The sequence below is a fragment of the Comamonas suwonensis genome, assembly GCF_012844455.2.
GTDB classification, from domain to species: domain Bacteria; phylum Pseudomonadota; class Gammaproteobacteria; order Burkholderiales; family Burkholderiaceae_C; genus Comamonas; species Comamonas suwonensis.
This window is the reverse complement of record NZ_JABBCQ020000013.1, coordinates 1-112,897: the sequence shown is the minus strand read 5'-3', so window position 1 is coordinate 112,897 and position 112,897 is coordinate 1. Positions and strand designations below refer to the sequence as shown.

109 protein-coding genes, 2 tRNA genes, 2 pseudogenes and 2 riboswitches (1 of these 115 cut by a window edge) are annotated in these 112,897 nt (G+C 59.1%); of the genes and pseudogenes, 49 read left to right on the top strand and 64 right to left on the bottom strand.

The window, feature by feature from the left end:
- The 4 genes from HF327_RS15345 to HF327_RS15330 all read right to left on the bottom strand — a co-directional run.
- Positions 1-324, bottom strand: the 5' end (the start) of a protein-coding gene (locus HF327_RS15345) for a SpoVR family protein (protein WP_198461025.1). Its footprint begins 1,302 nt before the window's first position; only the first 324 of its 1,626 coding nucleotides appear in the window; the start codon lies at positions 322-324; the stop codon falls past the left edge of the window.
- Complete coding sequence (locus HF327_RS15340; protein WP_198461024.1) at positions 321-1,589, bottom strand: YeaH/YhbH family protein; 1,269 nt, start codon at positions 1,587-1,589, stop codon at positions 321-323. Before HF327_RS15340 ends, HF327_RS15345 begins: the two co-directional genes overlap by 4 nt.
- Before the next feature lie 70 nt (positions 1,590-1,659).
- Positions 1,660-3,582: a PrkA family serine protein kinase gene (locus HF327_RS15335; protein WP_198461022.1), complete on the bottom strand. Its 1,923-nt coding sequence runs from the start codon at positions 3,580-3,582 to the stop codon at positions 1,660-1,662.
- A 462-nt stretch (positions 3,583-4,044) separates the two neighbouring features.
- Positions 4,045-4,944, bottom strand: a complete 900-nt coding sequence (locus HF327_RS15330) for an EamA family transporter (protein WP_198461020.1) — start codon at positions 4,942-4,944, stop codon at positions 4,045-4,047.
- Positions 4,945-5,032: 88 nt separating this feature from the next.
- Between HF327_RS15330 and HF327_RS15325 the strand changes: the two genes are divergently transcribed.
- Both HF327_RS15325 and HF327_RS15320 read left to right on the top strand, forming a co-directional pair.
- Positions 5,033-5,500 carry an Lrp/AsnC family transcriptional regulator gene (locus HF327_RS15325; protein ID WP_198461019.1) on the top strand — a complete coding sequence of 156 codons (468 nt, stop codon included), beginning with the start codon at positions 5,033-5,035 and terminating at the stop codon, positions 5,498-5,500.
- A gap of 154 nt (positions 5,501-5,654) precedes the next feature.
- The gene (locus HF327_RS15320; RefSeq protein WP_198461017.1) at positions 5,655-5,957 is read left to right on the top strand and encodes a hypothetical protein; all 303 of its coding nucleotides are present in this window, start codon (positions 5,655-5,657) and stop codon (positions 5,955-5,957) included.
- Between the two features lie 30 nt (positions 5,958-5,987).
- Here HF327_RS15320 and HF327_RS15315 read toward each other — a convergent pair whose 3' ends face one another.
- Positions 5,988-6,635: a LysE/ArgO family amino acid transporter gene (locus tag HF327_RS15315; protein ID WP_198461015.1), complete on the bottom strand. Its 648-nt coding sequence runs from the start codon at positions 6,633-6,635 to the stop codon at positions 5,988-5,990.
- Positions 6,636-6,704: 69 nt separating this feature from the next.
- On the opposite strand from HF327_RS15315, the gene HF327_RS15310 reads away from it, so the two are divergent.
- Positions 6,705-7,625, top strand: a complete 921-nt coding sequence (locus tag HF327_RS15310; protein WP_198461013.1) for an HTH-type transcriptional regulator ArgP — start codon at positions 6,705-6,707, stop codon at positions 7,623-7,625.
- Between the two features lie 46 nt (positions 7,626-7,671).
- On the opposite strand, the gene HF327_RS15305 is transcribed toward HF327_RS15310, so the two are convergent.
- Positions 7,672-8,166, bottom strand: a complete 495-nt coding sequence (locus HF327_RS15305; RefSeq protein ID WP_198461012.1) for a DUF2721 domain-containing protein — start codon at positions 8,164-8,166, stop codon at positions 7,672-7,674.
- Between the two features lie 246 nt (positions 8,167-8,412).
- Between HF327_RS15305 and HF327_RS15300 the strand changes: the two genes are divergently transcribed.
- Entirely contained in the window at positions 8,413-8,556 is a 144-nt protein-coding gene (locus HF327_RS15300; protein ID WP_198461010.1) for a DUF3149 domain-containing protein, read from the top strand.
- 106 nt (positions 8,557-8,662) lie between these two features.
- On the opposite strand, the gene HF327_RS15295 is transcribed toward HF327_RS15300, so the two are convergent.
- Both HF327_RS15295 and HF327_RS15290 read right to left on the bottom strand, forming a co-directional pair.
- Entirely contained in the window at positions 8,663-8,884 is a 222-nt protein-coding gene (locus HF327_RS15295) for a SlyX family protein (protein ID WP_198461008.1), read from the bottom strand.
- A complete protein-coding gene (locus HF327_RS15290) occupies positions 8,881-10,077 on the bottom strand; it encodes an aminotransferase-like domain-containing protein (RefSeq protein WP_198461006.1) in 1,197 nt (398 codons plus the stop codon). Before HF327_RS15290 ends, HF327_RS15295 begins: the two co-directional genes overlap by 4 nt.
- Before the next feature lie 296 nt (positions 10,078-10,373).
- Between HF327_RS15290 and HF327_RS15285 the strand changes: the two genes are divergently transcribed.
- From HF327_RS15285 to nth, 3 genes are all read left to right on the top strand, one after another.
- Complete coding sequence (locus tag HF327_RS15285) at positions 10,374-11,867, top strand: collagen-like triple helix repeat-containing protein (protein WP_198461004.1); 1,494 nt, start codon at positions 10,374-10,376, stop codon at positions 11,865-11,867.
- Between the two features lie 265 nt (positions 11,868-12,132).
- Positions 12,133-13,839 carry a ShlB/FhaC/HecB family hemolysin secretion/activation protein gene (locus HF327_RS15280; protein WP_198461002.1) on the top strand — a complete coding sequence of 569 codons (1,707 nt, stop codon included), beginning with the start codon at positions 12,133-12,135 and terminating at the stop codon, positions 13,837-13,839.
- Between the two features lie 92 nt (positions 13,840-13,931).
- A complete protein-coding gene (gene nth, locus HF327_RS15275) occupies positions 13,932-14,588 on the top strand; it encodes an endonuclease III (RefSeq protein WP_198461000.1) in 657 nt (218 codons plus the stop codon).
- A 57-nt stretch (positions 14,589-14,645) separates the two neighbouring features.
- Here the strand turns inward: nth and cobT are convergent, their stop codons facing one another.
- The 15 genes from cobT to HF327_RS15200 form a co-directional block, all read right to left on the bottom strand.
- Positions 14,646-15,758: a nicotinate-nucleotide--dimethylbenzimidazole phosphoribosyltransferase gene (gene cobT, locus HF327_RS15270; protein ID WP_198460999.1), complete on the bottom strand. Its 1,113-nt coding sequence runs from the start codon at positions 15,756-15,758 to the stop codon at positions 14,646-14,648.
- Between the two features lie 200 nt (positions 15,759-15,958).
- Entirely contained in the window at positions 15,959-16,390 is a 432-nt protein-coding gene (locus HF327_RS15265; protein WP_198460997.1) for a hypothetical protein, read from the bottom strand.
- A 129-nt stretch (positions 16,391-16,519) separates the two neighbouring features.
- A complete protein-coding gene (locus tag HF327_RS15260; RefSeq protein ID WP_198460995.1) occupies positions 16,520-17,974 on the bottom strand; it encodes a cobyric acid synthase in 1,455 nt (484 codons plus the stop codon).
- Positions 17,975-17,978: 4 nt separating this feature from the next.
- Positions 17,979-18,380 (bottom strand): DUF3037 domain-containing protein, encoded by a 402-nt coding sequence (locus HF327_RS15255; protein WP_198460993.1) that lies wholly within the window; start codon positions 18,378-18,380, stop codon positions 17,979-17,981.
- Positions 18,367-19,173, bottom strand: a complete 807-nt coding sequence (locus HF327_RS15250; RefSeq protein ID WP_198461061.1) for a HipA family kinase — start codon at positions 19,171-19,173, stop codon at positions 18,367-18,369. Before HF327_RS15250 ends, HF327_RS15255 begins: the two co-directional genes overlap by 14 nt.
- 16 nt (positions 19,174-19,189) lie before the next feature.
- Positions 19,190-20,248: an aminotransferase class I/II-fold pyridoxal phosphate-dependent enzyme gene (locus HF327_RS15245; protein ID WP_198460991.1), complete on the bottom strand. Its 1,059-nt coding sequence runs from the start codon at positions 20,246-20,248 to the stop codon at positions 19,190-19,192.
- A complete protein-coding gene (gene cbiB, locus HF327_RS15240; RefSeq protein ID WP_198460990.1) occupies positions 20,241-21,323 on the bottom strand; it encodes an adenosylcobinamide-phosphate synthase CbiB in 1,083 nt (360 codons plus the stop codon). The genes HF327_RS15245 and cbiB overlap by 8 nt, the downstream gene beginning before the upstream one ends.
- Positions 21,320-22,045 (bottom strand): 5,6-dimethylbenzimidazole synthase, encoded by a 726-nt coding sequence (gene bluB / locus HF327_RS15235; RefSeq protein WP_198460988.1) that lies wholly within the window; start codon positions 22,043-22,045, stop codon positions 21,320-21,322. Before bluB ends, cbiB begins: the two co-directional genes overlap by 4 nt.
- A gap of 184 nt (positions 22,046-22,229) precedes the next feature.
- Positions 22,230-22,799 (bottom strand): cob(I)yrinic acid a,c-diamide adenosyltransferase, encoded by a 570-nt coding sequence (cobO, locus tag HF327_RS15230; RefSeq protein WP_198460986.1) that lies wholly within the window; start codon positions 22,797-22,799, stop codon positions 22,230-22,232.
- Positions 22,800-22,851: 52 nt separating this feature from the next.
- Positions 22,852-23,661 carry an ABC transporter ATP-binding protein gene (locus HF327_RS15225; RefSeq protein WP_198460984.1) on the bottom strand — a complete coding sequence of 270 codons (810 nt, stop codon included), beginning with the start codon at positions 23,659-23,661 and terminating at the stop codon, positions 22,852-22,854.
- Complete coding sequence (locus HF327_RS15220) at positions 23,658-24,695, bottom strand: FecCD family ABC transporter permease (protein WP_236024213.1); 1,038 nt, start codon at positions 24,693-24,695, stop codon at positions 23,658-23,660. The genes HF327_RS15225 and HF327_RS15220 overlap by 4 nt, the downstream gene beginning before the upstream one ends.
- Positions 24,692-25,627 carry an ABC transporter substrate-binding protein gene (locus HF327_RS15215; RefSeq protein WP_198460982.1) on the bottom strand — a complete coding sequence of 312 codons (936 nt, stop codon included), beginning with the start codon at positions 25,625-25,627 and terminating at the stop codon, positions 24,692-24,694. The genes HF327_RS15220 and HF327_RS15215 overlap by 4 nt, the downstream gene beginning before the upstream one ends.
- Entirely contained in the window at positions 25,624-26,205 is a 582-nt protein-coding gene (cobU, locus tag HF327_RS15210) for a bifunctional adenosylcobinamide kinase/adenosylcobinamide-phosphate guanylyltransferase (RefSeq protein WP_198461057.1), read from the bottom strand. The genes HF327_RS15215 and cobU overlap by 4 nt, the downstream gene beginning before the upstream one ends.
- Positions 26,206-26,253: 48 nt before the next feature.
- On the bottom strand, positions 26,254-27,669 hold the full coding sequence (locus tag HF327_RS15205) for a cobyrinate a,c-diamide synthase (RefSeq protein WP_198460980.1): 1,416 nt from the start codon (positions 27,667-27,669) through the stop codon (positions 26,254-26,256).
- 21 nt (positions 27,670-27,690) lie between these two features.
- Entirely contained in the window at positions 27,691-29,568 is a 1,878-nt protein-coding gene (locus HF327_RS15200) for a TonB-dependent receptor domain-containing protein (RefSeq protein WP_328701856.1), read from the bottom strand.
- A gap of 70 nt (positions 29,569-29,638) precedes the next feature.
- Positions 29,639-29,880, bottom strand: a riboswitch (cobalamin riboswitch).
- 231 nt (positions 29,881-30,111) lie between these two features.
- Between HF327_RS15200 and HF327_RS15195 the strand changes: the two genes are divergently transcribed.
- Both HF327_RS15195 and HF327_RS15190 read left to right on the top strand, forming a co-directional pair.
- On the top strand, positions 30,112-30,321 hold the full coding sequence (locus tag HF327_RS15195; protein WP_198460978.1) for a DUF904 domain-containing protein: 210 nt from the start codon (positions 30,112-30,114) through the stop codon (positions 30,319-30,321).
- Between the two features lie 40 nt (positions 30,322-30,361).
- The gene (locus HF327_RS15190; RefSeq protein WP_198460977.1) at positions 30,362-30,742 is read left to right on the top strand and encodes a cell division protein ZapA; all 381 of its coding nucleotides are present in this window, start codon (positions 30,362-30,364) and stop codon (positions 30,740-30,742) included.
- A gap of 869 nt (positions 30,743-31,611) precedes the next feature.
- On the opposite strand, the gene HF327_RS15185 is transcribed toward HF327_RS15190, so the two are convergent.
- Positions 31,612-32,616 carry a sensor domain-containing diguanylate cyclase gene (locus tag HF327_RS15185; RefSeq protein ID WP_198460975.1) on the bottom strand — a complete coding sequence of 335 codons (1,005 nt, stop codon included), beginning with the start codon at positions 32,614-32,616 and terminating at the stop codon, positions 31,612-31,614.
- 281 nt (positions 32,617-32,897) lie between these two features.
- Here HF327_RS15185 and HF327_RS15180 point away from each other — a divergent pair.
- Positions 32,898-33,496: pseudogene (locus tag HF327_RS15180) on the top strand (integrase core domain-containing protein).
- 131 nt (positions 33,497-33,627) lie between these two features.
- Here the strand turns inward: HF327_RS15180 and HF327_RS22125 are convergent.
- The 4 genes and pseudogenes from HF327_RS22125 to xseA form a co-directional block, all read right to left on the bottom strand.
- Positions 33,628-33,879: pseudogene (locus tag HF327_RS22125) on the bottom strand (transposase); the annotation flags it as partial.
- 32 nt (positions 33,880-33,911) lie between these two features.
- Positions 33,912-34,208 (bottom strand): class III extradiol ring-cleavage dioxygenase family protein, encoded by a 297-nt coding sequence (locus HF327_RS15175; RefSeq protein WP_236024212.1) that lies wholly within the window; start codon positions 34,206-34,208, stop codon positions 33,912-33,914.
- Between the two features lie 188 nt (positions 34,209-34,396).
- On the bottom strand, positions 34,397-34,987 hold the full coding sequence (locus HF327_RS15170; RefSeq protein WP_198460973.1) for a superoxide dismutase: 591 nt from the start codon (positions 34,985-34,987) through the stop codon (positions 34,397-34,399).
- A 433-nt stretch (positions 34,988-35,420) separates the two neighbouring features.
- Positions 35,421-36,758, bottom strand: coding sequence for an exodeoxyribonuclease VII large subunit (xseA, locus tag HF327_RS15165; protein WP_407927049.1), 1,338 nt, complete (start codon positions 36,756-36,758; stop codon positions 35,421-35,423).
- 389 nt (positions 36,759-37,147) lie between these two features.
- Between xseA and HF327_RS15160 the strand changes: the two genes are divergently transcribed.
- Positions 37,148-37,780, top strand: coding sequence for a MotA/TolQ/ExbB proton channel family protein (locus tag HF327_RS15160; protein ID WP_198460969.1), 633 nt, complete (start codon positions 37,148-37,150; stop codon positions 37,778-37,780).
- 13 nt (positions 37,781-37,793) lie between these two features.
- Positions 37,794-38,234, top strand: a complete 441-nt coding sequence (locus tag HF327_RS15155; protein ID WP_198460967.1) for an ExbD/TolR family protein — start codon at positions 37,794-37,796, stop codon at positions 38,232-38,234.
- Between the two features lie 78 nt (positions 38,235-38,312).
- On the opposite strand, the gene HF327_RS15150 is transcribed toward HF327_RS15155, so the two are convergent.
- Positions 38,313-39,227: a Dyp-type peroxidase gene (locus HF327_RS15150; RefSeq protein ID WP_198460965.1), complete on the bottom strand. Its 915-nt coding sequence runs from the start codon at positions 39,225-39,227 to the stop codon at positions 38,313-38,315.
- A gap of 177 nt (positions 39,228-39,404) precedes the next feature.
- On the opposite strand from HF327_RS15150, the gene HF327_RS15145 reads away from it, so the two are divergent.
- Positions 39,405-39,481: transfer RNA gene (locus HF327_RS15145), tRNA-Val, on the top strand.
- 691 nt (positions 39,482-40,172) lie between these two features.
- Here HF327_RS15145 and sbcB read toward each other — a convergent pair.
- The 3 genes from sbcB to cls all read right to left on the bottom strand — a co-directional run bounded on the left by sbcB (position 40,173) and on the right by cls (position 44,166).
- Positions 40,173-41,612, bottom strand: a complete 1,440-nt coding sequence (gene sbcB / locus HF327_RS15140) for an exodeoxyribonuclease I (RefSeq protein ID WP_198461053.1) — start codon at positions 41,610-41,612, stop codon at positions 40,173-40,175.
- Between the two features lie 253 nt (positions 41,613-41,865).
- Positions 41,866-42,690: an NAD-dependent protein deacetylase gene (locus HF327_RS15135; protein WP_198461052.1), complete on the bottom strand. Its 825-nt coding sequence runs from the start codon at positions 42,688-42,690 to the stop codon at positions 41,866-41,868.
- A gap of 21 nt (positions 42,691-42,711) precedes the next feature.
- Complete coding sequence (gene cls, locus HF327_RS15130) at positions 42,712-44,166, bottom strand: cardiolipin synthase (protein WP_198460964.1); 1,455 nt, start codon at positions 44,164-44,166, stop codon at positions 42,712-42,714.
- 126 nt (positions 44,167-44,292) lie between these two features.
- On the opposite strand from cls, the gene HF327_RS15125 reads away from it, so the two are divergent.
- The 4 genes from HF327_RS15125 to HF327_RS15110 all read left to right on the top strand — a co-directional run bounded on the left by HF327_RS15125 (position 44,293) and on the right by HF327_RS15110 (position 46,862).
- Complete coding sequence (locus HF327_RS15125) at positions 44,293-44,595, top strand: helix-turn-helix domain-containing protein (protein WP_198460963.1); 303 nt, start codon at positions 44,293-44,295, stop codon at positions 44,593-44,595.
- A 117-nt stretch (positions 44,596-44,712) separates the two neighbouring features.
- The gene (locus HF327_RS15120) at positions 44,713-45,264 is read left to right on the top strand and encodes a GAF domain-containing protein (protein ID WP_198460962.1); all 552 of its coding nucleotides are present in this window, start codon (positions 44,713-44,715) and stop codon (positions 45,262-45,264) included.
- A gap of 411 nt (positions 45,265-45,675) precedes the next feature.
- A complete protein-coding gene (locus tag HF327_RS15115) occupies positions 45,676-46,266 on the top strand; it encodes a chromate transporter (protein ID WP_198460961.1) in 591 nt (196 codons plus the stop codon).
- Entirely contained in the window at positions 46,263-46,862 is a 600-nt protein-coding gene (locus HF327_RS15110; RefSeq protein WP_198460960.1) for a chromate transporter, read from the top strand. The genes HF327_RS15115 and HF327_RS15110 overlap by 4 nt, the downstream gene beginning before the upstream one ends.
- 71 nt (positions 46,863-46,933) lie before the next feature.
- Here the strand turns inward: HF327_RS15110 and HF327_RS15105 are convergent, their stop codons facing one another.
- Positions 46,934-47,710 (bottom strand): SIR2 family NAD-dependent protein deacylase, encoded by a 777-nt coding sequence (locus HF327_RS15105; RefSeq protein WP_198460959.1) that lies wholly within the window; start codon positions 47,708-47,710, stop codon positions 46,934-46,936.
- 133 nt (positions 47,711-47,843) lie between these two features.
- Between HF327_RS15105 and HF327_RS15100 the strand changes: the two genes are divergently transcribed.
- Positions 47,844-49,748 (top strand): hybrid sensor histidine kinase/response regulator, encoded by a 1,905-nt coding sequence (locus HF327_RS15100; protein WP_236024211.1) that lies wholly within the window; start codon positions 47,844-47,846, stop codon positions 49,746-49,748.
- 185 nt (positions 49,749-49,933) lie between these two features.
- On the opposite strand, the gene rlmB is transcribed toward HF327_RS15100, so the two are convergent.
- The gene (gene rlmB / locus HF327_RS15095; protein WP_198460956.1) at positions 49,934-50,731 is read right to left on the bottom strand and encodes a 23S rRNA (guanosine(2251)-2'-O)-methyltransferase RlmB; all 798 of its coding nucleotides are present in this window, start codon (positions 50,729-50,731) and stop codon (positions 49,934-49,936) included.
- Between the two features lie 303 nt (positions 50,732-51,034).
- Here rlmB and sstT point away from each other — a divergent pair, with 303 nt between their 5' ends.
- On the top strand, positions 51,035-52,267 hold the full coding sequence (gene sstT, locus HF327_RS15090; protein ID WP_198460955.1) for a serine/threonine transporter SstT: 1,233 nt from the start codon (positions 51,035-51,037) through the stop codon (positions 52,265-52,267).
- Positions 52,268-52,353: 86 nt separating this feature from the next.
- Here sstT and HF327_RS15085 read toward each other — a convergent pair whose 3' ends face one another.
- Positions 52,354-53,034 (bottom strand): ABC transporter ATP-binding protein, encoded by a 681-nt coding sequence (locus HF327_RS15085; RefSeq protein WP_198460954.1) that lies wholly within the window; start codon positions 53,032-53,034, stop codon positions 52,354-52,356.
- Here HF327_RS15085 and HF327_RS15080 point away from each other — a divergent pair.
- A complete protein-coding gene (locus HF327_RS15080) occupies positions 53,033-53,773 on the top strand; it encodes an arylesterase (protein WP_198460953.1) in 741 nt (246 codons plus the stop codon). The two genes, HF327_RS15085 and HF327_RS15080, sit on opposite strands and share 2 nt — an antisense overlap.
- A gap of 11 nt (positions 53,774-53,784) precedes the next feature.
- Here HF327_RS15080 and HF327_RS15075 read toward each other — a convergent pair whose 3' ends face one another.
- From HF327_RS15075 to HF327_RS15055, 5 genes are all read right to left on the bottom strand, one after another.
- Entirely contained in the window at positions 53,785-54,015 is a 231-nt protein-coding gene (locus tag HF327_RS15075) for a hypothetical protein (protein ID WP_198460952.1), read from the bottom strand.
- A 20-nt stretch (positions 54,016-54,035) separates the two neighbouring features.
- Positions 54,036-54,848 (bottom strand): DUF2189 domain-containing protein, encoded by an 813-nt coding sequence (locus HF327_RS15070; RefSeq protein ID WP_198460951.1) that lies wholly within the window; start codon positions 54,846-54,848, stop codon positions 54,036-54,038.
- A 242-nt stretch (positions 54,849-55,090) separates the two neighbouring features.
- On the bottom strand, positions 55,091-56,314 hold the full coding sequence (locus tag HF327_RS15065; RefSeq protein WP_198460950.1) for a PLP-dependent transferase: 1,224 nt from the start codon (positions 56,312-56,314) through the stop codon (positions 55,091-55,093).
- Between the two features lie 85 nt (positions 56,315-56,399).
- Entirely contained in the window at positions 56,400-56,906 is a 507-nt protein-coding gene (locus tag HF327_RS15060; protein WP_198460949.1) for a BON domain-containing protein, read from the bottom strand.
- 167 nt (positions 56,907-57,073) lie between these two features.
- Positions 57,074-58,330 carry an MFS transporter gene (locus tag HF327_RS15055; RefSeq protein ID WP_198460948.1) on the bottom strand — a complete coding sequence of 419 codons (1,257 nt, stop codon included), beginning with the start codon at positions 58,328-58,330 and terminating at the stop codon, positions 57,074-57,076.
- A 270-nt stretch (positions 58,331-58,600) separates the two neighbouring features.
- Between HF327_RS15055 and HF327_RS15050 the strand changes: the two genes are divergently transcribed.
- Positions 58,601-59,644 carry a patatin-like phospholipase family protein gene (locus HF327_RS15050; protein ID WP_198460947.1) on the top strand — a complete coding sequence of 348 codons (1,044 nt, stop codon included), beginning with the start codon at positions 58,601-58,603 and terminating at the stop codon, positions 59,642-59,644.
- A 60-nt stretch (positions 59,645-59,704) separates the two neighbouring features.
- On the opposite strand, the gene HF327_RS15045 is transcribed toward HF327_RS15050, so the two are convergent.
- The 13 genes from HF327_RS15045 to HF327_RS14990 all read right to left on the bottom strand — a co-directional run bounded on the left by HF327_RS15045 (position 59,705) and on the right by HF327_RS14990 (position 75,120).
- Positions 59,705-61,564, bottom strand: a complete 1,860-nt coding sequence (locus HF327_RS15045) for an acyl-CoA dehydrogenase (RefSeq protein ID WP_198460946.1) — start codon at positions 61,562-61,564, stop codon at positions 59,705-59,707.
- 121 nt (positions 61,565-61,685) lie between these two features.
- Positions 61,686-62,861 (bottom strand): acetyl-CoA C-acyltransferase, encoded by a 1,176-nt coding sequence (locus tag HF327_RS15040; RefSeq protein WP_198460945.1) that lies wholly within the window; start codon positions 62,859-62,861, stop codon positions 61,686-61,688.
- A 37-nt stretch (positions 62,862-62,898) separates the two neighbouring features.
- Positions 62,899-64,998, bottom strand: a complete 2,100-nt coding sequence (locus tag HF327_RS15035; RefSeq protein ID WP_198460944.1) for a 3-hydroxyacyl-CoA dehydrogenase NAD-binding domain-containing protein — start codon at positions 64,996-64,998, stop codon at positions 62,899-62,901.
- 246 nt (positions 64,999-65,244) lie between these two features.
- The gene (locus tag HF327_RS15030) at positions 65,245-65,940 is read right to left on the bottom strand and encodes an ABC transporter ATP-binding protein (RefSeq protein WP_198460943.1); all 696 of its coding nucleotides are present in this window, start codon (positions 65,938-65,940) and stop codon (positions 65,245-65,247) included.
- Position 65,941: 1 nt separating this feature from the next.
- A complete protein-coding gene (locus HF327_RS15025; protein ID WP_198460942.1) occupies positions 65,942-66,766 on the bottom strand; it encodes an ABC transporter ATP-binding protein in 825 nt (274 codons plus the stop codon).
- 3 nt (positions 66,767-66,769) lie between these two features.
- A complete protein-coding gene (locus HF327_RS15020) occupies positions 66,770-68,122 on the bottom strand; it encodes a branched-chain amino acid ABC transporter permease (RefSeq protein WP_407927048.1) in 1,353 nt (450 codons plus the stop codon).
- Between the two features lie 3 nt (positions 68,123-68,125).
- The gene (locus tag HF327_RS15015; protein WP_198460941.1) at positions 68,126-69,079 is read right to left on the bottom strand and encodes a branched-chain amino acid ABC transporter permease; all 954 of its coding nucleotides are present in this window, start codon (positions 69,077-69,079) and stop codon (positions 68,126-68,128) included.
- A 100-nt stretch (positions 69,080-69,179) separates the two neighbouring features.
- On the bottom strand, positions 69,180-70,415 hold the full coding sequence (locus HF327_RS15010; RefSeq protein WP_198460940.1) for a branched-chain amino acid ABC transporter substrate-binding protein: 1,236 nt from the start codon (positions 70,413-70,415) through the stop codon (positions 69,180-69,182).
- A gap of 254 nt (positions 70,416-70,669) precedes the next feature.
- Positions 70,670-71,905 carry a branched-chain amino acid ABC transporter substrate-binding protein gene (locus tag HF327_RS15005; RefSeq protein ID WP_198460939.1) on the bottom strand — a complete coding sequence of 412 codons (1,236 nt, stop codon included), beginning with the start codon at positions 71,903-71,905 and terminating at the stop codon, positions 70,670-70,672.
- Positions 71,906-72,119: 214 nt separating this feature from the next.
- Positions 72,120-72,863, bottom strand: a complete 744-nt coding sequence (locus HF327_RS15000; protein WP_407927047.1) for a DUF4123 domain-containing protein — start codon at positions 72,861-72,863, stop codon at positions 72,120-72,122.
- Between the two features lie 6 nt (positions 72,864-72,869).
- Entirely contained in the window at positions 72,870-73,142 is a 273-nt protein-coding gene (locus tag HF327_RS22425; protein WP_407927046.1) for a DUF4123 domain-containing protein, read from the bottom strand.
- A complete protein-coding gene (locus HF327_RS14995) occupies positions 73,139-73,396 on the bottom strand; it encodes a hypothetical protein (protein WP_198460938.1) in 258 nt (85 codons plus the stop codon). The genes HF327_RS22425 and HF327_RS14995 overlap by 4 nt, the downstream gene beginning before the upstream one ends.
- 83 nt (positions 73,397-73,479) lie before the next feature.
- The gene (locus HF327_RS14990; protein WP_198460937.1) at positions 73,480-75,120 is read right to left on the bottom strand and encodes a 3-(methylthio)propionyl-CoA ligase; all 1,641 of its coding nucleotides are present in this window, start codon (positions 75,118-75,120) and stop codon (positions 73,480-73,482) included.
- Between the two features lie 256 nt (positions 75,121-75,376).
- On the opposite strand from HF327_RS14990, the gene HF327_RS14985 reads away from it, so the two are divergent.
- From HF327_RS14985 to HF327_RS14965, 5 genes are all read left to right on the top strand, one after another.
- A complete protein-coding gene (locus HF327_RS14985) occupies positions 75,377-76,888 on the top strand; it encodes a protein adenylyltransferase SelO (protein WP_198460936.1) in 1,512 nt (503 codons plus the stop codon).
- Entirely contained in the window at positions 76,885-77,301 is a 417-nt protein-coding gene (gene msrB, locus HF327_RS14980) for a peptide-methionine (R)-S-oxide reductase MsrB (RefSeq protein WP_198460935.1), read from the top strand. The genes HF327_RS14985 and msrB overlap by 4 nt, the downstream gene beginning before the upstream one ends.
- Positions 77,302-77,529: 228 nt before the next feature.
- Entirely contained in the window at positions 77,530-78,099 is a 570-nt protein-coding gene (locus tag HF327_RS14975; protein WP_198460934.1) for a septation protein A, read from the top strand.
- Complete coding sequence (locus HF327_RS14970; RefSeq protein ID WP_198460933.1) at positions 78,096-78,362, top strand: BolA family protein; 267 nt, start codon at positions 78,096-78,098, stop codon at positions 78,360-78,362. The genes HF327_RS14975 and HF327_RS14970 overlap by 4 nt, the downstream gene beginning before the upstream one ends.
- 71 nt (positions 78,363-78,433) lie before the next feature.
- A complete protein-coding gene (locus HF327_RS14965) occupies positions 78,434-79,225 on the top strand; it encodes a peptidylprolyl isomerase (RefSeq protein WP_407927045.1) in 792 nt (263 codons plus the stop codon).
- Positions 79,226-79,313: 88 nt separating this feature from the next.
- Here the strand turns inward: HF327_RS14965 and HF327_RS14960 are convergent, their stop codons facing one another.
- Genes HF327_RS14960 through HF327_RS14950 form a run of 3 tightly spaced genes read right to left on the bottom strand, consistent with a single transcriptional unit; the run spans position 79,314 to position 81,801 of the window.
- The gene (locus HF327_RS14960) at positions 79,314-80,249 is read right to left on the bottom strand and encodes a hypothetical protein (protein WP_198460931.1); all 936 of its coding nucleotides are present in this window, start codon (positions 80,247-80,249) and stop codon (positions 79,314-79,316) included.
- On the bottom strand, positions 80,246-80,833 hold the full coding sequence (locus tag HF327_RS14955; protein ID WP_198460930.1) for a sigma-70 family RNA polymerase sigma factor: 588 nt from the start codon (positions 80,831-80,833) through the stop codon (positions 80,246-80,248). The genes HF327_RS14960 and HF327_RS14955 overlap by 4 nt, the downstream gene beginning before the upstream one ends.
- Before the next feature lie 56 nt (positions 80,834-80,889).
- The gene (locus HF327_RS14950) at positions 80,890-81,801 is read right to left on the bottom strand and encodes a hypothetical protein (RefSeq protein ID WP_198460929.1); all 912 of its coding nucleotides are present in this window, start codon (positions 81,799-81,801) and stop codon (positions 80,890-80,892) included.
- A 364-nt stretch (positions 81,802-82,165) separates the two neighbouring features.
- On the opposite strand from HF327_RS14950, the gene HF327_RS14945 reads away from it, so the two are divergent.
- Positions 82,166-83,464 carry a purine-cytosine permease family protein gene (locus tag HF327_RS14945; RefSeq protein WP_198460928.1) on the top strand — a complete coding sequence of 433 codons (1,299 nt, stop codon included), beginning with the start codon at positions 82,166-82,168 and terminating at the stop codon, positions 83,462-83,464.
- Between the two features lie 61 nt (positions 83,465-83,525).
- On the opposite strand, the gene HF327_RS14940 is transcribed toward HF327_RS14945, so the two are convergent.
- Positions 83,526-84,254: an ankyrin repeat domain-containing protein gene (locus HF327_RS14940; protein ID WP_198460927.1), complete on the bottom strand. Its 729-nt coding sequence runs from the start codon at positions 84,252-84,254 to the stop codon at positions 83,526-83,528.
- Between the two features lie 116 nt (positions 84,255-84,370).
- Here HF327_RS14940 and HF327_RS14935 point away from each other — a divergent pair, with 116 nt between their 5' ends.
- Entirely contained in the window at positions 84,371-84,871 is a 501-nt protein-coding gene (locus HF327_RS14935) for an SH3 domain-containing protein (RefSeq protein WP_328701853.1), read from the top strand.
- A gap of 67 nt (positions 84,872-84,938) precedes the next feature.
- On the opposite strand, the gene thiD is transcribed toward HF327_RS14935, so the two are convergent.
- Complete coding sequence (gene thiD / locus HF327_RS14930) at positions 84,939-85,811, bottom strand: bifunctional hydroxymethylpyrimidine kinase/phosphomethylpyrimidine kinase (RefSeq protein WP_198460925.1); 873 nt, start codon at positions 85,809-85,811, stop codon at positions 84,939-84,941.
- Between the two features lie 66 nt (positions 85,812-85,877).
- Positions 85,878-85,999: riboswitch (TPP riboswitch) on the top strand.
- 64 nt (positions 86,000-86,063) lie between these two features.
- Between thiD and HF327_RS14925 the strand changes: the two genes are divergently transcribed.
- The 7 genes from HF327_RS14925 to HF327_RS14895 all read left to right on the top strand — a co-directional run bounded on the left by HF327_RS14925 (position 86,064) and on the right by HF327_RS14895 (position 92,894).
- Positions 86,064-87,158: an FAD-dependent oxidoreductase gene (locus HF327_RS14925; RefSeq protein WP_198460924.1), complete on the top strand. Its 1,095-nt coding sequence runs from the start codon at positions 86,064-86,066 to the stop codon at positions 87,156-87,158.
- Positions 87,159-87,251: 93 nt separating this feature from the next.
- The gene (gene thiS, locus HF327_RS14920) at positions 87,252-87,449 is read left to right on the top strand and encodes a sulfur carrier protein ThiS (protein WP_198460923.1); all 198 of its coding nucleotides are present in this window, start codon (positions 87,252-87,254) and stop codon (positions 87,447-87,449) included.
- Between the two features lie 17 nt (positions 87,450-87,466).
- Positions 87,467-88,279, top strand: coding sequence for a thiazole synthase (locus tag HF327_RS14915; protein WP_198460922.1), 813 nt, complete (start codon positions 87,467-87,469; stop codon positions 88,277-88,279).
- Between the two features lie 11 nt (positions 88,280-88,290).
- Complete coding sequence (locus HF327_RS14910) at positions 88,291-89,232, top strand: thiamine phosphate synthase (protein ID WP_198460921.1); 942 nt, start codon at positions 88,291-88,293, stop codon at positions 89,230-89,232.
- 282 nt (positions 89,233-89,514) lie between these two features.
- Positions 89,515-90,234 (top strand): Crp/Fnr family transcriptional regulator, encoded by a 720-nt coding sequence (locus HF327_RS14905; protein ID WP_099737308.1) that lies wholly within the window; start codon positions 89,515-89,517, stop codon positions 90,232-90,234.
- A gap of 255 nt (positions 90,235-90,489) precedes the next feature.
- Positions 90,490-91,575, top strand: coding sequence for a phosphotransferase (locus HF327_RS14900; protein WP_198460920.1), 1,086 nt, complete (start codon positions 90,490-90,492; stop codon positions 91,573-91,575).
- Between the two features lie 44 nt (positions 91,576-91,619).
- Complete coding sequence (locus tag HF327_RS14895) at positions 91,620-92,894, top strand: acyl-CoA dehydrogenase family protein (RefSeq protein WP_198460919.1); 1,275 nt, start codon at positions 91,620-91,622, stop codon at positions 92,892-92,894.
- Between the two features lie 373 nt (positions 92,895-93,267).
- Here the strand turns inward: HF327_RS14895 and HF327_RS14890 are convergent, their stop codons facing one another.
- Positions 93,268-95,016, bottom strand: a complete 1,749-nt coding sequence (locus HF327_RS14890) for a methyl-accepting chemotaxis protein (protein ID WP_198460918.1) — start codon at positions 95,014-95,016, stop codon at positions 93,268-93,270.
- Between the two features lie 302 nt (positions 95,017-95,318).
- Between HF327_RS14890 and prfB the strand changes: the two genes are divergently transcribed.
- From prfB to HF327_RS14870, 4 genes are all read left to right on the top strand, one after another.
- Positions 95,319-96,423, top strand: a protein-coding gene (gene prfB / locus HF327_RS14885; protein ID WP_198460917.1) for a peptide chain release factor 2 whose coding sequence is annotated in 2 segments (ribosomal slippage) — positions 95,319-95,399 and positions 95,401-96,423 — 1,104 coding nt in all. Because the reading frame shifts where the segments join, the coding sequence is not laid out codon by codon here.
- Positions 96,424-96,441: 18 nt separating this feature from the next.
- Positions 96,442-99,162: an aminopeptidase N gene (gene pepN / locus HF327_RS14880; RefSeq protein ID WP_198460916.1), complete on the top strand. Its 2,721-nt coding sequence runs from the start codon at positions 96,442-96,444 to the stop codon at positions 99,160-99,162.
- Positions 99,163-99,263: 101 nt separating this feature from the next.
- Positions 99,264-100,286: a class 1 fructose-bisphosphatase gene (locus HF327_RS14875; RefSeq protein WP_198460915.1), complete on the top strand. Its 1,023-nt coding sequence runs from the start codon at positions 99,264-99,266 to the stop codon at positions 100,284-100,286.
- Positions 100,287-100,298: 12 nt separating this feature from the next.
- A tRNA-Thr gene (locus HF327_RS14870) sits at positions 100,299-100,374 on the top strand.
- 165 nt (positions 100,375-100,539) lie between these two features.
- On the opposite strand, the gene HF327_RS14865 is transcribed toward HF327_RS14870, so the two are convergent.
- Positions 100,540-101,148: a hypothetical protein gene (locus HF327_RS14865; protein WP_198460914.1), complete on the bottom strand. Its 609-nt coding sequence runs from the start codon at positions 101,146-101,148 to the stop codon at positions 100,540-100,542.
- A 988-nt stretch (positions 101,149-102,136) separates the two neighbouring features.
- Here HF327_RS14865 and HF327_RS14860 point away from each other — a divergent pair.
- Both HF327_RS14860 and HF327_RS14855 read left to right on the top strand, forming a co-directional pair.
- A complete protein-coding gene (locus tag HF327_RS14860) occupies positions 102,137-102,721 on the top strand; it encodes a hypothetical protein (RefSeq protein ID WP_198460913.1) in 585 nt (194 codons plus the stop codon).
- Complete coding sequence (locus HF327_RS14855) at positions 102,718-102,978, top strand: NUMOD3 domain-containing DNA-binding protein (RefSeq protein WP_198460912.1); 261 nt, start codon at positions 102,718-102,720, stop codon at positions 102,976-102,978. Before HF327_RS14860 ends, HF327_RS14855 begins: the two co-directional genes overlap by 4 nt.
- A 131-nt stretch (positions 102,979-103,109) precedes the next feature.
- Here the strand turns inward: HF327_RS14855 and HF327_RS14850 are convergent, their stop codons facing one another.
- Positions 103,110-104,288: a tyrosine-type recombinase/integrase gene (locus tag HF327_RS14850; protein WP_198460911.1), complete on the bottom strand. Its 1,179-nt coding sequence runs from the start codon at positions 104,286-104,288 to the stop codon at positions 103,110-103,112.
- Positions 104,289-104,908: 620 nt separating this feature from the next.
- On the opposite strand from HF327_RS14850, the gene HF327_RS14845 reads away from it, so the two are divergent.
- Entirely contained in the window at positions 104,909-105,412 is a 504-nt protein-coding gene (locus tag HF327_RS14845; protein WP_198460910.1) for a hypothetical protein, read from the top strand.
- A 3-nt stretch (positions 105,413-105,415) separates the two neighbouring features.
- Positions 105,416-105,916, top strand: coding sequence for a hypothetical protein (locus HF327_RS14840; RefSeq protein ID WP_198460909.1), 501 nt, complete (start codon positions 105,416-105,418; stop codon positions 105,914-105,916).
- On the opposite strand, the gene HF327_RS14835 is transcribed toward HF327_RS14840, so the two are convergent.
- On the bottom strand, positions 105,913-106,203 hold the full coding sequence (locus tag HF327_RS14835) for a helix-turn-helix domain-containing protein (RefSeq protein WP_198460908.1): 291 nt from the start codon (positions 106,201-106,203) through the stop codon (positions 105,913-105,915). The two genes, HF327_RS14840 and HF327_RS14835, sit on opposite strands and share 4 nt — an antisense overlap.
- Positions 106,204-106,327: 124 nt before the next feature.
- Between HF327_RS14835 and HF327_RS14830 the strand changes: the two genes are divergently transcribed.
- The 3 genes from HF327_RS14830 to HF327_RS14820 are packed head-to-tail and all read left to right on the top strand — an operon-like array spanning position 106,328 to position 108,046.
- Positions 106,328-106,909 carry a hypothetical protein gene (locus HF327_RS14830; RefSeq protein ID WP_198460907.1) on the top strand — a complete coding sequence of 194 codons (582 nt, stop codon included), beginning with the start codon at positions 106,328-106,330 and terminating at the stop codon, positions 106,907-106,909.
- 52 nt (positions 106,910-106,961) lie between these two features.
- Positions 106,962-107,252 carry a hypothetical protein gene (locus tag HF327_RS14825; RefSeq protein WP_198460906.1) on the top strand — a complete coding sequence of 97 codons (291 nt, stop codon included), beginning with the start codon at positions 106,962-106,964 and terminating at the stop codon, positions 107,250-107,252.
- Entirely contained in the window at positions 107,249-108,046 is a 798-nt protein-coding gene (locus HF327_RS14820) for a hypothetical protein (protein WP_198460905.1), read from the top strand. Before HF327_RS14825 ends, HF327_RS14820 begins: the two co-directional genes overlap by 4 nt.
- Positions 108,047-108,143: 97 nt before the next feature.
- On the opposite strand, the gene HF327_RS14815 is transcribed toward HF327_RS14820, so the two are convergent.
- Together HF327_RS14815 and HF327_RS14810 are read right to left on the bottom strand one after the other, a co-directional pair.
- Complete coding sequence (locus tag HF327_RS14815; protein ID WP_198460904.1) at positions 108,144-109,025, bottom strand: Cfr10I/Bse634I family restriction endonuclease; 882 nt, start codon at positions 109,023-109,025, stop codon at positions 108,144-108,146.
- A gap of 125 nt (positions 109,026-109,150) precedes the next feature.
- Entirely contained in the window at positions 109,151-109,360 is a 210-nt protein-coding gene (locus HF327_RS14810; protein WP_328701859.1) for a helix-turn-helix domain-containing protein, read from the bottom strand.
- 105 nt (positions 109,361-109,465) lie between these two features.
- Here HF327_RS14810 and HF327_RS14805 point away from each other — a divergent pair, with 105 nt between their 5' ends.
- From HF327_RS14805 to HF327_RS14795, 3 genes are all read left to right on the top strand, one after another.
- Positions 109,466-110,752 carry a DNA cytosine methyltransferase gene (locus tag HF327_RS14805; RefSeq protein ID WP_198460902.1) on the top strand — a complete coding sequence of 429 codons (1,287 nt, stop codon included), beginning with the start codon at positions 109,466-109,468 and terminating at the stop codon, positions 110,750-110,752.
- A gap of 28 nt (positions 110,753-110,780) precedes the next feature.
- A complete protein-coding gene (locus HF327_RS14800; protein ID WP_198460901.1) occupies positions 110,781-112,160 on the top strand; it encodes a DUF6035 family protein in 1,380 nt (459 codons plus the stop codon).
- A 278-nt stretch (positions 112,161-112,438) separates the two neighbouring features.
- Positions 112,439-112,798 carry a hypothetical protein gene (locus tag HF327_RS14795; RefSeq protein WP_236024209.1) on the top strand — a complete coding sequence of 120 codons (360 nt, stop codon included), beginning with the start codon at positions 112,439-112,441 and terminating at the stop codon, positions 112,796-112,798.
- The last annotated feature ends 99 nt before the right edge of the window (positions 112,799-112,897 follow it).

Below are 112,897 nucleotides of genomic sequence, written 5' to 3'. Positions count from 1 at the left end.
TTCCTTGCCATAGCTCCAATGCCGGTAGTTGACTGGCATGCCCACGCTGGCATAGGCATCCATCATCTGCTCAGCCGTGATGATCTCCAGCTGGTTGGGATATGTGTCCAGCCCATAGCGTTCAGCCGCCGCAGCAATGGCTGCGTGGTATTGCTCAATCAGCTCAAACGTCCAGTCGCTGGGGTCAGGCAGCGGGCTGGCCGGGCGCTTCGCAGCCATCAACGGAGCCTGCGGCACATCGCGCGGCCGCTCACCCTGAGTGGCCTGATTCCAGGCTTTTCTGCTGGCACTGGGGTCCAGCGCCGGGTAGAGAGTGAGGTTCATACCGATACCCCATCTTTCTTGAAAAGATCACGAAACACTGGGTAGATCTCACTGGCTTCAGAAACCTTGCGCATGGCGAAATGCGGAAACAACGGCAGCAGCCGGCTGTATTCTTCCCACAAACTCTGCTCGTCCCGTACCACCTGCAAGTATGCAAAATAGCGCACCTGAGGTAGGATTTTGTCGGCCAAAATGGTGCGGCAGTTGCCGCCGTCATCGCTGAAGTTGTCACCATCGCTGGCCTGCGCCACGTAGATGTTCCAGTCGTTGACCGGGTAGCGGGCCTTGATAATCTGATCGAGCAGCACCAGCGCGCTGCTGACCACGGTGCCACCGCTTTCGGTGGAGTGGAAGAACTCTTCTTCACTCACCTCCGCGGCCTTGGTGTGATGACGAATAAAGACGATCTCAATCTTCTCGTAATGTCGTGTGAGGAACAGGTACAGCAGGATGAAAAAGCGCTTGGATAGCTCCTTGCGCTCCTGATCCATGGAGCCAGACACATCCATCACACAAAACATCACAGCCTGACTATTGGGCACAGGCACCTTGGTGCGATTGCGAAAGCGCAGATCAAGCTGCTCCAGAAACGGCACTTTACTCACCCGCTCACGGAGGGCATCAAGGCGCTGCTGCAGCTCGGCCACGGCCTCGCTGGTACCGTCATCCTGATCAAGCAGGGCGTCCAGCTCTGCCTCCAGCGCCTTTATTTCACGATGCGGGGCCTTGGTCAAAGCAATGCGTCGCCCCAGCGCACCGCGCATGGTTCGCACCAAGGCCAGGTTGCTGGGCGTGCCGTCATGGCTGTAACCGGCACGGCGGGACTTGTACTGCAGGGTGTTGCCGATGTGGTTGCGCAGCAGCCGCGGCAAGGCCAGGTCTTCAAAAAAGAGTTCCATGAACTCTTCCTTGGTCAAAGTGAAGGTGAAATCGTCCTGACCCTCACCGCTATCGCTGGCCTGCGAGCCAGAGCCGCCGTCGCCGCTGGGCGGCCGCGCAATGCGGTCGCCGCGCACATGCTCGCGGTTACCCGGCAGCACTACATCACGGATACCGCCCTGGCCGTGATGAAAAACAGGCTCTTTGATATCCTTTTTAGGGATGGTAATGTTTTCCGCCTGATCGATATGGCGGATGTCACGCGAAGACACGGCTTTGCGCACCGCCTCCGCGATCTGTTCCTTGAAACGCCGCACAAAACGCTCGCGGTTGCCCACCGATTTGTTCTTGCCTGCGAGCCTGCGGTCGATGATATGCAGTGCCATCTGTGCTCCCATCTCCAGGGGCTGTCTGAACCCTTTTGCCGGCAACCGCGAACGGCCTCCGGCACCTCTCTCAGCTGCTCTTGCGTACACGCAGATACCACTCGCACAGCAGACGCACCTGCTTGGGCGTGTAACCCTTGGCTTCCATGCGGGTGACAAAGTCTTCGTGCTTACGGGCATCCTCGGCACTGGCCTTGGCGTTGAAGCTGATGACGGGCAGCAGCTCTTCGGTGTTGGAGAACATTTTTTTCTCGATCACCACGCGCAGCTTTTCGTAGCTGGTCCAGCTCGGATTCTTGCCCTGATTGTTGGCTCTGGCCCGCAGCACGAAGTTGACGATCTCGTTGCGAAAGTCCTTGGGGTTGGCAATGCCAGCGGGCTTTTCCACCTTCTCCAGCTCCGCGTTGAGCGCGCTGCGGTCAAACACCTCACCGGTGTCCGTGTCACGGTATTCGCTGTCCTGAATCCAGTAATCGGCGTAAGTAACGTAGCGATCAAAAATATTCTGGCCGTACTCGCTGTAGCTCTCCAAATACGCGGTCTGGATTTCTTTGCCAATAAATTCGGCATAGCGCTGAGACAAAAACTCCTTGATGAAGCCTATGTATTTGGTCTCCAGCTCGGCAGAGAACTGCTCACGCTCAATCTGCCGCTCAAGCACATACATCAGGTGCACAGGATTGGCGGCGACTTCAGTGCTGTCGTAGTTGAAGACCTTGGCCAAAATCTTGAAGGCAAAACGTGTGGAGATGCCCTCCATGCCCTCGTCCACACCGGCGTAATCACGGTATTCCTGATAGCTCTTCGCGCGCGGATCTGTGTCCTTGAGACTGTCTCCGTCATAGACCTGCATCTTGCTGAAGATGCTGGAATTCTCGGGCTCTTTCAGCCGCGTGAGCACGGAGAACTGCGCCATCATCTTGAGCGTGCCGGGCGCGCAGATCGCATTGGCCAATGACGACTCGCGAATCAGCTTCTCGTAGATCCGGACCTCTTCGCTCACCCGCAGGCAATAAGGCACCTTAACGATATAGATACGGTCAAGAAACGCCTCGTTGTTCTTGTTGTTGCGGAAGGCCTTCCACTCGCTCTCGTTGCTGTGCGCCAGAACCACGCCATCAAAGGGAATCGCGCCAAAGCCTTCTGTGCCTTTGTAATTGCCTTCCTGCGTGGCCGTCAGCAAGGGGTGCAGCACCTTGATGGGGGCCTTGAACATTTCCACGAACTCAAGCAAGCCTTGGTTAGCCAGACACAGGCCGCCTGAGTAGCTATAGGCATCGGTATCATCCTGCGAGAAATTTTCAAGCTTGCGAATATCGACCTTGCCGACAAGACTTGAGATGTCCTGATTGTTCTCATCGCCCGGCTCGGTTTTGGCAATGCCGATCTGCTTGAGGATGCTGGGGTAGCGCTTGACGACGCGGAACTGGCGGATATCGCCGCCAAACTCTTCGAGTCGCTTGACCGCCCAGGGAGAGAGCACATGCTGCAGGCTGCGCCGAGGGATACCGAATTCTTCTTCCAGCACCGGCCCATCTTCCACCATGTCAAACAGGCCCAGCGGCGACTCGTTCACAGGCGAGCCCTTGAGCGCGAAGAACGGTGCTTTTTGCATCAGGTATTTGAGCCGCTCGGCAATCGAGCTTTTACCGCCGCCGACCGGGCCCAGCAGATAGAGAATTTGCTTACGCTCTTCCAGGCCTTGAGCGGCATGGCGAAAGAAGCTGACCACCTGCTCGATGGCATCTTCCATACCGTAGAACTCTGAGAAAGCGGGGTAGCGGCGAATGACCTTGTTGGCGAACAAGCGGGACAGTAGCGGGTCGTTGCGGGTGTCTACCATCTCGGGCTCGCCGATGACCATCAACATGCGTTGCGCAGCGCTTGCATAAGCCATCGGATCACGCTGGCAAAGAGCCAGATACTCATCCAGAGACATTTCTTCTTCACGCATGCGGACATAGCGTGCTGCGGAATTGCTGATGACATCCATATGACCTCCCGTGGCGACACCAGGGCTCGAATTAGTGCCGCTAAGTTGCAAGGCATTCGTTACCGTGTGATCTCGTTGTAGCACCTCGCTACGGATTTGAACAGGCCAAGAATCCTACAAATACGCAGTCCCCACGACAGCAAATACCGCAAAGCGGATAGCGCAAAATTCGCTCAAAAAAACTGTCTGAATTGCGCGCAAAAGTTCCCCGCAGCCAAGGCTTTTTACGCCCTATCTGCGCGTCAAACTTCACAATTTTGATGATCCGAAAAGCATGTCAGATCAAGTCTCTGAAGCCGTTATTCGCCGCAAGAAAAAACGCTGCCAAGGCAGCGTTTTGCATCATTACAGCTACTGAAAAATGAGCTTTCAGCGCAAGTAATGAGGGTTTTTCACTATGAAAATTTATGCAAAGCCTTGGTTAGCAAGCGCTTGCAGCATCTCTTTTCATAGCGCGCTCATTCAGTTTGAAGTGATGGCAGCGACGTCAGGCTCAGTCGTTTTATTGGTTGGCCGCGTCATCGCGCTACCCATGGCGGCGGCCATGATGCAACCGATGGCAGACCACTGCGTGAGTGTCAAATTTTCGCTAAGCAGCAGCATGCCCATGAAAGCGGCAATGGCGGGCTCAGTCGCCAGTGCAATGCCAAAAGTCGCAGGCGGCAAGCGGCGCAAGGCCAGCATCTCCAGCGTGTAAGGCAAGGCGCTTGAGATGGCAGCCACCATCAACCCAAAAAGCAAGATAGATGGAGTGAGCAACTTGGCACCAGCCTCTGCCACACCAAACGGCACCACCACCAATGCTGCGCACAGCAGTCCCAGCGATACGGCCTGCCCGCTGGGAATGCTGCCTAGACGACGGCCCAGAACAATGTAAAGCGCCCAGCAAATCGCAGCACCAAAAGCGCTGGCAATGCCCACGGGGGACAGGTTCAGGCCAGCGCTATTTCCACCCAGGGGCAGAATCAATGCCAGGCCCACAATCGCCAGCGCCAGCCAGACAAAATCAACCGCCCGACGCGAGTAGTAAATGGCGACTGCCAGCGGGCCAGAGAACTCTATGGCCACCGCTATGCCAAACGGAATATCGCGCAGCGCCATATAGAACAGCAGATTCATGCAGCCCAGCGCCACGCCAAAAGCCAGCAGAGACTTGGCTTGCTGGCGGTTCAGCGGCCAGCGCCATGGCCGCCAGATGCACACCAGCATCAGCGCCGCAAAACCTACGCGCAGTGCCGATGTGCCCTGCGCGCCAATGACAGGAAACAGCTGCTTTGCCAGCGACGTACCCAAGCCTAGCGCAGTGACCGAGCCCAACACGGCCAGCACGGGCCACCAATGATTCCAACTGTTTTTTGACATAGGTGCGTACGATATTGCATAAGACTCGCGAAATTCGCTCGTTTTGCCATTGCAATTTGCAAGTTTCACTCTCATCTCGACCAACGCCATGCCCGCTGCCGATCTTGACTCTTTTGACCGCGCCATTCTGGCCCTGCTGCAGCAAGACAACCTCATGCCCCAGCGCATGATTGCCGAGCACATCAGCCTGTCGGCACCCGCCGTGCAGCGGCGTATCAAACGACTGCAGGAGACGGGTGTGATTGCCGCCAACGTCGCCGTGCTGGAACCCGTCAAGACAGGCCGCACGCTGACTGCCATCATCACCGTACAACTGGTCAATGACAGACCCGATCTATCGCGCGACTTCAGAGCACGTATTGCCCGCGAAGCGGCTGTGCAGCAATGCTTTTATGTCACGGGCGAGACCGATTACATCCTCGTCGTCACCGCAACCGATATGGATGACTATCAAGCCATCTGCAAGCGGCTGTTTGAGGGCGACGACAACATTCGTCGCTTCAGCACCTCGATTGCGCTGGAGCGCATCAAGACGGGATTACAGCTGCCGATATAAGTGCCCGGCTAATTGAGCAGGTTTGATGCAACACAGTGCTGCGCAACAGCCGCCGCATAAGCACTGGCACTTTATGAAACAAAATGCAACAATCGCCATCAACAGACTCGCTGCCCGCGAGCTGTCCCTGAAAGCCCTTGCTCAAGGAGACACGATGAACGCCCCTACCGCGACATCGCCTGAAATGGCGACTCTGGTTGCAGACCGTACGCTGGACAAATACGCCAAGGATTACTTTCCCCGTCGCGAGCAAGTGACGATTTCGTTTCGCGGGGATATTGCTGAAAAGCACAGCTACGACAAGATTCGCCCGCTGTCTGAAGCCCAACGCCACGACAAGAACATCGTGGTGATTGAGGGACTGAGCCAGAAAAAAGGCACGACTGCGCTGTACCGCATCGAGTGCAACAGCTGGAACCTGATTGAAGCCGTGGGCCTGTGGGAACAGCCGGCCTGAAATTTGCGCCGCAGAGCCGTTAAACCGCCATCAGACTTCCATCGTCATAGCGCTACCGGCCACCCACCACGCCAGGCTCAGCATCATCAAAGCCGTCACCCCGTCCATGATGCGCCAGGCCCTGGGGTGCTCAAATAAATGCTTCATGCGGCGGCCGGCAAAGGCCAGCAGCACAAACCAGCTCAAGCTGGCGCAGGCCGCGCCCAGCACGTAAGACCAGCGGTCCACGCCTTCCTGACGTGCGCCGATGGAGCCGGCTAGCAGCACCGTATCAAGGTACACATGCGGGTTGAGCAAGGTCAACGCGACCAGCACGGCCAGCACATTTCTCAGGCTGCGCGACTCTGCCTTGCCTGAAGGGCTTTGCAAATTCACATCAGGTGCGGCATACATGCGCCACAGCGCAAACAGGCCATACAGCAACAAAAATGCAGCACCGCCCAGCGTGAGGTAACGCGACAGCTCAGGGTAGCTTTGCAGCATTTGCGACATGCCCGCCACACCCAGCACAACCAGCAAAACGTCGCTGGTCACACACCATGCCACACAGGCGCGTACATGCTCGCCCTGCACTGCCTGGCGCAGCACGTACAGATTCTGGGCCCCGATGGAGATGATGAGCGACGCCAGCACGGTGAACCCGGCCAGCCATGAGGAGGAGAAATTGGCTGCAAGCATGGCGCAAATTATCGGCAGCATCACCAATTAAGTAAAATTACATTTCTTCATTCATATTAAGAATATCTAATGCTTGATTACGCCGGATTGGAAGCCTTGTCAGCCGTGGTACGCGAAGGCAGCTTTGAGCGGGCTGCGCACAAGCTGCACATAACGCCATCGGCTGTTTCTCAGCGCATCAAGTTGCTGGAAGAACGTGTTGGGCAGGCACTGGTACTGCGCGGCCAGCCCTGCACGGGCACTGAAGCGGGGCGACGTCTATGCCTGCATGTCGAGCAGGTGGCTTTGCTTGAGAATGATTTGCGCCGCAAAAACCCGGCACTGATTCCCGAAGGACAGGCATCTCTGCCTTCTATCAAGCTGGCGGTGAATGCCGATTCGCTCTCCACCTGGTTCATGGATGCCATGGCTGCTTTCACGCAGAACGGCAAGGAGCTGCTGGACATCAGCATTGATGATCAGGACCACACAGCCAAGCGGCTCAAGGAAGGCGAAGTCATGGCGGCCGTAACGGCGACCGCCGCTCCCATCACCGGCTGTAACACCTGGCCGCTGGGCAGCATGCGCTATATCGCGGTCGCCAGCCCGGGCTTTGTACGTGAGCACCTGCAAGGCAGCATCACACCGCAGGAGATCGCCCGCACGCCCATCATGTGCTACGACCGCAAAGACAGCCTGCAAGACCAATGGCTGCAGAGTGTGGGCGTTGATGGGCGGCGCAACAGTGCGCGCCACTTTCTGCCATCCAACCAAGGCTACACGCGGGCCTGCCAGCTGGGCATGGGCTGGGGCATACACCCGGCTGCGCTCATTGAGGCACAGCTGGCCGACGGCAGTCTGGCCGAGCTGCTGCCCGGCAACGACCTCTACATTCCCATGTACTGGTGCCATACCCGCAGCGCTCAGAACAGTCTGCAGCGGCTGACGGACTGCGTTATCCAGGCGGCCGCGACCTACCTGGAGCCTGTAAAGCACTCACCAAAACAGTAGCAACCTGCGATTGCCTGGCAAGCGCTACAGGCCTTTTTTATGAAAATCAGGACTTCTGATCGTCAGTGACCTTCCGGGCCGCAGCCTTGGCCTGACTCAGCATGTGAAAGTCCAGAATACGGGTAGCCATGATGGTTTCCCACAGAAAACAGCACAGCGCCAGCACAAAGGCCAGCACGCCCACCAAGAAACTGAGCACGGCGTAGCTTTGGCCGCTGAAACCATAAGCCTGCCCCACAAACAGCAACACAATGGTCAGCCCAATGCACATGCCGCACATTGTCAGCAGCGCAATAGACACATTGGCCAGACGACCGCGCTCACGCAGGTAATGCAGCTCGGTCAGGCTGCGGGCAATCAGCTCATGATCGGTGGCTGTGCGCAAGCTCTCTTCCAGCTTGCGCGCGCGGTCAATAATGCGGGCCAGCCGCCCTGCAACTGAGCCGATCATGCCGGCCACGGCGGTCAAAAAGAATACCGGTGCCACAGCCAACTGAATGCTGTGGGTAACGGTCTGGGCGTCGATGGACCAGATGCTCATGGCGTCCTCAAAATCAGGGCATGAATAAAAGCTTGATGACGCTATTTTCCACGCTAAAAGTCAGCATTGCTTTGACTTTCGCCGCAATAAATTACACGATCTGGCGATCACTTTCAGGCGCCTGAAGCACCGCTTTGACCTGGCGCAGCCCGCTGGTGCTCCCCACTTTGACCCAGCACAAAGCCGCCAGCATGTATCGCAGCCATAGTCCCTACAACGCTTAACGCATCTATTCAGGAGGGCCGCATGAAGCTAATGATCGACCTGTTTTCCACCGACTATGGACTGATGAGCCTTGCCGTGATTGTGCTGATCCTCGTCATGGCGGTTTTTTTCATCCGGCTCTTTATGGGCAAGATGAAGAACATTGCCGCTGAAGCGCTTGAATAATCAAATTTCATAGCCTCCCCCGCAATATCTGCCTGCGATTAAGGGCAATAAGGCATAAAAAAGGCCAGATCATTGATCTGGCCTTTTTGCTTGCAGCTCTCGCGACTCAATAGTGCGGAGGCAACTCATCGCGCAGGTTGTGCGAAGGGCCTGCACCGCCTTCTGGTGCCTGACGCTTGAGCTCGCGCACCTCGTTGATCAGCGCATCAATCTGCTGCTGCTGACGATAGATCGTCATATTGAGCTGCTCCAGCAAATCTTCGGAGTAGCTGGCCTTGATCTCCAGCTCCATGATTCGCTCTTGCATAGCTTGGCTCACGTCGCTCATGCCTTCAGCGCCTTGGCAAGGCGGGTAACGCCTTCAAGAATTTTGTCTTCGTCTGCTGTGGCAAACGAGAGACGGAAGGTGGCGTTATCGGCATTCTGCGCAAAGAAGGGAGCGCCCGGCACAAAGGCCACACCTTCAGCAATGGCCCTCTTGGCCAGCAAGCCTGCATCGGCCAGTTGGCCGCGCGCGCCTGTCAGTCGCACCCACATGAACAAACCGCCCTCGGGCTGGACAAACGAGACGGCATCGCCCAGTTGCTCGCGCAGCGCATCGCCCATGGCCTTGGCGCGCTTGGCATAGACCTCGCGCACATGGGCCAGGGTCTTGGGCATGACACCACTCTTTAGGTATTGGGCGGCCGTGGCCTGCGCAAAAGTGCTGGTGTGGGCATCGCTGAACTGCTTGCACATGACAGCACGGGCCAGCAGCTCTGGATGGGCAATCAGCCAGCCAATGCGCAGACCGGGGCTGAGCACCTTGGAAAGCGAGCCGCAATGGGCCAGCCATTCACGGCTGCCGGGCACTTCGCGACTCAGCGACATCAGGCTGGCGGGAGGCGCTTTGTCAAAGTACAGATCGCCATAGGGGTCATCTTCCACCACCAGGGTCTGGTACTTGACGGCCAGCTCCAGCACTTTTTTGCGGCGCTCAAGACTCAGCATGGCACCGCTGGGGTTGCCAAAGGTGGGGATCAGATAGACCAGCTTGGGCTTGTGCTCGGCAATCAGCGCTTCCAGCTCGTCGGTCTTGACGCCATGCTCATCCACAGGGGCAGAAATCACTTCTGTGCCATAGAGGCGAAAACACTGAATAGTGGCCAGAAAAGTAGGGCCTTCAACGATGACCTTGTCACCCTCATCCAGCATGGTCTTGCCCAGCAGATCCAGCGCCTGCTGGCTGCCGGTGGTGACGATCAGCTGCTCAGCAGTCACATCCGTCACCCCTTTGCTGGCCATAAATGCAGACAACTGCTCGCGCAGCGGCAGGTAGCCCTCAGTCGCACCGTACTGCAACGCAGCGCCCGCCTCTTCCTGCAACGCCTTGGCCGAAGCGGCGCTGATGCCCGCCACATCAAACATGGCGCTGTCCGGAAAACCACCCGCAAAACTGATGATGCCGGGCTTGCCCAGCAGCTTGAACAGTTCACGGATCGCAGAGGTTTCTACGTTATCGAGTCGTTTGGCAAATTGCATACGGTTTTTTGGTTAAAGCGCTGAAGAAATAACGTCGCTGCTTGAGCGGCAGGCACCCATTGTGGCGCGGCAAACGCGTCAGAGGGGAGAAGTGGCTTTTTGTAGGAAATATTCCAAGCAATCGGTAATCAAAATCCTACCAATAATTCAACATTGATAGTAAATGTTAATTGTGCATAACTTGGTGTCTCAAACTTTGAATTGGACAGTGCCCGAGCACTGCACAGAACATACGCCTACCGGTCAACGAGTTGCAGAGTCAACGGACTTTTTATTTTTTCCGAGATGGAGGATTTATGCGTACCACTACTTTTACCAGTAAGGCTCTGTATGCCTCGATCACTGGCAAAACCCCAACAGCCCTGCGCAGCCTGTGCGCAGTGGCGCTGGTTGCCAGCCTGGCCGCCTGCAGCTCCAGTGGCTCGCTGCGCAGCGACCTTGGCCCTGATGGCACCGGTGGCGGCGACGTCGTGGCAGGTGGTGGTACCGGCGGAGGCACAGGTGGTGGTACCGGCGGTGGAAACAACGGCGGCGGTGATGGTGGCGGCGGAACAGTCAATCCTCCCGTCGCTGGCGGCCCTCTCGCCCCGGTACGTGACACCGTGGCGGATGTGACTGGCGCGGTCTCCGGCACCACGGGAGTCATCAGTGACGTCAACACCATCGTGACTTCTGCTCTGGGCACTGCTACCAACGGTACACCGCTGAGCGGCATTGCACAGCCTGCCAGTGGCATCCTCGGCAACGTCAACAACGCACTGAACAGCGTGAACGGCGGCTTCAGCGCAGGTCTTGGCCAAATCGGTAAAACCGCCGACCCCATCGGCACTACCTTGCAAGGCGTGGCACCGGCGGTGGGCTTTCTCGGCGCCGCCGTCGGCTCCGCAGGCAAGACTGTCAGCGCACTGGACAAGCCTCAACTCGGTTTGGTCGGTGATGTCGCGGGTCTGGCAGGCGGTGCCGTACAGGTTCTGGGTACAACCGTCTCCGGCGTCGAGGGTACGGTGGCCAACCTGACCAACAGCCAGCTGGTCTCGGGCCTGACCTCTCAAGTCAGCCAGGTAGCGACACCCGTGCTGAGCACCCTGCTTGGAACCACGCAGAATCTGGTTCAGACCACCGGTCTTGCCCAACCTGTAAACAGCTTGTTAGGCACCGTGGGCGGTGTTGTGAACCATGTAGGGGCTAGCGTCGCTAGTACAGGCGTTCCCGTGGTGATGCCTCTGGGCGGCGTAGTTTCCGGTGTTGGTCAGACCGTGGCAGGCCTGGGTGGCGTCGTGTCAGGCACTCCAAACAGCTCCACCGCGAACGGCGGCCTGCTGGGCGGTGTGCTTGGCAACGTCACTGGCACCGCTGGTGGGCCGGGCAACCTTGTCGGAGGTGTACTGGGTACCGTCACAGGCGTGGTCGGCGGGGTCACCGGTGGAGTGGGTGGTGGCACGAACGGCGGAGCCGGAGGCCCTGTCGCTGGCGCTGGCAACCTGCTTGGTGGTGTCCTGGGCACTGTCACTGGCGTGGTGGGCGGGGTCACGGGAGGAGTTTCAGGTGGTGGCAACGGTAGCGCTGGTGGGCCCGTCGCGGGCACAGGCAACTTGGTCGGCGGCGTAGTGGGCGGCGTCACAGGTCTGGTCGGAGGCGTCCTTGGCGGCGTCACGAATGCGGCTGGCGGCACAAGCGCAGGTGTAGCAGGCGGAGCCGCTGCTACAGGATCGGGCGGCCTGCTGGGTGGTCTGCTCGGCGGCCAGCTGGCCTTAGGCCTGGGCGGCGGCGCTGTCGCCAGCAACAAGTAAAAAGCGATGGTGGTAGCAGTGCTTCACCACTTCGCCACCTGAATCCAGCCCGCCTTTCGGCGGGCTTTTTAACGACAACCCCATACCCATTTTTAGGTATGTAGGGAACAATCAACATCATCAGAACTGCCAGCACGCACCTGCAAACCAGGGGCTTGCACTTGAGGCGAGGCGCGAAGCCGCGGCATTACAACAGTACGACCAGGCCAGCAGCAACGCATCAAGGGCAGTGCTGGCGGATCCAGAACAAGAACAGGAGGGACTTTTGCAATCAAGAACAACCAGGCAGCGCCATCTCGGTTCCTTAATTCCGACCTTCGTCCTTACCGCATGGGCGCCTCTGGCCTCGGCACAGCTGAGCGGCAACCCGCTCAACAGTCTGCCCCAGACCCCAGAATCCGCGCAGCATCTGCAAGCGGCACCCAAGCCGGTACAAGTACAGCTTGAAAAGCCTCAGCCTAGTCCGCAGGACATCACCAGCGTTCAGGTCGCCGTACGCGGCGTGAATGTTCAGGGCAGCACCGCCATCCCGTTTGAAGAGGTCAGCGCGCTTTTCACGCCCTTCATCAACGGCACACATACGGTAGGCGAACTGAACGCAGCCACCCAGAAGGTCAGTGAGCTCTATCAGCGCCATGGCTATGCGCTGTCCTTCGCCTACTTGCCACCGCAGGACTTCGCCAACGGCGCAGTGCAGGTGATGGTCGTGGAAGGCTTTGTGCAAAGCCTGAATCTGGAAGGCAACTTCGGCCGCTCCGAAGAGTTGATCCGTGAGCTTGCCCAGCCCCTGCTCAATGAGCGGCCACTGACGAGCAAGACTTTTCAGCACCAGACCCAGCTGATGGCGCGGTTGCCGGGCGTGCAAATCACCGCTTCGGCAAGCCTGCCCTCCACCACGGATGGGGCCGTGCCCCTGGTCATCAAGTCCAAGCACAAACCCATAGCCGTTACCATCGGCGGCGAGGCGCGCAAACCAACCCCGCGCCTTATCGCATCCGTCACCCTCAATGACCCGTTGTGGGCGGGCAGCCAGCTTCAGGCTTCGGCCATGCTGCAAAACCCCGACAAAGAGCGGTTCGGCTCCATTGGCTTTACCCAGCAATTGACGCCCGAAGGCACCCAGGCGCGCGTCAGCTATTCCGACTACCGCAGCTTCAACCCGCCTGCCACACGGATTCCGGGTATTGATGATCTGACTCAGCAACGCAAGCTCGACTTCAATATCAGCCACCCCTGGATATTGAGCAACACCACTCAGCTGAGCACCACCGCCGGTCTGTATGCCATTAACTACAGCCGCGAGCTGGCCGATAGCCAGGCATCGCTGCTGCGAGAGGAAAAGGTTCGCACGCTCTATGCGCAAATGGCCTGGGCATCTTTTGGGCAGAACACGGCACGCTCAGCATCCGTGCTTCTGGCTCACGGGCTGGACAGCATGGGGGCTTACAAAAATACCGATTTGCTCGTCGGCAGCCAGATTTACCAACTCACCAACCCCGCCAAGCTGGACTTCACCCGCGTGAGCGCCGACTACGCCCAGCGCCACCGTTTTGCCAACAAGATGGGGGCCGCGTTTGCCGTCGGTGGTCAATACAGCAAGGACATTCTGCCCACGCCGGAAAAAATTTCCTTTGGCTCCACCCGCTTTGGGCGCGGCTATCAGGCCGGTGAGTTCTCGGGCGATTCGGGCATGGGGGCCAGTGCCGAGCTGAACTACCAGCTCCCCATCAACCAGCCCTGGATCAAATCAGCCGAACCATACCTGCTTTATGAATGGGCCCGCACGCACCAGCAAACCAGTGGCATCAGCGGCAACACGCTGCGCTCGGTCAGTCTGGGGCTGCGGTTATCCGACAACCGTTATTACGCGCTGGATGTCGCCATGAGCAAGCCGCAGGGCGACAGCTCCATCAACAACCCCAACCGCAAGCTGCGCTACAGCCTGGTGCTGAGCTACAACCTCGACCCGTAAGCCGCTCTACAAGGTGCATTCGAGTCAAGCCGCTGCCCGCCACAGCGGCTTTTCTTTTTCAAGCTCTGCCCACGACAAGCCACAATAGCGCCATGAAAAAAAGCGATATCGAGCCGTTTTTTGCCGTGCTCAAGGCCGCCAACCCCACGCCGCAAACCGAGCTGGAATACACCACGGTGTTTGAACTTCTGACCGCCGTGCTGCTTTCCGCACAGGCCACCGATGTGGGCGTGAATAAAGCCACGCGCAAGCTCTTTCCCGTCGCCAATACGCCGCAGGCGATTTTGGATTTGGGGCTGGAAGGGCTTGAGAGCTATATCAAGACCATCGGCCTGTACCGCAGCAAGGCCAAGCACTTGATGGAAACCTGCCGCATGCTGGTCGAGCTGCACGACAGCAAGGTGCCCGACAACCGCGAAGCACTGGAAGCCCTGCCCGGTGTGGGCCGCAAGACGGCCAATGTGGTGCTCAACGTCGCCTTCGGCCAACCCACCATGGCGGTGGACACGCATATCTTTCGCGTGAGCAACCGCACAGGACTGGCCCCCGGCAAGAACCCGCTGGAAGTGGAAAAGCAGTTGCTCAAGCGCGTTCCCGATGACTACGCCGTGGACTCACACCACTGGCTGATTTTGCTGGGCCGCTACGTCTGCCAGGCCCGCAAGCCGCGCTGCTGGGAATGTGTGGCATCGCCCTACTGCGACTTCTCACCCAAGACGCCAGCACCCACGGCAGGAAAAAAGAGCTAAAAGCGCCTTAACTCCTTACATTTAAAGCGCTAGCAGCTATTCTTTTTAAAGTATCCATCATCTCTTGGTGCTGACGCCAGCCGACTCAAAGCTGGCCATTTCATTGAGCATGGTGCACGCCGACAGCAGCAGCGGCCAGGCCAGCGCAGCGCCTGAGCCTTCACCCAGGCGCAGCTGCCAGTCCAGCATGGGCTCAGCCTGCAAATGGGCCAGCATGCGGGTGTGGCCCGGCTCGCCCGAGCGATGGGCATACACACAGCGCTGCAGCACATGGAGCTGCAAGCGACTGGCGACAAGCACGGCGGCGGTGGTGATAAAGCCATCCACCACAATCACACGGCGCTCGGCGGCAGCCTGCAGCACGGCGCCGGTCATAGTCGCAATTTCCAGCCCCCCCATGGCCGCCAGCACGGCCAGTGGCTCCTGCACACCGGCATGAAAGTCCAGCACCTGCTTGAGCACGGCAATCTTGCGCCGCAAGCCTTCGCTGGAGAGGCCTGTGCCCACGCCCGTCACCGTCTCAATCGATTCGCCGCACAAGCGCGCTAACAAAAGCGATGCGCTGGAGGTATTGGCAATGCCCATCTCCCCCAGCAGCAGGGCATTGCCGGGCAGTTTTTTGACCAGCTCAGCGCCATTGCGCAAAGCCATGGCGCATTGCAACTCTGTCATGGCCGGGCCTTTGCTGCAGTCAGCCGTGCCATAGGCCACTTTGCGCCGCCACAGGCGCGGCTCATCGGCCTTGGGCAGTTTGTGCTCCGGGTCTTGCTCGCGCACTTCAAAGTCGCGGGCCACGCCGCAGTCCACCACATTGAGCGCCACTCCGTTCTGGCGCGAAAGCACGCTCACAGCTGCGCCGCCTGACAGAAAGTTCTCCACCATCTGCCAGGTCACATCGACGGGATAAGCCGATACGCCTTGCGCCGCCAGGCCATGATCGGCGGCAAACACCACCATCTGCGGGGCAGACAGCTGTGGCGACTCATTGCCCACGATACTGGCGATGCGCAGCGCCTGCTGCTCCAGCAAGCCCAGCGATCCTTGCGGCTTGGTCTTGAAGTCGAGCTTGTGCTGAACACGCTCGGCCAGTGCGGCGTCGTGAATATCGGCAACCTGCGGGCAGGACCAGAGCGTGGACAGGGTGGAATCAGAGAATTGCGCGGAACTCATGCATGGCAGTCATCCCCGGTGCATCAAACCCCAGTGCCATCCGCCACCGGGACGCAGACAGCACATTATTCGAGCCCGCAAGTATCGCGCTTTCGCTGCGCCTTCAAGAGAAAGCGCAGACATCCCACACTTTTCCCATGAAAAAAGGCCCCGAAGGGCCTTGGCTGCGTATTCGATCACTGGCAGTCATTGACTGGCTATCAACGAATCACTTCCTCGACCGTCACTTCACGCAAGATGCCGCCGTCCTTGACGGAGCCGCTGACCGCACCATCCTTGACACGCGCAACACAGGCCAGCTGATCCACTTCGGTCTTGAACACCTGACAGCGCGCAATGGCGTTGCGCTCATACTGATTGATACCCTGACCATCGCCTAGCTGACCTTTTTTCATCTCTGCATTGGCAGCAGCCGCTTCACGCGAAGAGTTGTCACCATGTTTGTGATGATGCTTGGGGTGGCCTTTATGGTGATTGTGCTTTTTCATGGCAGGCTTTGGAGCCTGCATTGCTGCTGCAGCCGAATCTGTAGCCGGTTTGGCTTGCTCCATCTGGGCGCTGGCCAGACCGGCCAGCGACAAAACGGCAGCTCCCAAGGCCACTTGAAGGGTACGAACCTTGAAAAAAGTCATAGGTAACTCCATTCCTGAACAGTGAATAGCTCTGTCAGCTTGCACGCACTCAGGGTTATGGATAATCGGTTTAGCGCACATAGGCTTGCAGGATAAATCCCACAAAACCATGCAAACTTCACCTATTCGCTACAACGATCCGGCCTCAAACCATTGACCTACGCCCTGCGCCAGCCGTGCAAAAACCTGCTCCAGACTGGGTGCATCGTGGCCAAACAAGGCGTGAATCACTTCCGCGTTTTCAAACAGTCCGTGCAGATAGGTGCCAACCACCGCCGGGTTGCCACCTTGCCACAACATGCCGGGCAATAGCTCTTTCGCAGGCTGCTCAGCGCCAGCCTGCATATCCGCACGCAGCTCGGTCTGACCGTGGTGGATTTCATAGCCACGCGCCTGCACACGGCTCAGCCCATTCCACGGCGCTTGCAGCTCGGGCAAAGTAAGCGTGGTGGGTTGCACGGTCTTTTCTTGCGCAAACAGCGTTGCCAACGGCAGCAAGCCCAGACCTGCGGCATTGCCATCCACGCCATGCAGATCAATCAACGCCTCGCCCAGCATTTGCAGTCCACCGCAAATGCCCAGCACGCGCCGGCCTTCGCTGGCATGGGCAACGATGGCGGCATCCAGCCCTTGCGTGCGCATCCACGACAAGTCAGCCGCTGTGGCCTTGCTACCGGGCAGGATGACCCAGTCGGCATCGGCAATCTGTGAGGGTGAGCGCGCCCAGACCACGCGCACGCCAGGCACCTGCATCAGCGGCTGAAACTCGTCCAGATTGCTGATGCGCGGGTAGGCAATGATGGCGATGGTGGTGTGAATGGCCTGCCCCGCACCCGTGCTGCCACGGTCGTCGAACACTCCATCCTCTTCCGGCAGACCGTGAGCAAACTGCATGGGGATGCACGCGACTGTCGGGATGCCCGTTTTTTCTTCGAGCAACTGCGGCGCAGGTGCCAGCAGCGATGCATCGCCACGGAATTTGTTGAGCACAAAGCCTTTGATCAGCTTTTGCTCGTCTTCCGGCAGCAGCGCCCAGGTGCCATACAGGTGGGCAAAAGCGCCGCCCCGGTCAATGTCAGACACCAGCAGGCAGTGCGCATTGCAGTGTTTGGCCACGCGCATGTTCACCACATCACTGGCATGCAGATTGATCTCGGCCGGAGATCCTGCTCCTTCGATCACCACCACATCGTTTTCGGCACGCAGCTCGTCCAGTGCCTGAGCAATCTGCGGCCACACTTTCAGGCTGCGGCCACGCCAGGGCATGGCGCTCAGCTCGTCGTTGACCTGACCAAACAGCACGACCTGGCTGCGCGTATCGGCCTCGGGCTTGAGCAGCAAGGGGTTCATGCGCACATCGGGCACCGCGCCTGCGGCCAGGGCCTGCAGGTACTGGGCTGTGCCGATCTCGCCCCATTGACCGTCGGGCGTGGAGACAACACGGGCGTTATTGCTCATGTTCTGCGCCTTGAACGGCGCGACCTTCAGGCCCTGGCTGCGGTAGTAGGCGCACAGCGCCGTGGCCACCCAGCTTTTGCCTGCGCCACTGCTGGTGCCCAGCACCATGATGCAACGTGCTGTCATATCGTTAATTTTCAGATTGGATGGGCAGCACCATGCGCTGCATGATGCGGGCCAGCGCCTCGCCGGGCTGCATGCACAGCCCCATGTGCGAGGGCGATGTCTGGATGATGCTGCTGCGCTTGGCCGTCAGCCAGTGGTAGCGCGCACGCATGGGCAACTGGGCGATGGGGCCACCATGGGCCGCGCCTTCGCAGATGGCCACAATCGCGCCCAGGTGGCGGTGCACGGTTTCCATGTCCACATTCGGGTCCAGCGCCAGCAAGCGTGCTTCATCCAAGGCCATCGCAGCCTGCAGATGACCGGTGCGCTGGCAGGAGATGATCACCCCCGCATTCACAAATTCTTCACGCTCCACGCGCGGCATTACCCGCACGACTGCGTAGTCGTACACCTCATGCGCGGGCATCGATCACTCCTTGCAACCAGCGGCCACGCTCCGCAAGGCGGGCCACAAAATAATTCACATAGGCGCCGCGGTGGGCCTGCACGTTGTTCAGGGCACCGCCGTCTTTGTCTGCGGCGGCCTGCTCCAGAAAGCAGTCAGGCACCTCCGCCAGAATGGCGGTCAGCACCTCGGGATGCAACAGCGCAGCCAGCTCAGCATCCACCTCGGCGAGATGGCTGGCCAGCGGCAGCAGCACATGCTCAGAGCTGGGGGCAAAAGGCTTGGCCGGGTCGGCAACGGTTCCATTCCACGCATGGTGAAACGTCAGGCTTGCGCCATGGTCGATGAGCCAAGGCTGCTTTTTGCACATCAGCATATTGGTGTTGCGCGCCGTGCGATCGACATTGCTGACCAGGGTGTCAAACCACACCAGACGCGAGGCAAAGTCGCTGTCCACCACATCGACAGCCGGGTCAAAGTTGATGGCCCCGGGCAGATAGTCCAAGCCCACGTTCAGCCCGTCGCTCGCGCGAATCAGGTCCTGAATTTCAGGGTCGGATTCGGTTCGCGACAGATCGCCGTTCAGCTGCATGAGCACAATTTCCGGCACGGGCAGGCCCAGCGCGCGTGCCATGCCACCCGAGATGATTTCGGCCATCAGCGCCCGCACGCCCTGCCCGGCCCCGCGGAACTTGAGCACATAGGTGCCCAGGTCGTCGGCCTCGACAATCGCGGGCATGGAGCCGCCTTCACGCAGCGGCGTGACGTAGCGCTCCACCAGCACAGAGCGCAGCTTGAGGGTTTCAGTGTCCATGCGAAATGGTAGCGTCTCACGCATGCGGGGGCGGCGTTGCAAGGTCATTGGATGCATCCTTCAGGGAGCCCTGAATGCTCAGCCACGCCCGCTCCAGCGCTGCCTGGGACACGGGTGGCAACACGCCCAGCCGTACATGACCGGGCAAGCCAAAGCTGGCACAGTCCCGCAGCTTGACGCCTTGGGCACGCATTGCAGCCAGTGGCGCAGCAATATCGTCCAGCGGCAAGCGCACCACAAAGTAGTTGGCCTGATGGTCTGGCACCACCTGCCAGCCCAGCTTGGCACACAGCGCCAGTTGCTGCGCCTTCCAGCGGCGCAATGTCACCAGGCTTTGGGCCAGCCATTGCTGCACCTCATCGCTGACCCAGGCCTGCAGCATGGCCACGCCATGCGAGCCCACCACCCACGATGCCGCCAGGTCACGCAAGGCCTTGAGTTCAGCGCCAGCCGCATGCACGGGTGCAATCGCATAGGCGGCTCGTATGCCCGTCATGCCTAGCGCTTTATTGGGCGTCCACAGTTGCCAGACGGTATCCAGCGATCGCTGTGGTGCCTCACCCTCCAGCCACAGCGGGCGATAGGCGCAGTCCAGCACACGCCACTCCTGCTGTGACGCTGCCTTGCTCCAGGCTGGCCAGATATCCTCTTGCACCCCCAGCGGGCTGGATGGTTCACAGGCCCAGCTCAGCGCAGGCAGCGGGCTCACTTCAGCGCGGCGACACAGCGCCAGCCGCCAAACGCGTGCCGCCTGCAGGTAGTCGCCATAGTGGTGCGGCGGGAAAAAAACGTTCTTGGCACCGCTGCGAACGGCATGCAGGGTGAGGCGGTGAATCAGCTCGCTGCTGCTGCCGCCAATCACGATGCGCTCTACCGCCACACCATGAAAGGCCGCCAGCTGCGCCTGCAACTGCAGGTAATGGGGATCAGGGTACTGCGCCACATGGGCCGCCTGCAGTGCCTTCACCGCCATCGGGCAGGGCCCGCAGGCATTGCGATTGGTCGAAAAATCATGCGCAGGCACGCCCAGCGCATCGGTGCCGCCATGCATGGCGGCCACAGTCATATCAAACATTCCCAACCAGCTTCCACATCCAGAGCGCCATAAAAATCATAGCTATCAGCGCAAGCAGCACCTGCGCTGCAATCACTTTAGATGCCAATTTTACGGATTTCTGCAAGTCCTCAGACTCTGGTCCCCGCCCCTGCGGATTGAGCTGGTACACGCCGGGCTTGGAAAGATGCACACCCAGCGCCTGCGCCATGGCGCCCATGGGCCAGCCGCCGTTGGGCGATGGCGTCACGCGCGCGTCGCGCCTCAGGCCGCTCCATGACACACCGCCCGCGACCAGCGCCAGCCATAGCGCGGTGATGCGCGCTGGAATCCAGTTGAGCACATCGTCTGCCCGCGCCGCCCATTTGCCGGCCCATTGCCAGTGGCGGCGTTTGTCCCCCTGGCCGCGCCAGCCGGGGTAGCCCCACATAGCGTCTGCGGTATTGGCCAGCCGATAGACCGCCGCACCCGGCAAGCCTGCCACGGCAAACCAGAACAGCGGGGCGATCACCGAATCACTCAAATTCTCGGCCAGCGTCTCAATCGCGCTTTCGCGCACGGTGGCCGCATCGAGCTGCGCGGTGTCGCGACTCACCAGCCAGGACAAGCGCTCACGCCCGGCAGGCAGCGATTGCTGCAAGGCCGCTTCCACCGCCAACACCTCTTCTTTGAGCATGCGCCAGGACAGCAAAGGCTTGAGCAGCACACCCATCACCAGCCCCCACATCCACCAAGGTGCAAAACCCAGCATGAACTGGGCCAGCCAATAAACACTAAAAAACAGAGCAGCCAGACCGCACCACGCAAGCGCTGCAAGGCCAAAACGCCCAAAGTCATGTTTCACCTCGTGGCGTGGCGCAATGGCCTGCCCGGCCCAGCCCAGCAGCTTGCCCATCAGGACCACCGGGTGCAGCCAGACCGGCGGCTCCCCCCAAAGCCTGTCCATCAGCAAGGCGACCAGCACGGCCAGCAAAGCGGCTTGTACATTGCCCGCCCAATGCCATGCCGCCTGATCACTGGAAGTGAAGGTTTGATACAACCACACCACGGGGCTGAGGGGCAGACCGATCAGCTCAGCCCAGGTTATTGCTGTCATGTGCCCGTTTGCCCCTTGCCCGCAGCCGCCGCATTGGAGGGAACGGCGCTCGAGTCATCCCAGACATCGTCCATCAGCATGTCTTCCAGCGGCGCACGGCAGGCCCATTTTTCTTGCTGCAGCATGGGCGCGGCGTAATACGCATCGACAGGGCCCAGGCACAGCACGCCCAGCGGATGGGCACCATCAGGCATTTGCAGCAGCTTTGCCAGTTGCAGCGGGTCAAAAATCGACACCCAGCCCATGCCCAGCCCTTCGGCACGTGCGGCCAGCCACAGGTTTTGAATGGCGCAGGCGGTACTGGCAATGTCCATCTCAGGCAGAGTGCGGCGGCCAAAGATATGCTTCTCGCGCCCCGGCGGCATGGCAACAACCAGCACCTCGGCCGCATCCAGCACGCCCTGCACCTTGAGCTTCATGAAATCTTCTTCACGCTCGCCCATGGCATGGGCAGTGCGCACGCGCTCTTCTTCAACCAGCGCGTGAATTTGCTTGCGCAGATCCACGCTTTTGACACGAATAAAGCGCCAGGGCTGCATGAAGCCCACGCTGGGCGCGTGGTGCGCGGCGCGCAGCAAGCGCAGCAAAACGTCATCCGCCACCTGCCCGCCCGCAAAGTGGCGCATGTCGCGGCGCTCGTAAATGGCGCGATAGACGGCAGCACGCTCGGCCTCGGTGAAAGGCGTGGCGGGGATGGTGGGTGTTGAGTGTGCTTCAGACATAACGTAATTGTGGCCCTTTGGCGCATGCGCGAATACCTCGCGATTACCACGTACCGGCCCGCAAGCAGCGAAAAACTGGCGCCACCCCGGTCAGAACAGCCAAGCAAGGGCCGCCCCGCAGCGAGGGCTGCGTCCCCCTCCGCGAAGCAGAGAGGGGGAAGGCGCGCAGCGCCACAGGGGGTGATTAGTCCTCTATCCCTCGTTGGGCGGGAATACCCGCTTGAAACGCGTGTTTGATCATCGTCATCTCGGTGACGGTGTCGGCCATGTCGATGATCTCCTGCGGGCAGCGGCGGCCTGTCAGGCAGACATGCACATCCTTGGGACGCGCCTTGAGCGTGTCCAGCACGTCTTGCAGCGGCAGCCAGCCGTAGATCAGCGGGTAGGTGATTTCATCCAGCACCACCAGAAACAGCTCGCCAGAAAGGATGTCGGCCTTGGCTTTTTCCCAGCCATCGCGTGCCAGCTGAGCGGAGTGGTCCAGGTCCTTGCTCTTCCAGCTGAAGCCGTCGCCCAGCCCTTCAATAGGCAGGCCCACCTGCTCGGCCAGGCGGTGCTCGCCAAAGCGGGCCGTGGGCACCTTCATGAACTGATAGACCTTGACGGCCTTGCCCCGGCCCGTGGCGCGAAAGGCCAGACCAAAAGCTGCCGTGCTTTTGCCCTTGCCGTTGCCGGTGTTGACGATGATCAGGCCGCGGCGCTCGCCCTCGGGTTTTTCATAGGGTTTTTCGGTGGGTGGCGTTTCAATATGCATAGCTGCTCTCGTTGGTCTATCAAGGGCTAAAGGGTAAAAAGACTCAAAATTCTCAGCGCAGGCGCGGCAGGGCCAGCCACAGACCATCCAGCTCTCGCACCTGGATGCGGTGCTCGAACACCGCCTCCAGCGCGGCATGGCTGGCCGGGTCGCTGCATGAGCCCTGATGGGTAACCTGCCCGGCCTGCATGACGATGATTTCATCGGCCAGCAAGGCAAACGACAGCTCGTGCAGCACGCTGACCACGGTCATGCCCTGCTGCACCAGGCTGCGCGCCGTCAGCATCCAGTCGGTCTGGTGCGGTGGGTCGAGATTGGCCAGCGGCTCATCCATCAACAAGGTGCTGGCCTGCACAGCCAAGGCGCGGGCCAGCAGCACACGCTGGCGCTCGCCCCCCGACAACTGGCCAATGCTGCGCTGGCGCCAGTCCCACGCATGGGTGCGCTTCAGCGCCTGCTCTACCGCCTGCCGGTCAGCGCTAGATGCCGGTGCCAGCCAGCCCTGATGCGGCAAGCGGCCCAGCATGACCACGTCATACACCGCCATATCAGCCGACACGGGCTGGTTTTGCCCCAGCCATGCCAGGGCCTTGGCGCGCTCGCGGCCATTCCAGTCAGCCAGCTTGCGGCCTTGCAAAAATACATCACCGCTTTGCTTCTGGTTGCTGGCACGCATGCCCGCCAAGGCGCGCAGCAGGGTGGATTTGCCCGCGCCGTTGGGGCCGACGATGGCTGTCCAGCGGCCCCGGGGGATTTGCAGACTGAGCTGGCGCAGCACTTCGCGCTCGCCCAATTGCACATTCAAGGCTTGCACCGTCAATGCGTGCATCGCCAGCCCGGCTTGAGTGGCGTGATCGCTCATGCGCTCTCCCCTCCCGACAGCGTGCCGCGCCTGTGCATCAGCCACAGCAGATAGCTGCCGCCCAGCACGGCGGTGAGCACGCCCACAGGCAGCTCCTGCGGCGCAATCAGCCAGCGTGCCAGCAAATCCGCGGCCAGCAGCAGCACCGCGCCCATCAGGCTGCTGAGCACCAGCAACCAGCGGTGCAGCGCCCTCACCATGGATCGCACCAGGTGCGGAGCTGCCAGCCCCACAAAAGCAATCAACCCGGTCTGCGCTACGGCGGTGCCGGTGGCCAGCGCCAGCAGCACAATCAGCAGCAGGCGCAGCGGGCCCAGCGGCAGGCCAAGGCTGTGGGCAGTCGATTCACCCAGCGCCAGCCCATCGAGCACGCGGCTCAGGCACCAGGACAGGGCCAGCGTGGGTAGCAGCACCCACAGCATCAGCGCGCAGGCATTCCAGCCCGCAAAGGCGGTGCTGCCCAGCATGAAAGATTGCATGGCCTGCATGATGTCGGGGTTCATCAAGAGCACCAGCGATGCAGCTGCGCCCAGCACCACTCCCACCACCACGCCAGCCAGCAGCAGGCGCATGGTGTTTTGCACGCCCTTGGCCAGCACCAGCGTCAGCACCACGGCAACCACGGCCCCGGCAAAGGCCGCGCCCGTTACGCCCCAGCGGGCCAGTCCGGCCAACGCAAAGGGCGACACGCCCAGCGCCGCCATGGCCAGCGCCACGCCCAGCGATGCGCCCGAGGCACTGCCCAGCAAATACGGATCCGCCAGCGGATTGCGAAACACGCCCTGCGCAATCGCCCCCGCCAGCCCCAGCAGCCCACCGGCCAGCAAGGCCGCAGCCGTGCGCGGCAGGCGAATGTCCATCACGATTTGCCAGGCCAGCGGGTCATGGCGGGCGTTCAGCACGCTCTCAAAGCCCGTGCTGCCAATGCCTGCGCCCAGCAGCGCCAGCAAGCTGCCAGCCAGCGCCAGCCACAGCAAAAGCCAGGGCGCGGCCAGCCCGGTCTGCGGTGAATGATTGCGCGTGATCACGCTCATTGGCCCTTGCCTTGCGCACCGACACTCGGTACCGAACCAGTACCCGCCAGCCGCTGCAGGCAGCGAGCGATGATCTGCGCGCCTTCGGCCATGCGCGGGCCGGGGCGCACCAGTATGTCGGACTGCTCAGGCGTAAAGACACATATCGATCCCTGCTTGACGGCACGCATCTGCGACCAGCCCGGATACTCGGGCACGCCGGTTTTCCAGGCACGCTCGCCCGCCATCAGGATGTCGGGGTCCAGCTTGACCACGTATTCAGGATTGATGCGCGGAAAGGGTCCCAGCTTGGCGTCAATCACATTGCGCAGATGCAACTGCGTCAAGGTCTCGCCAATAAAAGAGTTTTCACCGGCCGCAAACGGGCCGCGACTGGCTTCAAAGTACACGCGCTGGCCGCGTATTTTCTCGGGCACGCTGGCAGCGGCTTTGGCCATATTGGCTTCAATGCCGGACCAGACACGGTCCGCACCTTGCGCTGGCGGCAGATTCAGCAGCCCCCCCAGTTTTTGCAACACCACACGCGCTTCGGCATGGGTGCGCGGCTCAAGCGCCACGACCTTCAGGCCCAGAGCTTCCATGCGTCCGATGGAGCGCGAAGCCATGGATGCCAGCACCAGATCAGGCTTGAGCGCCACGATGCTTTCGATATTCGGATCCAGCCCGCCACCCACGACGGGCAGGGTCTTGGTGTGCGCCGGCCAGTTGGAGTAACGGTCCACCCCCACCAGTCGCTCGCAGCCCCCTAAAGCGCAAAGGCTTTCGGTCAGCGACGGCAGCAGGCTGACAATGCGCTGCGGCGACTTGGGCAACTGCACCTTGCTGCCGCGCGCATCGGTGATCTGCACGGACTGCGCAGACACCGGCAACGCAGCGCCCAGCAGCCAGCCCGCCAGCGCCCCGCAAGCCATGAATTTCGCCATTGCCTTCATGCTTGCGGCCCTTTCAGCGCCAGCGGCAGACCCGCGCACATCAACGTGGCGCTTTCGCAATGCGCTGCCACTTGCTGGTTGAGCACGCCCAGTGCATCCACAAAGGCACGCACTTCGCGGCCCATGGGAATCACACCCAGACCAATCTCGTTGCCCACCAAGATGATGGGGCCAGGCGCGTCATCCAATGCTTTCAAAAACATAGCTAACTGCGCCTGCCAGTCTTGGTCTAGAGACGTTTTTTCTTCAGATTTTTCAGTCTCTACCGGCATGAGCCAGTTGGTCAGCCACAGCGTCAGGCAGTCAATCACCAGCAGGCGCTCGGGGCGGCTGTGCTGCGCAATCACCTGCGCCAGTTCACGCGGCTCCTCCAGCGTCTGCATGCCGGGCACGCGCTCGGCACGGTCACGCTGGTGGCGGGCAATGCGCTCAGTCATCTCGGCATCCCAGGCCTGACCGGTGGCCACCAGCACCGCCTGATGCTGCGCCCCGCTTTGCAGCCATTGGCGTGCCAGCAGCTCTGCACGGCGGGACTTACCGCTTTTTTGACCGCCCAGAATGAACTGCGTACGCGGCATGACGATGGAGGGAGTGCTTGCAACGCTCATGATGAAAAACCAGAAAAATCAGGCCTGAATTGTTGCGCCAAAAAGCCCGGCCACGGCAGCGGGGTTGGAAGGAAACCAGGCATGAAAGTAGCTGGCCCGCACGCTGCCATGCGCATACAGCGCCTCGCCCCGATCGGGTTGCACCGCCGCGCCTGGGCGGCTGCTGCGCGTGCTCACCGGCATCGTGGTTTCCAGCCTTGTGTAGTGAAAGGTGTGGCCGCGCAGCAAGCCCGTATCCAGCACCAGCTGCTGCATGCCCAGCCCGCCCAGCCGGTTCTGCATGATGACCTGCCCGGGCAACAGCCCCCACATGGCTTGAATGTGGCCATCCAGCCCCGTCACGCCTTCGCACAGTGCCAGCATGCCGCCGCACTCCGCCCAGACGGGCTTGCCTTCGGCCACATGCTCAGCCATAGCCTCGCGCAGCGCCTGATTGGCGTGCAGCGCCTGCGCATGCAATTCCGGGTAGCCGCCAGGCAACCACAGCGCATCGCAGGTCGGCAGCGCATCACCGGCCAGCGGCGAGAAAAAGCGCAGCTCAGCCCCCATGGCGCGCAGGCAGTCGAGATTGGCGGGGTAGATAAACGAGAAAGCGGCATCCCGCGCAATGGCGATGCGACGACCGGCCAGCCAAGGCTGGACCTGGGGCGGATCGATGGAAGCATCCGCTGCCATGTCTGGCGGCGCAAAGTCCACGCACCAGTCTTGCCAGCTGGGCGCATCTTCTGCGGCAGTCCACAAGCGCTGGCCCAGCGGCGTCTGCGCCAGCGCATCCGCAGCGGCATCCAGTCGCTGCATGGCATCGCTCAGTTCATGGGCCGCAATCAGGCCCAGATGCCGCTCGGGCAGCAGTGCAGCCGTGCGCGCCTTGGGGGCGTTCTCACCCAATTGCACGCCCGGCATGGCACCCAGCCAAAGCGAAGGGTCGCGCAAACCTTGCTGGAGCATGTCGGCATGGTGGGCCGTGGCCACGCGGTTGGCCAGCATGCCTGCCCAGCGCAGGCTGGGTTGGTAATGCTGCAGGCCATAAGCCAGTGCACCAAACGTGCCTGCCATGGCCGATGCATCGACCACCGCCAGCACGGGCAAACCCAGCAACTGCGCCAGATCAGCCGCGCTGAAGTTACCGTCAAACAGGCCCATCACGCCCTCGACCAGAATGAGATCGGCCTCCTGGGCCGCCTCATGCAAGCGCTGGCGTACATCGGCCTCGCCGGTCATCCACAAATCCACCGAATGCACGGGTGCCCCACTGGCCAGCCCATGCCAGTAAGGATCCAGAAAATCCGGCCCGCACTTGAACACGCGCACCTTACGGCCCTGGCGCGCATGCAGCCGCGCCAGGGCCGCCGTCACAGTCGTCTTGCCTTGCCCGGAGGCCGGGGCACTGATCAGGATGGCGGGGCAGCGAGTGGTTTCAGTCATTGCCAACATCTTGCGGGCCTTCACCACGGCTTAACGTGGCTGCCACAGCAGGGTCAGATAACCAGCCCGGCCGCGGGTGTTGTAGCCGTAGGCCGTGGTGTAGTCCTTGTCCGTGAGGTTAGCGATGCGAGCCGACAGCGACCAGTCCTTGTCCAGGCGGTAGCTGGCATACAGATCCACCGAGGTGTACTGGCCCATCAACTTCTCTGGCGTATTCTTTACATCGTCATAGCGCTTGCCCACCGACTGGGCAGAAGCGCCCAAGGTCCAGGCGCCCAAGTCCTTGTCCAGCGCCAGACGCGTCACATGGCGCGCACGGCGTGGCAGCTGCGTTCCGGTCAGGCTGTTGCGCGGATCAAGCTGATCGTAGTCAGCACGCAGGTTCCAGCCCATGAACTGGCCGCTGTACCCCAGGGTCCAGCCTTTGATGCGGCTGCGGGGAATGTTCTCAGGCTTGATAGAGCCCGTAATGTAGCCACGTATACGGTTGTCAAAGTGAACCAGCTTCACTGAGTGTCCACCCTCGCTCCACGTCACGCCCACATCGGTATTGCGTCCCTGCTCCGGCTTCAGATCCGGCGACCCGTAGTTGGGCCAGTACAGCTGGTTGAAAGTAGGTGCCACAAAGCTGGTTCCGTGAGAAGCATGTACCCGCCATTGGGAAGTCAGTTGCAGGCCATAGCCAACACCCCAGGTATTTTTGCTGCCGAACTGAGAGTTGTCGTCTCTGCGCAGATTGGCCTGCCAGCTATGCCCTGCCTTATCGCCCGTCAGGCCGACAAAGCCAGAGTTCACTGACCGCTCGGTCACCGAGTATTTGGTGCTGCTGCTGACTTCCTGCTCCAGACGCTCCAAGCCCGCGACAACCAGACCGACAGGGGTTGCAATATCGTTTTGCCACTGATACTGACGCTGAGACGTGGCAAAGAGACCGGGCAGGTTGTATGCGTTGGCAGACGCGATGGCATTGCTTTCATCACGCGAGTGGCTGACGGTGAACTTGGATTTCCAGTCCTTCGCAATCCGTCCTGTGACGGATGCGGTGCTCACCTGGCTGCGCAAGGCGCTGCGCGTGTCAGCACCCAAACCATCATCGAAGTGATTGACACCTTCCGAGTACAGCATGCTGCCGTCAACCCGCCAGTTGGAGTTGATCTCGTAGCCCAGAGAGGCATTGAGCGAACTTTGGCGGAAAGGGTCCCGATCCGGATTGAAGTTGCCGTAAGGCACCTTGGGGTTGGTGGATGAAAAGCCGCGCTCTGTTGTGCGCTGCGCATTCAGCGAATAGTTCCAACCTTGCTGGGATCCATTCAGGCCAGCAGCAGCCTGCGCATGGTGCTCACTCCCAAGCGTCACGCTGGCATAGGGATTGAAAGGCTTTGCGCCCACACCCTTTTTGGTGAAAATCTGCACCACACCGCCCACGGCATCGCTGCCATACAAGGACGAAGCGGGTCCCTTGATCACTTCAATACGCTCAATGGAAGCTAGGGGGATATTGCTCCAAGAAGGCCCCCCACTGGTTGCCGAGCCATAACGCACGCCATCCACCAGCAAAATGGTGTGGCGACTCTCTGTGCCACGCGTAAAGACACTGGCTTCTTTGCCCAAGCCACCGTTGCTGCTCATCTGCAGGCCCGCTTCGCGCTGAAGCAGCTCAGGCAGGCTGCTGCCAGCCGCACGCTCGATCTTCTTGGCGTCGATCACCGTCACATCTGCTGCCAGATTCTCCAACGCGGCTTCTGCGCGGCTACCTGTGACCACAGTCACGCCCAACTGACGCGCACCGGCCGTCTGTGCATAGACATTCAAACCAGAAAAAGAAGCCGAAAAAAACACAGCGGCAGCTGCCACACGAGTGCAGGCAAATGGCGCCACGCTACGCGTGGACGAGTAAATTCTGAACATGAAAAATCAGCAATGAAGCGCCCACGCCAGCCTACCCGCCGACAGTGAGCAATACATGCCTGCACACAATGCAGGCACACCGCCGTTGGCCGGTATCCGGGCTAGGCGAATCGTCCTTTAGCCAGCCTTCCCAGCGCGCAAGCGCCAGTGGCTTTGATGGAAAAGGCGGAGTGCAAAGGCATTCCATTCGCCGACCGTTGCGGGGGCAGCGCAGGCCCGGTGTGCCAGTATTTCTGGCCAGCACCTCCCTGCTTCCCGTTGAACTGAGGCCACAGAAAAGCAGCCTCGAGCACCAACAGCTGCGTATTGTAATGAGCGCTGCACTGCGCAAATCCCTCATTTGAACGAGTTGTGTGACGATTGTTTACGTTAAAAATGTCTTTGAGGCACACAGATCCTGCCAACCGCGCTACTATTTTTGAGAGAAATTTGCAGGTTCCTGACTAGTGCGCTCAAGCAGATGCCCGCCATGGAGCAAACGACTCAATTTGCCCGCACATTAATGCCCATCCAAAGACTGCAAGACCTACAATGGCAGTGTCTATGACCACCCAGCCTTCACTTGATCTCATTGCCGAGCGTGTAGAGCGTCTGCTGGTGCGCCACGAGGAACTGCAGCGCACCAACACCCTGCTCACCGATCAGGTCTCCGCTCTTACGCATGAGCGCGATTTGCTGCGTCTGCGACTGCAGGCAGCACGCGCACGCGTCGATGCCCTGATCGAACGCCTGCCCGCCAACCAGGGAGAGTGACCCTTCGTCACCCCCATCACCAGACCCGCCACTGACGCCCATGAAGCAGATCGATGTGCAAATCATGCAGCAAAGCTACGTGCTGACCTGCCCCGATGGTCAAGAAGAACGCGTACAGGAGGCCGCTCGTCGAGTCGACGATGCCATGACCCGCATTCGCGACAGCGGCAAGGTTCGTTCCCGCGATCGCGTAGCGGTCTTGGCCGCTCTGAACATGGCTTTTGACGTTCTGGACCGCGATGCCCAGCAGGCTCACATGGTCAATGTACATGCTGAAATGCAGTCTCTGGCACAAGAGCAAGCCCCTACTCCTGAAGTCAGCGAAGCCGCCCAGGCCGAGCTGCAGCGCCAGCAGACGCTTGCAGAGCAACTGGTTCTAAGGCTTGATCAAGCGCTTGAGAGCGACACCAGACTACTTTGAACATTTCATAAGTCATGCAAACTCTGAAACAAAGCTGTCATGACTTATGCATGACACCTAATTCCCGTTAAAATAGAACTGTCTGCAAATCTGCCGGTTTTTATATTTCCTTGAACCAATGCTCAACGAGCACGGGCTTGGTACATCACCTATTGAGCGTGATCGTCTCGCGTCAGATGAACCCAACGATAGGTTGCCCTTGCCCACCTGAACCCCCGGTTCAGGATGACGAACCGGTGGCTTTTGCAGACACCTTCACACACCATACTTGGTTGATTTTTGCGATTAGAAACGGTCTTAAAACCGAACAAACTCAACCAATTGCGCGCAGTTGAATTCAACAACTTATGCGTCTATTTTGAATTGAAGCTTAGCCCGCACTGCGGGCTTTTTTCTGTCCGAACAGCCTGAAGCTATGTTCGCAGCCACCCACTTCAACCTCCTCGCCGGAATCTCAGGCCACGACACCCTGAGCGCAAACAGCCATTCAGAGAACAATGACCGAGCTGGAGTTTCATAAGAGGCGGAGCTGTGGCTGCGCAAAGACAGACCGGTACAAGCGGCAGGTCTACTCAGGCTGGGCTGCTACTGCACGGACTTGGGGCCTGGGACTCTTGATGCAGGCTTGGTCATGGTCACTCAAGGCATGGCCTGGTGGTATCGAGCCTACTCGCGGGAGCAGTCTCCCCTAAGAAGCGCGATCAATATGAGTTGGCCGAGCAAGAGGCTGTCGCACCCATAGCTAGAGCGTGACACAACTTAGTGCCTATCGCACCATGGGATTACCGCAAGATCACCAGCAAGATCACCCGCAAGGCCCAGCAGCGTCTATAGCAGTAATCGACCTTAATTAGACACTTACAGGTACTCTACGAATGACTGGTAGTAGTTTGTGCTTCTCCACTTTTAACTGCAGATGTACACGCCACCCCATCCAATTGCACATATTCAATGCGGTGCCGTCCATTGTGTTTAGCCGCATATAGCTGCAGGTCCACGGCTTTGATGAAGTCTGTAGACTTTTCCAGGGCACCCGGCACCACCGAGCCCACACCTATACTGACCGTGACGCGGTGGTCATGTGGTGACAGTGCATGCACGATGGACTTCTTCTTAATCAACCGTTGGCAGCGGTCAGCAACTTTACGCGCCACCTCGGCATCGGCTTCGGGCAGCAACACTGCAAACTCTTCGCCTCCATAGCGGGCCACAAGATCGCGAGGGCCATCCAATGCCAAACTCAGCGTCTGAGCAATCGCTATCAAACATTTGTCGCCTTGAATATGGCCGTACAAATCGTTGTACTGCTTGAAAAAATCGACATCGAACAACATCAGAGACAGTGGCTGGCCTTCGCGGCGCGCACGCTCCCACTCCAACTCGAAACTGCTATCAAAGCGACGGCGGTTGGCGATACTCGTCAAACCGTCCTTGAAAGAAAGTACCTCCAGCTCTTTCTGCAAGCTCAGCAACTGGTCCTCGGTCTTCTTGCGCTCGCTGATATCAAACATGAAGCCGATCAGCGCTTCTACCTCCCCCCCGCCATTGCGCACTACGTGCACAACATCGCGAATCCACACATAGCCGTTGTCCTTGGTCAGCGCCCGGTAGTCTGCCTCATGGTCCACGCCTGCTTGGGATTGAGTCACGCAGAAATTCACCACATATTCGCGGTCTTCTGGATGCATGCGCATAGCCCAGTCTTCTACGCCCACCCAACTTTCAGGGCTCCAGCCCAGCAATGCTTCGATTTGAGGGCCGATATAGACGAATTTCTTCGAGACCCAATCAATCTTCCAAGGAATCGCCTTGGTTGACTCCAGCAAGGTTCTGTACACCTGACTGTCATTCACAAGTTCGCTTACGTCGGACATACCCAACCCCTCTCCTAACCATATGAGTAAGTCACTTTAGCCTGAAGCGGTCAGCTGTGAAATGGTCTTCACCCAGTTCAGTAGACATATTTCAACGTCCATTTCGAAGTTGTTCGGATGCTAGCGGGCTCAGTTGGTCTATGTGACTGTGCCGACAATTTTGTGGAGTTCTTAGCACTCAGATTACGCGGCCTCTTTACGCTGTGCCTCGTACCAGCGTTGCTCATACTGCATCGGACTAAGGTAGAAAAGTAGAGAATCCATTCCACGGAGGCTTCTGCATGAAGAAATCCAGATTCAGTGAAGCGCACATCGTCGGCATCCTCAAAGAGGCCGGGCTCCGCGCCAAAGTCGGTGACACCTGCCGCAAGCACGGCATCAGCGACGCCACGTACTACAAGTGGAAGAGGCAGTATTCAGGGGTGTCCGTGTCCCATCTGACCCAGATGCGGCCGTTGTAGGAAGAGAACGCCAAGCTCAAGCGCATGTATGCCGATTTGGCGCTCGCGCACCATGCCCTGAACGAGTGGTGCGGGCATTGGAAGAGCTTGCCGAGGTCCGCGGGGTGCAGCAGTCCACTCTCATGGACAACGGGCCGGAGTTCATCGCCCAGACCTTGAAACAATGGGCACAGAGTAAAGACATAGAGCTGAACCACATTCAGCCGGGCAAGCCGACGCAGAACGCGTATGTCGAACGTTTCAACAGAACTCACAGAATGGAGCTGCTCGACTGCTATGTCTTTGAATCGTTGCAGGAAGTGCGCTTGATGACCGAGGACTGGCTGCATCGCTATAACCACCATCGTCCACATGAATCGCTAGGTCGTATTCCGCCGGTCGCGTTTCGTGTTAAATGTTTCCACAACCTCCACTTTTAGGTGGCGCAGGAGACCGAGGAAGCTTCATAGGCCACCAAAAGTACCAACTTCGGCTTTGCAGGGCGGATTCAACCGGTCGATGCAACACATGCGCTGAACATCTCAGCAGGGGTATGGAAGCCGAGCGTCTTACGCAGCCGAGAATTCTCTGCGCGCAAGCGAACGCCCCCCATTTGCTGCAGAGTGACCTTGAGTTGAGTGGCATCGTTGCGGGCTCCGTCCAATTGAGCAAGAGCAGCTTGCCTGACCCAGTTAGCCAAACTGGCTTTGGGAATACTCAGAATTTTGCCCACTGCTGCCGTGGATTACCCCTGTTGCACCAGCCTGACGGCCTCCTGTTTGAATTCTTGCGTGTATTGGGCACGCACTTGCTTTGACGTCATCTCTTGGTTCGTTACCGAGATTTTGAACAAAGCTAAGAACTCCACTTTTTAGGGGTAAGGTCATGCAGGGGAAAGCCGCCGTAGTCATAGAGCATGCCGGGCTGGGCGGCGGTGAATACAGCTTCTTCCCAGTGGGCCGAGATCAGCAGCACGGCACACGGCGTGCGTGGCAGCTGGCGCGGAATGTCGCGCAGACCTGCCGCCATCTGGGCATGCCAGTCGCGCATCTCAGCCACCCAGGGCCAGGGGCCTGCGCCGTGGCAGAGAAAGTACGCAGGCATGCGACCGTTGCTTTCCATGGGCACTGAAACGCTTGCACTTTCACTCATCACCACTCCTCTGGATCGTTGATCCAAGCACCAAAAAACATAGCTGCCTGCACTTGCTATGAATGGGCTAAAGCCTTGAATCATTACAAAAAATCAGACAGCAGACACAAAAAAACCTCCTTGCGGAGGTTCTGGCTTGGCCTGCAGTCAGGTCTCGCGCTTTACAGCCGCAGACCTGATGCACCGCATTAAGCAGCGAAGTTGGCTTCAGCAAACTTCCAGTTCACCAGCTTTTCGAGGAACGTCTCGACAAACTTGGGGCGGGCGTTGCGGTAGTCGATGTAGTAAGCGTGTTCCCACACGTCCACAGTCAGCAGAGCCTTGTCGGCAGTCGTCAGGGGGGTGCCAGCAGCGCCCATGTTGACGATGTCTACAGAGCCGTCGGCCTTCTTGACCAACCATGTCCAGCCGGAACCGAAGTTGCCCACAGCCGAAGCCACGAAAGCCTTCTTGAACTCGGCGTAGGAGCCCCACTTCTTGTTGATCGCGTCAGCCAGTGCGCCTGTAGGCTCTGCACCGCCGCCGTTAGGGGTCATGCAGTTCCAGAAGAAGGTGTGGTTCCAGATCTGAGCGGCCTGGTTGTAGATGCCACCGGAAGACTTCTTGATGACTTCTTCCAGATCCATGTTTTCAAATTCGGTACCGACTTGCAGCTCGTTGAGCTTGACCACATACGCGTTGTGGTGCTTGCCGTGGTGGAACTCCAGAGTTTCCTGGCTGTAACCGAACGGAGCCAGCGCGTCGATAGCGTAAGGCAGGGGGGGCAGAGTGCGTTCCATGATGGTTTTCCTCGTGGTTGAAATTTTTTAGGACCGCCCGGCATCTGTATGCTGGCGTGGTCGCCGTTGTGCGGACCAGAACAGTTTGCACATTGCTGTACTACAGCCGTCAAGTATTGCACTAACCGGGCCATTGTAGAAAGAACTGAACCGCCCGGTGCCCTTCATCAGGACTATTGCGGCAGCAATAGAAGGCATGCACTCACGAGCTACCGCCCGCCAGCCCTTGCTTTGCCGTGATTGCCTGCGCTTACAGCAAAAGAGTTCTGATGAAGAACCCAGTGACCATACAGGTATTTAACGTCGCGAACACCACCCCTGATAGCTCGTTATTTCGCCTTGCCGTACGCTTGTACTGCCTGCGGCTTCATGCCTCATCTCAATCGCAAACCTGCGATTTTCGGGGTGGTGTTGGAGTGTCTTAGAGGCGATTTCAGAGCAGACGCGGCTGGGTGACGACCAGATCCACAGACCCATCCGACAGCTGCGCCTTGAGCGCCGCCCCTGGCGCAGCCTGTCTGACCTGGGTCACAGGCTTGCCCTTCTCATCCGTCAGCAAGGCATAGCCTCGCTGTAGCACCAGACGCGGGTCCAGCAGTTGTAGACGCAGGTCTATACGGTCGAGCCGATTTTTTTGCTGCTCCAGACTGCGCTGCAAAATATAAGGCAAATTGACCTGTAGCGATTGCTGGCTCTGTGCAAGTTGCTGCAGTTTTAAGAGCATGGCATGCCGCAGGCGCTGGGCTTGCCTTGCCAGTTGCAGGTGGTTGCGGCCCAGTTGCTCGCTGGGTCGGCCCAGCCGCCCGGCGGCGAGATCAAGCCGCTGGGCATGCCTGTCCAGCAGGCGCTGCATGGCGTTGTCGAGCCGGTCGTGCATCAAATCCAGCGCGCCCAGCCAAACCTCACGCGGCTGGGCCACCAGCTCTGCCGCCGCCGTGGGCGTGGGCGCACGCAGGTCGGCGCAGAAGTCGGCAATGGTGAAATCTGTTTCGTGACCCACCCCGCTGATCAGCGGCACCGGGCTTTGCACGATGGTGCGCGCCACCTGCTCGTCGTTGAAGGCCCAAAGGTCCTCCAGCGAGCCCCCGCCGCGCACCAGCAAGATGGTGTCGATGACGGGTTGCTGTGCTTTGTTGAGAGCCAAATCGCCCTCTAGCGATTGCCCTGCCAGCGCTAGCTGATATATCTTTGATAGCGCCTGCACAATGGATTGAGGTGCCTGCACGCCCTGCACCAGCGCGGGCGCAATCACCACCGGAATATGCGGCACACGGCGGCGCAGCGCAGTCACCACATCGTGCAAGGCCGCCGCACCCAGCGAGGTAACAACGCCAATGCCGCGCGGCAACGGTACCAGTGGGCGCTTACGTTCCTGGTCAAACAGACCTTCACTCTCCAACTGGGCCTTGAGGCGCAAAAACTGCTCAAACAAAGCGCCCTGCCCGGCGCGCTGCATGCCTTCCACCACCAGTTGCAGGTCGCCGCGCTGTTCATATACGCCCAGACGCCCACGCACCTCCACCAGTTCACCATCGCGCGGCGAAAAGCCCACCTGCTCGGCAGCTCGACGGAACATGGCACAGCGAATCTGTCCACTGGCGTCTTTGAGATTGAAATAGCAATGCCCGCTGGCAGCGCGCGAGAAGCCGCTCAACTCGCCGCGCACCGTGACCGGGTTGAAGCGGGCCTGCAGGGCATCACCAATGGCGTGGCATAGCGCCCCAACATCCCACACACGCGGCGTAGATGCTGGGCTTTGGCTGTCAAACATTGAATTCATGCGGTGTTAAAGAGTTTTTCTTGGCCGAAATTTTCCACAGATGCAGACACCTAGCCCTGAAATGGCGCGGTGCCCGACATCCTGAATAAACCGTTCAAAACAGAATGCAAGTCTTTGATTTTTAATCACAATTTAAATTCACCCAAGCGTCAAAGTCGTAACAAATATTTATTACCTTCTTGACAGCTTTTGCGCACCCTCAATAGATCACAAAGTTATCCACAGATTTTTGTGCTAGCAACGATACGCAAGAGCAAGTTTCACTCTGCTGAGCTGGCGCAAGCCACGTCATCAACGCCCGCATAAATACGGGTCAGACCTGCACGCCTGTAGGTCATAATCGTCGACTGCATTTTTCGAATAAGACGAGGGAGAGAACGTTGCTGTCGATCATACAAGCCGCAGGATGGCCAATCTGGCCTTTGATTGCCTGCTCGATTCTGGCTCTGGCCCTGATTTTTGAGCGTTTCACCTCACTGAAGACCAGCAAGGTCGCACCAGCGAACCTGCTCAATGAAGCCATTACCGTATCCGCCAAGAGCCTGCCCAGCGCAGAAACTACAAAGCAGCTGGCCCAGAGTTCGGTTCTGGGTGAAGTACTGGCGACCGGCCTGAACACACTTCAGACCCACCCCGACAGCAGCGAAGAAGAGCTGCGCTCCGCCATGGAAGGCGCTGGTCGCGCCGCTGCCCACAAGCTGGAAAAGTATCTGAGCGCCCTGGCCACCATCGCCTCGGCCGCGCCCCTGCTGGGCCTGCTGGGCACCGTGATCGGCATGATCGAGATTTTTGGCTCTCAGCCCGGCGCAAGCTCTGGCGCAGGCAACCCCGCTCAACTGGCGCATGGCATTTCGATTGCGCTGTACAACACCGCTTTCGGCCTGATGGTGGCAATTCCCGCCCTTATCTTCTGGCGCTACTTCCGCGGTCGTGTGGATGGTTACTTGCTGGGCATGGAGCTAGCCTCTGAACAGTTTGTGCGCCATCTGGCCCGCGTGAGTTCGGCCAAGTAAAGCGGATGCTCCCATGAACTTCCGTCCCCGCCACCGTGATGAGCCCGAGATCAATCTGATCCCCTTCATCGACGTGCTGCTGGTGGTGCTGATCTTTTTGATGCTCTCCACCACCTATAGCAAGTTCACCGAGCTGCAGCTGACCCTGCCGGTAGCCGATGCCGAACAGCAGCGCGATCGCCCCAAGGAAATCATCGTTTCTGTGGCCAGCGATGGCCGCTACGCCGTCAACAAACAGACCGTGAACGATCGCAGCGTCAACACCGTCGCAGCCGCCCTCTCCGGCGCTGCTTCTGCCGGCAAAGACAGCGTGGTGATCATCAGTGCCGACGCCAATGCGCCCCACCAGTCCGTGGTGACTGTCATGGAAGCAGCGCGCCACGCGGGCCTGTCGCAGATCACGTTTGCCACTCAGCCTTCAGGCGGATCAACTGGCTCTCGCGGTACACACTGAGCATGGCTTGATGCCTGCATGAAAGAAAACGGGCCATCAGGCCCGTTTTTTATTGTGCTTGTACCGATCAGATACTCATCAGATACCCAACGCCGACAAATCCAGCTTGCCCTGCGCCACAGGCGGGCACCAGAAATAACTACCAGTCAACGGGCTGGAGAAGCGAAACAGCGCATCGCTGATGCCGTCATCCATGCCCAGCATGCGTCGCATCTGGGCTTCAAAGGCATCAAAGCTGCAGCCAAAGGCCGAGAACATCAGACCGCTGCGATCCGCGCCTTTCGGGCTGACGCTCCACCAAGGCATAGAACGGCGCACCAGAAAAGCCTCAGGTTCAAAACTCTCTTGCGCTGTGCGTTTGACGTGGGCAGACTCCGGCGCATCGTCCAGCTCTTCGTTATCGCTTCGGCGGCGGCCCACGGCATGGTCTTGCTCATGCGCTGACATTCGGTCAAACACAGCATAGTCATGCTGCCACTGCTGCAACGCCCAGAAGCTGCCGCCATCCAGTCCTGCACCCTGCTCTGCAGCAATGGCAGCCACCACGGCGTCATCCTCCTCGGGGTTTTCTGTACCGTCTTCATAGCCCGTCAGATCGCGGCCATGGCCGTTGCCCGAGCGCTGGTGCACAAATGCATCCACCACATGATGAAGCGTAAACGCCGGTGCCAGCATCGCCGCCAGCTTGGCCGTCAGAGTAATCAAATCCCCACGCTGATCACCGCGCAGCCACAGACACAGCGCCTGCGGCGTGCTGGGCACTTCAAACTCAGGCCCCTTCAACTGCGGAAACTCATGCATCTGCGCAATGTGCTTATCCAGCGCCTGCAGCACTTGCTGGCCAAGACCCACCACCACCTGCGTGCTATCTATAGAGGCCTGCAATGTCTTGAGTGCGTCCTGCACCAGTGCACGCGCGCCAGACAAGGTAAAAAAAACGTAGCGACCCTGTTCAGGGAGAGACGCCAGAATGCCCGCTTGTGCTTTGGTCATGAAATTGCTGATTCAATAGAGAGAAGACACATCAAAGTTTAGTGGCGAATGAAGAGCACCCAGCCAAGCCTAGGCCAGAGCCTCGGAATTTGAAAAAATTACTCTGCAAACGCAAAAAAGTCGAATCTTTCAAAAAACCGGTTTTTTACGCTGCTACAATTGCTTCATCAACGAAACAGGCGCGTAGCTCAGCTGGTTAGAGCACCACCTTGACATGGTGGGGGTCGTTGGTTCGAGTCCAATCGCGCCTACCAAACATCGCAAGCAAAACCAGAGCTTGCAGCAAAAATGCCCGCTAAAAAGCGGGTATTTTTGTTTCTGGAGTATGAAACAAGTACGGAAAACATTCCCAGACTCGGGGGCTCAAGGGCGTACTTTTCATCGGCAAAAAGTGTTGCAGCATCACGCACTACTCGGATCATGCCCCTGAATTTTTGCAAACGACAAGGCTGCAAATTACGCCTCATCAGGTGATGCAAAGTTGTGCGCTCAAGGGGGCTGCTTTGAATTGTAGAACTCCAAGCATTGGTCAATTTCACAGTGTGAGGCACACACGCTGTCATCAGCGTTGAGATGAGTTCTTCGCATTTGATGGAATGCCGCAGGCGCTACACAAAGACGTTGTCACGCCAAATGCTCTTACCATTCACAGAGATTCGAATACCTTGGCGTTTGAAAATTGGCGGACTTGATCGGTGTTGAATATTGCAGGTGTGCCACAGCAATAGCCTCTTGCACAGAGTCCATGCAAAGCGGCACATCCATGGTGTTGGGCAGACGCCAAACCAGTACCTTTCGGCCATACCCGTCGACCACGGCACTTAGATACAGCCAACTCTTGTGCATGCGCTCACAAGCAATGTTCTTGGCGCAATGCTGTGGTCGTTGCCTATCGTTAATCTGCAGTGCCCGAGTGCTGCTTTTTATACGGCAAGACTCTGCCGCTCAGACCTCTGGCACGATGCCGTCGGCATAGTCGTAGAGATTGCCCAGAATCTCCTCGGCGCGCTCATCAGCGGTTTCGGACAGGGCATCGATCATGGCAAACATCTGCTCAGCCGTGCGCGCCCCACCCTGGCCGTCGATAAGACAGGCCGCGCGGTGCTGCTCCCAGCGCTGCTGCTCGGCATCGTTCAGCGTCATTGGGAAGTTGCGTGCACGGTAGCGCCAGACCAGCTCAGTCAGGCGGGCGTCGTCAAAGCCGGTCTTGTCCAGCGCCAGCTCTTGCGGCGAGAGGCGCTTGATACGCTCCAGGCGGCGACGGTCTTCGTTGCCGACAAAACCACCGTACAGGTCTTGATCGGCGTCCAGCGGCTCGCCTGTCTCGCGGGTAAACACAGCCTTCCACTGGGCACTCATGTCGGGCAGGTCACGGGCAATGGCGGCATATTGCAGGGCTTGCTCCATGTTCACACCCCATTTCTCGGCCATGACAGGACTCAGCGTCTTCAAGCTGCCCACCACCATGGGCGATTTGTTGATATGAATGCTCTTGATGGGCAGGCGCGTCACGCCCTCAGGCAGATCCGCCTGGCGGGTGAACATGCGCAGACGCAGGTCTTCGATGCTGATACCGCCAAGTTCTGTCGGATCAGCCGCCAGGTCCCAGCAGATGACCTCATTCTTGTTCGTCGGGTGCGTGGCCAGCGGCCACATCACGCCAATGCAGCCGCGGGCAGGGCTGATCATGCCGGTCACATGCAAGAAGGGGCGGGCATGCTCTTGCGTGGCAGGCAGACCCATTTCGCGCAGGGCTCCGTCCTTTTTGTGCAGGCCAAAGGCAAAGTCAAACAGGCGTGGCTGCTTGTCGCGGATGAGCTTTGCCAGCGCAATCGTGGCACGCACATCACTTAAAGCATCGTGGGCCTGCTCATGCAGCAGACCGTTGGCGCGTGCCAGGTCTTCGAGCTTGAAGCTGGGTGTGCCGTCTTCTTTGCGGGGCCAGTGAATGCCATCGGGACGCAGCGCATAGACCATGCGCACGACATCCAGCAAATCCCAGCGGCCGCAGCCGTTCTGCCACTCACGCGCATAAGGATCAGTCAGGTTGCGCCAGAACATGAAGCGCGTGATCTCATCGTCAAACCGAATGGTGTTGTAGCCCACGCCCACGGTGCCTGGCTGGGCCAGCTCGCCTTCGATCCGTGCCGAAAATTCGTGCTCAGGAATGCCTTCTTCCAGCGCGCGCTGGGGCGTGATGCCCGTAATCAGGCAGGCCTGTGGGTCCGGCAGATAGTCGTTGGCGGGCTGGCAGTACCACATGACGGGCTCACCGATTTCGTTGAGCTGATCGTCTGTGCGTATGCCCGCAAACTGTGCCGGGCGGTCATAGCGCGGCTGGGCGCCAAAGGTTTCGTAGTCGTGCCAGAAGAAGGTATGAGCCATGGGGCGAAAGTATGCCTGCGAAGCCATGGCTGGGAAGAAAATACATCAAATAGGCCTCAAGCGCTTGTTAGCAATGCCCTGGCAGCTATCAAAACAGGAATCCATCTGTCAGAGCCCGCATTCAGCGCCGTGAACACAGCCCAGTCACCAAGGGTTTACGTTTGAGACGAGGCGCAAAGCCGCAGACAGTACGTGAGTACGGCCATGCTTCGCAACGACGCACAAGGGGCCTTTTCGCACGTGTTCACGGAACTCAGTACGCCGCCAGCGCCATCAAGGTCTGTCCCACATCGGCCTCGACCTTGAAGTCCAGCAGCGCATCCGCCCGCGTCACGCCGCGGTTAATGGCGACGATGCTTTTGCCTTGCTCGTGCGCAGCCAGCACAAAGCGGTAGCCCGAATACACCATGAGCGAGGAGCCGGCGATCAGCACCGCATCGGCGCTGGCCACGGCGTCCATACAGATCCGCACACGGTCACGCGGCACGGTTTCGCCAAAAAACACCACATCGGGCTTGATCAGGCCCGTGCCGCAATGCGGGCAGCTGGGCACCCCAAACTGACTGAAGTCCTGCCCCTCAAGATCGGCATCCCCATCCGGCGCTGGTGCGGCATACAGCTGGGCCCATGCAGGGTTCAAGGCCAGCAATTGCTGCTGCAGATCAGCCCGCGCAAAGCGTTGGCCGCAGTCGGTGCAAAGCACGGTGCCGATGCGGCCATGCAGATCGACCGTGTGCTGGCTGCCCGCCGCTTCATGCAGGCCATCCACATTCTGGGTAATCAACAGCTGAAGCCGGCCTTGCTGCTCCATCAGCGCCAGTGCTTTATGAGCGGCTCCGGGCTGCGCCTGTCCCATGACGCGCCAGCCCAGCATGGAGCGTGCCCAATAGCGCTGGCGAACCAGCACATCGCCCATAAAGGCCTGATAGGTGACGGGTTGCGGCCGCTTCCACTGCCCGCTCTGGTCGCGGTAGTCGGGGATACCGACTTCCGTGCTGCAGCCTGCGCCGCCAATGACCAGCAGGCGTGGGTGCGCATGCAGCCAGTCTTTCAGGCGCCATAGCGCCAGAGGTTCCACAAAATTAGTCACGATGTCTCATTACAAAAGCGGTGAAGTCAGTCGCGCGATAGAGCCAAACAGGCGGCGGCGCAGTCCTTTTTCGCTGCGATAAAGAACGGCACTGGCCTGGGCCAGATCCGCCAAAAACTGCCTGTCCAGCGCCTGATTCAGCTCAGGCCCGTAGCCAATCACACAAACCTCGTAGTTCAGAAAGAAGCTGCGGTAATCGAAATTGGCCGTACCTACCATGGCCATGTTGTCATCGACCACCAGCGTTTTGGAGTGCAGCATGCTGGCGTCATATTCATAAATATGCACTCCGCAGCGAATCAGCTCGTCAAAATAGGAGCGTGCGGCGGCCGTCACAAAGACGGAGTCGGACTTTTTGGGCACCAGAATCCGTACATCCACCCCGCGCAGCGCAGCATTGGTCAGCGCGGTCAGCGCGCCTTCCGTCGGCACAAAGTAAGGCGTGGTCAGCCAGATGCGCTGCTGGGCCGCGTTGATGGCCGCCAGGTAGGCGCGGTAAATCGCATCCAGCTGGTCGTCGGGGCCAGAGGTGACGACCTGCATGGGGATGGAGCCATCCTCGCAATCGGGCAGCAAGTCATCCAGTGTTTCAGGCAGCTTGTACGGATCTTTGCCCAGCGTGTAGGCCCAGTCTTCCAGAAACACCGTCTGCAGCCAGCTGACGACAGAGCCCTCCACCCGGATGTGCACGTCGTGATAAGCGTCCGCGCGGATGCGCTCGTTCTCCTCGTCGGTCACATTCACGCCGCCGGTAAAGCCTACCTTGCCATCGCAGATCAAAATCTTGCGGTGGGTCCGAAAGTTGACCACAGGCCTCAGCCGCCGCCCTATCTTGGAGTCGTGAAAGCGCAGTACCTCTGCCCCAGCCTGCTGCAGCGGCTTCAGAAATGTTCGCCCCAGTTTTTTGGATCCCAGCGCATCGATCAGAAGCCGAACCTGCACACCGGCCTTCGCCTTTTCAATCAGCAGATCGCGCAGCGCCGTGCCCGTCTGGTCGGGCTCGTAGATGTAGTACTCCAGATGCACATGGTGGCGCGCGGCGTTCACAGCATCGGCAATCGCATCGAAAGTGGCGGCGCCTCCCACCAGCAGCTGCATGGAGGTGGCCGTACTCACCGGGAAATCGCTGGTCATGCCTACCAGCCTGGCCACCTGACGCAGCCGTTCTTGTTGTGCCGGAATACGCTCCCTGAGTTTTTGCATGCTGCTGCGCACACGCGAGCGCTTTCGGGAGCGCAATCGCTTGATGCGCTGGCGCTTCATGCGCTGAGGCCCGAAGTAGTAATAGACCACCAGGCCGACCACCGGCAGAGCCGCCATGGACAGCAGCCAGCTTAGCGTGGCAATGGGCTGGCTGCGCTGCAGCAAGATCCAGACGCCGACCACGACGACATAGAACGTCCAGCCTGCAGAAAGCCAGAGCTTGACGTTTTCATGACCGAGCTGGGCAGCGATCCAGTCCAATTGGAACTCCTATCGTTGTATTGGGCATGATCATGCTCGCACACTCTGGCGACAGAATGCCGACAAACGCCAAATTCCGGGCTCTGCAGGCGATTCACACCACACAAAAAGCGTACATTCATACGCATGATTTCTGAACTCATCACCACCCTGGCCCAGACCCGCAAAGCGGCCCGTATCACCCAGGCGGACTTAGCCGAGCGCGCTGGCTTGTCGCGCATGGCCGTGCAGCGCACGGAAACCGGCGATGTGGATCCGCGCTTTTCCACCCTGCAGGAGATGGCCCGCGTGCTGGGCATGGAGCTGATTGCCGTGCCCGCTGTTTTGCACGGGCAGGTGCAGGCCTTGATTCAGTCGGCCAGCAACGCACAGACACCCGCCGAATCGCCTGTCGATCCCCCTGCCAGCCCAGCAACCGAAAAGCGCTGAAACCTGTGCTGCGCCTGGCCTGCTCTTCGCCAGAATTCTTACATCTTGTTAATGCGCTGGCAGAAAGTGTTCCGCCACAATGGTCTGATTTTTGTAACGCAGTCCGAGGTTTGAGAGATGGCTATTCACAATTGGGATTACGCACCAGAGGCATTGGAGGTTCAGGTCAGCGAGTTGTTGCTGGCCACTGCCGACCAGAGTGATGAACTGATTGATGAAAATGTGCGTCAGGTCTTGCACGACCTGCGCCAGCACCTGTCCATGGAGGTGATTTTTGTCTCCGAAATTCGCAACGGTCAGCGCATGTTCAAGCATGTCGATACTGCGGCGGGCAAGGAGTTGATTGCCACTGGCGGCGGCGGCCCATTGGAAGAATCATTTTGCCAGTGCGTGCTGGATGGCCGCCTGCCCAGTCTTGTGAACGATGCCGCAACACACCCAGCCTTCCCTCTGCTGCCCGTCACGCCCTTTCGCGTTGGCGCGCACATCAGCACGCCTATCGTGCTGGCCAGTGGCGAGATCTACGGCACGCTGTGCTGCTTCAGTCAGGCCGCCGATGAAAGCCTGACGGCCAAAGACCTGAACAAGCTCGAATGCGTGGCCAAGATTGCCGCCAAGCGAATCGACATCAAGCAGGCTCGTCACTTGCAGGAACAGCTCTCAAAGTAAGAGCAGCAAGCACTTGAAGAGAAAGTTCATCCCAAAATTCTTGAAAAGTGACAGATGACGCTTCGTAAGTTCTGACGGGCTTGTCTGTCAAAGAGTGCTATTGCGAAAAAATGAAAACCCGGATGCTGAACTCCATGATCACAGGCGGGCTGTATCTACCTATGCTCGAATCCCTCAAGAGCTACCAGCAAAGTCTCCAATAGACCACCGACTAGCAAGCCCAAGTCTGCCTGCAATCAAACCTCCGTCATTACCACCGTACCGGCTGCACGGCCATCTCACTTGTGCAAGGCGGTATGAGCGCAACTGATAGCTGATATAGCCACCCAGGCATGTTCAGAAGGCATCAAGCAATTCATAATTGATAGCAATATGTGCTGATTGCATGCGCATGTATCAATAGTTGTACGCATGAGCCCTGGCCCTACACCATCCTCCGCCTCACTGAACGAGCGCCCTCGCCCTCGTCACCTGCGCGAACTGTTCTGGTCGCTGACCTTTCTGGCCCTGCAGGGCTTTGGCGGCGTACTGGCCGTGGTGCAGCGCGAGCTGGTCGAAAAGCGCCAGTGGCTGAGCAACGAGGAATTCATGGAGGACTGGGCCGTGGCCCAGATCATGCCCGGCCCTAATGTGGTTAACCTCTCCATCATGCTGGGCGAGCGCTACTTTGGCTGGCGAGGCGCGCTGGTGGGGCTGTGCGGCATGCTGACCTTTCCCATGTTGGTGGTCATCAGCCTCACCCTGGTCTATGCGCAGTTTGCAGGCAACCCGGCCGTTGCCGGGGCGCTGCGCGGCATGGGTGCCGTGGCCGCCGGGCTGGTGGCAGGCATGGGCCTCAAGCTGGCGGGCACGCTGCGCAAGCATCCGCTGGGCAAATGGTATTGCGCAGGCCTGGCCATGGCCGCCTTTGTGATGGTCGCCGTGCTGCGCCTGCCGCTGTTCTGGGCACTGGTTTTGGTCGGCGGCACGGGCTGCATGCTGACATACCGGAGGTTGACATGAACACCTTGTTCATTCACCTGACGGCCATGGACTGGCTACATCTGCTGGTTTATTTTCTGACACTGTCGCTGATGGCTGTGGGCGGCGCGATTACGGCGGCCCCCGACATGCACCGCTATCTGGTCGATGGCAATCACTGGTTGACCGAAACACAGTTCACCAGCTCCATCGCCATTGCACAAGCCGCGCCTGGCCCGAATGTGCTGTTCATCGCCCTGCTGGGCTGGAATGTGGGACTGAACGCTGGCGGTGGCAGCGGCCCTGGGGCATGGACCTTGGGCGCGCTGGGCGTGACCATCTGCATGGTGGGAATTTTGTTGCCCAGCTCGCTGCTGACCTGGCAAGCGTCGCGCTGGGGTCAGCGCAACCGCGACAAGCGCGCTGTGCGCGCCTTCAAGCAAGGCATGGCACCGCTGGTCATTGGCCTGCTGCTGGCCACAGGCTGGCTGCTGGGCAGCGCCAGCGGTCAGTGGCAAAAGGACTGGAAGCTGTGGCTGCTGAGCCTTGTGTGCACGTTGATGGTGTGGCGCACACGCATTCATCTGCTGTGGCTGCTGGGCAGCGGCGCATTGCTGGGTGCCTTGCATTGGGTATAAAAATCCAAGCAAAATAGGCCTCAATCCCTTGTAGATAAAGCGCTAGAAGCTATCAATTTGATACTCATCCATCAAAGCTCAAGGCTTGAAAAAAGCAAAGGCAGCACCTGCGCAGACGGCATAGTGATTCGATGGTCGGCCACAGAGTCCAGCTCGCTCGTATGGGGGTTGATGATGACCACGCGTGAATCCGTGCGATGCGCAATCTTTGCCAGACCCGCTGCGGGATAGACCGCCCCTGAGGTGCCCACCACCAGCATCAGCTGGCACTCTTCAGCTGCCTGCTCTGCCTTTGCCCAGGTCGCGCCAGGCAAGGACTCGCCAAACCACACTACAGCGGGGCGCAGCAAGTTGCCGCAGGCGGGGCAATAGGGGGGCTCACCCGGCGTTGGGTTGTCCAGATCACACTCGGCGCAACGGCGGTTCAGCCAGCGGTTCTTTCTCAGCTCGCCATGCAGACTCAGGACATCGCGGCTGCCCGCCTGCTGGTGCAGACCATCCACGTTCTGTGTAATCAGGGTCATCCGGTCGGGGTGCTGGTGGGCCCATTGCGCCAGTGCCAGATGCCCTGCGTTGGGCTGCACCCTGGCGATCTGCGCACGCCGATGCTCATACCAGCGCCAGACATGGGGTGGATCCTTGCGATACCCCGCTTCGCTGGCCATTTCTTCGGGCTTGAATTTCGCCCAGTAACCACGGGTGTCGTCTCTGAAAGTAGGCACTCCCGATTCAGCGCTGACGCCGGCACCCGTCAAAACGGCCACGTGCTGCGCCTCGTGAATCCATTGTCTTACGGTTGCAATAGAACTCGCCCACGTTGAAGAATTGTCAATAAGTGCTTGAACCAAGGGAGAAGTCCTTAAAAAGCAAGAAGCAACGTGAAATACTTAAAGTTCACTGCGAGACCTTACATTGCCAGAAGATATTGCAACCAAGCAGCACATGAACGAATCGGGGCGACTTTTCGCACTTCAGCAAGCCATGATGCCAGTTGCCTTGGCATGGGGACTTGTCGATGCCCAAACGCTGGAATTGAGCTTCAGCAACCCGGCCTTGCTTGGCCATCTGCAGCTCTGCGGCCTGCCCACCCTCTTTAAACTGCAATCATTTACACAGGCTAGGCAGGCCATTGCCCAATGCATTGAAACGGGGCAAGAAGTCAGCACCGTATTACCCGGCACCACCGGATGCTGGCACTTCTCCCCGGTTCACGGCGATGCGGGAATTGATGCCGTGCAGTGCTATGTGCTGCCCTCCCTCCCGCTCAACCAGCCCAAGCTAGAGCAGGGACTTGGCCATGCCGAGCACTTTGAAGCCTTTCTGGATCACCTGCCCTATCAAATCTGGATTGCTACGCCGCACGGTGAAGTGACCTGGCTTAACCGCGCCCTGCATGAATATGCCTACGGGCAAGTACAGCCATTGAATCTGAATGAAGGTATCTGGATCGATATTGTTCACCCCAATGACCTGGCCGCCGTCAATAGCGGTTTGTCACGTTCACTGATTACGGGGAAATCCACGGGCTACCAGCTGCGCATCAAACAGCATGACGGTGATTACCACTGGTTTTTTGCCTCGCTCTCGCCAGTTAAAAATGCTGTGGGGCAGACCCTGTACTGGGTCGGTGCCAACCTCAGCATTGATGGCCTGAGGCAGTCAGAAAACCAGCTTCGCGATCAGATCACCACGCTCAGCCACCAGCTCATGCTCAAGCAGCGGGCATTGGAGCAATCCGAGACCTATCTGGCACAGGCGCAGAAGATGAGCATGGTGAACCAGCTCTCGGCCGGCGTCGTGCATGACATCAAGAACCAGCTCTTCATCACCGGCCTGCATGCTGGCCTGCTGGAAAAGCATCTGGCCGAGCCCGAGCAGCGCGAACATGTGGATGTCATTCTCGACACCATTCAGAAAGCCGGCAGTCTGGCCTCCAATTTGACCGGTTTCAGCAGCCGCAAATCGATGCAACTGGCCGCCGTCGATCCGCGTGCACTGATCCACGATCTGGAGCCCCTGCTGACCAATGCCGTGGGGCAGGACGCAGGCCTGCAACTGCACATCGCCGCCAGCGTCTGGCCGATCAGCGTGGACAGGCTGTATTTTGAAAATTCGTTGATCAATCTCTGCATCAACGCACGCGATGCGACCGAAGCGCACGGCCAGATCACGTTGGCAATGGAAAATGTGCTGCTCAAGCGCCCCAGCCATGCCGGTGAGCATGTGATGGTCAGCGTGGCCGATAACGGCACAGGCATGAACGAAGAGGTGCTCGCCCGCGTCTTTGATATGTTCTTCACCACCAAACCCGAGGGTAAGGGTGCAGGCCTGGGCCTGCCCATGGTGAAAAATTTCATGGACCATGCCCATGGCTTGATTGAGGTGGAAAGCACTCCGGGCCAGGGCACCACCGTCAGCCTCTATTTTCCTCGGGCCCCAACTCTGCCGGTATCACCAGATCCGCACGAGCGCAGCGCGCAAGGCAAGCACCCAGCGATATTGCTCATAGAACCTGATCTGGACACCCGCAATGCCATGGCTCAGCGCCTGTATGAACAGAGCTACGCGGTCGTCACAGCCTACCAACCTGAAGTCGCGCTGCGCTACATCAGCAACGGCATGAAGGTGGATCTCATCATTGCCTCCGATCAGGTTCCCGGTTTGATGAGCGTTGAGCAGATGCAGGAAAAACTCAGACAGGAGGAGCGGCGCATACCCGTCATTTTCACGTGCAGCACAGCCCCCACCGAACAGCCGGAAGCAAGCGACTGCACGGCCTTGCTCAAGCCGCTGGATATGGATCAGCTGGCTCGCACCGTGCAAGACCTGCTGGATGCGAATCGTGCAGATCCGGCCAAGTCCCCATTTGACCAGTCACCGGCCTGAAACCTGCATGAATGCGCAGATTCAGTCACTCTCAAATAGCCAGAAAAGCCCTCACGCTTGCCCACTGACATGTGGCCGCTGCCCCTCAAAGAGGCTGCTTATTACTTGGGGCAGCCCGGCGGCCATAAAAAAGGTGCCTCTGCTTTCGCAGAAGGCACCTGCATGGCTTAGAGCCGAGGCGCAGATCAGATCTTGGCTGTACCGGCGACAGCACCGCCAACAGCCACAGCACCTGTTGCCACGCGCTGGCGCAGAGCTTCGTATAAGCAAACACCGCTGGCCACGGAGACGTTCAGGCTTTCCACCGCGCCCTGCATGGGGATGCTGATCAGTGCATCGCAAGTTTTGCGGGTGAGCTGACGCATACCATCGCCTTCAGCCCCTAGGACCAGCGCCGTAGGGCCAGTCAGGTCCATCTGGTAGAGGTGCTTATCGGCATCGCCGCTGGTACCAATGATCCAGATACCGCGATCCTTGAGTTCCTTCAGGGTGCGGGCCAGATTGGTGACCATGAAGTAAGGCACAGTCTCAGCCGCGCCGCTGGCCACCTTGGCCACGGTGGCATTGATACCAGCCGCATGGTCCTTGGGGGCGATCACGGCGTGAACGCCAGCGCCATCGGCCACGCGCAGGCAGGCACCCAGATTGTGGGGATCGGTCACGCCGTCCAGTACCAGCAGCAAAGGTGCCTTGACACCGTCGGCCTCCAGATCTTCCAGCAGCTCATTGAGCGTACGAGTGTCCTTGATTTCTTCCACGCGTGCAGCTACGCCCTGATGACCATGCGAGCCAGCCAGCTTGGCGATACGCAGGGCATCGGCTTCGATCAGGCGAACGCCGGCTTCCTTGGCACGGTCCAGAAACTGGCGCATGCGCGCATCGCGGCGCGAGGACTCGAAATAGACTTCGACGATGGATTGGGGGGCGGTCTTCAGACGCACGCCGACGGCGTGAAAGCCGAAAAGAACTTTGGGGGACGACATAGGGCCACATTATCCCGGCCTTTTCATCAGGCATGGCGCGCGCAGGGCCATGTCTGGGCTGGCCGCTGTGTTTTTTCATTGCCGCTACACTGCGCCCCCTGAGGGCGAAGCCGCCACTCATCCAGCCGCACCCGCCATGTTTTTGCCGGGAGCAGGTCTTACAGACGCGCTGAGATCGTCTCGCTGTGCAGGCCAGACCTGTGCCTCTGATCACAAAAACGGCAGGCCACCTTCTTCACCATGTGCATGCATGGCGAGAGGTGCTCTTGCCCCCACTCACCCCTTCCACAATAAATACTCAGCATGCTCAACGCTTTGCTCGACAGGCTTAACCGCACCAGTCTGGTGCTACAGATTGTGATGGCCCTGGTTCTGGGCGGCCTCGTGGCCTGGCTCGCACCAGCTGCGGCCCAGCCCGCCTCTCTCTTGGGCACGCTGTTCATCTCCGCCCTCAAGGCCGTAGCACCGATACTGGTGTTTCTGCTGGTGATTGCCGCCATCAGCAACCACCGCCCCGGCCAGGAGACGCAGATCAAGCCCGTCATCTGGCTGTATCTGATTGGCACACTGGCTGCCGCCTGCGTGGGCGTTGCCGCCAGCATGCTGTTCCCCTCGGTCATTCACTTTCGCGAAGCACCTGCCGCGCAGGGTGTGCCCGGTGCCATCAGCACGGTACTGATGAATGTGCTCAAAAGCGCGTTCGACAACCCCGTCAACGCCTTGCTGCAGGCCAATTACATCGGCATTCTGGCCTGGGCCATTGCGCTGGGTGTTGCCCTGCGCCACGCCAATGAAGTCACGCGCACCGTGCTGGATGATCTGGGCAAGGGCATCACCCGCATCATTCAGGGCATTATTCGACTGGCACCTTTCGGCATCTTCGGTCTGGTCGTTGCCACCTTCTCTGAAGGCGGTCTGGATGCCCTCAAGGACTATGCGCACCTGCTGATAGTTCTGGTGGGCTGCATGCTGTTTGTGGCACTGGTGGTCAACCCTGTCATCGTCTGGACCCAGACCCGCCGCAACCCCTACCCATTGGTGCTGACCTGCCTGCGCGAAAGCGCTGTCACAGCCTTCTTCACCCGCAGCTCGGCAGCCAATATCCCTGTCAATCTGGCGCTGGCTGAAAAGCTCAAGCTCGACGAAGACACCTACAGCATCTCCATCCCGCTGGGTGCCACCATCAACATGGCGGGTGCGGCCATCACCATCAGCGTGCTGTCGCTGGCCGCCGCACACACCTTGGGTATTGCGGTGGATATTCCCACCGCCATTTTGCTGTGCGTGCTGGCGTCCATCAGCGCCTGCGGTGCCTCAGGCGTTGCCGGTGGTTCGCTGCTGCTGATTCCGCTGGCCTGCAGCCTGTTCGGCATCTCTAACGACGTGGCCATGCAGGTTGTGGGCGTGGGCTATGTCATAGGAGTGATTCAGGATTCGATCGAAACCGCCCTCAACTCCTCCACCGACGTGCTATTTACCGCCGCCGCCTGGCGCGCTGCCCAGCGCAAGGCCGGCGAAGAGGTGCCCCGCATCTGATGCAGATTTGATAGCTTCAAGCGCATACTGCGTCTAAATAAAAGGCCTTTTTGATACAGGTCTTTTGTGTTTTCAGTGCATCAAGATCAAACCGCCTGACCGGCCTCTATCGTGATGCTGCGATCGCACTGTGCAGCAATCCCCCGGTCATGCGTGACCAGAATCAGCGTCGTGCCGCGCTCGCGGTTCAGGGCAAACATCAGCTTCATGATGGTCTGGCCGGTGGCGAAGTCCAGGCTGCCCGTAGGTTCGTCGGCCAGCAGCACGGCGGGCTCCACCACAAAGGCCCGTGCCAGGGCCACGCGCTGCTGCTCGCCACCCGACATCAGCTTGGGGTAGTGGTTGAGACGCTGACCCAGTCCGACACGCTCCATCATCTGCGTGGCGCGTGCTCTGGCATCGCGCTGACCAGCCAGCTCCAGCGGCAGCATGACGTTTTCTAAAGCGGTGAGGTTGCCCAGCAGCTGAAAACTCTGGAAGACAAAACCCATCTTCTGGGCCCGCACCGCCGCACGGTCGTCTTCGCTGAGCGCAAACAAGTCCTGCCCCTGCAGCTGAACCGTGCCGCGGCTGGGGGTATCCAGACCCGCCAGAATCGATAGCAAGGTGCTTTTGCCCGAGCCCGATGCACCCACAATAGCTACGGTTTCGCCCGCAGTGAAGCTCAGATTGATATCCCGCAAAATATCCAGCACGCCGGTGGAATCGCTGACCGACTTGGACAGTTGCTCCACCGCAATCAAAGGAATGGCAAGAGTTTTGGACATGAATCAATTCGACAAAAAAAACACCAGGGACAGCCGCCAGAACTTTGCTCTGCAGCGTCGTCACTGTATCGCCGTTGCGCTGATGCTGGCAATTTCAGGGGCTTGCGGTGCAGTCGCCGCCGCATCTCACGGCAAATCCAAAGAGGCGGCAAAACCCGCTGCTTCGGCCGCGCCTTTAAAGCCCGGCCCGGTGCTGGTGCTGGGCGACTCCCTCAGTGCCGAATACGGGCTGACACGTGGCAAGGGCTGGGTGCAATTGCTGCAGCAGCGTATGGACGCTGAAAAAATCCCCCGAAAGGTAGTCAACGCCAGCATCAGCGGCGAAACCACATCCGGTGGCAAGTCGCGACTGCCGTCGCTGCTGACCCAGCACCAGCCGGCACTGGTGGTGCTTGAGCTGGGCGGCAATGACGCCCTGCGCGGACTTGCGCTGCAAAGCACGCAGAGCAATCTGCAAGCCATGGTCAAAGCATCCAAAGATTCTGGTGCCCAGGTGCTGCTGGTAGGCATGCAGGTGCCCCCCAATTACGGTGCCTCATACACCGAGCAGTTTGCCAGCATGTTCGAGAAGATTGCCAGCGAGCAAAAGCTGCCAGTGGTACCGTTTTTGCTCTCTGGCTTTGGCGATGGGCCGGATGCCGGGCAATGGTTTCAGTCAGACCGGATTCACCCCAATGCTCAGGCCCAGCCCTTGATGCTGGGCAATGTCTGGCCCAAGCTCAAGCCGCTGCTGCAATAAGCGCTGCGGGCTCAGTCGCCACCGCTACCGCCGCCATCGCCTCCACTGTCGCTACTGCTGTCCGAGCCGCTTGAGCTGTCGCTTTCATCGCCATCTGGGCCGTTGAAGTAACTGTCACTGAAGACATCGCTGCCATCATTATGGCTGCTCGAGGAAATCCCGCTCGGGGACTCGTCCGAGGCACGTCCCATGGCTGCAGGCGGCGGCGTAAAGACTTTTTTCAACCAGTTCAAAAACTCCATATCACTCTCACTTTTTTGATTCAGGCAGCCGCATCGGCTTGATCCAAGACCTTCACGCTCTCACTCACGCTGGCGCGGTAAGCATGCCAGCTGGCGCAGCCCAGTACCGGCCCCAGCACGATCAAGCCCACGCTGTAGAACAAGAAAGATGCAGCGATCAAGACGGTAATGAGCATCCCCCAGAGCAGCATCACCCCCTTGTTGCTGGCCACCACGCGCATGCTGGTGATGCAGGCCGTCAGCGCATCGGTATCCAGGTCCAAAATGGCGGGCAAAGACACCACCATGCTGGCAAACACCAGCCCCGCAAATACGGCACCGACGGCCGTATAGATCAGCAAAAACTCCCAGTTTTCGGGTCGCAACAGGGTCTGCAACATATTGGCGGTGGTGGGCATGCCTGTATCAAAAGAGATAGCAAACACCACCATGGCGGCGCGGCCCCAAAGCATTTCAAGCACCATCAGCACCATGACCAGCATGCCCATGCTGGCAAGATGTGAGTCCCAGCAGGTCAGCGACTCGGAGAGCAGCGGCGGTTTGCCCTGCTCCAGCTGCTTGCTGACGTAATACAGACCCATGGCCATGAAGGGCCCAACCAGCAGACAGCCGCTGGCCATGGACATCACATACTCAGGGCTGGCCCTGAATACCCAGACCATCATTCGCGCCATGCCCCAGAAGCACAGACCATAGAACAGCGCAATGCCCGGTGCCCGGCGCACATCGCGCAGGCCTTGCACCAGCCATTGCCACGGATCGGCCCAGCGCAAGCGCTGTATTTGCAGATTGCCGGACTCGGCCTTGACTTCGGATACGGGGGACGCTTGCATGCGAGAACCTCCTTGTGACCCGTGCGCCGCAGTGCTGCGTGCATTGGATAAGTACAAGTTACCTGCTCACGCTTTAATCAGCATTGCGGAAAGCCCGCATCCACCTGCCTGTGCGCCGCTTACTAAAACAGAAGCGGCCAGCGCCTGTATCTGCGGCATTTCAGGTATGAAATGCCATAAAATCAGCCTGCACACGGCGCTGACCGCTTTTATTTCAATAGCGGAATCGCTTGACCTTCACTTTAGCCAAAGGCTTTGGTCAAGGCCTGCGCCAAGTCCACCTGCAGATCGGCCGTATCTTCCAGGCCAATGGCGAAACGCACCACCGTACCGGGCTTGATATGCGGCGTGGCGCGGCTGCGCATTTCTGGCAACTCATAGGGCACAACCAGGCTGACCGGACCACCCCAGCTGTAGCCCAGCTTGAACAGGCGCAGGCTGTCGCAGAAGCGGTCAACCGCCACTTGGTCAAAGCGCTCGTCAATCACCACGCTGAACAGGCCTGCGGCCACGCCTTCTGCGTTCTGCCCCTGAGCACACAGCTGCTTCCAGTGCGCATGGCCTGGTGCATCAGGCATCGCCGGGTGCAGCACCTGGGCCACGGCATTTTGCGTGGCCAGCCACTGTGCCAGCTGGCGCGCGGCGCGGTCTTGAGCGTGGTAGCGCAGGCCAATACTGGGCAGGCTACGTAGCACGGATTCCGCATCATTGCCGCTCACGCCCAGGCCCATGCGCATATGGGCCAGCTTGATGCGCATGTGCTGTGGCTGGTTGCGCGTGATGATGCTGCCCATCAGCACATCGCCGCCGCCACTGGGGTACTTGGTCAGCGCATGGGCGGTGACATCCACGCCCAGACTGCCGTCGCCCAGCAAGTCAAAAGGTCGGAAGGCCAGGCCTGCGCCCCAGGTGTTGTCCAGCACCGTCGTCACGCCTTTTTCGCGGCACAGGCGCACCTGGGCGATGAGGTCGGGGAACTCCATGGTGACAGAGCCCGGTGCCTCCAGCCACACGAGCTTGGTCGCGGGTGTGATCTTGGCAGCCAGATCCTCCATATTCATGGGGTCGAAATACTGGTGGGTGATACCGAAATGGGCCAGCTCACCCTCGGTCAGGGTCTTGTTAGGGCCGTAGGCGTTGTCAGGCACCAGCACCTCATCGCCAGTTTTCAGCAGCGCCAGCGACACCGTGGCAATAGCCGCCAGCCCGCTGGGCACCAGTAGGCATTGCAGACCGCCCTCCAGCGAAGCCAGTCGTTCCTCCAGCGTATAGGTGGTGGGCGTGCCGTGCAGCCCATAGGTATAGCTGCTCTTGTCCAGCCAGCGTCGATCGCGCATGGCCTGCACATTCTCAAAGTACACGGTCGAGGCCTTGTGTACTGCAGTCAGAGGGCCTTCAAAATCCGCAGGAGGCTTGTACGGATGGTGAATCAGATGGGTGGAGAGCTTTTGATCGGCTTGGGTCATGAAGCCATCTTAGCTGCCGAAGCCATGAAAAAAAGCCAGAGGGCTTGCGCGCTCTGGCTTCATACGAGACGGTAGCTGAACAGTATCAGCCAGCCTTCACGGTCAGATTGTTGTTGACCGAGGTCACGCCCTTTGCGGCCTTGGCGATATCGCCAGCCTGTGTCTTGATGGCCTCCGTGGGCACGGTACCCGACAGAGTCACCGCACCACCTTGGGTGTCCACATTGATTTGCAGTGCACTGATTTCAGGAGCCTTGATCAAATCGGTCTTGACGGCGGCAGTGATGCCAGCATCGTCCAGTGCAGCACCAGCCTTGGTGGCGCCTTCTTCAATCTTGTGACCTGCTGCATCAGCGGCATTGCTGACTTTCTCGCCAGCCTTGTCCAGTGCATTTGCGGTGGCATCGCCAGCCTTGGCCGCACCGTCTTCAATCTTGGTGCCGACATTTTCAGCGGCCTGCTGCGTCTGAGAGATTGCAGAGTCCAACTTCTGGCCTGCTGTCTTGTCATCCGACTTGCCGCAGGCAGCCAGGCCAAAAGACAGAGCAGTAATGGCAAGGATTTGTGCGGAACGCTTAAAAAGTTGAGTCATCTCTATTGCTCCCTTATTTCTTACATAAATTTGACGTTTAACTTTAACGACTCAATATTTGTACTCTCATACGAACTGTTCGCGCATGACCGTAGGACAAATCTGATGCCGCCTGTGGAAATATGCTCGTTGACAGTCTGGGCCGCAATAGTAGTTGGCCTGACATTTCAGGCCTCTGGCTTAGCCCTCATGCGTGGGTGGCGCACAAATGCCAGCCCCAGCACAGAGCCCAGCACCATCACAAAGCAAGCAAATACGGTCACAGCTACCTGAATGCCCCAGTGATCGGCAATCCAGCCCACCGCCATCATGGGCAACATGGAGCCCAGCAAACCAATGGTCTGATAGGTGGACAGCATGCCCGCCCGGTTATCGGGCCCTGCAATGCGGCCCACCATGGTCATGCCCGCCAACATGCACATGCCGTGGCCCAGTGCTGTCAAGCTGACACCCAGTACAAACAACAAGATTGATCCCATCTGCAGATTCACAACCAGCATGCCATTGCTGGTCACCAGCAGCGCCATCCCTGTAAATCCGCAGCGATGCAGCGCCAGCCGCGCAGCCACCAACTGGATGAAGGCAGACACCAGCAAGATGACCGCAATCGCCGTGCCGATAACGACCGGGCCGCTCCACGGAATCATCTGTTGCAAGAACAGCGGTGCCATGGATGCATAAAGCCCAAAAACGCCAAAGGCCACGAACGGGTAACCACAGGTAAGGATGAAGGCCAGAGAGTCCTCACGCTGTGGCCAGGTCAGCCGGGGCTGGCAGTCCTGCCATTGCAGACGGCCGGGGAGTTGCGCGGCCTGTGATGCGGATTGCGGCAGCTTTAGCAAAGCAATGGCCACCACACCCGCGCAGCCCAGCACCAGCGGCGCTACATAGGCCATCATCAAGGGCTGAGGGAGCCACTGCCCGGCCATGCCGCCAATCAGCGGCCCCAGACCAAAACCCAGCACATTGAGAAAGCTGGCCACCATGGCCACGCGCTGGGGGCGCAGCCGGGTAGAACCGCTGGCGGCCAGCACCGTCAGCCCCGTGGTAGCGCTGATGGTGATCAGGCTGGAAGCCACGCCCACCATGAAGCGACCCACAATCAGACTGGGCAGGTTCCACGCCAGCATGGAGATCAGCGTGCCCACCAGCGTCAGCAACAAAAAGCACAGCAGCACGCGCTGAAAGCCAATGCGGTCTGGCAGCCGCCCCAGAAACAGCAGCGCGCACAGGCCACCGCACATATAAAGCACGTAGAGCATCGAGATATCGCTGGCCCGCAGCTGCCAAGCCTGCTGGTATAGCGCATACAGCGGGCTGATCAGCGCCGCGCCCATGACACCGACCACCAGAGCAAATCCCACCCACCAGGCCGAGGCCTGCATCGCTGCGGCGCTCGCCTGCCATGTATTGCTTTGCGGCATTGTTTTGTCTCATTGATGAAGCTGTCAGGCAACGTCAATGTGAGCCATCGGTTGACTCTGCGCGCATGCTCTGCAGCCACTTGCTTGTGATGAAAACATTATCTGTAACAGCGCTTTGGCATGCATAGACCAAACAGAGGATATAAGCCTCTAACACTTACCGATCATGCGTATACAGCTATATTTTCAGAAGCAAAAATGCTGCCATCAAAGCCAGAATAAATACCAAAAGCTATACTTTGCGCCCTAATGACAGCAGGATCCCCCGGCATGAGCCCGAATGCTTTTTTGCGCCCTTTGGTCTGTTTGAGCCTGCTTGGCCTTGCCGCCTGCGGCAGCAACCCACCTTCCCCGTCCGCTGCGGCCAATGCGCCTTCCTACTCGCCAGCCACCACGGCATCTGCGCCTCCGATCAAGATTGGCTTGGCGCTGGGCGGTGGTGCAGCCAAGGGCTTTGCCCACATCGGCGTCATCAAAATTCTGGAGGCCAACGGCCTCACCCCTTCGTTTGTCGCAGGCACCAGCGCAGGCAGCGTGGTGGGCGCAATGTATGCCAGCGGCATGAATGCGTTCGAGCTGCAGGAGAAAGCCGTGGCGCTCGACGAAGCCAAGATTCGTGACCTGCAGTTTTCCTCGGGCGGCCTGGTGCTGGGCCAGAAGCTGGAAGACTATGTGAACGAGCAAGTGCAGCGCAAGCCCATGGAGCAGTTAGCCAAGCCCTTTGTGGTCATATCCACCCGCCTTGAAGATGGCGAGCGCACCGTGTTTGCGCGCGGCAACGTGGGCCAGGCCGTGCGTGCCTCCAGCAGCGTGCCAGGCGTGTTCCAGCCCGTGACGATTGGCAAGTATCACTATGTGGATGGCGGCATCGTCAGCCCCGTGCCCGTGGATGCCGCGCGCAATCTGGGGGCCGACATCGTGATTGCCGTAGACATTTCCAACAAGGCCAGCGGCAAGACCCCTGCCAACATGCTGGGTGCGCTCAACCAGTCGATTGCCATCATGGGGCAGAAACTGGGGCAGGCCGAGCTGGCTCGCGCCGACATCATCATCCGCCCCAAGGTACTGGACATTGGCCCGGCCGATTTTGCGCAGCGCAGCCACGCGATTGTGGAGGGCGAGAAAGCCACCACCGCACTGATGCCGCAAATCCGCGAACGCATTGCCCAGTTGCAGGCAGAACGGACCAAGGCCATGCAGATTGCGCAGTTCAAGGCACAGGAAGCCAAGCATCAGGAATGCCTGAAACAGCGCTCCAGACTGCAAAAGCTATCCGGCATGGTTGGCATGCGTGATGACTGCGGAAAACCCTGAGTCAAGTCACCCCATAAAAAATCCCGCGCCATGCGGGATTTTTTATGGGGTGAAGGCTTTTTAAAAAGCGTCTTCTTCCATGTAGGCACAAGTCATATCCCGCGCCTTGACCACCTGCAGCCATGCGCCGATACGCGGCAGCTCGTAGTGAAAGAAATAACGCTGAGCCGCCATGCTGCCGCGGTGGGCGGCAATGGCCAACCACTCATCCTTGGCTAGCACAGCCAGTGCCACATCCAGCCAGATCCAGCCCAGCACCACATGGCCAAAGGCCTGCATATAGGGCACGGCATTGGCCAGCGCCTCCTGCGGATTGTCGGTCGCCCAGGCAGCCTTGGTGGTGGAGCCCACATCGGCCAGCGCACGGGCCAGCTGATTGGCATAGGTGCTCAGCTTTGCCTGCTGCAGTGCCTTTTGAATGGTGGCGTTGATGCGCGCAGCCAGCAGCTGCAGGCCCTTGCCGCCATCCATGATGACCTTGCGGCCCAGCAAATCCATGGCCTGGATGCCATGCGTGCCCTCGTGAATCATGTTCAGGCGGTTGTCGCGCCAGTACTGCTCCACAGCAAAGTCGCGCGTATAGCCGTAGCCGCCATGAATCTGGATCGCCAGAGAGTTGGCCTCCAGACAAAATTCGCTGGGCCAACTCTTGGCAATCGGGGTCAGCACCTCCAGCAGCAGCTTGGCTTCGGCAGCCTGCTCCCCCTCGCCCGTGTATTGCTCGTCCACCAGTTTGGCGCACAGCAGGTTCAGAGCCAGCGCGCCTTCGCAATAGGCTTTCTGCGCCAGCAGCATGCGCTTGACATCCGCATGCTCAATGATTCGCGACTGCGGCTTGCTCGCATCCTTGCCGCCGCCACCGATAGGCCGCCCCTGCGGGCGGCTCTGCGCATACTCGAGGCTGGCGTGATAGCCTGCCATGCCTAGCATGGAGGCCGCCATGCCGATGGAGATGCGCGCCTCGTTCATCATGTGGAACATGCACTTGAGACCCTCGCCGGGCTTACCCACCAGATAGCCGATCGCCCCGGCCCCACGGCCGTCCAGCCCGCCCCCATGCTCGCCACGCACCGGGTACTTGCCTTCACCAAAATTGAGCAGCGTATTGGTGGTTCCGCGCCAGCCCAGCTTGTGGTTCAGACCCGCCAGCGCCACATCGTTGCGCTCACCCGTCAGTTGGCCCTGAGTGTCAACCAGCTTTTTGGGAACAATAAACAGCGAGATACCTTTGACACCGGGCACAGGCTTGCCATCAGGGCCGGGAATCTTGGCCAGCACCAGGTGCACGATGTTTTCGGTCAGCTCATGGTCGCCCGCGCTGATCCACATCTTGTTGCCCTTGAGGCGGTAACGTGGCCCCAGCGCTTCGCTTTCAAAGTCAGCACCATCGGGCTCGGCGCGCGTAGCGATATCGGACAGGGATGAGCCCGCCTGCGGCTCGGACAGTGCCATGGTGCCAGCCCAGCGGCCATTGAACTCATTGGCTGCAAACACGTTTTTTTGCAGATCCGTTCCGTGGGCCATGATGGCGTTGGCATTGCCTGAGGTCAGCATGTTCGAGCCAATACTGATCGAAGCTGCTGCAAAAAAGCAGTTGGCGGCCGACTCCACCACATAGGGCAGCTGCATGCCACCAATCTCGTAGTCCTGCGCGGCGCTGAGCATGCCTGAATCGGCATAGGCTTCGCGGGCGTCGTAGGTGCACTGGGGCAAGATGACTTTTTCGCCATCAAACTGCGGCTCCTGCAGATCCACCGTGCGATTGAACGGCGCGTATTTCTCACGGGCAATGCGCTCGCAGATGTCCATCACGGCATCAAATGTGTTGCGCGAATGGTCGGCAAAGCGGGGGCGGCTGCTCAACTCTTCGGCCTGCAGCCAGTCGTAGAGCAAGAAATCAATGGTGGAGCGCAGGCGCATATCAATATTCCATCAAAAACTGCTGCAGCGCTTTACCAGTCAACGCTAGCAGCTATCAATTTCAAGAAACACAGGCCCATAAAAGGCCGCACCCTTCCGGGACTGCGGCCTTGGGCTGTGTTTAAAGAACTTCGAAAACAGCCGCTGCACCCATGCCGCCGCCGATGCACATCGTCACGCACACGCGCTTGGCGCCTCGGCGCTTGCCTTCAATCAGCGCGTGGCCCGTCAGGCGCTGTCCCGAGACGCCATAGGGGTGACCCACGGCAATCGCACCGCCGTTGACGTTGAGCTTGTTGGCAGGAATGTCCAGAAAATCACGGCAGTAGATGACCTGCACGGCAAAGGCTTCGTTCAGCTCCCAGAGGTCAATGTCATTCACCGAGAGGCCCAGTTTTTTGAGCACCTTGGGGATGGCATAGATGGGGCCAATGCCCATCTCGTCAGGCTCGCATCCGGCCACCGCAAAGCCCAGAAAGCGGCCCAGGGGCTGGAGGCCCTTGCGCGAGGCATAGGCTTCGCTGACCACGGCGCAGGCACCGGCACCGTCAGAGAACTGGCTGGCGTTGCCGGCGGTAATCACACCGCCGGGCAGCGCGCTGCGCAGGCCGCTGATGCCTTCCTTGGTCGTACCTTCGCGAATGCCTTCATCCTGGCTGACGGTCACTTCCTTGGTGATCAGCCCGCGCACCTTGTCCACTACGCCCATCACCGTCTTCATGGGAGCGATTTCGGCTTCGAACAAACCGGCAGCCTGTGCGGCAGCCGCTTTTTGCTGGCTGGAAGCGCCGTATTCATCCTGCGCATCGCGGCTGATGTTGTAGCGCTTGGCCACCTGCTCGGCCGTCTGCAGCATGTTCCAGTAGATCTCGGGCTTCATGGCAGTCAGCTCGGGGTCAAACGCCATGTGCGGATTCAGGTGGGGCTGCACACAGGAAATGCTCTCCAGACCACCGGCCACCAGCACATCGTTTTCGCCGGCGATGATGCGCTGGGAAGCCAGCGCAATCGCCTGCAGACCCGAGGAGCAGAAGCGGTTGATGGTCAGGCCGGAGGTCGTCACCGGCAGGCCTGCGCGAACGGCAATCAGGCGCGCCACGTTGCCGCCGGTCGTGCCTTCGGGCAGCGACATGCCCATGATCACGTCTTCGACTTCAGCGCCCTCGATGCCGGCGCGCTCCACGGCGGCCTTGACCGCATGAGCGCCCATGGTCGGGCCGTAAGTCATATTGAAAGCGCCCTTCCAGCTCTTGGCCAGCGGGGTACGCGCGGTAGAAACAATCACTGCGGATGTCATGTTCTGTCCTTTGATTCTGGATATTGCTTGGCTTGGCTCAGCTGAACTGCTTGCCTTCGGCGGCCAGTCGGGCCAGCAGTGGCGCGGGTTGCCAGAACTTGGCATCGTCATTGGGGTTCTGGGCAAAGCGGCCCATGGCCTGGACCACGTTGAACAGCCCCACTTCACCGGCGTAATGCATGGGACCACCACGCCACAGCGGGAAGCCATATCCGGTCAGATAGACCATGTCGATATCGCCGGACTTGCCTGCAATGCCCTCTTCCAGAATATGCGCACCCTCATTGACCAGCGCATAGACCAGGCGCTGGACAATCTCCTCGTCCGAAATCTTGCGCGGCGTAATGCCCAGGCTCTTGCGGTGCTCATCAATCATTTGGGTGACCACATCAGACACCAGCGCATCGCGCTTTCCGGGCAGATAGTCGTACCAGCCCGCGCCCGTCTTCTGGCCGAAGCGGCCCAGCTCGCACAGACGGTCTGCGCTGGCGCTGTACTTCATGTCGGGCGTTTCCTGATAACGGCGCTTGCGAATCGCCCAGCCGATGTCGTTACCGGCCAGATCGCCCATGCGGAACGGGCCCATGGCAAAGCCGAATTTCTCGATGGCCTTGTCAACCTGCTGGGGCGAAGCGCCCTCGTCCAGCAGAAATCCCGCCTGGCGCGAGTACTGCTCGATCATGCGGTTGCCGATAAAGCCGTCGCACACGCCCGAGACCACCGCCGTTTTTTTGATCTTCTTGCCCACCTTCATCACCGTGGCCAGAACATCCTTGGCCGTGGCTTTGCCGCGCACCACTTCCAGCAACTTCATCACGTTCGCAGGGCTGAAGAAGTGCATGCCCACCACGTCCTGCGGACGCTTGGTGAAGGCGGCAATCTTGTCCACGTCCAGCGTCGAGGTGTTGGATGCCAGAATCGCACCGGCTTTGGCCACCGCGTCCAGCTGCTTGAACACGGTTTCCTTGACGCCCAGCTCTTCAAACACGGCTTCGATGATCAGGTCGCAGTTTTTAAGGTCCTCATAGGCCAGCGTGGTGCTCAGCAGCGCCATGCGCTGTGCGTACTTGTCTTCCTTGAGCTTGCCCTTTTTGACCTGCGCTTCGTAATTCTTTTTGATCGTGGCCACACCACGCTCCAGCGCCTCGGCCTTGGTCTCCAGAATGGTGACGGGGATGCCCGCATTCAGGAAGTTCATGGCAATGCCGCCACCCATAGTGCCCGCACCAATCACGCCCACGGCCTTGATGTCGCGCACCGGCGTATCGCTGGGTACATCGGCAATTTTTGATGCCGCACGCTCAGCCGTGAACAGATGGCGAAGCGCGCGGGACTCGGGCGTCATCATCAGCTGCATAAAGGCTTCGCGCTCCAGCGCCATGCCGTCGTCAAACTTCTTGGTGGTCGCGTTCTTCACGGCTTCCACGCAGCGCATGGGGGCCGGGAAGTTCTTGGACATGCCCTGCACCATGGTGGCGGCAAACTCGAAATAGGCCTCGCCCTTGGGATGTTTGCATGGCAGGTCACGCACACGTGGCAGGGGCCGCACCTCGGCCACTTCCAGTGCAAAGGCTTTGGCCTCGGCCATCAGCGTCTCTGGCGATGCAGCCATCTTGTTGAACAGCTTCTGGCCGGGTTGCATGGCCAGCATTTCGCTCATCACGGTCTCGCCGCTGACGATCATGTTCAGTGCGGGCTCCACACCCAGCGCGCGCGGCAGGCGCTGCGTGCCACCGGCACCGGGCAGCAGGCCCAGCTTGACTTCAGGCAGAGCCACGGCCGTGCCGGGCGCAGCGATGCGGTAATGACAGCCCAGCGCCAGCTCCAGCCCGCCGCCCATGCAGACGCTGTGAATGGCGGCGATCAAAGGTTTGGTCGACAGGTCCAGTTGCTGGATGACGGAGATCAGATGCGGCTCACGGTAGGCATCTTCCTTGCCGAACTCGGTGATATCGGCTCCGCCCGAAAAGGCCTTGCCTGCACCCGTGATGACAATGGCTTTCACCGCTGCATCTGCCAGGGCCTTGTTCAGACCATCCACAATGCCGCGGCGTGTGGACAGACCCAGGCCATTGACCGGCGGGTTGTTCAAGGTAATGACGGCGATAGCACCGTCCACTTTGTATTCAGCAGTCATGCTGTTGTCCCCTATGCGATAGAAAAGAACGATCGTGCGTTTTTGATTGTAGGAATTTCTGGGCAATGCGCCACTGCGGTTTGTCCCGACCGAGACAAGCAATAACCACGTCTTGGCAAATCCCTAAAACAACCACCCTCCAAGCCCGGGTCACCAAGCAAAGGGGACCCTGCGGCGAAGATGTCGTCCCCCTCCCGCAAAGCGAGAGAGAGGGAAAGCGCAAAGCGCCTCAGGGGGTGTTGCCGCTCAAACCTCCAGCCACTCCTTGCGCACTTTTTCATTGGCGCGCAGGCTGTCAGGGGTTCCGTCAAAAACGATATGGCCATGGCCCATGACCAATGTCCGGTCAGAGATATTCATGGCGATGGTCAGCTTTTGCTCAATCAGCAGCACGGACACGCCTCGGTCCTTGATCTTTTTGAGGTACTCGCCCACCAGTTCAACGATTTTTGGAGCCAGACCTTCCGTGGGCTCATCGATGATGATGAGATCGGGGTCGCCCATGAGCGTGCGGCACAGCGTGAGCATCTGCTGCTCGCCACCCGACATCACGCCCGCCTCGGTGTGCTGACGCTCTTTCAGGCGCGGGAACATGTTGTACATATCGTCAAAGCCCCAGCGACTACCTTTGCTCTTGCCTTTCTGACCCAGCATCAGGTTTTGATGCACGGTCAGGTTCGGGAACACATCGCGGCTTTCAGGCACATAGCCAATGCCGAGATGGGCAACTTCGTAGGCTTTTTTACCTTTGAGGTTCTTGCCCTTCCAGTCAAGAGCGCCCTCCCAGTGCACCAACCCCATGATGGCCTTGGCCGTCGTGGAGCGCCCCGAGCCATTGCGCCCCAGCAGCGCCACAATTTCGCCCGCATTGACCTGAAAGTCCACGCCATGCAGCACATGGCTTTTGCCGTAATAGGCATGCAGATCATTAATCTTCAGCATCTCAATGCCCTCCCGCCTGTTGATCTGCCACCGAAGATCCCAAATAGGCTTCCTGCACTCTCGCATTCGCCCGCACCGCCTGCGGCGTGTCAAAGGCAATCACCTCGCCATAGACCACCACGGCTATCTTGTCCGCCAGCCCGAAGACCACACCCATGTCGTGCTCTACCGTCAGCAGCGTTTTGCCTTCCGTCACTTTTTTGATGAGCTGGATGAAATGTGCGGTTTCGCTATTGCTCATGCCCGCCGTGGGTTCGTCGAGCAAGATGACACTGGCACCGCCGCCGATGGTGATGCCGATCTCCAGCGCACGCTGCTCGGCATAGGTCAGGTTCACGGCCAGCGTGTCGCGCTTGCGGTGCAGGCCGATCATCTCCATCAGCTCATTAGCGCGCTCGTTAGCGTCATGCAGATTGGAGAGAAAACGCCAGAAGCTGTAACGATAGCCCAAGCTCCAGAGCACGCTGCAGCGCAGGTTCTCAAACACCGACAGTTTGGGGAAGATGTTGGTGATCTGAAAGCTGCGCGACAGCCCCATGCGGTTGATCTCGAACGGCTTTTGGCCGTTGATACGCTGACCATGGAGCAAGATGTCGCCGCTGCTGGGTTCAAAGCGGCCGCTGATCAGGTTGAACAGCGTGCTCTTGCCCGCGCCATTGGGGCCGATGATGGCGATGCGCTCGCCCGCATTGACTGCCAGATTGGCGCCGCGAATGATTTCAGTCTTGCCAAAGTTCTTGCGCAGGTCGCGCAGCTCCAGGGCATAAGGTTTGCCTGCTGACTGAGTTGCTTGCGCAGTTGGTTGATGAATGGCAATGCTGGACATGGATCAACCCTCCCCTTTCTTGATGCTTTCTTCTATCGCTTCCTGAATCTGGCCCCAGCGTCGCGCCGTCATACGACGCGCGGTCTCCAGCAAGCCCAGCCCCACTATAAAAATCACAATGGCAACCGTCCAGGTGGCGGCAACGCTGGTGTCCAGCTGCGCGCCCATGAATGGAACCTGGGAGCCCATCGCTGCGTTGAGCTGCATGTGATAGATCATCTCGATCAGCGAAGCCGCGCCGACCAGCGTGATGGAGCCAGCCACCAGTACGCCCAGATAGGGCTTGATCAGGCGCTTGAAGTGGCCGAACTTGGCAACGCGCAGATTCATCATGATCAGGCTGGCTACGCCGCCAGGTGCGTACATGACCATCAGCAAAAAGACCAGACCCAGATACAGCAGCCAGGCCTTGGTCAGCTCAGACAGCAGCACCGAGGCCAGCACCAGCAGCACAGCGCCGATGATGGGGCCGAAGAAGAAGGTGGCACCACCCAGGAAGGTGAAGAGCAGATAACCGCCCGAGCGCACCACGCTGACGCTATCCATGGCCGTGATAATCTCGAAATTGATAGCAGTCAAGCCGCCACCAATACCGGCAAAAAAGCCCGCAATGATGAAAGCAAAGTAGCGCACGCGCTGGGTGTTGTAGCCCACAAACTCGACACGCTCGGGGTTGTCACGCACCGCATTCAGCATGCGGCCCAGCGGCGTTCCGGTAAAGGCGAACATGGCTGCCGTGCAGACAAAGCAGTAGGCCGCGATCAGGTAGTAAACCTGCAGCCCCGAACCAAAGTCCAGCCCGAAGAATTTGCTGTAGACACGGTCGGTGGTGATACCGCCCTCGCCACCAAAGAACTCGGGGAACATCAGCGCCATGGAGGCGACCAGTTCACCCAAGCCCATGGTAATCATGGCAAAGGTGGTGCCGGACTTCTTGGTGGTGACATAGCCGAACAGAGCAGCGAAGAACATGCCCGCAAGGCCGCCAACAATGGGGATGAGCACCAGCGGAATGGGGATTGCACCGGCGGCGGCCTTGTTCATGGCGTGAATGGCCAGAAACGAGCCCAGTCCCGTGTACACCGCATGACCAAAGCTCAACATGCCGCCCTGCCCCAGCAGGATGTTGTAGGACAGGCAAATGATGATGAGGTAGCCAATCTGGCTGAGCATGGTCAGCGCCAGCGAGCTGGTGAAGATCAGCGGCGCCACGATCAAGGCCAGCGCAAACAGGCCCCAGATCAGAATGCGGCCAATGTTCAGGGGCTTGAAGCGGTAGTGCGCCTGCGCCTCGCCCTTGTCTGCTGCAGAAGAATGCATGGAGGCTTTCGCGGAATTTTTCGCAATCGAAGACATGGCTTAATCTCCTCTCGTGCCCAGCAGGCCCTTGGGGCGGAAGATGAGAATCAGCACCAGGAACAGGTACGGCAGAATGGGCGCAACCTGCGACAGCGTTAGTCTCAGAACGGGCCAGCCAAAGGTGGATTCATTGACCGTCTGGCCCATGGAGGTGAACAGCCCGGCCAGCGACCAGTCCAGCGCCACGGCAAAGGTCTGCAGCACGCCAATCAGCAACGAAGCGACAAACGCCCCCGCAAGCGAGCCCATGCCGCCCACCACCACCACCACAAAGATGATAGAGCCCACCGATGCCGCCATGGCGGGCTCGGTCACATAGGTGTTGCCGCCCAGCACGCCCGCAAGCCCGGCCAGCGCGCAGCCGCCACCGAACACCATCATGAAAACGCGGGGCACGTTGTGGCCCAGCGCTTCAACCATATCGGGGTTCTTGAGTGCGGCCTGGATCACCAGCCCAATACGGGTGCGGGTCAGCAGCAGCCAGACCGCCACCAGCATCAGCATGGCCACCAGCATCACAAAAGAGCGTGACTTGGGGAACTGCGTGCCGTAGAGCGTGAACAGCGGCCCCTGCAATGCGGTCGGCAGCGCATAAGGTACGGTGCCGCGGCCCCAGACCAGTTGCACGACTTCCAGAATCAGGTATGACAGGCCGAACGTCACCAGCAGCTCTGGCACATGACCGTATTTGTGCACGCGGCGCAGGCAGTAGCGCTCAAACAACGCGCCCAGCACACCGACCAGCACGGGGCACAGAAGCAGTGCAGGCCAGAAGCCCACAATGCCGCTGAGCGTGTACGCAAAATACGCGCCCAGCATATAGAAGCTGGTATGGGCGAAATTGAGCACGCCCATCATGCTGAAAATCAGCGTCAAGCCCGAGCTGAGCATGAAGAGCAGCAGCCCGTAGCTCACGCCGTTGAGCATGGATATGGTGAAAAATTCAGGCGTCATCGACAAGCCTTGTTCTCAAAAAGCAAAGAGATCGCTGCAGCCCGGCGCCTGTTGGACTTTTTTATGGGCGGCGCACCGACTGCAACACGAGGGTGATGGCTCAGCCCGGGCGCTTCATCTGGCAACTGGTGGGGGTGCTGGCCACATAAGGCTCGTAGTACTTCACGGGCGCAAAGGTGTAGCCGGTGTTTTCCGCGTCATACGGGAACTTGCCACCCGCCTTCTGCCACTTGGTGATATAGAGGCCCTGCTGCAGCTGGTGGTCGGACTTGCGCATCTCGACTTCGCCATTAAAGCTCTTGAGCTTCATGCCCTCCAGCGCGGCAGCGACCTTGACCGGGTCGGTAGAGCCCGTTTTCACAAAGGCTGCATCCAGCAAGGCAAACACGTGATAGATGGAGGCTTGCGTCAAGTCGTCGTTGAACTTCTTCTTGAAGCTGGCCATGCTGGCCTGAATGGGCGGGCCCATGTTGTAGTGGCCATAGCCCACCGTGTACACCTTGCCATCAGACGCCGCACCCATGGCCGTGGGCGAACCTGCACCAAAGGCATAGTAGGTAAAGAACTTGACGTTGTTCAGACCCGCGTCATTGGCTGCCTTGATGAGCAGCGACAGGTCAGCGCCCCAGTTGCCAGTAATGACGGTGTCGGCACCTGACTGCTTGATCTTGGCGATATAGGGGGCGAAGTCACGCACCTGCGCCAGCGGCGAAAAATCATCGCCCACGATCTGCACATCGGGTCGCTTGGCTTTGAGCAGCTCCTTGGCGTACTTGGAGACCTGCTGGCCGTGGCCGTAGTTCTGGTTGATCAGATAGACCTTCTTGACCTCGGCATCGTCCTTGATAAAGGTGGTCAGCACTTCCATCTTCATGGAGGTGTCTGCGTCGAGGCGGAAGTGCCAGTAGCTGCATTTGCTGTTCGTCAGGTCAGGGTCAACGGCTGCATAGTTGAAATACAGCAGCTCCTTGCCCTTGTTGCGGTTGTTGTGCTTTTCCAGCGCATCCATGATGGCCAGCGCCGGGCCTGAGCCATTGCCCTGCGCGACATAACGCACACCCTGATCAATGGCAGAGCGCAGAGCGGCCGTGGTTTCTTGCGGGCTGAGTTTGTTGTCCAGCGCCACCACCTCGAACTTCACACCCGAGGCATTTTTCTGATTGAATTCTTCGGCCAGCAACTGAAAAGTCTTGAGCTGATTGGTACCCACCGCTGCCATCAGGCCAGACAAGGGATCAATCCAGGCTATCTTGACCGTCTCGCCTTTTTGAGCCCAGGCACCACTCGCACTCACCGCCATAGCCGAAACAGCCACTGCACGCATAACCCATTTCATACTTGTCTCCTTACCTTGTTTTTGCTAGTCAATGACGCCAATCTACCGGCCGGTAGACTTTTCCCCGTGGGGGAAAGCCTTAGTAACTATCACGCAGGTGACTTTCATGACGGTTTTGGGGGCGTTGCCGACACTTGGGTGACACATGCAGACATCTGCACCATGATGTGAAACAGCCATCCACATGTCGCGCCCCCAAGCAGAGACAAAAAAGGGTGCCACGCGGGCACCCTTGGCATCCCTGCCGCTCAGGCTCAGGAAGGTCGTTTCATCTGGCAGCTGGTGGGTGTGCTGGCCACATAGGGCTCGTAATACTTCACCGGCGCAAAGGTGTAGCCAGTGTTCTCAGAATCCATGGGGTACTTGCCACCCGCCTTCTCCCAGCGCAGGATGTACAGCCCCTGCTGCAACTGGTGGTCGGTCTTGCGCATCTCGACCTCACCGTTGTAGTTCTGGAACTTCATGCCCTCCATGGTCGCGGCGACTTTGACCGGATCAGTGGTCTTGGCCTTGGCAAAGGCCTGGTCGAGCATGTTCAGACCCGTGTACACGGTGCCGGTATACATATCGTCATTGACCTTGGCCTTGAAGCCCTTGACGATCTTGTCCATGGTGCCCGGCATGTTCAGGTGCCCATAGCCCACCATATAGACCTTGCCCGCAGCCGCTGCACCCATGGCCGTGGGTGCGCCCGTGGCAATGCCGTAGTAGGTATAGAACTTGACGTTGTTCAGACCCGCATCGTTGGCGGCCTTGACGAGCAGCGCCAGGTCAGAGCCCCAGTTGCCGGTAATCACCGTATCGGCACCGGACTGCTTGATCTTGGCCACATAGGGCGCAAAGTCACGCACCTGCGCCAGGGGCGAGAAGTCATCGCCCACGATTTCCACATCGGGGCGCTTGCGCTTGAGCATTTCCTTGGCGAACTTGGAAACCTGCTGGCCGTGCGAATAGTTCTGGTTGATCAGGTAGACTTTTTTGACCTCCGGCACGTCCTTCATGTACGTGGTCAGCGCTTCCATCTTCATGGAGGTATCGGCATCCAGACGGAAGTGCCAGTAGCTGCATTTGCTGTTTGTGAGGTCAGGGTCCACTGCGGCGTAGTTAAGGAACACCACTTCCTTGCCCTTGTTGCGGGCATTGTGCTTTTCCAGCGCATCCATGATGGCCAGCGCCGGGCCAGAGCCATTGCCCTGAAACACATAGCGCACGCCCTGATCCATGGCGGAGCGCAGCGCGGCTGTCGTCTCCTGAGGGCTCAGTTTGTTGTCAATACCAATGATTTCGAACTTGACGCCTGAAGTGCTGGCCTTGTTGATCTCTTCGGCAGCGTACTGCAGACTTTTGAGCTGATTGGAACCCAGCGCAGCCATCAGGCCCGAAAGCGGATCAATCCACGCGACCTTGACGGTCTCCCCCTTTTGCGCCATTGCACTTCCCGCGCACGCCAGGATCACCGATGCCGTCAAAGCCTTGTATGCAAACTTCATAGAGCGTCTCCATTGGTGTTTATGAGCGAGGCTCAGACTAAGCCGCAAGCCGGTCATTGCCGCTTGGGGGTTGCCCTAGCGCATATCACTTTGGCGACTTTGGGATGCTTGCGACGACCTGAACTATCAAAAAACATAGCTGCCTGTGCAGACAGATAAAGCGCTACAGGCCTTTATGCTTCAAAGCATGGCAAAACCAGCGCCTCATCTGCGCCTAGAGCGGCAGTTGGTTTTCCGTCAACGGCAGGCCATTGGCAGCCGTCAGCACCTGCGGCTCAGGTAGGTCCTTGTTCTCAAGCTTTGGGCCTACCTCGTCCATGAATTTGTCAAAGCTCAGTTTCCGCGCCTTGACCCGGAGCAGCAGCGCTGCCACCTCAGGGATTTGATCAACACGCGCGCCGCCAATCAAAGCCAGACACAGATAGTTCAGCAGATCACGCGTACCCGTGAGCCCATAACGGCGAGCCAACACCAGTTGCTGGCGCGCAAACCAGTGCATGGCCAGCGGCGGCAATTTATCGCGCAAATGCACCTGATTCAGATGGACGTAATAGATCAGCAGGTCGGGCACATTGCCCTGTACCAGCGCATCCACTTGCGCAGCACTGAGATGCAGCGGCAATGGCGCGGCGGGCTCGTTAAGGTCAGTGACCGCATATTCATGCAGGCGACCAGAACGGCTCCAGCACCACCAGCGTGCAATCGGCCCCAGCAGGGCGCGGATTTGCGCGGGATTCAGCACGGGCTCGATACGGCTTTGGGTGTCCAGATCGCTCTGCCCCAGCAGGGCTGCCAGCACTGCGGGGTCCCAGAAGGCCAGATAGCTGCTTTCCTTGCCCGGCATTTTGGGGTCCATGGCATGGCGCAGATGGGCCATCAGCACAGCCATCTCGCACTCGCTTGCCAGCAAGGTGGCGCAGGGGCTGGCCTGCACCAGATCCAGCACTGCATTCAACAATTCTTGTTACGCCTTCTTCAATGGCTGACCGCTGCGCCCCAGGTGCACCAGCCAGGGACTGACCTTGCCCTCCTTGGTGTTGCGCGTGAATGCGAACAAGGCCTCGGCACCGCTTTCTGGCACCCGTGCCAGCAAGTCACGGTTCTGTGCAGCATCCAGCAGCAAATACAGCTGCAAGGGTTTGTCGGCAGGTTGGTCTGAGGATTTGATCTGCGCCCACCGTTGCTGCCATGTCTGGCGCGCTGGCTTCATCTCGTGCCAGGTTTGCACCTTGCTCATGGCCGCTCCTTGTTCACAAAAGGAGAACGCTGCTGTGCGCGACGTGCAAGACATTCCATACAGACCGCACGCGGCGCGGCAAGGCTGGCGACCTGGGCCACAGCCTCTGGCGAGCAGGCGGCGGCCGACCCAGCGATGGCACCTATCCCACCGAGCAAACCGGCGCCCAGAAGCTGGCGGCGCAGCAAGCCTGAAGCGGGCTCATCCAAGGACTGGCAAAAACAGGCAGGCAGCTGCGGCTGAACACTGAGCATGGCAAGAGCCCAAAATGAAACGGCCATCATCGCATGATGATGGCCGGGGGCTGCAGGGCTCTATGCACCCAGAAAAGCCGTGATTAAAGCGTCGGTAGCTTGTAATCCTTCAGCTCCTCGCGCAGGCGCGTTTTGAGCATCTTGCCTGTGGCACCAATCGGGATAGCCGCCACAAAAACGACATCATCCGGAATCTGCCACTTGGCGGTCTTGCCTTCGTAGAACTGCAGCAATTCCTCACGTGTGACATCGGCACCCGGCTTTTTGACCACGGCAACAATCGGGCGCTCGTCCCACTTGGGGTGCGGCATGCCAATACAGGCGGCCATGGCTACAACGGGGTGAGCCATGGCGATGTTTTCAATGTCGATGGAGCTGATCCACTCGCCACCGGACTTGATCACGTCCTTGCTGCGGTCGGTAATCTGCATATAGCCATCGGCGTCGATCGTCGCTACGTCCCCTGTAGGGAACCAGCCATGGCCGTCGGCCCCTTGAACCAATGGGCTGCCGCTGCCTTTGTAATAGCTGTCGATGATCCAGGGCCCACGCACCAGCAGGTCGCCGTAGCTTGTGCCGTCCCAGGGCTGATCTTCCCCCGCGTCGTTGACGATTTTCATGTCCACGCCAAAGATCGCGCGCCCTTGTTTCTGGCGGATCTTCATCTGCTCTTCCTTCGGCAGATCCTTGTGCTTGTTCTTGAGCGTACACAGCGTGCCCAGCGGACTCATCTCGGTCATGCCCCAGGCATGCAGAACCTCGACCCCATAGTCATCCTGGAAGGCCGTAATCATGGCGGGTGGGCAGGCGGAGCCGCCAATCACCGTGCGATTGAGCTTGGAAAAGCGCAGGCCGCCCGGCTTCATATAGCCCAGCAGCATCTGCCACACCGTGGGCACACCAGCGGCAAAGGTCACGCCTTCTGCCTCGATCAATTCGTAGACCGATTTGCCGTCCAGCGCCGGGCCGGGGAAGACCAGCTTGCAACCCGTGAGCGCGGCGGAATACGGCAGGCCCCAGGCATTGACGTGGAACATGGGCACCACCGGCAGCACCGAATCGCGCGCCGACAGGCACATCACATCGGGCAACGCCGCTGCATAGGCATGCAGCACGCTGGAGCGGTGGCTATAAAGCACAGCCTTGGGATTGCCTGTGGTGCCGCTGGTGTAGCACATGCTTGACGCCGTGTTTTCATCGAACTGCGGCCAGTTGTATTGATCAGACTGGCCTGCAATCCAGCTCTCATAGCTCACCAGCCCGGGAATGCCACTGTCTGCCGGCACCTTGTCCGCATCGCACAGCACCACCCATTGGCGGACCTGAGGACACTTGCTGTGCACTGCAGCAATGATGGGCAAAAAGCTCAGATCAAAACACAGGGCCTTGTCCTCAGCGTGGTTGATGATCCAGGCAATCTGCTCAGGGTGCAGGCGCGGATTGATGGTGTGCAGCACCCGGCCCGAGCCGCTGACGCCAAAGTACATCTCCATGTGGCGATAACCATTCCACGCCAGACTGGCCACCCGCTCCCCCTGCGCCAACCCCATTGAGTCCAGCGTATTGGCCAGCTTGCGTGCGCGGCCTGCCATGTCCTTGTAGGTATAACGATGAATATCCCCTTCCACACGACGGGAGACAATTTCCCCGTCGCTATGGTTGCGGGCGGCAAACTCGATCAGGGAAGAAATCAGCAGTGGCTGGTTTTGCATCAAACCCAACATAGGCACGTCTCCTGGATATCGTTGTGTGGTCGGCAGCAATCCTAGCGCGAGCTTTCCGGCCATCACCTCATGACTGTCACCAATGCGTAATGGAAATGACGTTTCCCCGCATCCTTCCTATGAACGATGTCGAACGCCTCAGGGAAAGACCTAGGCATTCGCCAGCACTGCGCCGGGCTATTGACTCCGGTGTTCACTGCCTCCGCCAACAACCCTGCAAGCTCTGGCCTTGCTATAGCTCAAGCACAATGACTGCATGAACGAATCCACTGCCCCGCAATGGCACAGGCCCGGCCGATTCGAAGCCCTGGGCCCGGCATTTTTCACCTATCTTCAGCCCACGCCCGTACCGGCACCGCACTGGGTCGCCACCAGCGCCAGTACCTCGCAGCTGATGGGTCTGAACCCCGAATGGCTGCAAACCGACGAGGCACTTCAAACCCTCAGCGGCAATGCCGTCTCAGTGCCCTCCCCCGACGGCCGCAAGCCACTGGCCAGCGTTTACAGCGGCCACCAATTCGGTGTCTGGGCCGGACAGCTGGGCGATGGCCGCGCCATCATGCTGGGCGAGACGTCGCTGGGCTTTGAAGTCCAGCTCAAAGGCGCAGGCCGCACACCCTACTCGCGCGGCGGTGATGGCCGCGCCGTGCTGCGTTCCTCCATTCGTGAATTTCTGTGCAGCGAAGCCATGGCCGCTTTAGGCATTCCCACCACGCGGGCGCTGGCGTTGACCGGCTCGCCCCTTTCCGTGGCGCGCGAGACCCTGGAAACGGCCGCCATCGTCACCCGCGTGGCCGAGAGCTTTGTGCGTTTTGGCCACTTCGAGCATTTCGCCGCGCGCGACATGCAAGAGGAGCTGAAAGCACTGGCCGATCTGATCATTGACCAGCACTACCCCGAATGCCGTACCGCCACAGCGCTGCAAGGCAATGCCTACGCCAACTTTCTGCAGGCCGTGAGCGAGCGCACCGCCCGCCTGCTGGCCCAGTGGCAGGCCGTCGGCTTTTGCCACGGGGTGATGAACACCGACAACATGAGCATTCTGGGCCTGACGATTGACTACGGCCCCTTCCAGTTCCTGGATGCGTTTGACCCCGGCCATGTCTGCAACCACAGCGACAACCAGGGACGCTACGCCTTCAACCGCCAGCCGCAGGTCGCCTACTGGAACCTGTACTGCCTCGGCCAAGCCCTGCTGCCGCTGATTGACAGTGAAGAGCTGACCATTGCGGCGCTGGATTCGTACAAAACCGTCTTCCCTGCGGCTTACGCCACGCAAATGCTGAGCAAGCTGGGCCTGCCCGAAGATGCGGCAGGCACAGCGCCCGCCGATGGCCGCTTTGCCCTGCTGGTCAACCCGCTGCTGCAGATACTGGCCGACAACAAGGTGGACTACACCATCTTCTTCACGCGCCTGACCGAAGCCGTGCAGCAGGCACAAGAAGGAAACATCGACTTTGAACCACTGCGTGACATCATTCTGGACCGCGCCACGTTCGACGCCTGGTCGCTCACCTATTCAGAGCAGCTAGCGCAGGTAGATCAAGCGCAAGCGGCCGATTTGATGCAAAAATCCAATCCCTGCTTCGTGCTGCGCAACCACCTGGGTGAAACCGTGATTCGCGCCGCACAGGGCGGCGACTTTGCGCCGGTGCAGCAAATGCTGGCCGTGCTGCACGCGCCTTATGACTCGCACCCGGCCTACGCAGACTGGGCCGGCTTCCCGCCCGACTGGGCTACCACCATTGAAATCAGCTGTTCATCATGAGCTTTCCTATCCAGAAAACCGATGCCGAATGGCAAGCCCTGCTGCAGCAAAAAGGTGCCGAGCCTGCTGCATTTCAGGTCACCCGCCACGCTGCCACCGAGCGCCCCTTCACCGGCAAGTACGAAGCCTTCTGGGCCGATGGCAGCTACCACTGCGTCTGCTGCGGTGCCAAGCTGTTTGATTCGCACACCAAGTTTGACGCCGGCTGCGGCTGGCCCAGCTTTGATCTGGCCGTGCCCGGCGCGATCACGGAAATCACGGACCGCACCCACGGCATGGTTCGCGTGGAGACGGTGTGCAGCAGCTGCGGCGCGCATCTGGGCCATGTCTTCCCTGATGGCCCCACAGACACCAGCCTGCGCTACTGCATGAACTCGGCCTCTCTGGATTTCCAGAACGATTCTCAAAAATAAGAGCTGCCTGCGCTTGATGTGAATGCGTTTGAGCCTGTCTTGACTCAAATCATTTCTCCAGTACTGAATCTTGGCTTTTCTGGTTTTTGATAGCTAAAACCGCCCGCCGCACAAGCCTTGTGCGCAGGTATGACTGGCTCTTTGGTGCATGATGACTATTTACCGCTGCGCCGGGAACCTTGCCCGGTTGGCGCACTCTGAAATACCAGAACGACTTACATTTCGCGCATGAAGCTGCTGATTGATTTTTTCCCCATCATCCTGTTTTTCGTGGCCTTCAAGGTCTGGGGCATCTATGCCGCCACGGGCGTGGCCATTGTGGCCACCATTGCGCAGATCGCTTATCTGCGCATCAAGACCGGCAAGATCGAACCCATGCAATGGGTCAGTCTTGGCGTGATTGTGCTGTTCGGCGGTGCCACGCTGCTCGCCCACAACGAAGACTTCATCAAGTGGAAGCCCACGGTGCTGTACTGGCTCATGGGCGCTGCCTTGCTGTTTGGCCAGCTGGTCTTCAAAAAGAACCTGCTGCGCTCCGTCATGGGTGCGCAACTGCAGCTGCCCGATGCGGTCTGGCTCAAGCTCAACTGGGCGTGGACCGCCTTCTTCGCCGGCATGGGCGCGCTCAACCTCTGGGTGGCCTTTAACTTTGACACCGATGCCTGGGTCAACTTCAAGCTATTTGGCGGCATGGGCCTCATGGTCGCCTTCGTCATCGCTCAAGCCATCTACATGAGCCGCTACCTGCCCCAGGACACCGCTCAAAGCAGCAGCGAAGCCAAGGACAAGCAGCCATGAGCGTCACCATCAGCGCCCCCGCCATGGACGCCGCTTTGCGCGAGCGCCTGCAACCAACCCTGCTCGAAGTCATTGACGAAAGCTACCAGCATGCAGGCCATGCTGGCGCCAACGACAGCGGCGTCGGCACCCATTTCCGCATCCGCATTGCCTGCTCCGGCTTTGACGGAAAAAGCCGCGTAGCGCGCCATCGCCTTGTGTATGATGCGTTGCAGGACTTCATTGACCAGGGCGTTCACGCCATCGCCATTGAAGTTTTATGACATCAGGCTCCGCAATGCGGAGCCTGTTGCATATGGGCTGAACTAATTCACTTTTTTCAATCAAGACTCGAATGAGCATGAATCAAAAGCAAATGGCCCGCATGGTGGGCGCCGCAGTTCTGGGCTTTGCCGCCCTGTCCGCATCGGCACAAAACGTGGCCATCGTCAATGGCAAGGCCGTTCCTCTGGCCCGCGTCAACGCGCTGAAGGCACAAATCGAAGCCAGCGGCCAGCCCATCGCACCCGAGATGGACAAGATGATCAAGGACGAAGTCATCGCCCGCGAAATCTTCATGCAAGAAGCCAGCCGCCGTGGCCTGGCCGCCTCTGACGCTTACAAGCAGCAAATGGAAATGGCGCGCCAGACCGTGCTGATCCGTGCGCTGTTTGAAGACTTCCAGAAGAAGAATCCTGTGACCGATGCCGAAGCCAAGGCCGAGTACGACAAGTTCGTGGAAGCCAACGGCGGCAAGGAATACAAGGCCAGCCATATCCTGGTCGAATCCGAAGACCGCGCCAAGGCCATCATTGCTGAAGTGAAGGCGGGCAAGAGCTTTGAGGAAATCGCCAAGAAGGAATCCAAGGACCCCGGATCGGGTGCCCGTGGTGGCGATCTGGACTGGGCCAACCCCAACAACTACGTGCCCGAGTTCACCGAAGCGCTGATCAAGCTCAAAAAGGGTGAGCTGACCGCAGCTCCCGTGAAGAGCCAGTTTGGCTGGCACATCATTCGCATGGATGACGAGCGTCAGGCTGAAATGCCCAAGTTTGAAGACGTCAAGCCTCAGATCATGCAGCAACTGCAACAAACAAAGCTGCAACAATTCCAGGATCAGCTGCGCAAAAACGCAAAAGTCCAGTAACATGCTCTTACGCCAGTCCTGAAAAGAACTGGCCAGACCATCACCAAAGCCCGCGTCAAGCGGGCTTTTTTTATGCCTGTTGCAGTACTTATTGCATTGGGTCCGCTACAGATTCCGTAGCTTCAGACGCTTTTCCAGGCTTGGCCGAGCGCTTTTCACTGTCCTTGCGCGGGCGGCAGTCGGGTGGCTTCAACGCAGTGCCAGCCGCTGATTTCTCATGCTTTGGGGTATCGCCATGCGCGCCAGCTTTTCTGTTCTTCTCCTCATCGACCAGCGGGCACAGTGGTAATTTCGCCTGAATTTCAGGGTTTTGCTGCGATGCAATATCTGCAGTTTCAAGCGATTTTTCAGCGCCATGCGGTGTGGCATCACCCGCACTGGAAGCGCTTGCCTTGCCAGCTGGAGCCATTCTTGCCGAGCGTTCCATGGATGGTGCCGGTGCGGCCATGGGAGGCGTGGCGTTTGCTGCCCCTGGTAAAGCCTGCTCTTGCTCTGGCGCTTTTGCTTCCATATCCATAGCTGCTGGCGCTTTACCCTCAAGCGCTGTAGCCGGATTTCCCTTTGATGCTTGCGCCACTGAAGACTGACGCGTTGCGCTGTGGGCTGCTGACGCGCCCTCTACGGCAACCGATGGACCGGAATCTGCCTCCGCCAGGTTTGACTCAGCGGATAACGCTGGCGCAGCCTGTTCAGCTGCCACAGCGGGACTTGCATCAGGCTCCACGCCAATGCCTTTGTCTGATCCATCCCACCAGGCCGCGTGCTGCAGCATCAGCCAGCCGACCAGCCCGATAGCCGCCAGCCCTCCCAGTGCATGGCGTAGCCAGAAGCGGTCGTTGGCGGCAGGCTGGCGCTGTGGTTTTGCGCGGTCTTGCGATGCAGCGGCTGCGCGCTGTTTGGCGCGGGCCAGTATGGCGTCGCTGTTTTGCGCGCTGGGGCCCCGGTCATCGGCCACGGCTTGCTGGTACAGCTCGCGCAGCACATCAGGCTTGCTGCCTGGCTCTGGTTCAGGGGTGATGCTCATGCCAGTTCCTCCAGCGCCGCGCGCAGCTTGGCACGCGCATAGCGCAGGCGGCTTTTCGCCGTTTCTTCGGCCACGCCGGTGGCCAGGGCAATCTCGGCCACCGTCATATCGGCCTCCACCTGCAATAAAAAACACTCGCGCTGCTCGGCGGGCAACTGCGCCAGCGCGGCCAGCAGGGCCTGCGCCATGAGCTGGCGATCGAGCTGGTGATCAGGCTCAAAGCCCGAGGCGGCAAACAGGCTATCGGCCAGCCGCATGGATTCCTCCGTATCGGCTGACAGGCTGATACCGTGGCGCTGCCTGCGCCAGTGATCGACCAGCCGGTGATGCGCCATGGTGAACAGCCAAGTCGTGAACTTGCTGCGCACTTCATAGCGCGCAGCATTGTCAATCACCGCAAACCACAGGTCTTGAGCCAGGTCATCGGCCAGTGCCCCGTCGCCCGTGTTGCGATAAAAGTAGCGCCACATGCGCAGCTGGTGGCGGCCATACAGCTGCTCAAACGCTGCGGCCTGCCCTGCTGCATAGCTTTGCATCAGAACCTCATCAAGGATGGCAGATAGCGCCAGCGGCTGTTCGGACATGTCCGCGATTATGCAAATTTCGCGGACCTGCTCCCACGCTCTTGTTTCAGCAGCCCTTAATTACGGGGTGGATCAGGCACGAAACCTGAGTCAGCGGGAAAGGGGCTTGGCGAGCGGGTCACCGGTGGGCGTGGCCGGGGTTCACGAATCATGCCCTTGGCCACCAGGTTCTCATAGCTGTCGTAGCGAATACGCACCACGCGGCGGGGAGTTGACGTATCGGCTTCAAACTCCGTCTGCTCGACCTGAGAGTTCTCGACCGCACCATGCCCTGTCCCCAGCGAGGGAGCTGCTGAGGGCGCGCGCCTGGCCATGCTGCTCTTGCTGGCCGCATTCGGAGCGGCTTCATCGGCAGCCGCGGCAGAAGACTCGGCCGCGCCGCTGGCGGTTGATTGAGACTCGTAGACCGGGCCCTCATAGACGATAGGCTCTGGCAGCTTTTCACGGTATAGCGCCACACCAATCACGCCCACATCCTTGGGGCGACCCGTACGACTGGCATAGGACATATCGCTTTGGGAGAAGTAAAACGCTGCGACGCTGTCGTTGCTCTTGCGCCAGCCTGTCACGTCATAGCGGTCTGCCGCATCCAGTACATAGCCATTTTCAGCACGCGAGCTGGCCGTCTTGCCGTTGACGGCGTTGACACCGTCGACGCTGATGACGGCCATGATGCGGCGATCTTCCAGACTGCGAACGCGCACCGCATAGTTGGCACCGGGGCGGCCCGCCACCCATAGCTCGCCCCCATGGCGGTAAATAGGCAGCACGCGGCCCGTAGCACGCTCGATGATGCTGACCTCAGCCACCTTGCCCATGTCTGCACGCGGAGACAGAGCACTGGCTGACCCCACGGCAGCCGCCAGCGCGGCGCAGAGCAAGGAAACACGCAGCAAACGACTGCGAGTAATAGAAGAGGCGGTAGCGGTTGGGGTCGCGGGTTGAACGGCGGTGCGATTAGAGAACATGGACGTTATCTCCTGAAAATTCGGTGGCGACAGACTTGTCATCCACTGAAACGCAGCAGCAGCGCCAACGGGGTTAAACATCGCTCTCTTTGTTTGCAAGTATTTGCAACACAGCTTTGACCAGCGGCCAAGGGGCTCACACAGCCTTCTCTGGCACAATCGCCCTCGCTAGGGGTGTCCTGACGATAACAAGTCAAGGCTGAGAGAGTCCCTTTGAACCTGATTGCGCAGAGCCACTGGCTCTGCCCGAGATCATCCTCGCGCAGGGAAGCTGTCCAAGGTGTCATGCCGCGGCACGCTATTGCCTCAATAGCTATCTGCGCAACCCATACGGCCCCTGCTTCGTTTTTCTGGCGGAGCATTCATGAATTCTTCCTCTTCAACACCGGCCAATCAGGCCCTGGCCCCCGTGGCCGCGCAAGACCGCGTCTTCGTCTGGCGCGACCATGCCTCGCTGTGGTTCAGTCTGGGCGTGGGTCTGCTGGTCATGCAGATGGGAGCCTATCTGCTGCCCGCGCTCAGCACCATGCAGGCGCTGATGGCAATTGGGCTGGGCTCTGTCGTCGGCGCAGGCCTGCTGGGCTGGGTGGGCAAGCTGGGCTGCGACAGCGGCCTTTCCAGCGCGGGGCTGATGCACAGCGTGTATGGCCGCAACTTTGCGCGCCTGCCAATTTTTCTGAACATCATCCAGCTGCTGGGATGGGGCAGTTTTGAGCTGGTGGTGATGCGCGACGCCACCGTCGCGCTGGGCAAGCAAAGCGGAGCCATGACGGCGGCTTACTGGCCCTGGCTGGCCACGCTGATCTGGGGCAGCGTGATCTTGCTGCTGATGAGCGGCAACATGACCACGCTGGTGCGGCGCATCATCTCGCGCGTTGCGCTGCCACTGGTGATTGTGTCGCTGCTGTGGCTGAGCTGGCAGTTTCTGGCCATGGCCAGCACCACCGGTTTGGCGGTGCTGCTGAGCCGCGAAGGCACAGGCGGCATGAGCATGCTCAGCGCCGTGGATCTGGTGATTGCCATGCCGATCAGCTGGCTGCCGCTGGTGGCCGACTATGCCCGCCACGGCAAAAGCGGCAAATCTGCGTTGACCGGCGCCTGGACGGGTTTTGCGCTGGCCAATATCTGGTGCTATTCGCTGGGTGTTCTGGTGGCGCTCACGCTGCCCAGCGAAGACCTGGTCACTGCCCTGCTGCTGGCCCAGGGCGGCCTGATCGCCCTGTCGCTGATTTTGCTGGACGAGGTGGACAACGCCTATGGAGATGCTTACTCCGGTGCCATGTCGGCCCACAGCATCCTGCCCGCGTGGAGCATTCGCCGCTGGGGCCTGCTGATTGCAGCACTGTGCACCGGTCTGGCCATGGTCCTGCCCATGCACAGCCTTGAGCCATTTTTACTGCTGCTCAGCTCCTGCTTTGTGCCGCTGTTTGGCGTGATGCTGGGGCGTCTGGCCTTTGGCACCAATGCCGTAGAGCTGATGCGGGACGCACCCGCTGTGCGCTGGGATGCCGTGGCCCTCTGGGTGCTGGGCATCGCCTTCTACCACCTGCTGCCCTATGTGACGATGACCATGGGCTCGGCCCTGCCCACGCTGGGGCTGACGTTTGCCGCTGCTGTGGCCACCCGCCAGTTGCAGCACAGCGGTCAACCGGCTCAGGCTTGAGACTCAAAAAACATAGCTGCCAGCGCATATCCATAAAGCGCTTGAAGCTATTTTGGCTTGATTACTTTGCGCCAGCCGCCTGCAGCAACTGCGCCACGGCCTTCTGGCCACGCTGGCGGGCATGGGCCAGTGCCGTCACGCCATCTTTGTCAGCCAGGTTCAAGTCGGCCCCGGCCTCAATCAGCGCCTTGATGATGGCCTGATGGCGCGGGCCGCCGTCACTCAGCACCACGGCTTCCACCAGACAAGTCCAGCCCAACCGGTTAACGTGGTTCACATCCACACCGGCCTTGATCAGCGCCAGCGCCGTCTCCACATGGCCGCGCTCGCAGGCCGGAATCAGGGCTGTGCCGCCATAGCGGTTGGTGCTTTTCAGGTCTGCGCCGTAAGAGAGCGTCATGCGCACAATCTCCAGCCGACCCTGCGCGCCGGCCAGCAGATAGGCGCTGTCCTGCATCTGGTTCTTCAGATTGGGGCTGGCACCATGCAGCAGCAAGGACCGCGCCACCTCGATATGGTTAGCCGCCGTGGCCAGCAGCAGCGGCGTGTTGCCCTGACCATCCTGCACATCGACCTCAGCGCCTCGTCCCAGCAACTGGCGCACCTTGACGGCATCGCCCTCGCGGGCGGCCTGCAGCAGCAGGGGTCCGAGCGCCTTCACATCGGGGCTCAACGCTCCCGAGCCCGGTTGAGCATCCGGCACGCCCGTCCGGACCGGTGTCGACGCCTCCAGCGGCGTGGACAAAGAGGCAGCCACTGCCAGCAGGCTCCACAACTTGATCATGAGCATCCTTTCCGGGTTCCACCCTGTTCAGCCCCTGTCAGCTTTCTACAGGAACTATAGCTACCTACGCAAGTCTGATGCGGGTTAGAACCACTTTCAGCAAGAAAAGGAGAATCTGCCCCGTGCTCTGTAACCCAAGCCGCACAGCCACCTGGATCCGTAAGGCTGCGACCTCCGCCGCCAGTTCAGCCTTGATTGCGCTGACCGCCCTCAGCACCAGTCTGATGCCTGCCGCCGCCCAGGCGCAAGAGTTCGTCAGCATCAAGGGCAATAGCGTGAACGTGCGCGAAAAGCCCAGCACCCGCTCCTCCACCCAGTGGGAGCTGAGCAAGGGCTACCCGCTGCAAGTCACCCAGCGCAAAGGCCAGTGGCTGCGCGTCAAAGACTATGAAGCCACGCTGGGCTGGGTCCACGCCCCGCTGACCAGCAAGAGCCCGCATATGGTGGTGACGGCGCGCACGGCCAATCTGCGTTCAGGCCCCGGCCAAAAGCACGGCCGCGTGGGCCAGCTCAAGCAGTACGAAGTGCTGCAGACGCTGAAAAAGCAAGGCAGCTGGGCCCAGGTGCAGCGCAGCAACGGCCAGAGCGGCTGGGTGGCCAAGAACCTGGTCTGGGGCTGGTAAGCCAGCGCCCACCCGGACACAACAGACAAAAGGCCTGCGCTGCAGGCCTTTTCGCATTGGAGAGAAATCAGCCTTGCACAATCCGCTGCGCACGCGGTGCGTAGCCATGGTTCAGCGGGCCATGGCCGTGGCCGGTATAGACATCGGCACCCGCTTCAATCGCACCCAGAATATAGCGGCGCGCCTCAGTCACCGCCTGCGCCAGCGGCAGGCCCTGTGCCAGGAATGATGCAATGGCCGACGACAGCGTGCAGCCCGTGCCGTGGCCGTTGTGGGTCACGATGCGCTGCGACTGCAGACGCAGATAATCGCCCGCCGTCTGGCCCTGCAGACCCAGTACATCCATGACCACATCGCCATTCAGGTGCCCGCCCTTGAGCAGCACTGACGGCGCGCCCAAGGCGAGCAAATCCGCCACCGCGGCATCCAGTGCCGGAATGCCGTCAATACTGCGACCCAGCAGCAGCGCTGCTTCGTCCAGATTGGGAGTAATGACTGTGGCCAGGGGAAACAGCTCACTGACCAGCGCCTGCGCAGTCTCCGGGACAATCAGGCGGTCACCGCTGGTGGCGACCATCACCGGGTCCAGCACCACATTCGTGAGCTGGTGACGGCGAATGGCATCGGCCACCACACTCACCACCTCTGGCGTGGCCAGCATGCCGATCTTGACCGCATCCACGCCAATGTCGCTCACCACGGCATCAATCTGGTCGCGCACGGTATTGAGCGGAATGCCGTGAATCCCCGTCACGCCCAGCGTGTTCTGCACGGTGATGGCGGTAATGGCCGTCATGCCATAGCAGCCCAGAGCCGCACAGGTCTTGAGGTCAGCCTGGATACCGGCGCCGCCGCCGCTGTCCGAGCCGGCGATGGAGAGCACGCGCGCATAGCGTTTTGGGGAGGAGTCGAAAGTGGGGGTAGAAGCAGTCACTGTCATGGAGAAAAATTATCGCCCATGCGCATGATCAATGCGCGGTGTTTACGGTTGTGCTGTAATGCCCGACGGACGAAACAGGGGTGTCCTTCAGGCAAAACAGCCTGCGCGGACTGAGAAACACCCTGGGGGCCATGCCCTCTGCACCCGATCCAGATCATGCTGGCGTGGGGAGTTTCACAAGCTGCAAAGCATGCCGCGTTTTGTCCTGCACATGGCTGGGGTTCATGTGCAAGGCTGAAAAACGAATTGCACATGTCATTGCTACAAGCTTCTTCAAAGATCGCCATTCTGGGCGGCGGCCTCATGGGTCGCCTCCTGTCTTTGGCGCTGGCCCAACGCGGTCACTCGATTGATCTCTACGATGCCCATGGCCCGCAAGGCGATGGGGCTGCTGCACGCGTGGCCGCCGCCATGCTGGCACCGCTGGCCGAGTCAGCCATTACCGAGCCCGGCGTGGTGCGCATGGGCCAGCACGCGCTAAACCGCTGGCCTGAGTTGATTGGCCAATTGAACCAGCCGGTGTTTTTGCAGCAAAACGGCACACTGATTCTCTGGCACCGCCAGGACCAGAGCGACGCCGCACGCTTTTTCGGCCTGCTGGAGAAAAACCGCCGCATCAACCCCAGCCTGCCCGCCATGGAAGAGAAAACGGGTGCTGCGCTGCAGGAATGCGAGCCCGCACTGCAAGGCCGCTTCAACCAGGCCGTCTATCTGCCCGGTGAAGGCCAGCTGGACAACCGCCAGCTGCTGGCTGCGCTGGTGGAAAAGCTAACCACCCTGGGCGTCAACCTGCACTGGGACAGCCCGCGTGAGCTAAGCGACTTCCGCCCCGGCGAGACAGGCCAGCCCGACTTTGTGTTTGATTGCCGGGGTCTGGGCGCCCGCACGCAGTGGAAGGATTTGCGGGGCATTCGCGGCGAGGTGGTGCGCATTCATGCGCCTGAAGTCACACTGGCCCGCCCCACGCGCTTGATTCATCCGCGCTACCCCATCTATATCGCGCCCAAGGAAGACCATCTGTTCGTGATCGGTGCAACCGAGATCGAGTCCGACGATATGTCGCCCGCCAGCGTGCGGTCGACGCTGGAGCTGCTGTCTGCCGCCTACACCGTGCACTCGGGCTTTGCCGAAGGCCGGATTGTGGAGATCGCCACCCAGTGCCGCCCCACCCTGCCCGATAATCTGCCCGCCGTACGCCTGATGGCCCCGCGCACCATGGAAGTCAACGGCCTGTACCGCCACGGCTTCATGATCTCGCCCGCCATGCTGGACGTGGTCCTGGAGCTGGTGGACCACAATGACTCACCACTGGCCCGCGAATTTGATGTCGCCGTCCACCGAGCCTGAACTTTGGCGCACAGCACTTGCACCCGCAGCGCACACAAGCACTGCGGCGCAGGGGTTTAAGTTAGCGCCAGCCTATTTTTTCGTTGTAAAGCCATGAAGATCACCCTCAACCAGCAAGCCACCGACCTGCAAGCCAACGCCACCGTGGCCGATGCGCTGGCGCAAATGCAGGCCAAGCCCCCATTTGCCGTGGCGGTCAATACGATTTTTGTGCCCAGGACACAGTACGCCGCTCAAACGCTCAACGAGGGCGACAAGATGGAAGTCATCTCCCCGGTCACCGGCGGCTAAAACCACAAGAACAAATCATGAACACAAAGACTACCGACGACGCACTGGTTCTCTACGGCCAGCGCTTTGAAAGCCGCCTGCTGCTGGGCACTTCGCGCTACCCATCGCCAGCGATTCTGGAAGCGGCTGTTGAGCGCTCCAAGCCCGCCATGGTCACTGCTTCGCTGCGCCGCCAGGGCAGCAATACGGCCGATGCCGCCGAAAACGGGGCCAGCTTCTGGGAGCTGCTGCGCAAGCTGAACGTCCCCGTGCTGCCCAATACCGCTGGCTGCATGACAATTCAGGAAGCCGTCACCACGGCCCAGATGGCCCGTGAAGTGTTTGACACCCCGTGGATCAAGCTGGAGCTGATTGGCGACGACTACACTCTGCAGCCCGATACGCTGAACCTGGTCGAAGCCGCTTCCATCCTGATCAAGGACGGTTTTCAGGTTCTGCCCTACACCACCTACGATCTGGTGCTGTGCCAGAAGCTGGTGGACGTGGGCTGTCAGGCCGTCATGCCCTGGGCCGCGCCCATTGGCACGGGCCGTGGCCCCGTCAATCCCTACGCCATGCAGATGCTGCGCGAACGTCTGAAGGTACCGCTGATTGTGGACGCCGGCCTGGGCCGCCCATCCCACGCTTGCACGGTGATGGAGTGGGGTTATGACGCCGTGTTGCTGAACACCGCCGTCGCGCTGTCTGAAGACCCCGTGGCCATGGCCGGTGCCTTCTCGGATGCCGTCAACGCCGGTCACGCCGCCTACCGCGCAGGTGCCATGGCCGAGCAGAACTCCGCCCAGCCCAGCACCCCCGTGCTCGGCACCCCTTTCTGGCATCAGGAATAAAGGCAGCTGTCATGGACTCCGCAGAAATTCAGGCGCTGGCACAAGCCCTCATTCACCAGCATGGCGCGGCCTTCGGCGCGCAGCTGCACCACGATGCCAACTCGGTCGAGCTGACACCCCAGCCCGTGCCGCCTGCGCTGCGTGGCGAGCCCGCCTATCTGGCTGCCCTTGAGGCCTGCAGTGCGCTGGGCTTTATTGCCGTGGATGCGGAGACTCTGGCCCAAGCCTGGCAGCGCCAGAGCGAGCGCAGCAACCAGTTCGACGTCACGCACTGGCCCGATGAGCCCCGTGACTTTGGCCTGAGTGGCGCTGACCCCGCACAGGCATTTGCCCACTGCCCGCGCAATCTGGGCCTGTATGGCGTGCTGCCCACTGCCGAATGGGTGGGCCGCATGGCCCGCGCTGGCGTACCCACGGTGCAGCTGCGCTTCAAATCCGATGACAAAGCCGCTGTGGCCCGCGAGATCAAGGCCGCTGTCGATGCGGTCAAGGACACCGGCGCGCACCTGTTCATCAACGACCATTGGCAAGGCGCGCTGGATGCGGGTGCCTACGGCATCCACGTCGGCCAGGAAGATCTGGATGTGATCGGCCATCGTGATCTGGAGACCATTCGCACCTCGGGCACGCGCTTTGGCGTCTCTACGCACGGTTACGCTGAAATGGTGCGCGCCCATGCCGTGCAGCCCAGCTACATCGCGCTGGGCGCGGTCTTCCCCACCACGCTCAAGAAGATGGCCACTGCGCCCCAAGGTTTGGCACGTCTGGCCGCTTATGTGCGTTTGATGAAGCAGTACCCGCTGGTCGCCATTGGCGGCATCTCTGAAGACATGTTCCCCGCCGTGCGCGCCACAGGCGTAGGCTCCGTCGCGGTGGTACGTGCGCTGGTCAATGCACCAGACCCGGAGGCTGCTGCCAAGCATTTGCTGGAACGCATGCAAGCCACCGCTTAAAGCGCAACTACTCCAAAAACAATAGCTGCTAGCGCTTGATACATAAGCGCTAGCAGCTATTTTCACTTCAACCCTGAATGCCCGCTGCCTGCGGGCATTTCTGTTTCGGGCATGGCGAGAAGCCCCTCTCCACCTGGGTTTTCTGCATGGGCGCAAGCCCCATTCACAGTACAAGCGCAGTACCAGTGGACGCACAGGTGACAACCCTGAGCCTTGCAACCCCGGCAGCACCGGTCCCACACGCGACAATGGGCCGGTTACCAGTCACGCATAAGACAGAACATGGACGAACCAATTCTTAGTATTGAAGAACGTGAGGCGATCAACTCTGGTCGCTGGTTTTCATCCCTTTCGCCCTCTTTGCGGCACGACATTCTTCGATGCGCTTACGTCAAACGATACAAAGATGGAATGCTCATCTGCGCTCGCGGCGAACCGCCCGAGGAGTGGATTGCCTGCGCACGGGGTGCGGTGCGAGTCAGCTCCACCTCCATCACGGGCAAGCAGATCACGCTGACCTATGTGGAGCCGGGCATCTGGTTTGGGGATGTGGCGATTCTGGACGGCGACAAACGCACGCACGATGCCTATGCGCATGGCGAGACCACGCTGATGTGCGTCTCCAAGGCGGACTTCAAGCGCATTCTTTCCCAGCATGTGGAGTTCTCCGAAGCCATGCTGCGCCTGAACGCACGCCGGGTGCGCCAGCTCTACGGTCTGGTGGAAGACCTCAACACCTTGCCGCTGCGTGCGCGTCTGGCCAAACAGCTGCTGCACCTCACACGCAGCTATGGCGTGATGAGCCTGTCGGACAGCAGCGAGATTCGCATCGGTCTGCATCTGGCGCAGGAAGAGCTGGCACAGCTGCTGGGCGCATCACGCCAGCGTGTGAATCAGGAACTCAAGTCCATGGAGCGCGAGGATGTGATTCGCATCGAACCGGGCGGCCTCATCGTGCGCGACCGGGCCACGCTGCTGCGGATTGCAGACACGGACCACTGATTCACCCCCTGAGCGGCTTTGCGGCTTCCCCCTCTCTCGCTTCGAGGGAGGGGGACGACATCTTCGCTGCGGGGCGGCCCTTGCCTGATGTCTCTGGCCTGGATCGCGCCAGTTTTCACTGTCCGCTTTCTTCTCGCTTCTTTGCCGCGTTCTGCGGCAACTCTCCCCCTTTTACGCATTCGCTCGCTGCACCTTTCGTGCGGCGCGGCGGGCTGCGCCTTGCCCATCACAAATCGAACAAAGGACTGAGACAGCATGAGCACTTTTGACCATTTTGTCGGCACCCGCGCGGTGTCCGATCAGCATGCTTTTGATATCGAGGCGATGACCGCCTGGCTGCGCCAGCATGTCCAGGGCTTTGAGGGGCCGCTGCAGGTGGAGATGTTCAAGGGCGGCCAGTCCAACCCCACCTACAAACTGGTCACCCCCGGCAAAAGCTATGTGATGCGCGCCAAGCCCGGCCCGGTGGCCAAGCTGCTGCCCTCGGCCCATGCAATTGAGCGCGAGTACCGCGTGATGAAGGGCCTGGCCAGCACCGATGTGCCCGTGCCGCACATGTATGCGCTGTGCGAGGACGAGTCCATCATGGGCCGCGCCTTCTACATCATGGAGTTCATGGAAGGCCGCGTACTCTGGGACCAGTCCCTGCCCGGCATGACGCCTGAGCAGCGCGCCGAGATTTATGACGAGATGAACCGCGTGATTGCGGCCCTGCACAGCGTGAAGTTTGCCGATCAGGGTCTGGCCGACTACGGCAAGAGCGGCAACTATTTTGAGCGCCAGATCGGCCGCTGGAGCAAGCAATACGTGGCCTCCGTCACCCAGCCCATTCCCGAGATGGACCAGCTGATGGCATGGCTGCCCGCCAATATGCCCGCCAGCGCCAGGGATGAGAGCCACGTCTCCATCGTGCATGGCGACTACCGGCTGGACAACCTGATGTTCCACCCCACCGAGCCGCGCGTGATCGCCGTGCTGGACTGGGAGCTGTCCACGCTGGGCCACCCGCTGGCCGACTTCAGCTACCACTGCATGAGCTGGCATATCCCGGCCGAGCTGGGCCGTGGCATTGCGGGGCTGGATATTGCCGCTTTAGGCATCCCTGCCGAGGCCGACTACATCCGCCGCTACTGCGAACGCACGGGCCTGCAAGACATCGCCACGCTGCACCACGACTGGAACTTTTACCTGGCCTATAACATGTTCCGCATCGCGGCCATCTTGCAAGGCATTGCCAAGCGCGTGGAAGCCGGAACGGCCTCCAGCGCCCAGGCCAAGGCTTCTGGCGACACCGCCCGCCCCATGGCGGAGCTGGCCTGGTCCTTCGCACAGCGCAGCTAAGTTTTTAACCACGACATTTCTTCGTCAGACAATAAGGAGCACTCATGGACTTCGACTACGCGCCCAAGACCAAGGACCTGCAGCAACGCCTGCTCAAGTTCATGGATGAATACATTTACCCGGCAGAGAAAGACTATGCCGCCGAGCTGCTGGCCAACACCGCCGCCGGCAAGCGCTGGACGCCACTTGAGACCATTGAAAAGCTCAAGCCCAAGGCCCAGGCCGCCGGCCTGTGGAACCTGTTTTTGCCCGTAGACAGCGCCGAGGCATCGGGCTACCACGGAGCAGGCCTGACCAATCAGGAATACGCACCGCTGGCCGAAATCATGGGTGCCGTGCCTTGGGCCTCTGAAGTCTTCAACTGCTCGGCACCTGACACCGGCAATATGGAAACCATTGCCCGCTACGGTAGTGCCGAGCTGAAAGACCGCTGGCTCAAGCCTCTGCTGGAAGGCAAGATTCGCTCGGCCTTCGCCATGACCGAACCTGAAGTCGCCTCGTCTGACGCCACCAATATCTGCACCCGCATTGAGCGCCAGGGCGACGAATACGTGATCAACGGCCACAAGTGGTGGATCTCCGGCGCAGGCGACCCACGCTGCGCGGTCTACATCACCATGGGCAAGACCGACCCCGAGGCTGCAAGACACTCTCAGCAGAGCATGATCATCATCCCGGCCGATGCCAAGGGCATCCGCATCGTTCGCCCGCTGAACGTGATGGGCTATGACGATGCGCCCCACGGCCACATGGAGATGTATTTTGAAAACGTGCGTGTTCCCGTCGGAAACATCCTGCTGGGCGAGGGCCGTGGCTTTGAAATCGCCCAGGGTCGCCTTGGCCCAGGTCGCATTCACCACTGCATGCGCCTCATCGGTCTGGCCGAACGTGCGCTGAAGCTGATGTGCCAGCGCGCCAGCAGCCGTACGGCTTTTGGCAAGACCGTGGCCCAGCAGACCGTGACGCAAGAACGCATTGCCGAGGCGCGCTGCAAGATCGACATGGCCCGCCTGCTGACGCTGAAAGCGGCCTGGCTGATGGACGTGGCCGGCAACAAGGTGGCCCGCACCGAGATCGCCATGATCAAGGTTGTCGCACCCAGCATGGCCTGCGAGGTTATCGACTGGGCCATGCAGGTGCACGGCGGCGGCGGCATGTGTGATGACTTCCCTCTGGCCTATGCCTACGCGGCGGCGCGCACCCTGCGCTTTGCCGACGGCCCGGATGAAGTCCACCGCAACGCCATTGCCAAGTGGGAACTGGGCAAATACGGCAGCTACGGTAAGAACGCTGAAGTGCCTGTAACACGCGGCGGCTAAGTTTCAGCCAGCGCCTGAGAGCGACCCCGCAAGCCAATCGCTGCGGGGTTTTCTTTTTTTGCTGGCTGGCCCTGTCGCTATCAATCAGCAAGCTGCTTGCGCTTGATTTGCATTGAATTCACCTATAAAACTATTCAAGGTCCATATCAATCAAGCGCAAAAAGCTTCTCTTTTCATAGCATCAACCCCGCCAGACCGGCTTGCTACAGGCGCCCGATGAAGCGTGCCCAGGGAGAGCGCATCGTTACCGGCCTGGCCCCGAACCACAGCGCGCTGATGCTTGCGCTCATCAGCGAACTGGGTTTTGAGCTATGGAAGCGCGCTGCGCCGCAAGCGGCTGCTGCGCTAGATTCGCAAGCCCTCGGCTCCGGCCTTAAAAAGTCTCCCATTCATCGTCACCCGCCACAGTGCTGACAGGTTTGGGTTTGGCAACAGGCTTGCTGGCGGACAACGCCACAGGGCTGGCTGTCGCTTTACCAGCAGGCTTGATAGCAGGCCGGGCCTTAGCAGATGCCGTCACTCGCACGGGTGCTTGACGAAAATGGGCAGCCGGTGCCAGAGCCGGAATCGCCTGAGTATCGAGCTTGAAGAAGCTCACGGTCTCGGCCAGTGCGGCAGCCTGTCCGCGCAAGGCGTCCGTCGCTGCAGCGGCTTCTTCCACCAGCGCGGCATTCTGCTGAGTCATCTGGTCCATCTGCGTGACGGCCTGCGTCACCTGCTCAATGCCCGAAGTCTGCTGGTGGCTGGCCACCGAGATCTCACCCATGATGTCGGTGACACGGCGCACGCTCATCACGATTTCATCCATGGTTCTGCCCGCCTCACCGACCTGATTGCCGCCCTCTTGCACCTTGGCGACAGAGTCATCAATGAGCTGCTTGATCTGCTTGGCGGCCTCTGCCGAGCGCTGGGCCAGCGTACGCACTTCAGACGCCACCACAGCAAAACCGCGCCCCTGATCGCCTGCACGAGCAGCCTCCACCGCCGCATTCAGCGCCAGGATATTGGTCTGAAAGGCGATGGAGTCAATCACGCCAATGATGTCCACAATCTTGCGCGACGAATCATTGATGGCAGACATGGTCTGCACCACCTGCGCCACCGTGGCACCACCGCGCACGGCGACCTGCGATGCAGCGGCGGCCAGCTGGTTGGCCTGCTGGGCGTTGCCCGCGTTTTGCTGCACGGTAGAGGTCAGCTCTTCCATGGAAGCCGCAGTCTGCTCCAGCGAGCTGGCCTGCTCTTCAGTACGCGAGGACAAATCTTGATTGCCGCTGGCAATCTGACTGCTGGCCGAGGCGATGGAGTCCGTGCCCTGACGCACCTGACCCACGATACGCTGCAAGCTGGTGTTCATATCCTTGAGCGCCTGCAGCAGCTGGCCGATTTCATCCTTGCTTTGCACTGTGATCTGGCCGCTGAGATCACCCTTCGCCACAGACTGCGCCAACTCCACTGCAGATTCCAGCGGCCGCGAGATGGAACGCGCAATCAGCACGGCCAGAGTCACACCCGTGACCATGGCGCCCAGCAGCAACGCGATGACCCACCAGCGGGCAGCGCCATACAAATCGTCGCCCGCCTGATTGGCGGCTTCGGTGGCCTGCGCATTGATCTCAGCCAGCTCATCAATCTGAGCGTTAATGCGGAGAACGATCTTGAGCGCATCACCACGCAAAATCTCGCCGGCGTCGTCACTGAGCAACTGGTGCGAATACTGCACCACCTTGGCCGTCTGCTGCGCATAGCTCTGCAACTGCTTGCCCACATCAGCCAGCAGCGCGCGTTCTTTATCGGTCTTGATGTACTTGGCGTAATCCTGCTGGTTCTTCAGCAGCTCACTCCATAGCTTGGGCATGCTTTTGTCATACTCCGCCATTTCCTCGGTCGTCTGCGCAATTACATGCTGCATGGTCTGCGAGCGGTAGCGCTGCAGCTGGTAGCGCATGTCCTGCAAGGTGCGCGCAGCGGGCAGCCACTGGCGAGTCAGATCGGTGGCCGTGGCATTGACGCGCTCCATCTGAACCAGCCCGTACAGGCCAGATACCGCGCTGATCAGCAAGATAAACACAAAAGACACCAGCAGCTTATGAGCCAGCTTGAGATTGCGAAAGAATGTCATGAGGGGGAGGGGTAAGAGATCGACGACCAGTGAGGCCGGATACCGGCAGGCGCAGAGACAGGCAGTGAAACCATTCAGAAAAGACGCCTTCAACAAGGCTTTGAGAATTCTATGCAGGATTTGTTACCCAAGGTAACGGCACTCATGAATAAAAGTGATGCAGCTGTTACAAACGCTGCAGACCCTGAAAATGCCGCACGAATGGCGCTGTAAAAACCCTCTCAAAGGCCATTGCATCGCCGCAGCTCCTTGGCATGAGAAAATCAGCAGTTATTTATCAACAAGAACACTACGGATTCACCATGGAAGCAGAACGCGTCAACTCTATCGGCAACACCCTCCAAGATCTGTCCGAGCGCACGGCAGATCTCCGGAGGTATCTTTGACTACGATGCTAAATACGAACGCCTGCGCACAGTAAACGCCTCGCTGGAAGACCCTGCCGTCTGGAACGATCCCAAAAAGGCACAGGAGCTGGGCAAGGAAAAGAAGTCGCTCGACAACGTCGTGCTGACACTGGAAAAGCTCACCGCCGAGCTGGCGGACAACGCCGAGTTGTTCGAGATGAGCAAGGAAGAAGGCGATGACGCCGGCCTTGAAACCATCGAAGCCGAAACCGCCAAGCTCAAGCCGCTGATCGAAGAACTCGAATTCCGCCGCATGTTTGGTGGCGAGGCCGATCCGCTGAACTGCTTCATCGACATCCAGGCCGGGGCCGGTGGTACCGAAGCCTGTGACTGGGCCAGCATGCTGCTGCGTCAGTACCTGAAGTACGCCGAACGCAAGGGCTTCAAGGCGACAGTCGAAGAAGAGACTCCGGGCGATGTGGCCGGCATCAAGAGCGCGACCATCAAGATTGAAGGCGAGTACGCCTATGGCCTGCTGCGCACTGAAACCGGCGTGCACCGCCTGGTGCGCAAGAGCCCGTTCGACTCGTCCGGCGGCCGCCACACCAGCTTCTCGTCGCTGTTTGTCTACCCCGAGATTGATGACTCCATCGAGATCAACATCAATCCGTCTGACGTGCGTACCGATACCTACCGTGCCTCTGGCGCTGGTGGTCAGCACATCAACAAGACCGACTCTGCCGTGCGCCTGACACACATGCCCACAGGCATCGTGGTGCAGTGCCAGGATGGCCGCTCGCAGCACAGCAACCGCGATGTGGCATGGCAACGCCTGCGCTCGCGTCTGTATGACTACGAGATGCGCAAGCGCCAAGAAGAGCAGCAAAAGCTCGAAGACACCAAGACCGATGTGGGCTGGGGTCATCAAATCCGCTCCTATGTGCTGGACAACAGCCGCATCAAGGACTTGCGCACCAACGTCGAAGTCTCGGCCACCCAGAAGGTGCTGGACGGCGATCTGGATGTGTTTATCGAAGCCTCGCTCAAGCAAGGCCTCTGATCCTCGAAAGGAATCGATATGCTGCAACTGCGTGACGGGCAAGCCCCGGCCACCGCTATCTACCGCGCCGACTACGAGGCTCCGGCCTGGTGGATCGACACGGTGGATCTGACTTTTGATCTGGACCCTGCCAAGACGCGCGTGCTGAGCAAGATGCGCGTGCGCCGCAACCCCGATGTGACGGCCCAGCCTCTGCGCCTGGATGGTGACGAGCTGAATCTGGCCCGTGTCATGGTCAATGGTGGTGGAACCTCGTTCAAGATGGATGGCGACCAACTGGTGCTGGAGAACCTGCCCGAAGGCCATGAGCCTGTGGAGCTGGAGATTTTCACCACCTGCTGCCCGGCCAAGAACACCAAGCTCATGGGCTTGTATGTGAGCGAGGACACGTTCTTCACGCAGTGCGAAGCAGAAGGTTTCCGCCGTATCACCTACTTCCTGGACCGCCCTGATGTCATGGCCATGTACACCGTCACACTGCGCGCCAGCAAGGCCCAGTACCCGGTGCTGCTGTCCAACGGCAATCTGGTGGAGTCCGGCGATCTGGAAGACGGCCGCCACTTTGCCAAGTGGGTCGATCCGCACAAAAAGCCCAGCTACCTGTTTGCACTGGTCGCAGGCAACCTCGTCGCCCGCGAGCAAAAGATCAAGAGCCGCGCGGGCAACGAGCACCTGCTGCAGGTCTTTGTGCGCCCCGGCGACCTGGAAAAGACCGAGCACGCCATGAACTCGCTCATGCACTCTGTGGCATGGGATGAGGCGCGCTTTGGCCTGAGCCTTGATCTGGACCGTTTCATGATCGTTGCCACCAGCGACTTCAACATGGGCGCCATGGAGAACAAGGGCCTGAACATCTTCAACACGAAGTATGTTCTTGCCAGCCAGGCTACGGCCACCGATACCGACTACGCCAATATCGAGTCCGTCGTCGGACACGAATACTTCCATAACTGGACGGGTAACCGCGTCACCTGCCGCGACTGGTTCCAGCTCTCGCTCAAGGAAGGCCTCACGGTCTTCCGCGATCAGGAATTCAGCATGGACATGGCGGGTGCCGCATCGGCCCGGGCCGTCAAGCGTATTGACGATGTACGCGTGCTGCGTACCGTGCAGTTCCCCGAAGATGCCGGCCCCATGGCTCACCCCGTGCGCCCCGACAGCTATATCGAGATCAACAACTTCTACACGGTCACGATCTACGAAAAAGGGGCTGAAGTCGTGCGCATGCAGCACAACCTGGTGGGCCGCGAAGGCTTTGCCAAGGGCATGAAGCTGTACTTCGAGCGCCATGACGGCCAAGCGGTAACTTGCGACGATTTCTCGCAAGCTATTGCCGATGCCAACCCCGAATCGGCCCTGGCCGAGAATCTGCAGCAGTTCCGCCGCTGGTATAGCCAGGCCGGCACTCCCGTGCTCAAGGCCGTGGGCCAGTACGACGCTGCCGCGCAGACCTACACGCTGACGCTATCGCAAAGCTGCGCCCCCACCGTGGGCCAGAGCGAAAAGCTGCCTTTTGTCATTCCCGTGCAGATGGGGCTGCTCACGGCTGCCGGTCAAGCCATTGCGCTGCAACTACAAAGCGAGGAAGCCGCTCAAGGCACCAGTCGCATGCTAGTGCTGACCGAAGCCGAACAAAGCTTTGTCTTCGCCAACGTGCCAGAAGCCCCTGTGCCCTCACTGCTGCGCAGCTTCAGCGCCCCCGTGGTACTGGACTGCGAATTCAGCGATGCCGATTTGCTGACCCTGCTGGCACACGACAGCGACCCATTCAACCAATGGGAAGCCAGCCAGCGTCTGGGCCTGCGCTACGCTCTCAAGTTCATAGCAGCCTCCGCAGATACAGAAAGTGCTAACGACCAATTTGGCACTGAAATTCTGCCTGCAGATTTTGTCCAGGCCATGCGCCGCGTGCTGCAAGACGACAAGCTGGACGCCGCGTTCAAGGACCTGGTGCTCACGCTCCCATCCGAGAGCTACATCGCTGAGCAACTGGCCGAGGTCGACCCGCAACGCGTGCACACCGTGCGCGAAGCCATGATCTTGCAACTGGCCTCCTCGCTGCTACCTGCATGGGAAGCTGCATGGGAATCCAACCGCGACACCGGTGCCTACACGCCTGACCATGTCAGCGCAGGCCGCCGCGCCCTCGCCGGTCGCGCGCTCTCCATGTTGTGCCTGAACGCTGTCCAGACTGGTGACACCATCTGGCCCGGCAAGGCTTACCAACGCTGCAAAGATGCAGGCAATATGACCGACCGCATGGCCGCTCTGGCTGCTCTGGTCTACAGCGCAAGCCCCTTGGCAGAGCAGGCACTGCAGCGCTTCCACGCGCTGTTCAAGAACGATGCACTGGTGCTGGACAAATGGTTTGCCCTTCAAGGTGCGGCCAGCGACCGCGGCGGCAATGTGCTGCCCGCTGTTCAGGCGCTGATGAAGCACCCTGACTTCCAGATCAAGAACCCTAACCGCGCACGCAGCCTGATCTTCAGCTACTGCAACAACGCGGGTGCCTTTCACCGCGCCGACGCCGCCGGCTATGCCTTCTGGGCCGATCGCGTGATCGAGATTGACGGCTTCAACCCACAAGTTGCCGCCCGTCTCACCCGCGTGATGGACCGCTGGAAAAAGCTGCCCGAGCCCTACCGCGCCGCAGCCCGCACAGCCCTTGAGCGCGTAGCCGCCAAGACCGACCTGTCCAACGATGTGCGCGAGGTGATTACCCGCGCGCTGGCGGACTGACCAGCCCCCCTGAGGCGCTTCGCGCCAGGGGAGCCGAAATGCAGATCATCAGCAGATGCAGTCCCCATCAAGCATCTGCTCGTATTTTTAGGAGTTGAACCATGAAAAAGAACATCAGCCTGACCCGCTACCTGGTCGAGCAGCAACGCGTGGACGGCCTCATCCCCGGCCAACTGCGCCTGCTGCTGGAAGTGGTAGCCCGCGCCTGCAAGCGCATCAGCTTTGCCGTGAACAAGGGCGAACTCGGTGACGTCATGGGTACGGCCGGTAGCGAAAACGTGCAAGGTGAAGTGCAGAAGAAGCTGGACATCATCGCCAACGAAACACTGATCGAAGCCAACGAATGGGGCGGCCACCTGGCAGCCATGGCCTCGGAAGAAATGGAAGGCATCTACGTGGTGCCCAACCGTTATCCCCAGGGCGAATACCTGCTGATGTTTGATCCACTGGACGGCTCGTCCAACATCGACATCAATATGTCGATTGGCACCATCTTCAGCGTACTCAAGAAGCCTGAAGGCCACCCCGGCGTTCACGAAAGCGACTTCTTCCAGCCCGGAACTCAGCAAGTAGCCGCAGGTTACTGCATTTATGGCCCCCAGACCACACTGGTGCTGACCGTGGGCGACGGCGTTGCCATGTTTACGCTGGACCGCGAGCAAGGTTCCTTCCTACTGGTCGAAGAGAACGTCACAATCCCAGAAGACACCAAGGAGTTCGCCATCAATATGTCAAACATGCGCCACTGGGACGAACCCGTGAAGCGCTATGTGGACGAAGTGCTGGCCGGCAAGGAAGGTCCACGCCAGAAGGACTTCAACATGCGTTGGGTCGCCGCCATGGTCGCTGACGTGCACCGCATCCTGTGCCGCGGCGGCGTCTTCATGTACCCCTGGGACAAGCGCGAGCCGCTCAAACCCGGCAAACTGCGCCTGATGTACGAAGCCAACCCGATGAGCTGGCTGATCGAACAAGCCGGTGGCATGGCCACCAATGGTCGTGAACGCATTCTGGATATCAAGCCTACCCAGCTCCACGAACGCGTCAGCGTCGTTCTCGGCTCCAAGAACGAAGTCGAACGCATAACCCGCTATCACCTGGAAGCGGACGAAAAAGCGCTATAATTTTCGACTAACGCCGGTGTAGCTCAGTCGGTAGAGCAGCTCATTCGTAATGAGAAGGTCGGGTGTTCGATTCATCTCTCCGGCACCAAAATCCCAATAAAATCAACAAGTTAAAAGCCGCCCAGTGCGGCTTTTTGCTTTTCTGGCACTGTGCCAGTGGCACAGTGGGGTGCCGTAAGCCTGCACTCGGGCAGGCTTACGGCACCGAGTCTCTGCACGCACCAGCATGGGGCACCGGCATGCACAGTAGACCTCATCCTTCAAACGCAAGGCCTGCGTGTGCCACGGCGGCATGCCAACTGGTGTACCGACCACCTGCCATAAAAGGGCCCTGCAGGCGAGCCACGGGGTGTTTGGTCATGTAGTTCGCCAACTCCGCAGTTTTGTAACTCGTGGGCGGACGCAGCAGCCATGCCAGCCCTAGCGACGGCCACAGGTCGGGAGACGGCAATTGAATTTTCATGCAGGCACTTTGTGCATGCATAAAAACTTCGATCTCCTCGGAGTTTGAGTGTGGACTGACTTCAAATGACCCGACGCCCTCGATTACAAAAGCGATCTGACTGTCTCGGCGAAAGCCGGGCTCCTGCCAGAGCATCTTGTGGGTGATTTGAGTCGCCGCAACTGCATGCTGGATCATGCCTTGTGGGTCATGCTCGGAGCAGTAGAGTACAAAAGGTGTTCTGCCGACTGTCCATTCCATGGAGGTGCCGAAGTCCTGCTGAGAGTTGTCGTCGCTTTTGCGTAGCAGTTGCGAAATCCCCTGAACAGAGAGTGGCAGCCTCGGCTGGCGGGGGCTTGTGCTGGAGAGGGGAGGGACTTTGACCTCTTGGGACTTGCGGGCGATAGGCGTCTTGTTCATAAATCAATTCCTTTGCGTGTTGCGGTTCTATTGCCGGGTGACGCTTGTTGCTGGGCAATGGAAGGAATTGCTCCTCCGACTGGATCACGCTCACAACAAAACTCGTCATCCGCTGCTAGGCAGTGGTTGATAAGTACCGGATCGAGCACCATGCTCAATCGGTTAGACAAAGCACTCGGCGGGTTGCTACCCGGAGGCCTTGTTGTTTGAAGTAAGAGTGAGAGTCGAAGTCAATGAACGAGAGAAAATCCCTCGCGGCGAACGCCATGCCAGAACGGCACGGGCTCTATCGCAATCAGAGCAATTGCGACCACGCGCCAAGATGAAGGAGAGTTCCACCGTGGATTGCGTGGGCATATCCTATCAAAACAGTCGTCGTGCTGTCGCAGTCCACATGTTGCGCACGCGGCCAGCAATGTATGAAACGTGTCCGTCCCTCTGGGGCGCTGTTGATGTCGGCTATCAGAGGGACGATGTGGGTGTTTGCGGTGGCCTCGTGGTTGTTGATGTTGATGACCGAAAGGCGTATCGGCACATGGCATTGCATTCGCTGTGTGATTCGTGGATACTCTTAGCCTCTAACCACAGACCGGGCGTCGGCGGAAATCGACGTGCAGAGGTTCACACCCTGCAGTGAAGCCAGCAGCAGCTGACAACTTCGCCCCACGACGGCTTGACCAGAGCGTCAAGCACAGATGCAGCGATCTCATCGCTGGCTGAGAGACCCAAGTCCTTCGGGACTATCTGCTCAGCGCCGGTTGGCCATGATTTATCTGTTTGGTACGCGCAGCAATAGCCGGAACATCGTTCTGGGTATTTATTCGCGCCTACCCCAAGCACGATATTCCGGCATTCGACGCTTAGGGCCTTCCACGGTTCGAGTCTGACCCAGGACATTTTGGCCACGCATCGCCTATCACGACGGCGATGCAGTGATTCCCCATGTCCAGGACGCTCAGCGAGCGTCCAACACCATCGAGGTTAGACCATGAACACCTATATCAAAGGCTTCACGTTCATCATTGAGAAGAATAAAGTTTTTATCGAGGCGACGGCCTTGGATCAAACCGGCGCCGCACTCGGGCCCGGCCTTATCTCCATCGAAGCGCCATGTCTTAGATCGGTCGCGGCATGCAGCGACTACGGCGATACGCTTCTTGAATTCAAGAAAATGGGAAACCTCTCCCCGAGCAACCAGGACATTCGAGAACTCCGCACCACCAAGGCCTACGAATGCCACTTCTGGATGCATGAGACTCGGCAATGGAAGGAGGCTCTTCTGCGCCCACAGTTTGAAGGCTGCCCGCGGTCTGCGACATCGGTTTCCCCCATTTTGCTGGTGGACGTAGCTGATGGCAGGCCTAGCTTCCAAAGTGTTCCGATCAGTGAGGCGCTTATCTTGAGTCTTTGCGGCGAGGCATGGAAGCAAAACGCAAACATCATCTATGTAGCAGAGGGCCTTCGGGCGCCACTCTTCAAAGCTGATGAGTATGAAACTGCAATGGACGAAATTCTCAGGCTTCGCCGGGATGACATGATTTCAACGCTGTTCCCTCAAACAGTGAAGCCATGAAAAAGTACTCCATCAAGGCACTGAACTCGCTCCTTGCTGACGGTGCCGACTTGTATCTGTCTGACGCAGAAATCAACAAGGCGACGGGCATCTGGAGGCGCACACAGCAGCAAATGGGTATCCCCCTCGCGCCTGAAACTCGACACAAGATCAGCGAAGCACTTAAAGACCGCCACCTCTCAGCAGAGACCAAGGCCAAGATCTCGGCATCCTTGAAGAAGCGGCATCAGTCGCATCCCAAGGTATCAGTAGCGTGAGGGCGCCATGGGTTGCACTCGCAACTTGTCGTGGCACAGCGACGAGGGAGGCTGATCTCACTCGTCGCTTTGTTTGCTGCGTCATGGTGGCTCAGTAAGACATGCATCGGCGACGCCTTGCTCAGATACGTTTAATCGCTGCCCGAGTCCGGTTTGTCGTGATGCGCTGGTCGTCCTGTCGCCGATGATGGAGGCGCATCGCTAGGGTCACCAAGCCGAGATTGGTTCATCCGCGACAGCACCCCGGTGATGTGGGCTTTGCTGAGGTGGGCATAGCGTTTGACCATCTGCAAGTCTTTGTGCCCCAGCACTTCCGCGATTTCGGGGCCAGTGGCACCTTCCATGGCCAGATAGCTGGCAGTGGTGTGTCTCAAGTCGTGGAAACGGAAGTTCTCGATCTTGGCGCGTTTCAAGGCAGTTTCCCAGGACTTGCGCAGCTCGACTGGCTTGTCTTTCTTGGTACTACTGGGGAACAAGAGCAGTCCGCTGTTGACCCTGCCATCGTTGGTTTTCATGTGAGCTTGCCTCAGTGCGTCCAAGGCACTTTGACCGCTGCCCGTCAGTGGTACGCCACGACGCTCGCCGTTCTTGGTTTCCTCAAGAACTGCTAGGCTGCACTGGCCCCGTTCGTCGAGCAGAACGTCCCGCCAGCGCAGATTCATGATTTCGCTGTAGCGCATGCCAGTGGCGATGGCAACTTCCAGCACGGCGGCGAGGTATCTGTTCTCCGACAGGGCTGTGGCAGTGCGCAGGCGGCCCAGTTCGTCGGTGGTCAGGTAGCGTACGCGCCCGTTGGCAACCTTGGGCTTTTTGACCTTGGCCATGGGCGACTCAGGCAGCCATTCCCATTCTTTGACCGCTACATTGAAGGCGTGCGACAGCACCGCCAAGTAGCGGACTGCGGTTGCCGGAGCCAACTTCTTTGGTTTGATCTTTCCGAACGTGGTGGCCAGGAGTTCGTCCCGGTACTTGCCGATGATCGCCGGCGTGATGTCCGCCAGGCTGTACCGGCCAATCCTGTCGATCCACCACTGCAATTGCTGGCCTTGGTCACGAATCCGCTTCGGCTTGAGCGGGGTCAGTACGCGATCGCGGTAGGTTTCCAGCATCTCCTTGACGGTGTGGCGCTGGGCAACGGCGTGAGGCATGTAGCGACCTTCGCGCAGCTCCGTTTCAACGCGCTGAGCCCATTGTTTGGCAATGGACTTGCTGTCGAAGGTCTGCGTCTGAGGCGGAAAGCCCTTCAGGCGAATCTGGACGTGGTAACTTTTTTTGCCGGAGGCGTCGATGCGTTCTCGAATGCTTGCCATGTGTTTTTCCCTTCACGCGTGTGAGTTCAGGGGACATGGCGTGCGACGAATTCGACGATCCTGCTTATTCCTGGCCCTGCATGTGCGTTGTGCCATGAGTGTGCCAAGCAATAAAAAAGCGCCACGGAGGTGGCGCTTAAGTTGTTGATGCTGATGAGTTTTTTCAGGTGGTGAGCAGTGCATTACGAATGAGCTGCTCTACCGACTGAGCTACACCGGCACTACCCACAAAACTGCGTTCTGCAGAGCCTCGTATTCTATCGCCAAAACTTCCGAAACGGAAGCCAAACGCTAGCCTGCGACAAGAGATTGAACAGCAAGGATGTCTGATCCGTCCACCGCGCTGCCGCCACCCCACCCCTCCGGTCATTTCTAGACCATCAATCTGGCGAAGTCAGCAACCAGTTGATCCTTTGCTGCGAAAGCGATTAGCTTAAAAAAGCCACCGCGACAAAACCCGATGTTGTCGGCACGCGGCTGGCTGTGCACGCGGCACTCCCTCTCAGTCTCTGCGGATCAGCAGAGCAATCTCACACCCCATTCTTGTTCTGAGGCTCGGTCATCGACTGGGTTGGCTTTGCCGTGCGCGTCATTTTCAACCTACGCACAGGAGCGCCTTCATGGCCACCACACCCACCACATCGACCCCATTTCAACCCGTATTCAAGCGAGTCGCCCAGCAAGACCGGCATGACGACACCTTCGCCGCCATTGCCACCCTGACCGGCAAGACGCTGGACTCGATCATGCGACAAGCAGAGACCATGGGATTGCCCAAGACTGGCCCGTACTTTCCGTGGATTGACGGCGACATGATCGCCAAGCTGCTCGCCGCTCACGGACTTGTCGCCACTGTTTGGAAAGAATGTTCCAAGGGCTATGCCGATTTGCCGGAAGTCGCCTTGGTCATGGTGTCCTACGACGCCGATTGGGAAGTGGGCCGCTGTGCGGTCTACCACCGCAACACGGCCAGCGACGGCAAGACTGCGCAACCTTACGTCGTTGACCCGTACCCCCATGCTGACAGCCGATTGCATCTGCGTGTCGGCATGGCGGATTTGGCTGGGTTACCCCCGGCGTGGTTCATCGGCGTGACGCAGATGCAAAAGCAGGTCGGGAAGTAAGCCATGCGCGGGCCTTACCTGTTTCCCACGCTGCAAGGCCAGACGGTTAAGGCGCTGCGCATCTGTGACCCCGCATCGAACGACCTGCTGATTCGGAAACAGTCGGGGCACGCGCACTTTGGTGCCATTGCCCTGGAGTGCGAGCGCCATGCTTTGCTGTGCTATTGCCCCATGCGCTACTTGCTGTATCCCCATGGCAGCGTCTTCGGTTGCTTCGGAGGTGCGCAAGCGGCATTACAGTTCCGGGCCAGCGCATGCGAAGTCTGCGACCTGGAGGATTGGCTACCCATCACCGCAGGCGCACACTGGTCACATCACTTCGACCAGGAACTGCCGATGCGAGGGGATGTGCTGGTGGAGCCGCCTCAATTAGTCCGGGACAGTCAGACCATTGAGTGGCAGTTGGAGTTGCGTTTTTCGACTGGCCGGTGTTTCCGTCTCTCGCAGGTCGACGAGTGCAACCGCCTCCTGCTCGCTCCAGTCGAAGTCAGCAGCGTGGTCTAACGTTTGCCCTTGCGCGTAGGCAAATCCTGTACCAGATCAGCCACTGGCAGCCCCAGCCCACCAGCCAGCCGCCAGACGTTGTACAGGCTCAAGTTGCGCTCACCGCGCTCCACAGCACCAACGTAGTTTTCATGCAGGTCAGCTTTCTCGGCCAGCATTTCCAGCGTCAATTGCCGCTCAGTGCGGAACTCCCGTACTCGCTTCCCAAACGCAGCCTGCACCCGGTCGCGTTCCTTGGCGAACTGCGGTTCGAGGGGTTGGGGCCTGTTGACGACAACACGAGACATGCCCTGAAGTCTCGATTTCGACCCACTATAAGTCCACAAACTATCAGTTTGTTTCTGGCAAACTTGCGCATTCACCAAACGGATAGTGTTTCTTGATTCATTCACCCACAGAGGAGGTTCATTCGTGTCCAAGCGTTCAGAAAAAGAAGCCCGTAACAATGACAATCTGGTTTCGCAGTTCTTCCCCGTCTTGGCGGTGACGGCGCTGCTGTCGTACTTCCAGTACCGCAAGCTCAAGAAGCAGTACTTGGCGAACCCGCAAGCCAAACGCATTGATGATCTGATGGCGCATACGCCCATCCTGATTGTGGCGACGTTCGGCATCCTGCTGGTGCTTGCCGGGGTGTACAGCCTTGCCATGTGGACGTTCAAGGGCCACGCTGGCTACGCGCCGGTTGTTGCCGTGGCTGCCTACGCCGGGTGGCTGGTCACAAAGCGGTTACTCAATGCCCAGTCGGCTTGCTTGCTGGGCGTGGTGGTGGACTACCAGGCTGGAACGCTCACTTTTCCGACACTCCACCCTGCCTTGACCACGGTGGCGCTGGCGCAGGTCGCGCAGATGACGCGCGAGGACGGCAACAAACTGCACATCGCCGGGGAGTTTGGCTCCAACACGCTGACCTTTAGCAACAAGCGTTTGCGGGATGAATGCATCTACCTGTTGAAGTCCGGTACGGCCGCCAAGATGCCCGCCGAAATGGAGTAGCCCGCTGTCGCGGCAATGTGAAATTTTTATTAACCTCAGAAAGAAAAGAACCATGAACCGATTCATCACCACAGTTGCTTTGGCTGTCGTCACTCTTCCGGCGTTATCGGCGCCTACCGTTCAAACGCTGACAGGCGTGGTCAAGGGCGGCACGGCAGACAGTTGCCTGAATGTCGGTGCAGGCAAGAACGAAAAGTGCTACTCCTTTGGCTCCAGGTCTTCCATTGCAAAGAAGCTCTTTGCCGCCTGTAAGGAGGACGATGCATGCACGGTCACGGGGCGGTTCGATGATGACAAAGAACAGCTGGTGTCGGTGGAGAAAGCCGTGAAGGTCAAGCCATGACTCGGTTTTCGGGTCGCACATCTTTGGTGATAGCAATTCTGACTCTGTCGATAGGAACTGCCACGGCGCAAGGCGTACCCAAACACCTCCAGCTGGCCCGTGATTTCGTGACCAACACCAAGCAGGAGAACAACGAGTACTCAAATACTCAGGTGATGGTGCGCATGCCCGGTGAAAAAGGAGCAACGGATTACATTGTTCACACCGACTGCACTGGCTTTGTGGAATCCATGCTCCGGCGCACCAAGAGTGGTGTGCTGGAACAAATGCAGTCCATGAAGTTCAAGACCCGGCACAGCATCTATGACTACCACCCCAGCATCGAAAAGGGTGAAGCCTTCGAGCGCATCACCAAGGTCACGGACTTGAAGCCGGGCGACGTGGTGGCGTGGCTGTATGTGAACACGAAGGGGCACACTGCCGCCGGGCACATCCTGTTCGTGGACGAAGCTCCGGTCAAAGTCAAATCCCGCTTGCCCTATGCCTGGAACAGCACTCAGTACGAGGTGCGTATCATCGACACCTCACAGGAGGCCAAGAGTCGGGACGACACTCGCTATGTCAGCGATGCAGGGCTACGCGATGAGAACGAAGCCCGCGGCAAGGAAAACGGCACCATCGCCAGCCCAAACTTTAAAGGTGTTGGGCGCGGCACGATCCGCTTCTACGCTGACGACACCACAGGCGAGATCAAGGGTGTTGCGTACAACATCGACAGTGCCAAGTTCCATGCTCAGGGGATGGATTGGAATATTGTGATGGGGCGGCCGAAGATAGCGACAACTGCCCACTGAGATAGTCATGCCCAGATGAATAGCGACAAGAAGGAGCTTACTGACATCAGGTGCAGATATTGCCCCAAAAATCTCGCGGATCACCGCGCTTTAGTGACTAAAGGGGAAACAATGGCAAATCATCCAAGATGGACTGCGCACTTGCACGTGGATGCGTAGCCAAATACAGAACATCAACTGCTTTTGTCGGGGTACCACCTCTAATAAGCGAAATCAGCGAGGCAGCCCTGTAGTGTCCTTCAACATCCGCTCCAGCAAAGGAATTCAGATGGGCATAAAAGCGAAAGGCTGCTCCACGCAGAACATTCTCAATCAAATATTTGAGAACGTTGGCTTCAAAAAGAGGCTGATAAAGCCGATCACTTCTTGTAGTTCTCTTGACTGCCACCGCAAATAGAAAGCCGGTTGCCTCGATCCTGTCTTCCAAAAGTTTGTGGGCATCCTCCAGCAGCAGTTGATCTGCCTCTCCGAGGCTGGCAACTGGCTGCATAAATATTTGCAATTCTGCCGGTAGTGGGTGAGGCAATCTCACGCCGACAATATCAGGCGAAGATAAGCCCAGCTCCATTCCACGAAGCTTCAACGCATGTTCATGGGCCTGGATACTACCTCTTACCTCTGGCCGAAACAGTTTGGTTGCATCGTATCCCCTAGGCAGCTTTACGATTGCAACCTTTCGGGTTGGCGTCGGCACAGAACCAGCCGGACATGTGAAGGCAGTAGAGATCCAATCTCCGCTATCCATGTATTTATTCCAAGCGGATGCAGCACTCCAGAAGGCACCAGCCTCCAGTAACTCGAAAACGTCACCCTCGACCTTGGCAATTGCTGAACTTTTAACGTCAAACGCAGAACCAAAAAGCAAATTCCCAGCGGCCAGCGCGTTATTTCGGAAAGTCCCTAGATACTCCTCGAAGGATCGATTGGGCTCAGGATCACTCTCCGCACCCGGCAGAAATTCTCCGAATGTGCATTGCATCGCCGTTTGCTGCCGGAATCTGAATTTTGTATCACGCCCTGGTACGGGGTTTTGTCTACGGTCCTCAAAGCAGACACCGTGAGGACATGTTGGGCACACAGCCGCATGCTGGAAGTCATAAGGCACTACTCGTTCTCCCTTTCGGCACTGAGTTCTCGGGCAGTTGCAAATACGACATCCAGTCCGACGCCAAGGGAGGCAGCGATGCGCTCCATGACATCCAAGGTCGGATTGCGCACGCCACGCTCAACACCACTGATGTACGTTCGATCAATCACAGCACGAGCGGCCAACTCTTCTTGACTCAGGCGAAGAAGTTGGCGATGTCGTCGCACCGCAAGACCAAAAAAGCTGGATAATTTCACAGCTCTACTGTACAAAGATGAAGACTATCATCCCACGGACTATGAGTCACATTTTGAATTTTTAAGAGCAAATTTATGCCTAGCTCTCTGCTTATGAGTCACGAAATTCCGCCGGTTAGCAACCCGGCCCCAACAGCCGTTTCGCTCTTCTCTGGGTGTGGGGGGTTCTGCGAAGGGATCGAACAGTCGGGCTTTGACGTGAAAGTTGCCGTTGAACTCGATAGGTTTGCATGCCAAACCTATCGTCACAACTTCCCTAAGACCCCCCTCTTCGACCAAGATGTCCATGGATTTCTTGAACGCGACAACGACCACATTGAGCGGTACAAACTTGAGAGGATTGACCTCGTTTTTGGCGGACCACCGTGTCAAGGGTTTAGTCAGATCGGCGCAAGGCGACCTGACGACGAGCGAAATGAGCTCTACAAGCAGTATTCAAGAGTTGTACAAACCCTGCGTCCACGCGTCTTCCTAATGGAAAACGTCCCAAATCTCGCGTTGATGAATAAGGGGCAATTCAAAAAACTTATATTGGAAGAATTTGCTGAGCTTGGATACAGCAATACGATAATGCTGCGAGTGTCATCCGACGATTACGGCGTGCCTCAAACCCGGCAACGGGTAATCTTTATCGGAACTCGCGACGAAGATAAATTTCCATTTGACTTGGAAGCATATTGCAATGCGACTTTGGCGGGGCTGCGAGTAGATCGCGCAGTAACTGTAGGCGAGGCACTCGGTGACCTGCCTAGCGAAATCGTACATAGCGGGGAGGTAATGCCATACACCAAGACCCGCAAGCCCAATGCATTTCAAAAGGACATGCGTCTCGACTATGACGGTTCACACTACTCCAAAGCCGACAAACGGAAACGTGGCTTGGGGCGCGATCCGATGCAACTCCACAACCATCACACGAAGGAGATTCAGGAGCGACGTGCACATCTGATATCACTGCTGGAGCCAGGAAAGAAGGCAGATAGTTTGCCAAAAGAAATTTGGGATAACAAACGACCTGAAAAATGGCGTCGCTTACACCCAGACAAACCATCGCATACCATCTTGGCACAAATGCACCGAGATATGAGTGAATGGATTCATCCCAATCTGAATCGCTGGATTACGGTGCGTGAGGCCGCTCGCCTTCAATCCTTTCATGATGGATTTATCTTTGTTGGTAGCGAGTGGCAACAACTCAAACAGATCGGTAATGCAGTTCCGCCGCTAATGGCTTGCGCACTGGGCAAACTAGCCCATGAGATTCTGTCAACGCTGAATGAGCGTCCGGCAAGGACAACGCGCAGCCGCACAACTTCCCGTCGCGTATTGGGTCAACGAGACGTACAAGCTGAAGTCGCCTAGCTCCGAATTACAGTCAAGAAGTTTATCTGTGTCGTACGCGGTCAAAGATCCAAAAATATCCGTGGTGATGGATATGCTGAACGGTTCAGTTGTATCTGCGAACCAGGCTATTGGCTCTAAGTACGATGCAGCGATACGCCTGCGAACTGAACTGTACGAGAGCGTCGCATCAGGTGCACCGAAATACACCTGCCCGTTATGTGGTGTCGGCCTCTATCTGAATTGCATGCATTTTGAGCGTAAGTTTTACTTCAAACACTCGACAGAAAATGAAGGTTGTCCGATTCAAACGCGCAATCTATTGTCGCAAGAACAGATTGATGCGATTCGGTACAACGGAGCAAAAGAGAGCCAGTTGCACAAGCAAATGAAGGAGTGGATTCGCCAGTGTTTGGTCGCTGACAACAAATTCAGCGAAGTCGTGGTGGAGGGGCGCTGGAAGGGAAGGTTGACCTCTGAATATCGTCGCCCCGATATTCGTGCAACGTATCGAGGATTACCTGTTGCGTTTGAAGTGCAATTGTCGTCCACGTATCTGAACGTGATTGCGGAACGACGAATGTTCTATCAGCAAGAAGGCGCACTGCTGTTTTGGATTTTCGCAAACTTCGATGAAGGTATGCGTAAGCTCACGCAAGATGACGTTTTCTACAACAATAATCAGAATGCATTTCTGGTGAATGCTGAAACCGTGCGTGCATCTGGCGAAAGGGGCCAGTTTGTACTCAAGTGCATATGGCGCGAACCCCTGACGGGACAGGAAGTGTCAGACCTGCAACAGCAATTGATTGGGTTCGACCAGCTTACCTTGAGCCAGGCAAAACAACAGTCGTATTTCTATGATTTTTACGGCGAACGCGAAAAAATCATGCGGGCGGAAGCAGCCTCACTCTACATAATAGAACAACAACGGATTGCAGAATACAAAGCTCGCCAAGACCGACGGTATTCAGAAGTTCGCGCAAATTTTCATCATCAATGGTGCAATTGGGTTGGTCACTCCATTCTGGATTTAGATGAATGGACAGATTTAGCGGCAGAAATGGATGAATTGGGACAGTTCATTCCAGAGCACCCGGGAATGTTGCCCAGTAAAATTATCAATGCGCTTTTCTCATTGAAGTTTGGGTATCCCTTTGGGTGGGCTTACAAAAATTTGATCGAAGTTGCTCACATAGTACTTCCCGGCAGAGACCGAGAAAAGATGAATCCATACCTTGAACACTTCTGGACAGGTGTCAGAGTGTTTCAACGTGCAGACGACATCCGCGAGGATGACCAGTCAGGCAAATGGAAGGCGAAGGTTGCCCAACATCGGGCACTCATCAAGCAAGGCATAAAGCCGCCAGTTGGGGACTCTCGGTATCACGGCCTTATTAAGTTCATATTCCCAGAACTTACCGTCTAGCAATATGTTGTGCTGGAGTAAAACAACCGAATGGGTTGTCCCCCAAGTAAAAATTTGCCTGCATCCCGCGCAAAGTTTCATCGAACTGGACAACCGAAGCTACCGATGGCTACAGTGATGGCACGGCACCGCCAGCCACGCTGGCAGCGGTAGGCCGCGCCGCGTGAGTCGCGGGCACATTCAATTCATCCAAACCAAAAGGCTACGGCATACGTCGTGGCCTTTTGTCGTTTCTGGCGTCGCGCTCATGCGGCTGAACCCCAACAAGGAAATCAGCCATGAAGACCGAACCTCTACCCCCGATGCCGGGCACCACGCTTGACCACCTTCGCCCCGACCAGATTTGCGACGAACCGCCAGCTTTGTTTTCGCTGGGTAATGTCGTTGCCACCCCTGCGGCACTGGCACTGATTCAAAAACACGGCGTCTCCGTGCCGCAACTGCTGAATCGCCATCAAACGGGTGACTGGCAGGAACTGTGCGCCGAAGATCGCAACGTGAATTGGCGGGCAGCCTTTGGCTGCGAGCGCGTCCTAAGCGCATTCAACATCGGGAGCAAAGATCATCCCGTCAGGCTTTGGATCATCACGGAATGGGACAGGTCGGTAACAACTATCTTGCGGCCACAGGATTACTGACCATGGCATCGGAACCCATCACCACACGGCCATCACGTGACCTGCTGTTGCAACTGCCCTTGCTGCCGACCACCCCAGACCATCGCATCGACTACGACG

What these genes read in the sequence shown, in the direction of transcription:
- HF327_RS15340 (WP_198461024.1), bottom strand. Translation starts at nt 1,589, where the DNA reads ATGGCACTGCATATCATCGACCGCAGGCTCGCAGGCAAGAACAAATCG.
- HF327_RS15335 (WP_198461022.1), bottom strand. Translation starts at nt 3,582, where the DNA reads ATGGATGTCATCAGCAATTCCGCAGCACGCTATGTCCGCATGCGTGAA.
- HF327_RS15330 (WP_198461020.1), bottom strand. Translation starts at nt 4,944, where the DNA reads ATGTCAAAAAACAGTTGGAATCATTGGTGGCCCGTGCTGGCCGTGTTG.
- HF327_RS15325 (WP_198461019.1), top strand. Translation starts at nt 5,033, where the DNA reads ATGCCCGCTGCCGATCTTGACTCTTTTGACCGCGCCATTCTGGCCCTG.
- HF327_RS15320 (WP_198461017.1), top strand. Translation starts at nt 5,655, where the DNA reads ATGAACGCCCCTACCGCGACATCGCCTGAAATGGCGACTCTGGTTGCA.
- HF327_RS15315 (WP_198461015.1), bottom strand. Translation starts at nt 6,635, where the DNA reads ATGCTTGCAGCCAATTTCTCCTCCTCATGGCTGGCCGGGTTCACCGTG.
- HF327_RS15310 (WP_198461013.1), top strand. Translation starts at nt 6,705, where the DNA reads ATGCTTGATTACGCCGGATTGGAAGCCTTGTCAGCCGTGGTACGCGAA.
- HF327_RS15305 (WP_198461012.1), bottom strand. Translation starts at nt 8,166, where the DNA reads ATGAGCATCTGGTCCATCGACGCCCAGACCGTTACCCACAGCATTCAG.
- HF327_RS15300 (WP_198461010.1), top strand. Translation starts at nt 8,413, where the DNA reads ATGAAGCTAATGATCGACCTGTTTTCCACCGACTATGGACTGATGAGC.
- HF327_RS15295 (WP_198461008.1), bottom strand. Translation starts at nt 8,884, where the DNA reads ATGAGCGACGTGAGCCAAGCTATGCAAGAGCGAATCATGGAGCTGGAG.
- HF327_RS15290 (WP_198461006.1), bottom strand. Translation starts at nt 10,077, where the DNA reads ATGCAATTTGCCAAACGACTCGATAACGTAGAAACCTCTGCGATCCGT.
- HF327_RS15285 (WP_198461004.1), top strand. Translation starts at nt 10,374, where the DNA reads ATGCGTACCACTACTTTTACCAGTAAGGCTCTGTATGCCTCGATCACT.
- nth (WP_198461000.1), top strand. Translation starts at nt 13,932, where the DNA reads ATGAAAAAAAGCGATATCGAGCCGTTTTTTGCCGTGCTCAAGGCCGCC.
- cobT (WP_198460999.1), bottom strand. Translation starts at nt 15,758, where the DNA reads ATGAGTTCCGCGCAATTCTCTGATTCCACCCTGTCCACGCTCTGGTCC.
- HF327_RS15265 (WP_198460997.1), bottom strand. Translation starts at nt 16,390, where the DNA reads ATGACTTTTTTCAAGGTTCGTACCCTTCAAGTGGCCTTGGGAGCTGCC.
- HF327_RS15260 (WP_198460995.1), bottom strand. Translation starts at nt 17,974, where the DNA reads ATGACAGCACGTTGCATCATGGTGCTGGGCACCAGCAGTGGCGCAGGC.
- HF327_RS15255 (WP_198460993.1), bottom strand. Translation starts at nt 18,380, where the DNA reads ATGCCCGCGCATGAGGTGTACGACTACGCAGTCGTGCGGGTAATGCCG.
- HF327_RS15250 (WP_198461061.1), bottom strand. Translation starts at nt 19,173, where the DNA reads ATGGACACTGAAACCCTCAAGCTGCGCTCTGTGCTGGTGGAGCGCTAC.
- HF327_RS15245 (WP_198460991.1), bottom strand. Translation starts at nt 20,248, where the DNA reads ATGTTTGATATGACTGTGGCCGCCATGCATGGCGGCACCGATGCGCTG.
- cbiB (WP_198460990.1), bottom strand. Translation starts at nt 21,323, where the DNA reads ATGACAGCAATAACCTGGGCTGAGCTGATCGGTCTGCCCCTCAGCCCC.
- bluB (WP_198460988.1), bottom strand. Translation starts at nt 22,045, where the DNA reads ATGTCTGAAGCACACTCAACACCCACCATCCCCGCCACGCCTTTCACC.
- cobO (WP_198460986.1), bottom strand. Translation starts at nt 22,799, where the DNA reads ATGCATATTGAAACGCCACCCACCGAAAAACCCTATGAAAAACCCGAG.
- HF327_RS15225 (WP_198460984.1), bottom strand. Translation starts at nt 23,661, where the DNA reads ATGAGCGATCACGCCACTCAAGCCGGGCTGGCGATGCACGCATTGACG.
- HF327_RS15220 (WP_236024213.1), bottom strand. Translation starts at nt 24,695, where the DNA reads ATGAGCGTGATCACGCGCAATCATTCACCGCAGACCGGGCTGGCCGCG.
- HF327_RS15215 (WP_198460982.1), bottom strand. Translation starts at nt 25,627, where the DNA reads ATGAAGGCAATGGCGAAATTCATGGCTTGCGGGGCGCTGGCGGGCTGG.
- cobU (WP_198461057.1), bottom strand. Translation starts at nt 26,205, where the DNA reads ATGCCGCGTACGCAGTTCATTCTGGGCGGTCAAAAAAGCGGTAAGTCC.
- HF327_RS15205 (WP_198460980.1), bottom strand. Translation starts at nt 27,669, where the DNA reads ATGTTGGCAATGACTGAAACCACTCGCTGCCCCGCCATCCTGATCAGT.
- HF327_RS15200 (WP_328701856.1), bottom strand. Translation starts at nt 29,568, where the DNA reads ATGTTCAGAATTTACTCGTCCACGCGTAGCGTGGCGCCATTTGCCTGC.
- HF327_RS15195 (WP_198460978.1), top strand. Translation starts at nt 30,112, where the DNA reads ATGACCACCCAGCCTTCACTTGATCTCATTGCCGAGCGTGTAGAGCGT.
- HF327_RS15190 (WP_198460977.1), top strand. Translation starts at nt 30,362, where the DNA reads ATGAAGCAGATCGATGTGCAAATCATGCAGCAAAGCTACGTGCTGACC.
- HF327_RS15185 (WP_198460975.1), bottom strand. Translation starts at nt 32,616, where the DNA reads ATGTCCGACGTAAGCGAACTTGTGAATGACAGTCAGGTGTACAGAACC.
- HF327_RS15175 (WP_236024212.1), bottom strand. Translation starts at nt 34,208, where the DNA reads ATGAGTGAAAGTGCAAGCGTTTCAGTGCCCATGGAAAGCAACGGTCGC.
- HF327_RS15170 (WP_198460973.1), bottom strand. Translation starts at nt 34,987, where the DNA reads ATGGAACGCACTCTGCCCCCCCTGCCTTACGCTATCGACGCGCTGGCT.
- xseA (WP_407927049.1), bottom strand. Translation starts at nt 36,758, where the DNA reads ATGTTTGACAGCCAAAGCCCAGCATCTACGCCGCGTGTGTGGGATGTT.
- HF327_RS15155 (WP_198460967.1), top strand. Translation starts at nt 37,794, where the DNA reads ATGAACTTCCGTCCCCGCCACCGTGATGAGCCCGAGATCAATCTGATC.
- HF327_RS15150 (WP_198460965.1), bottom strand. Translation starts at nt 39,227, where the DNA reads ATGACCAAAGCACAAGCGGGCATTCTGGCGTCTCTCCCTGAACAGGGT.
- sbcB (WP_198461053.1), bottom strand. Translation starts at nt 41,612, where the DNA reads ATGGCTCATACCTTCTTCTGGCACGACTACGAAACCTTTGGCGCCCAG.
- HF327_RS15125 (WP_198460963.1), top strand. Translation starts at nt 44,293, where the DNA reads ATGATTTCTGAACTCATCACCACCCTGGCCCAGACCCGCAAAGCGGCC.
- HF327_RS15120 (WP_198460962.1), top strand. Translation starts at nt 44,713, where the DNA reads ATGGCTATTCACAATTGGGATTACGCACCAGAGGCATTGGAGGTTCAG.
- HF327_RS15115 (WP_198460961.1), top strand. Translation starts at nt 45,676, where the DNA reads ATGAGCCCTGGCCCTACACCATCCTCCGCCTCACTGAACGAGCGCCCT.
- HF327_RS15110 (WP_198460960.1), top strand. Translation starts at nt 46,263, where the DNA reads ATGAACACCTTGTTCATTCACCTGACGGCCATGGACTGGCTACATCTG.
- HF327_RS15100 (WP_236024211.1), top strand. Translation starts at nt 47,844, where the DNA reads ATGATGCCAGTTGCCTTGGCATGGGGACTTGTCGATGCCCAAACGCTG.
- rlmB (WP_198460956.1), bottom strand. Translation starts at nt 50,731, where the DNA reads ATGTCGTCCCCCAAAGTTCTTTTCGGCTTTCACGCCGTCGGCGTGCGT.
- sstT (WP_198460955.1), top strand. Translation starts at nt 51,035, where the DNA reads ATGCTCAACGCTTTGCTCGACAGGCTTAACCGCACCAGTCTGGTGCTA.
- HF327_RS15080 (WP_198460953.1), top strand. Translation starts at nt 53,033, where the DNA reads ATGAATCAATTCGACAAAAAAAACACCAGGGACAGCCGCCAGAACTTT.
- HF327_RS15085 (WP_198460954.1), bottom strand. Translation starts at nt 53,034, where the DNA reads ATGTCCAAAACTCTTGCCATTCCTTTGATTGCGGTGGAGCAACTGTCC.
- HF327_RS15075 (WP_198460952.1), bottom strand. Translation starts at nt 54,015, where the DNA reads ATGGAGTTTTTGAACTGGTTGAAAAAAGTCTTTACGCCGCCGCCTGCA.
- HF327_RS15070 (WP_198460951.1), bottom strand. Translation starts at nt 54,848, where the DNA reads ATGCAAGCGTCCCCCGTATCCGAAGTCAAGGCCGAGTCCGGCAATCTG.
- HF327_RS15065 (WP_198460950.1), bottom strand. Translation starts at nt 56,314, where the DNA reads ATGACCCAAGCCGATCAAAAGCTCTCCACCCATCTGATTCACCATCCG.
- HF327_RS15060 (WP_198460949.1), bottom strand. Translation starts at nt 56,906, where the DNA reads ATGACTCAACTTTTTAAGCGTTCCGCACAAATCCTTGCCATTACTGCT.
- HF327_RS15055 (WP_198460948.1), bottom strand. Translation starts at nt 58,330, where the DNA reads ATGCCGCAAAGCAATACATGGCAGGCGAGCGCCGCAGCGATGCAGGCC.
- HF327_RS15050 (WP_198460947.1), top strand. Translation starts at nt 58,601, where the DNA reads ATGAGCCCGAATGCTTTTTTGCGCCCTTTGGTCTGTTTGAGCCTGCTT.
- HF327_RS15045 (WP_198460946.1), bottom strand. Translation starts at nt 61,564, where the DNA reads ATGCGCCTGCGCTCCACCATTGATTTCTTGCTCTACGACTGGCTGCAG.
- HF327_RS15040 (WP_198460945.1), bottom strand. Translation starts at nt 62,861, where the DNA reads ATGACATCCGCAGTGATTGTTTCTACCGCGCGTACCCCGCTGGCCAAG.
- HF327_RS15035 (WP_198460944.1), bottom strand. Translation starts at nt 64,998, where the DNA reads ATGACTGCTGAATACAAAGTGGACGGTGCTATCGCCGTCATTACCTTG.
- HF327_RS15030 (WP_198460943.1), bottom strand. Translation starts at nt 65,940, where the DNA reads ATGCTGAAGATTAATGATCTGCATGCCTATTACGGCAAAAGCCATGTG.
- HF327_RS15025 (WP_198460942.1), bottom strand. Translation starts at nt 66,766, where the DNA reads ATGTCCAGCATTGCCATTCATCAACCAACTGCGCAAGCAACTCAGTCA.
- HF327_RS15020 (WP_407927048.1), bottom strand. Translation starts at nt 68,122, where the DNA reads ATGTCTTCGATTGCGAAAAATTCCGCGAAAGCCTCCATGCATTCTTCT.
- HF327_RS15015 (WP_198460941.1), bottom strand. Translation starts at nt 69,079, where the DNA reads ATGACGCCTGAATTTTTCACCATATCCATGCTCAACGGCGTGAGCTAC.
- HF327_RS15010 (WP_198460940.1), bottom strand. Translation starts at nt 70,415, where the DNA reads ATGAAATGGGTTATGCGTGCAGTGGCTGTTTCGGCTATGGCGGTGAGT.
- HF327_RS15005 (WP_198460939.1), bottom strand. Translation starts at nt 71,905, where the DNA reads ATGAAGTTTGCATACAAGGCTTTGACGGCATCGGTGATCCTGGCGTGC.
- HF327_RS22425 (WP_407927046.1), bottom strand. Translation starts at nt 73,142, where the DNA reads ATGAGCAAGGTGCAAACCTGGCACGAGATGAAGCCAGCGCGCCAGACA.
- HF327_RS14995 (WP_198460938.1), bottom strand. Translation starts at nt 73,396, where the DNA reads ATGCTCAGTGTTCAGCCGCAGCTGCCTGCCTGTTTTTGCCAGTCCTTG.
- HF327_RS14990 (WP_198460937.1), bottom strand. Translation starts at nt 75,120, where the DNA reads ATGTTGGGTTTGATGCAAAACCAGCCACTGCTGATTTCTTCCCTGATC.
- HF327_RS14985 (WP_198460936.1), top strand. Translation starts at nt 75,377, where the DNA reads ATGAACGAATCCACTGCCCCGCAATGGCACAGGCCCGGCCGATTCGAA.
- msrB (WP_198460935.1), top strand. Translation starts at nt 76,885, where the DNA reads ATGAGCTTTCCTATCCAGAAAACCGATGCCGAATGGCAAGCCCTGCTG.
- HF327_RS14975 (WP_198460934.1), top strand. Translation starts at nt 77,530, where the DNA reads ATGAAGCTGCTGATTGATTTTTTCCCCATCATCCTGTTTTTCGTGGCC.
- HF327_RS14970 (WP_198460933.1), top strand. Translation starts at nt 78,096, where the DNA reads ATGAGCGTCACCATCAGCGCCCCCGCCATGGACGCCGCTTTGCGCGAG.
- HF327_RS14965 (WP_407927045.1), top strand. Translation starts at nt 78,434, where the DNA reads ATGAGCATGAATCAAAAGCAAATGGCCCGCATGGTGGGCGCCGCAGTT.
- HF327_RS14960 (WP_198460931.1), bottom strand. Translation starts at nt 80,249, where the DNA reads ATGAGCATCACCCCTGAACCAGAGCCAGGCAGCAAGCCTGATGTGCTG.
- HF327_RS14955 (WP_198460930.1), bottom strand. Translation starts at nt 80,833, where the DNA reads ATGTCCGAACAGCCGCTGGCGCTATCTGCCATCCTTGATGAGGTTCTG.
- HF327_RS14950 (WP_198460929.1), bottom strand. Translation starts at nt 81,801, where the DNA reads ATGTTCTCTAATCGCACCGCCGTTCAACCCGCGACCCCAACCGCTACC.
- HF327_RS14945 (WP_198460928.1), top strand. Translation starts at nt 82,166, where the DNA reads ATGAATTCTTCCTCTTCAACACCGGCCAATCAGGCCCTGGCCCCCGTG.
- HF327_RS14940 (WP_198460927.1), bottom strand. Translation starts at nt 84,254, where the DNA reads ATGCTCATGATCAAGTTGTGGAGCCTGCTGGCAGTGGCTGCCTCTTTG.
- thiD (WP_198460925.1), bottom strand. Translation starts at nt 85,811, where the DNA reads ATGACAGTGACTGCTTCTACCCCCACTTTCGACTCCTCCCCAAAACGC.
- HF327_RS14925 (WP_198460924.1), top strand. Translation starts at nt 86,064, where the DNA reads ATGTCATTGCTACAAGCTTCTTCAAAGATCGCCATTCTGGGCGGCGGC.
- thiS (WP_198460923.1), top strand. Translation starts at nt 87,252, where the DNA reads ATGAAGATCACCCTCAACCAGCAAGCCACCGACCTGCAAGCCAACGCC.
- HF327_RS14915 (WP_198460922.1), top strand. Translation starts at nt 87,467, where the DNA reads ATGAACACAAAGACTACCGACGACGCACTGGTTCTCTACGGCCAGCGC.
- HF327_RS14910 (WP_198460921.1), top strand. Translation starts at nt 88,291, where the DNA reads ATGGACTCCGCAGAAATTCAGGCGCTGGCACAAGCCCTCATTCACCAG.
- HF327_RS14905 (WP_099737308.1), top strand. Translation starts at nt 89,515, where the DNA reads ATGGACGAACCAATTCTTAGTATTGAAGAACGTGAGGCGATCAACTCT.
- HF327_RS14900 (WP_198460920.1), top strand. Translation starts at nt 90,490, where the DNA reads ATGAGCACTTTTGACCATTTTGTCGGCACCCGCGCGGTGTCCGATCAG.
- HF327_RS14895 (WP_198460919.1), top strand. Translation starts at nt 91,620, where the DNA reads ATGGACTTCGACTACGCGCCCAAGACCAAGGACCTGCAGCAACGCCTG.
- HF327_RS14890 (WP_198460918.1), bottom strand. Translation starts at nt 95,016, where the DNA reads ATGACATTCTTTCGCAATCTCAAGCTGGCTCATAAGCTGCTGGTGTCT.
- pepN (WP_198460916.1), top strand. Translation starts at nt 96,442, where the DNA reads ATGCTGCAACTGCGTGACGGGCAAGCCCCGGCCACCGCTATCTACCGC.
- HF327_RS14875 (WP_198460915.1), top strand. Translation starts at nt 99,264, where the DNA reads ATGAAAAAGAACATCAGCCTGACCCGCTACCTGGTCGAGCAGCAACGC.
- HF327_RS14865 (WP_198460914.1), bottom strand. Translation starts at nt 101,148, where the DNA reads ATGAACAAGACGCCTATCGCCCGCAAGTCCCAAGAGGTCAAAGTCCCT.
- HF327_RS14860 (WP_198460913.1), top strand. Translation starts at nt 102,137, where the DNA reads ATGAACACCTATATCAAAGGCTTCACGTTCATCATTGAGAAGAATAAA.
- HF327_RS14855 (WP_198460912.1), top strand. Translation starts at nt 102,718, where the DNA reads ATGAAAAAGTACTCCATCAAGGCACTGAACTCGCTCCTTGCTGACGGT.
- HF327_RS14850 (WP_198460911.1), bottom strand. Translation starts at nt 104,288, where the DNA reads ATGGCAAGCATTCGAGAACGCATCGACGCCTCCGGCAAAAAAAGTTAC.
- HF327_RS14845 (WP_198460910.1), top strand. Translation starts at nt 104,909, where the DNA reads ATGGCCACCACACCCACCACATCGACCCCATTTCAACCCGTATTCAAG.
- HF327_RS14840 (WP_198460909.1), top strand. Translation starts at nt 105,416, where the DNA reads ATGCGCGGGCCTTACCTGTTTCCCACGCTGCAAGGCCAGACGGTTAAG.
- HF327_RS14835 (WP_198460908.1), bottom strand. Translation starts at nt 106,203, where the DNA reads ATGTCTCGTGTTGTCGTCAACAGGCCCCAACCCCTCGAACCGCAGTTC.
- HF327_RS14825 (WP_198460906.1), top strand. Translation starts at nt 106,962, where the DNA reads ATGAACCGATTCATCACCACAGTTGCTTTGGCTGTCGTCACTCTTCCG.
- HF327_RS14820 (WP_198460905.1), top strand. Translation starts at nt 107,249, where the DNA reads ATGACTCGGTTTTCGGGTCGCACATCTTTGGTGATAGCAATTCTGACT.
- HF327_RS14815 (WP_198460904.1), bottom strand. Translation starts at nt 109,025, where the DNA reads ATGCAATGCACATTCGGAGAATTTCTGCCGGGTGCGGAGAGTGATCCT.
- HF327_RS14805 (WP_198460902.1), top strand. Translation starts at nt 109,466, where the DNA reads ATGCCTAGCTCTCTGCTTATGAGTCACGAAATTCCGCCGGTTAGCAAC.
- HF327_RS14795 (WP_236024209.1), top strand. Translation starts at nt 112,439, where the DNA reads ATGAAGACCGAACCTCTACCCCCGATGCCGGGCACCACGCTTGACCAC.